Consider the following 110,827-nt stretch of genomic DNA (forward strand, 5'->3'; position numbering starts at 1 on the left):
GCGGCAACCGAATGACCGCCGTCAGCCCGCCTCCCGGCGTCTCCTCCAGGCTCAACTGCCCGCCCAGCCGCTGACAAGCTTCGCGGGCAATGGTCATCCCCAACCCGACTCCACCGGAATTGCGATTGCGCGAGCCTTCCAGCCTGAAGAACGGCTCGAACACCGCTTCACGCTTGTCGGCGCTGATGCCCGGCCCGTGGTCGATGACGCGGATGGTCACCTGGTCACGGGTGTCCTGGATGTCCACCAGGGTGGCGCCGCCGTAGCGCAGGGCGTTGTCCACCAGGTTGCTGATGCACGAGCGCAGGGCCATGGGCTGCACCTGCAGGGGCGCGCAGGTGCCCTTGGCCTGAATGTCGGCGCCATGGTCCTGGGCATTTTCCACCAGCGATTCCACCAGTGCCTGCAGGTCGTACCATTGCAAGGCTTCGCTGGTGCGCTGTTCGTGCAGGTAGGTGAGGGTGGCGTCGAGCATGCCGATCATGTCATCCAGATCCTGGCGCATCTGGCCTTGCAGCTTCTCGTTATCGATCTGCTCCAGGCGCAGCTTGAGTCGCGACAACGGTGTACGCAGGTCGTGGGACACGGCGCCGAGCATGCGTGCGCGCTGCTGCACCTGTTCGCGGATGCGCTCCTGCATGCGGTTGAAGGTATGCGCGACCTGGCGAGCTTCCAGCGGGCCGGTTTCCTCCAGGGGCGGGGCGTCCAGGTTTTCGCTGAGCCGCTCCGCCGCTTCACTGAAACGGCGAATAGGCCGCGACAACGCCTTGGCACCGAACCAGGCGGCCACTACCAGGGTAATCAGCTGGAACATCAGCGGTACCATGGGCCCGCCGAACAGCGGCGGCGGTGGCCGACGCTCTTCCTGGCGCAGTTTTTCCAGTTCAGCGCGCGCTTCGGGCGTGGGGTTTGGCTCCAGCTCGGCGCGGCGCTGGGCCAGCGCTTCGCGAAGCTCTTCGCGGTGAGGCGGCGGCGGGAAGCCGTACTGCTGGAACCACAGGAAAGCCAGCAGGTGGGCAAAGATGATGGCAATCAGCGATACACCGAACAGACGGGCGAACAGCGTATCAGGGCTGCGCATCAGCCAATGTCTCGGGCATCGAACAGGTAACCTTCACCGCGCACGGTCTTGATCAATTGCGGTGCCTTGGGGTCGTCGCCCAGCTTCTGGCGCAGGCGCGAGACCAGCAGGTCGATGCTGCGGTCGAAGGCTTCGATGGAGCGGCCGCGGGCGGCGTCCAGCAGTTGTTCACGGCTGAGCACGCGGCGCGGGCGTTCCAGGAATACCCACAACAGGCGGAATTCAGCATTGGACAGCGGCACCACCAGCCCATCGGAGGAGATCAGCTGGCGCAGCACGCTGTTCAGGCGCCAGTTGTCGAAGCGCACGTTGGCACGCTGCTCGGTGCGGTCGTCACGCACGCGGCGCAGGATAGTCTGGATACGGGCCACCAGTTCGCGCGGTTCGAACGGCTTGGCCATGTAGTCGTCAGCGCCCAGCTCCAGGCCGATGATGCGGTCGGTCGGCTCGCAGCGCGCGGTCAGCATCAGGATCGGAATGTCGGATTCAGCCCGCAACCAGCGGCACAGCGACAGGCCGTCTTCGCCGGGCAGCATCAGGTCCAGCACCACCACGTCGAAGTTTTCTTCCAGCAGCGCCTGGCGCATGCCTTCACCGTCGCTGACACCCAGGGCGAGAATGCCGAAGCGCGCCAGGTAGTCGATCAGCAGCTCGCGAATCGGTACGTCGTCATCCACGATCAGGGCACGGGTATTCCAGCGTTTGTCATCGTCGCCGACGAGGGTCTTGCTGGCATCGCTGAGGGGGAGCGGGGTGTTCTGCATGCTTGCGTTCATCTGCCTGGTATTGCTGCCAGCCACGGCGACGGGGCCGCGTCATTTACCCATAAGGTAAGCGTTCGCCCGGCGGGCTGGTAGTCATGTTCGGATTGGGAGCGGCGAACGAGGGTTACTCGCGGGCGTGTCGCTGGAATGTCGTCTATGTATCGGTCTCGATACAATTGGCTACATTTTCCCGATTTCGATCTGGAGACAGCTCTACATCGGCATTCTTTACGATTTCTTTATACCTGTATGCTGCTTTCAGTCTCGTTCCTTTACGCAGTGTTTTCCGACAATACCGACGAATGGCTGGCTTCCCCCCCCGTGGCTTTTCGGTTGACGCCGAACCCCGCAAGGGGCGCAGGGAAGCGGCCTTTTCGTGTATCGAACGAGGAGAAACGGCATGAACGTTCTGGACGGGGTGGCCTTGCTGCTGGCAGCAGGGCTGTTTGTGTATCTGACCCTGGCGCTGTTACGCGCCGATCGCAACTAGGAGCGGCCATGCACAGCTATGACTATGGGCTGCTGGTGGCGTTCCTGGCCCTGGTGCTGGTTCCGGCACCGTTCCTGGGGCGGTTCTATTACAAGGTGATGGAAGGCCAGCGCACGTGGCTGACGCCCATCCTCGGCCCGGTGGAGCGTGGCTGCTATCGCCTGGCGGGCGTCGATGCCAATGAAGAGCAGAGCTGGCAACGCTACACCCTGGCACTGCTGGCCTTCAACCTCGCCGGCTTCATCGTGCTGATGGCCGTGCTGTTGTTTCAGCAGTATCTGCCGGCCAACCCGCAACACCTGCCGGGCATGGAGTGGACCCTGGCGTTCAACACCGCGGTCAGCTTCGTCACCAACACCAACTGGCAGGCCTACAGCGGCGAAGCATCCCTGAGCTACTTCAGCCAGATGGTTGGCCTTACCGTGCAGAACTTCGTCAGCGCCGCCACCGGCATCGCCGTGCTGGTTGCGTTGTGCCGGGGTATCGGCCGGCGTTCGGCGAAGACCTTGGGCAACTTCTGGGCCGACATGACCCGCGCCACCCTCTATGGCCTGTTGCCGCTGTGCCTGGTGCTGGCCCTGGTACTGGTCTGGCAAGGCGTGCCGCAGACCTTCATGCATTACATGGATGCCGTCACTGTGCAGGGCGCCGACCAGGTTATTCCCCTGGGCCCGGCGGCGAGCCAGATTGCCATCAAGCAACTGGGCACCAACGGCGGTGGCTTCTTCGGCGTCAACTCGGCGCACCCGTTCGAAAACCCCACGGCCCTGAGCAACCTGCTGGAAGTGGTGTCGATCATCCTGATCCCGGTGGCGCTGGTGTTTACCTTCGGCCATTACGTGAAGGACATGCGCCAGAGCCGGGCAATCATCGCCTGCATGTTCGCCCTGTTTCTGATCGGTGGTGGGGTGGCGCTTTACGGCGAGTACCAGCCCAACCCGGCCCTGCAAGGCGCGCAGATTGAACAGACTGCACCCCAGGAAGGCAAGGAGGCACGTTTTGGCACCACGGCTTCGGTGCTGTGGGCCGTGACCACCACAGCCGCCTCCAACGGCTCGGTCAATGCCATGCACGACAGCCTCAACCCGCTGACCGGCATGGTCGCGCTGGTGAACATGATGGTCGGCGAGGTGATCTTCGGCGGCGTCGGCGCCGGGCTCTATGGGATGTTGCTGAACGTGCTGACGGCGGTGTTCCTGGCAGGGCTGATGATCGGCCGCACCCCGGAATACCTGGGCAAGAAAATCCAGGCCACCGAGGTCAAGCTGCTGGTCGTCACCCTGCTGGTCATGCCCATCGGCGTGCTGGTGCTGGGCGCCATCGCCGCCAGCCTGGCGGGGCCGGCATCGGCAGTCAGCAACCCGGGGCCCCACGGCTTCAGCCAGTTGCTGTACGCCTACACCTCGGCCAGTGCCAACAACGGCTCGGCGTTCGGCGGTTTCAGCGCCAACACCGCGTTCCACAACCTGATGCTGGGGCTGGGCATGCTGATCGGGCGCTTCGGCTACATCCTGCCAATCCTGGCCCTGGCCGGCAGCCTGGCACTGAAGAAGACCGCACCGCTGGGCGCGAACAGCTTTCCTACCCACGGGCCGCTGTTCGTCACCTTGTTGACCGTGACGATCTTGCTTGTAGGCGGGCTGACCTTCCTGCCGACCCTGGCCCTGGGGCCGATCGCCGAACACTTGAGCCTGGGTTTCTGAGGACATGACCATGAATATGCCGATCCCTGCTGTAAAACCGGCGGTCGCCAGCACCACGCAGAAAACCGCCTTCGCCGCCCTGTGGCGGCCGGCGCTGGTGCAGGCCTTCGTCAAGCTCGACCCGCGCCAGTTGCAGCGTGCGCCGGTGATGCTGGTGGTGGAACTGACCGCCATACTGACCACGGTGCTGTGTTTCCTGCCCGAGGCCGGCGTCGGCACGGGCGTGGCGGTGCAGATCGCCCTGTGGCTATGGTTTACCGTGCTGTTCGCCAACTTTGCCGAGGCCTTGGCCGAGGGGCGCGGCAAGGCCCGCGCCGACAGCCTCAAGGCGGGCAGCCAGGGCCTGAGCGCACGCCGCCGCGAGGCGGGTGGGCAGTTCCAGACCGTGCCCGCCGCCAGCCTGCGCAAGGGTGACGTGGTGCGCGTCGAGGCCGGGGAAATGATCCCCGGTGACGGCGAGGTCATCGAAGGCATCGCCGCCGTCAACGAAGCCGCCATTACCGGGGAGTCGGCTCCGGTGATCCGTGAGTCGGGCGGCGACCGCTCGGCCGTCACCGGCAATACCCGGCTGGTGTCGGATTGGTTGTTGGTAAAGATCACCGCCAACCCCGGTGAGTCGACCCTGGACCGCATGATCGCCTTGGTGGAGGGCGCCAAGCGCCAGAAAACCCCCAATGAAATCGCGTTGGACATCCTGCTGATCGGCCTGACCCTGATTTTCCTGCTGGTGGTGGTCACCCTGCAGCCGTTCGCCCACTTCGCCGGTGGCAGCCTGCCGCTGGTGTTCCTGGTGGCCTTGCTGGTGACGCTGATTCCCACCACCATCGGCGGCTTGCTCTCGGCGATTGGCATTGCCGGCATGGACCGACTGGTGCGCCTGAATGTGATCGCCAAGTCGGGCCGCGCGGTGGAGGCCGCCGGTGACGTGCACGTGTTGCTGCTGGACAAGACCGGTACCATCACCTTCGGCAACCGTCGTTGCACCGCCTTGTATGCCGCCCCGGGCGTGACCGCCAAGGAGCTGGCCGAAGGCGCGCTGCTGGCCTCGCTGGCCGACGACACTGCCGAAGGCAAGTCCATTGTCGAGTTCCTGCGCCAATTGCATAGCCTGGCGGAGCCTGCTGGCCACGAACTCACCGCGGTGCCTTTCAGTGCCGAGACGCGCCTGAGCGGCGTCGACCATGGCAAGCATGTGTACCGCAAGGGCGCGGTGGACTCGCTGCTGGCCTTCGTCGGCCTGCAGCGCCTGGAGATGCCCGCCGCATTGGCCCGTGAGGTGGACAAGATCGCCCAGAGCGGCGGCACACCGCTGCTGGTGTGCCGCGACAAACGCCTGCTGGGTGCCATTCACCTCAAGGACGTGGTCAAGCCCGGCATTCGCGAACGCTTCGCCGAACTGCGCAAGCTGGGGATCCGCACCGTGATGGTCACCGGCGACAACCCGCTGACCGCCGCCGCCATCGCCGCTGAAGCCGGGGTGGACGACGTGCTGGCCGAAGCCACGCCAGAGAAGAAGCTGGCGCGCATTCGCCAGGAGCAGGACGACGGCCGTCTGGTGGCCATGTGTGGCGACGGCGCCAACGACGCCCCGGCCCTGGCCCAGGCCGACGTGGGCATGGCCATGAACGACGGCACCCAGGCAGCGCGCGAAGCCGCCAACATGGTCGACCTGGACAGCGACCCCACCAAGCTGCTGGACGTGGTGCAGATCGGCAAGGAGCTGCTGGTGACCCGTGGCGCCCTGACCACCTTTTCCATCGCCAACGACGTGGCCAAGTATTTTGCCATCCTGCCCGCGCTGTTCGCCGCTATCTACCCGCAATTGGGTGTGCTCAACGTGATGCACCTGGCCAGTCCGCAGAGCGCGATTTTGTCGGCGATTGTTTTCAACGCGCTGATCATCGTCGTGCTGATCCCCCTGGCCCTGCGCGGCGTGCGGGTGCAGGCAGCCAGTGCCGCGCACCTGTTGCGCCGCAATCTGCTGATCTACGGGCTGGGCGGCATCGTGGTGCCCTTCGTGGGCATCAAGCTGATCGACCTGTTGCTCACCGCACTGCACCTGGTATGACCGCCTGGAGGAATGAATGATGTCGACTTACTTGCGTCCGGCCCTGAGCCTGGTTGTATTGATGACCCTGATTACCGGCGTCGCCTACCCGCTGGTGGTGACAAGCGTGGCCCAGGTGGCTTTCCCCGACCAGGCCAATGGCAGCCTGGTGCGTGACGAAAGTGGCAAGGTGCGCGGTTCCAGCCTGATCGCGCAGAATTTCACCGGCGAGCAATGGTTTCACCCACGGCCCTCGGCCGGGGACTTCGCCACCGTGTCCAGCAGCGCCAGCAACCTGGCGCCCAGCAACCCGGCCCTGGCCACCCGCATCAAGGACGATGCCGCCAAGCTCCAGGTGGCCGGCCAGGGGCCAGTGCCCATGGCCCTGCTGACCACGTCTGGCAGCGGCCTGGACCCCCACTTGCCGCCGGCCGCGGCCGACTACCAGGTGGCGCGCATTGCCCAGGCCCGGCAGTTGCCGGAGCCTGCGGTGCGGCAACTGGTGGCTGAGCACACCGAGCGCTCGCTGTTCGGCCCACCCGTGGTCAACGTGCTGGCTTTGAACCTGGCCCTGGATCGGCTACCTTCAGCGCAATGAGGGTAGGGTGCGTGCAATCCCTCCACACACTGATTTCTGCCTTGTCGAGTACCTGTGATGAGTGACGCTGTACGCGCCGACGCCCTGCTGGCCCAACTGCCCCGCAATGGCCGTGGCCGGCTCAAGGTGTTCCTGGGGGCCGCCCCCGGGGTGGGCAAGACGTATGCCATGCTCCAGGCCGCCCACGCCCAGGTTCGCCAGGGCGTGAAGGTGCTGGCGGGGGTGGTGGAAACCCACGGCCGCGCTGAAACCGAAGCGCTGCTGGGCGGCTTGCCACAGCAGCCTCTGGTGCGCTCGCGCTACCGTGGCGTGACCCTGGAAGAAATGGACCTGGACGGCCTGTTGCAGGCTGCCCCTCGCCTGGTGCTGGTGGACGAACTGGCCCACAGCAACGCCCCCGGCAGCCGCCACGCCAAGCGCTGGCAGGACATTCAGGAGCTGCTGGCGGCCAACATTGACGTGTACACCACGGTCAACGTTCAGCACCTTGAAAGCCTCAACGACCAGGTGCTGGACATTACCGGCGTGCAAGTGCGCGAAACCCTGCCCGACTGGGTGCTGCAGGAAGCCGATGAACTGGTGCTGATCGACCTGCCGCCGCGTGAATTGCTGGAGCGCTTGCGCGAAGGCAAGGTGTATGTGCCGGAGCAGGCCAGGGCCGCCATCGAGGCCTTCTTCACCCAGACCAACCTCACTGCGTTGCGCGAGTTGGCCATGCAGACGGCCGCCGCCCAGGTGGACGCCGACCTGGCCCAGGGCTACCGGCGCCTGGGCCAGGCTGCGCCAGCGCTACGCGGGCGTCTGCTGGTGGGTGTCGATGCCGATGCCCAGGCCGAACGCCTGGTGCGCCACGCCAGCCGCGTGGCCGAGCGCAGGCACTTGCCCTGGACCCTGGTGCATGTGGACACCGGCAAGGGGCGAGACGAAAGCGGCCGTCAACACTTGCAGAATGCCCAGTTGCTGGCCGAGCGCCTGGGCGGTGAAGTGGTGGTGCTGCGGGCCGCGGAAGTGGCCAAGACCCTGATCCAGCACGCCGCCGAGCGCCGCGCCAGCCTGGTGCTGGTGGGCCAGTCGCGGCCGTTGCTGCGCCGGCGCCTGTTCGGCGGGGGCCTGGGGCCGCGGTTGTTGCGTGATACCCATGGCCTGGAAATCAACGTGCTGGACCGTGACCAGGCGCGGCCATTACCGCGCACCCGCGGGGCCGGGGAGTGGGTGTGGTTCGACTACCTGCTGGCACTGTTCGCGACCATCGCCGCCAGTGGCCTGGCCTCGGCGGTGGCCAGCGTGCTGGCGTTGCCGAACATTTCCCTGGTGTTTCTCGCCGCGGTGCTGCTGGTGGCGGTGCGCAGCAGCCTGGGCCCGGCGCTGGTGTGCGCGGCACTGTCGTTCCTATCGTATGACTTTCTGTTCATCCCGCCGACGTTCTCCCTGACCATCTACCGCGAAGAAGACGTGCTGACCCTGCTGTTTTTCCTGCTGATGGCGGCACTGACCGGCAACCTGGCGGCCCGCCAGCGTCGACAGTTGCAGGCATTGCGGGACACCCAGGAAGAAACCGGTGAACTGCTCGACCTGTCGCGCAAGCTCACCGCCGCTACCGACCGCCAGGCCGTGCTCACTGCCGCCGCCCAGCACCTGCAGGGTTGGCGGGATTTGCAGGTGTGGGTGTTGGAGCGCGACGGCGACCATGGCTGGAAAGACCCTGGCGGCCATGCCGTGCCCCTTGCCGACACCGAGCGGGCCGCCGCCGATTGGGCCTGGCAGCACGACCAGCCGGCGGGCATGGGCACCGGCACATTGCCCGCCGGGCGCTGGTGGTGGCTGCCAGTGTCGGCGCAGGCGCGGCCGCTGGCCTTGCTGGGTGTGCGCGAGCGCGAGGGCCGGCCCTTGAGTGTGCAACGCCGGCGCCTGCTGGCGGCGCTCAGCCAGCCGCTGGCCCAGGCGCTGGCGCGGGCGCAATTGGCCCAGGACCTGGAAGCGGCGCGTTTGCATGGTGAGACCGAGCAATTGCGCAGTGCCTTGCTGGCCTCGGTGTCCCATGACCTGCGCACGCCCCTGACGGCCATGCGCGGCAGCATCGACAGCCTGCTGGCCCTGGGCGAAGCCATTCCCAGGGCCGACCGTGAGGAACTGCTGGAAGGCACCCGCGATGAAGCCGAGCGCCTGGACCGCTACATTCAGAACCTGCTGGACATGACCCGCCTGGGCCATGGCGCATTGAAGCTGGCCCGCGACTGGGTGGCCCCGGCGGATATCGTCGGCAGCGCCCTGAACCGCCTGCGCGCGGTGCTGGCACCGCTGGAAGTCGTGGTCGATGTGCCGGCTGCGTTGCCGTTGCTGTATGTGCACGCCGCGCTGATCGAGCAGGCGCTGATCAACGTGATGGAGAATGCCGCGCGCTTCTCGCCCGCCCATGGCCGCCTGCTGGTCAGTGCCGCGGTTCAGGCCGAAGAATTGTGCCTGGCGGTCAGTGATCAGGGCCCGGGCATTCCCGAAGCCGAGCGGGCGCAGATTTTCGACATGTTCTACACCGCCGCCCGTGGCGACCGCGGCGGCCAGGGCACGGGCCTGGGCCTGGCGATCTGCCAGGGCATGATCGGCGCCCACGGCGGGCGCATTCTGGTGGATGACGGAGTGGATGGCCAGGGAACCTGCATCACTCTATGCTTGCCGCTGCAGACGCAACCGGGCCTTGAAGGTGAAGCCTTGACATGAGTCAGACCGCAACGCTGCTGGTCATCGATGATGAGCCACAGATCCGCAAATTCCTGCGCATCAGCCTGGCCTCCCAGGGCTACCAGGTGCTGGAGGCCGGTACTGGCGCCGACGGCCTGAGCCAGGCCGCCCTCGGCCGCCCTGACCTTGTGGTGCTGGACCTGGGCCTGCCGGACATGGACGGCCAGCAGGTGCTGCGTGAATTGCGCGAATGGACCCAGGTGCCGGTGCTGGTGCTGTCGGTGCGCGCCAGCGAGGCGCAGAAAGTCGAGGCACTGGACAACGGCGCCAACGATTACGTGACCAAGCCGTTCGGCATCCAGGAGTTTCTGGCCCGGGTAAGGGCGCTGTTGCGCCAGGGCTCGACGGCCGATGCCCCGGCGGGGCCGCTCAGCATTGGCGGCTTGCTGATTGACCTGGGTTTGCGGCGGGTGACGCTCGACGCCGTGGAGGTGTCGTTGACCCGCAAGGAATACGCGGTCATCGCGCAACTGGCGCGCTACCCGGGGCGGGTGATCACCCAGCAGCAATTGCTCAAGGATATCTGGGGGCCGACCCACGTGGAGGATAGCCACTACCTGCGTATCGTGGTGGGGCATATTCGCCAGAAACTGGGCGACGACCCCACGGCGCCGCGCTACCTCATCACCGAGCCCGGCGTCGGCTATCGCCTGCAGGCCTTGTAGGACCGGCCTCGCCCGGTCCTGCAAAAAGCAATAGCCGCTACGTGGCGCCCAGGCGAATGCGCTTGCGCGCACTGCGCACCAGGCGCACCAGCAGCATGGCCGCCGCGCAGGTCAGGCCCACGATCAAGCCTTGCCACAACCCGCTCGGCCCCGCTGGCGCGCCCAGCCAGTCGGTCAGGCCCAACAGGTACCCCACCGGCAAGCCGATGCCCCAATAGGCGAACAGCGTCAGCAACATGGTCACCCGGGTGTCCTGGTAACCGCGCAGCGCACCCGCGGCCGTGACCTGGATGGCATCGGAAAACTGGAACAGCGCCGCGTACACAATCAGCATCGCGGCGATGTGCAGCACCGCCGGGTCAGCCGTGTAGATGCGCGCGATGTACTCGCGGCCCAGGAACATCAGGGTCGCCGAGAAACAGGCGTAGGCCAGTGCCGTGGCCATGCCGATGCCGGCGGCGAAGCGGGCTTCGCGCGGCAGGTCGCGGCCCAGCGCCTGGCCTACGCGGATGGTCACGGCCATGCCCAGGGAGAAGGGGATCATGAACACCATCGAACTGATGCTCAAGGCAATCTGGTGCCCGGCCACCACGGTGGACCCGAGGCTGCCGATCAGCAAGGCGATGACCGCGAAGATGCTCGACTCGGCGAACACCGCGATACCAATGGGCAAGCCTATGCCCAGCAACCGCTTGATCACGCCCCACTGCGGCCACTGGAATTGCCCGAACACCGCTGCGTCGCGGTAGGCCGGTGCCCAGCGCACCCAGGCGGCCATGCCCAGCAGCATCATCCACATCACGCTGGCGGTGGCCCAGCCACAGCCCACGCCGCCCATGGCCGGCACACCCAGGTGGCCGTAGATGAACACGTAGTTCAGCGGAATATTCAGCGCCAGGCCGCACAGGCCCAGGACCATGCTCGGCCGGGTGCGGCCCATGCCGTCGCTGCAGCAGCGCAGCACGTGGTACAGCGCCACCGAGGGCAGGCCGGTGCCGATCCCGTGCAGGTAGCCCATGCACGGGCCAATGAGGTCGGGGTCTACCTTCATCAGGTGCAGCACGGGTTCGGCATTGAACAGCAGCAGGCTGGCCCCAAGGCCCGCTGCCAGGGCCAGCCACAGGGCCTGGCGCACCAGCGGGCCGATCTCACCGGGGGTAGCGGCGCCGTGGCGCTGGGCTACCTTGGGGGTGGTGGCCAGCAGGATACCGGTCATCAGCAGAAATACCGGCACCCAGATGGAGTTGCCCAGGGCCACGGCGGCCAGGTCACGTGGGCCGACCCGCCCGGCCATGACCGCGTCGACGAAGCCCATGGCAGTGTGGGCCAGTTGCGCGATGATGATGGGGCCGGCCAGGGCCAGCAGGGTGCGCAACTCCAGGCGCACGCGGGCGGCGCGGGTCCGGGGGGCGGTGATGTCGGTTGCAGCTGCGGTCACGGGGTGTCGTCCACTGTAAGGCGCGGAAAACCGCCCATTCTACGCCCTGACACGCAAGTCAGGAAACACCTGCCACAGTCAAGGTGACGGCAAGCGCGGCGGCGCCTAAACTGCCGCCCATACTGGGGAGCTTGCCATGCTGATTGTCGCTGACGAAAACATTCCACTGCTTGAAGAATTCTTTGCCGGTTTTGGCGAAATACGCCGGGTGCACGGGCGCAGCGTTGACGCAGAGGCGGTCAAGGATGCCGACGTGCTGCTGGTGCGTTCGATCACCAAGGTCGACCGCGCCCTGCTGGCGGGCAGCAACGTGCGCTTTGTGGGCACGTGCACCATCGGCACCGACCACCTGGACCTGGACTACTTCGCCGAGGCCGGTATCCGCTGGTCCAGCGCGCCAGGGTGTAACGCCCGTGGTGTGGTGGACTACGTGCTCAGCGCCCTGGTCACCCTGGCCGAGCTGGAAGGCGTGAGCCTTGCCGAGCGCACTTATGGCGTGGTGGGCGCGGGGCAGGTGGGGTCGCGGCTGATCCGCGTGCTGCGTGAGCTGGGCTGGCAGGTGAAGGTGTGCGACCCGGTGCGTCAGGCGGCGGAGGGCGGGGATTACGTCACGCTGGACGAGATCATCGCGCACTGTGACGTGATCAGTTTGCACACGCCGCTGACCAGGGCGGGCGAGCATGCTACCTGGCACCTGCTGGATGAAGCGCGCCTGGCGCGGCTGCAGCCCGGTGCCTGGCTGATCAACGCGGCCCGCGGGCCGATCGTCGACAACCAGGCGCTGAAAAACCTGCTGATCGAGCGCGAGGACGTGCAAGCGGTGCTGGATGTGTGGGAACACGAACCCAGCGTCGACGGCGAGCTGGCCGACCTGTGCGTGCTGGCCACCCCGCATATCGCCGGTTACAGCCTGGATGGTCGCCAGCGGGGCACGGCGCAGATCTACCAGGCCTATTGTGCCTTTCGCGGCGAAGCCCCGGGCATCCAGTTGGCTGATCTGTTGCCACCACCCTGGCTGGCCGAAGTAGCCCTCAACGGGCTGGCTGAGCCGGACCTGGCCATGGCCATGCTGTGCCGGGCGGTGTATGACCCCCGTCGTGACGATGCCGACTTCCGTCGCAAGCTGACCGACAACGACGCGCAGCAGCGCAGCGCGTTCGATGCGCTGCGCAAAGGCTACCCGACCTCCCGACGGGAAATCGAAGGGTTGCGTGTGCGGCTGGACGGTTATTCGCCCGACCTGCGCAAGTGGGTGCAGGCACTGGGCTGCGAACTGGTGTAACCGACCGCGCCGCTGTAGCGGCGCGCGCAAGAAAAACCCGGCCGATGGGCCGGGTTCAGGGTGTTTCGCGGGGCGTCAGTCTTGTTTGGCAGGAGCAGGTTTGACCAGACGTTTTTCCAGTTTCTGACAGGCGTCCTGGATCATGTCTTCGGTGATAGGGATCTCGTGTCCCTTGGCATCGATAATGGAACCACCGACCGCCTGGTGCGGCTGGATCCGGTGTACTTCCACGGTTTCGTTACGGCTGCTGTGCAAGCCCATGGCCCGTCTCCTCATCAGGTTGTGTGCTCAGACTAGAGCCGCCAGATGACTGCGTCGTGACAATCCCTGTGCATCCCTGGCGACCCCTTCAGTCCACCAGAAAGCGCCGCGAATCACCACCCCGGCGTTAGATCAAAAGTGTCTAGCACAGGTACTGGCGGGCTCTATTGAGCTGACTGTGGCGGGGCAGTGGAGTTCCGCGGGCCTAAACCACCCGTCTGGGTGTACGCTGGGAGCGTCTTTGTCCGCCACGGCCTGCCCATGACCTCGATGCTCTCGTCCCGCCAACGGCGCGCCCTGCGCCTGACCCTGCATTTCCTGCGCCCGTACCGCTGGCGGGCGTTGGCCGCGCTGGTGGCGCTGGTGCTGACCGCCGGCATTACCTTGTCCATGGGCCAAGGCATTCGCCTGCTGGTGGATCAGGGTTTTCTCACTCAATCGCCGGCGCTGCTCAACCGTTCCATCGGCGTGTTTCTGTTGCTGGTGCTGGCGCTGGCGGTGGGTACGTTCACGCGGTTCTACCTGGTATCGTGGATCGGCGAGCGCTGCGTGGCGGACATCCGCCAGCAGGTGTTCGATCACCTGATCTACCTCCACCCCGGGTTCTACGAGCATAACCGCAGCTCCGAGATCCAGTCGCGGCTGACCGCCGACACCACCTTGCTGCAATCGGTCATCGGCTCGTCACTGTCGCTGTTTCTGCGCAACGCGCTGATGGTCATTGGCGGCATCGTGCTGTTGTTCATCACCAACCCAAAGCTCACCAGCATCGTGGTCATCGCCTTGCCGTTGGTGCTGGCGCCGATCCTGGTGTTCGGACGGCGCGTGCGCGGCCTGTCACGCCAGAGTCAGGACCGCATTGCCGATGTGGGCAGCTATGTGGCCGAAACCCTCAACCAGATCAAGACCGTGCAGGCCTACAACCACCAGGTTGAAGACCAGCGTCGCTTTGGTGTCACTGTTGAGCAAGCCTTCGAGACGGCGCGCAAGCGCATCGTGCAGCGGTCATGGCTGATCACGTTGGTGATCGTGCTGGTGCTGGGGGCGGTGGGGGTGATGCTCTGGGTGGGCGGCATGGACGTGATCGCCGGGCGAATCTCCGGGGGCGAGCTGGCGGCCTTCGTGTTCTACAGCCTGATCGTGGGCAGTGCCTTCGGTACCCTCAGTGAAGTGCTCGGCGAACTGCAGCGCGCCGCTGGCGCGGCAGAACGCATCGGCGAACTGTTGCAGGCCACCAGCGATATTCAGGCCCCGGTCAGCGGCCTGCAGGTACTGCCTGCGCGGGTCAGTGGCCGGTTGAAGCTGGAAGGGGTGCGGTTTGCTTACCCATCGAGACCTGAGCGGCCGGCCATTGATGGCCTGGACCTGGTGGTCGAAGCGGGGGAGACCTTGGCGTTGGTAGGCCCCTCAGGGGCGGGAAAATCGACGCTGTTCGACCTGCTGCTGCGTTTCTACGACCCGCAGCAGGGCTGCCTGCTGATCGACGGGGTGGACCTGCGCCAGGTTGACCCCGCCGACCTGCGCCGGCATTTCGCCCTGGTGTCGCAAACCCCGGCGCTGTTTTTCGGCACCGTGGAGGACAACCTGCGCTACGGCCAGGCCGCCGCCAGCTTCGAGCAGGTGCAGCAGGCCGCGCGGATCGCCCACGCCCATGATTTCATCGAACAGTTGCCCCAAGGCTATCAGACCCACCTGGGCGAGGCTGGCCTGGGACTTTCCGGCGGCCAGCGCCAACGCCTGGCCATTGCCCGGGCGCTGCTGGTGGACGCACCTATCCTGCTGCTGGACGAAGCCACCAGTGCCCTGGATGCCCAGAGTGAACATTTGATTCAGGAGGCCTTGCCGACCCTGATGCAGGGGCGGACCACCCTGGTGATCGCCCACCGCCTGGCGACGGTGCAGAACGCCGACCGCATCGCGGTGATGGAGCAGGGCAGGGTGGTGGCGGTGGGCACGCATCGGCAGTTGATCGCCAGCAATGCGCTCTATGCCCGGCTGGCGGCGTTGCAGTTCAACACCCAGCCAGCCTAGCCGCTGTGGGGACAGCGATCAGTCGACGACTCAGCGGTATTCGCACAGGTAGGCGGTTTCAACTTCCACTTTGAGCTGGAACTTGCTGTTGGCCGGTACGTTGAAGCGGGTGCCGCCTTCGAAGGTTTCCCACTCGGTGCTGTCGGGCAGGCGCACGACCAGCTTGCCGGTGACCACGTGCATGATTTCCCTTTGCGCGGTGCCGAATTCGTATTCGCCCGGGGCCATGACGCCGATGGTGGCTGGGCCTTCCTTCATTTCGAAGGCAATCGACTTGACGGTGCCGTCGAAGTATTCGTTGACTTTAAACATGGGGCTGATCCTCGGGATAGGGGCAAAAGGGCGGCCAGTATGCCGAAGCCGCACCGGCCGTGCACGCGCTTTTGACTGTCTAGTTCGGTAGCGTCAGGGGCAACAGCCGCGCCGTGTTGCGTGCATCTTCCAGGGCCCGATGCTGTTGGCCGTTGAAGGTCAGCCCGGCCAGTTGCAAGGCGCCATTGAGGCCCAGTGGGCGCTGCAACTTGCGCGCCTTGGCGAAGCGCTGCTTGAGGTTGGTGTGCGGCACCTCGGCCAGCAGGCTGTGCAATTGGTGTTGCTGCCAACTGAGCAGCAGTTGCTGACGGTCATAGTCGCCCCAGCTCACCCAGCCTTGCAAGCCTGGGCGATGATGGGCCAGCCAGCGCTCGAATTGCGGCCACACTTCGGTCAAGGACGCGGCAGCGTCGATGTTGGCCTGGGTGATGTGCGTCAGCTCGCGGCAGAACGGCGTGAGGTGAGGGCGCCGTTGCGGGCGCACGAAGCGCTGGAAATGATCCACCTCACGGCCCTCGCGGTTCACCAGGCTGGCGCCGATCTCGATGATTTCCATTTCCGCGACCGGCCAGCCTCCCTCATCCGTGGTGGCTTCCAGGTCGATCACCAGCCAATGCGGCATAACAGGCTCCGATGCGCTGCGCTCATTCAGACCTAGAGCGTAGCGAAGTGCAAAGAGTTCCGGTATCCCCCTTCGGTTCCTCACGGTAATATTTGCCCGAGCGCTTGCTCGGGCAAGCGCCAGCGCCTAGATTGCCCGGGCGAGCGGTACCAACGGGGGAGCAAACAGCGTGGATGATGACAAGGCCCGCGAGGTCATGGGGCAACTGATCGCCGAGGGGCATCTGATTGATCCGCACAGCCCGCGGGGTGCGCTGCTGCAGGCCGCTGCTCATCTGTTCCGGGCCAAGGGCTTCGAACGCACTACCGTGCGCGACCTGGCCAGTGCAGTGGGTATCCAGTCGGGTAGTATTTTCCACCATTTCAAGAGCAAGGATGAGATCCTGCGCTCGGTGATGGAGCAGACCCTGCGCTATAACGCGGCCCTGATGCGCGCCGAGCTGGCGGGCACCGATGGCGCACGGGAGCGTGTGCTGGCGCTGATCCGTTGCGAACTGCAGTCGATCATGGGCGGCACCGGTGAGGCCATGGCGGTGCTGGTGTATGAGTGGCGCTCGTTGTCCCCCGAAGGGCGGGCCCAGGTTCTGACCCTGCGCGATGACTACGAGCGGGTATGGCTGCACGTGCTGGGTGAGGCCCGGGATGCCGGCCTGATACAGGGGGATATAGCCATTATCCGTCGCCTGCTGACCGGCGCCCTGTCCTGGACCAGCACCTGGTTCAGCCCCCAGGGCGCCTTGAGCCTGGAGCAGTTGGCAGAGCAGGCGCTGCAGTTGCTGCTCAAGGCGCCTTGAAATGATGCGTACCGGTTGTCGAAAGGTTCGCAAACCCCTATTTTATGCGGATCCAATGATCCCTTGTTCGAGGTGCGAACCCGTGACTGCTACCCCTGTGCGCGTGGTCGCGCGGTTACTGACCTGGGCAGCCATTGGCTTGGCGGCGATGCCAGTTTGGGCGGCGCAAGAAGTGCGGGTGGGGGCGGCACACTTCCCGCCGTACACCGTCCGTCCCGAGACCGGTATCGACACCGGCCTGTTGCCGCAATTGGTCGAAGACCTCAACCAGATCCAGGCCCAATACCACTTCGTACTGGTGCCCACCTCCATTCCCCGCCGCTTCCGTGACTTTCAGGACGGGCGCATCGACCTGGCGATCTTCGAGAACCCCGAGTGGGGCTGGGGCAAGATCGAGCACACCAGCGTGGACATGGGCCTGGAGGATGCGGAAATCTTCGTCACCAAACGCGGCGAGCACCGCGACCAGACCTATTTCGCCGACCTGTCGGGCAAGAGCCTGGCCTTGTTCAGCGGTTACCATTATGCCTTCGCCGACTTCAACGCCGACCCCGAATACCTGAGCAAGCATTTCAATGCCACGCTGACCTACTCCCACGACAGCAACCTGATGATGGTGCTACGCGACCGTGCCGACATCGCTCTGGTCACGCGCTCCTATCTGTACGACTACCTCAAGCGCAACCCTGGGGTGGCCAAGGACCTGCTGATCTCCGATCGTATCGACCAGGTCTACCACCATTTCGCGTTGCTGCGGCCCAAGGCGCCCATCACCGGGGAGCAGTTCAGCCAGTTGCTGCAGACCCTGCGTGACAACGGCGAGATGCTGCAGGTGTTCGACCCTTACCGGATCGCCGTGCGGCCCCTGCCTGCGCAATCGGTCGTGGCCCACGCGGTGGATGCGACCCAGCCTTGACCTGTCAGTTCTGACAGGTTCGGCGGCGCCTTCGTTCGGTTAGCCTGTGGATGCCCGCCATATGGGCGGTCACTCAACCGGAACAGGTGGGAATATCTCATGGTCAAGACATCGCAGGCGCCCCACGAAGGGGTGTTCAGATTTTCAGTGCAGAATGAACAGTATCAGGCGGACCAAATCTACTTTGGTCAAGTTGGCGACCAGTGGGATTTAGCGGGTATAGCGGGGACAGGATCCCGGCTGCACGGGGTGTTCTTTACCTTTCCCGGGCCTGGAACCGGTACCTATCCTGTCGAAGAAATTTTAGTGCGGTTCGTTACGGGGGGACACCGTGTGCTCGCCGAGAAGGGTCAGTTCTCGGTGAGGTTGACGCCCGAGGGCGTGGGCTCCGGGACCTTTCATTTAACTGTTCCCAATCTCTCGGGGGAGGTTCAGGGCGACTTCAACCTGGGTGGCCCAGGTGTCACGGTGTTGCCATTCACGGAGGATGTTCGCCGGTTGTTCGAAGGTTGATGCGCTTGGGTTACCTAGCCCTTCAAGGAGCGATATTCCGAGCGAACACGTTCAACCCATCGGCAAGGCTCGCGGCCGAGAGTTCGCCCAGATGACTGCCCAGCAGATCCCCGTTGGCACTGTAGAACAGGGTAGTGGGCAAGGCGGCGGCGCCTAGCTGCCTGCCCCACTGGCTATTCGGGTCGTACAGCACCTGGGTGGAAGCCAACCCTGCCGTGGCGATGAAATTGCTGACTGTCTGCGGCAGCTCGCCCTGGTTCAGGAAGACGAAACGTATAGCCGGATGTTGCGCCTGGGCTTGCAGCAATACCGGAAGTTCACGCCGGCACGGTGGGCACCAGCTGGCCCAGAGGTTGACCACCAGCGGCCGTGGGTCGCCGCCTGGCAGCGTCACAGGCTGGCCCAGGGCATCGTGCAGCACCACGCTCGGCATCGGCTGCCCCTCCTGGTGCCTGTAGACGGCCCAACTGGCCAGCCCCCAACACAACAGGCCAGCCGCCATTGCCGCCGCCAGAGGGTGGCGCGACGGCGCATCGCGCCAGCCCCGCCAGGTGACGTACGCCACTGACGTCAGCAGCCCAGGGCCCAGCAGGAACCCTCCGTCGCGCAGGTCGATGACCTGCCAGGGCGTTGCCAGGTATTGGTGTGCGTAGCTGGCGACGAATGCCAGCCGCGCGCCGAGCAGGGCCACCAGGAAGCCGCGAAAGAGTGTGGCTTCAGGGCTGGGCACGCCCCGTCGCCGGGCCACCCACCCGCCGCTCGCCAGCGCAATGCCCAGTGCCGCCAGCACGATCAGGTGGTGGATGGCCAGGACGAAGGGCCCGAAACCGAAACTGAGCATGAATACTTCCTTGGGGGCGGGTGCGTCACTGTGGGTGCCGCAGGTTAACGGGCGATTAACCGCCAGGCCGGTGAACCCCTGCGCTAGCCGAGGATTCGCGGCATAATCGCTGGTTAATGCACCCCGTTGATACTGCCGTCTTTTATCCAAAGGTAACCGTATGCATGTGCTGCTCTGTGAGGACGACGACCTGATCGCCTGTGGCGTCGTGGCCGGCCTGCAGGCCCAGGGCCTGACCGTGGACCGCGTGGCCAGCGCCGGCGCCGCGCGGGCGCTGCTGCGGGCAGCACAGTTCGACGTGATGGTGCTGGACCTGGGCCTGCCTGACGAGGACGGGTTGCAGATGCTGCAGTCGTTGCGCCAGCAGGGTGAACTGTTGCCCGTGCTGGTGCTGACGGCCCGCGATACGGTGACTGACCGGGTGGCCGGCCTGGAGGCCGGGGCCGACGATTACCTGCTCAAGCCCTTCGACCTGCGCGAGTTGTCTGCCCGCCTTCATACCCTGTTGCGGCGCGTGGCGGGCCGTGCGGTGAACGCTATCGAGCATGGCCCGCTGCGTTACGACCCCAGCACCTGCCAGGCCTGGCTCAAGGGCGAGCCGGTGGATTTGTCGCGGCGTGAACAGGCGCTGCTTCAGGCCTTGCTGCATAGCCGCGGCCGTGTGCTGTCCGGCGAACAGCTCAAGGACAGCGTCTACGGCTTTTCCGATGAAGTGGAGAGCAATGCCCTGAACGTCCATATCCACCATCTGCGCCGCAAACTGGGCAATGACATCGTGGAGACGGTACGCGGGCTTGGTTACCGGCTGGGCAAGGCACAGCCATGAGCTTGCGCCTGCGCTTGAGCCTGATATTGGGCACGGCCTTCCTGGTGATCTGGGCACTGGCGGCGGCGTGGATGTTTCGCGACCTGCGCCAGCAGATGATGTTTTCCCTGGACCAGCGCCTGGTGGCCTCGGCGCGCATGGTGGCGGGGCTCGTGGACCAGTTGCCAGCGCTTAACGCCCTGGGCGAGGGCAGGCGGTTCAGTGCTGACCAGTTGAGCATCCCAGACGGCATGGCGTGCCAGGTCAGTTCCTTGCGGGGGGAGATCCTGGCCCGCAGCCACGGTGCTACCGATTCACTGGATGATCAAAGCACCGGTTTCCATGACCAGAACGTGGAAGGCGGCCGTTGGCGCAGCTTTACCTTGATGCACGGCGACGTGCGCATTACCACCGCCGACCGCCACGAGGAGCGCGAGGCGCTGAACGCTTCCATCCTGCTGGCGGCCTCGGTGCCCGTGCTGGTGGCTTTGCTGGGTACCCTGGGGGTGCTGTGGCTATGCGTGGGGGTGGGGCTGGCGCCGCTCAATCGTATCCGTGATGCCCTGATGCGGCGTGGCGCCGATGCGCTGGAGCCTTTGCAGGTGCAGGCATTGCCACGCGAATTGATGCCATTGCTCGACAGCCAGAACCAGTTGCTGGTGCGTATTGGCCAGACGCTGGAGCGCGAGCGGCGCCTGACCGGGGATGCGGCCCATGAGCTGCGCAGCCCGTTGACCGCCATCAAGACCCACCTGCAGGTAGCGCGCATGACCCAGGGCGGTGCCCGGGAAACTGCCCTGGAGCACGCTGAAGCGGGCGCCGACCGGCTGCACCGAACCCTTGAGCAGTTGTTGTTGCTGGCCCGGGTGGAGGGCAGTCTGTCGTTTGATGATGGCTGCGCCTGCACCGCCGGGCAGGTGGCCCGCCAGGCTGTGCAGGATGCCAGTGCCGGCGACCGCCATCGGATCACCCTTGAACTGCCGCAGGCCTTGGCCGAGGTGCGGTTGCAGATACCGTCGGCATTGGCGGTGGCGGCCGTGCGCAACCTGCTGGACAACGCTTTGCGCCATAGTCCTGCCGAGGCGCCGGTGGCCTTGAGCGTCAGGCAACAGGCAGGGCGGGTGCATTTCGAGGTGCGCGACCATGGCCCAGGCATCGCGGCGGCGGACTTGCCCAACCTGACCCAGCGCTTCTGGCGCAGCCCGCAGAGCGGCGGCTGCGGCCTGGGCCTGGCGATTGTCCAGGCGATTGTGCAGCGCTGTGGGTGCAGCCTGGCGTTCGACAGCCGTGCCGATGGCCTGCGGGTCAACCTGGGCATGCCGCTACATCCGTTGTAACGCTGTGCCGGTAGGCGCAAGGGGCCATGGGCGTTAGGGTTACCGCTTGCATTCGGACAGGAGAACGAGCATGGACCCGCTCATTGCCATCAAGCAGCCCGCCGCCGACGAGGCCGGTATTGTCAGCCGTATCCTGCAGCGCTCCATCCGGAGTGGCTGCGCGCTGGACCATCGCAACAACGCCTGTCTCGTCGAGGCCTGGACCCGCAACAAAGGCTGTGAGCAGGTCAGCCGCTGGCTGCAGGACGAAGCCCTGTGCCTGCGCCTGGCCTGGCTGGAAGGCAAGCCGGTAGGCGCGGCCATGGCGCTGGCCAGTGGCGAGGTGTGCCTGTGCTACGTGCAACCGGAAAGCTTTCGCCGCGGCGCCGGGCGCGCGCTCATGGTGGCGCTGGAAGCGTTCCTGCGCAACGCCGGGCGCAGCCATGCGATGCTGTACAGTACCCGCACCGCCGAGGGCTTTTATCAGTGCCTGGGGTACCGGCCCACCGGACGCCCCTTGAGCTTCACAGGCTTGCTGCTGACACCGATGAGCAAGGCCCTGGATAGCAACGATCACGCCCAGGAATAATCGGTAGGAGGCTCACGGACCAGTCCGATCATCGGTTAAATGCCCATGCTGCCTGGGCAGGCTTGATTTCACCACTCATCGGGCAGAAGATCGACCCAGACTGTCGAGGATGCCGCCAGACGTGTGGCGGAGAACGGGTCAAGGATGCCCTTGGCGCTGCGGCGCAGGTCACCGACCATGATCAACAAAGCGTTGCGAATTCTGATTGCCGATGAGCACCCTGGCCAATTGATGCATGTGGAACGCATGCTCAATCACATGGGGTATTACCGAATTGCCCCGGTGCATTCCTTCGAGGCGCTGTTGGCGCTGGTGCAGAGTGCCATCGAGCCCTTCGACCTGCTCATCGCCAACACCGACATGGCCGTGCGCGCTGGCGTCGACCTGCCGCGCTTGTGCAAGGGCAGCGCCCAGGTGCATCACGCCCTGCTGTACGAAAGCGAAAGCGTGACCGTGCCGCCGATTGCCCGCCAGCAGCGCGAGGCTGTCAACGTCTGCCTCACGCGTTTGCCCGACAGCGAAGCCCTCAAGACCCTGATGGATATCGTCGACTTCGAGCCTGTGCTGGTCGCGCCGCCCGTTTCGGTCGCCAACCAGCGCCGGCCGTCACGCAAGCGCCCCAATCTAAAAGAGCCTGCGCTGCTACGCCATTCCTGACCTGGCCGCCGCTACGGTGTGCGTGGGCTGCCCAGAATCATGCAGGTGGTACTGGCCGTCGCATACAGCCGGCCTTCGGCATCGTAGAGGCGACCTTCGGCCAGCGCCGTGGAGCGCCCCACGTGCACCGTCTTGCCTTCAGCCCGCACCGGCCCGGTGCTGGCACTCAATGCCCGCACATAGCTGATGCGCAAATCCAGGGTGGTATAGCCTTGCCCCTGTTGCAGCCGCGTGTGAATCGCACACCCCATGCAGGAGTCCAGCAGGGTCGCGGCATAGCCGCCGTGGACGCTACCCAGCGGGTTGTAATGGCGTTCATCGGGCGTGCCCTGGAAAATGAACAGTCCCGGCCCCCACTCGATCGGCACGAAATCCATCAAGGTGCCGATGGGCGGGGAGGGCAGTTCGCCGTTGCCGATACCCTCGAAGAACTGGCTGGGCGTCAACGCGCTGACCTGGGCGAAGGTGAGCGTGCCCGGGCCGGCAAGGCGCGCGCGCATGGCCCGTTCCTGCGCTTGCCATAACGCGATGAGTTCCTCTGGGGGCAGTGATTGCATGATGACGCTCCTGATGGGCCGTGTTACGCCTGATAATATTACGAGTGTAATATATATCAAGCCCGTCCATCGGTGTTGTTTGGGCCGCAGGCCCGGGTATTCGCGCCCGGTGGCCACCGGCATGGCTGGTCAGGCCGGCTCAGTTTGCTATCCTCTGCGCCTTTGGCAGGCGCCAGCATAGGCGCCGCCTGCCCATAGCGTGGATACCACATGACTGCCAAACCCACCCAAGGCCCGTTGCTGCTCTCCCGTGCCGACCACAAGACCCTGGGCCTGGCGGCCTTGGGCGGTGCCCTGGAAATCTACGATTTCATCATTTTCGTGTTTTTTGCCCTGACGCTCAGCCAACTGTTTTTTCCGCCCCAGATGCCGGAATGGCTACGGTTGCTGCAAAGCTTCGGCATCTTTGTCACCGGTTACCTGGCGCGGCCATTGGGTGGCATTCTCATGGCGCATTTCGCCGACCACCTGGGGCGCAAGAAGGTCTTCAGCTTGAGCATCCTGATGATGGCGCTGCCGTGCCTGCTGATCGGGGTGATGCCCACCTATGCCCATATCGGCTATGCCGCGCCGCTGATTCTGCTGGGCCTGCGTATCCTCCAGGGGGCTGCCGTGGGTGGCGAAGTGCCTAGCGCCTGGGTATTCGTGGCCGAGCATGCGCCATTGCATCGCCGTGGCTACGCGCTGGGCTTTCTGCAGGCCGGGCTGACCTTTGGCTACCTGATCGGTGCATTGACCGCCACGGCCCTGGCGCAACTGTTCACGCCCCAGGAAATTCTTGACTATGCCTGGCGCCTGCCGTTCCTGTTGGGCGGGGTATTCGGCATCATCGGGGTATGGCTGCGCCGCTGGTTGAGCGAGACACCGGTGTTCCTGGCGCTGCGCGAGCGGCGCGAGGGGGTGGTGGAACTGCCCCTCAAGGCAGTGCTGCGCGACTACCGCCGGGCGTTGCTGCCAGCGGTGACCCTGACGTGCGTGCTGACCTCGGCCGTAGTGGTACTGGTGGTCATCACCCCGACGGTAATGCAGCAACGCTTCGGCCTGAGTGCCGGGCACACCTTTGCCTTGAGTAGCCTGGGCATCGTGTTTCTCAACCTGGGCTGTGTGCTGGCCGGCTTGCTGGTCGACCGCATCGGTGCCTGGCGGGCGCTGATGGTCTACAGCCTGTTGATGCCGCTGGGCATTGGCGCGCTGTACGCCAACCTGGTGGGTGGCTGGGGTTTTCCTGGCCTTGGCTACGCCTTGGCCGGGTTGGCCTGCGGCGTGGTGGGCGTGGTTCCGTCAGTGATGGTTGGCCTGTTTCCGGCGCACATCCGGGTGTCGGGCATCTCCTTTACGTACAACATCGCCTATGCCCTGTGGGCCAGCGTCACGCCGCTGGCCCTGATCGCGGCAATGCCGTGGAGCCCGTGGGTGTGCGTGGGCTTCGCCGCGGTCATGGGCCTGGTGGGCATGGTGACCGCGCTGGTGTTTGCCGGGCGCGGGGTGTTGCAGGGGGAGGGGGCGCAAGCGTGCGGGTGAGCGTGGTCTCACCTCACTGAACCCGATTGTTTGCAACGATGCCGCGGCTACCCACCTTACGTATCAGTTAATCCCATTATATGGGATGTAAAATTATATATTGAGATATCAGCCTCGGTCGGTCTATAGTCCCCATCAGCTCCACGCCCTCACTCCAACAACAACTCAGGTGAAGCGATGCAGGCGCATTTGATCGCGCTCGACTGGGGAACCACTTCCCTTCGAGCCTACAAGCTTGGCCGCAGCGGTCAGGTACTGGACCAGCGAGCGCTGGCTTCGGGCATCATGCAACTCCCCACCACGCCACGCACAATCGCCGGCCAGTATTGCGACAACGGTTTCGAACTGGCCTTTGATGATGCCTGCGGTGACTGGCTGGCCGCCGAGCCGCACCTGCCGGTCATCGCCTGTGGCATGGTCGGCAGTGCCCAGGGCTGGCGTGAGGTGGCCTACTGCCCAACGCCGGCACGGGTAGCGGACCTGGGGGCCAGCCTGCAGACCGTCGAGACCCTGCGCGGCACCGTGCTGCATATCGTGCCCGGGGTGGTCCAGCATTCCCGTTTGCCCAACGTCATGCGTGGCGAGGAAACCCAGGTGCTGGGCCTGTTGTGCGACTTGCCGGCCGACACGCGCCAGGACAGCCTGCTGATCGGCCTGCCCGGCAGCCATAGCAAGTGGGTGAGCCTTGAAGAGGGCTGCATCCAGCAGTTCGACACCTTCATGACGGGGGAGGTGTACGCGGCCCTGTGTGCCCACACCATCCTCGGCCGCACGCAGCAACCCACCGGTAGCTTCGACGATGCCGCGTTCACCCGTGGTGTTCAGGTGGCGCTCTCGCCAGACGCCACCCTCGGCCTGCTATCGAACCTGTTCAGCGCCCGCACCCTGGGCCTGACCGGGCAACTGAGTGGTGCCGAGCAACCCGATTACCTGTCCGGCCTGATGATCGGCCACGAATTGCGGGCCTTGGCCCAGGCCTGCCGCGAGCGCCGCGGCGAGGCTGGGTTGCCCCAGGTAGTGCTGATTGGCAGCGTTGCGCTGTGCCAGCGTTACCAGATTGCCCTGCGCTTGTGCGGTTTTGCCCAGGTGGGCCTGGCCGAACAGGCTACCGAACGCGGTTTATGGAGCCTGGCCGTGGCGGCCGGGCTGCTCGCTCCCCTGCCAGAAGAGGTTTGACATGCTCAAGCAAGCGCTCGCCGCCAACGGCCTGATCGCCATCCTGCGCGGCCTTTGCCCCGAAGAGGCCCAGGCTATCGGCCAGGTGCTGTATGACGAAGGTTTTCGCGTGATCGAGGTACCGCTCAATTCCCCAAGCCCCTACGACAGCATTCGTATCCTGCGTGACAGCCTGCCCGCCGATTGCCTGATCGGCGCTGGCACCGTGCTCACCGCTGAACAGGTGCAACAGGTCAAGGCCGCGGGCGGCCAGGTCATCGTCATGCCCCACAGCGATGCCAAGGTATTGCGCGCGGCCAAGGTGGCCGGCCTGTACCTGTCGCCTGGCGTGGTCACCCCCACCGAGGCGTTTGCCGCGCTGGAGGAGGGCGCCGACGTGCTGAAGCTGTTCCCGGCCGAGATGCTCAACCCGGGTGTGGTCAAGGCGCTGCTGGCGGTATTGCCCAAGGGCACCGCGCTGGTACCGGTGGGCGGCATCAGCCCCGACAACATGGCGCCCTTCGTCAGCGCCGGGGTCAGCGGTTTCGGCCTGGGTTCAGGGCTGTTCAAGCCCGGCATGAGCGCCGACGACGTGGCCGCCCGGGCCAAGGCCTACGTGGCCGCCTGGAAAGCCCTGCACTGATCCGACTGAATACATCGACAAGAGAGACAAACGATGAAAATCACCCAACTGACCACCTATATCGTTCCGCCGCGCTGGTGCTTCCTGAAAGTCGAGACTGACGAAGGCGTGACCGGCTGGGGCGAACCCGTGGTCGAAGGCCGTGCCCACACCGTGGCCGCTGCCGTCGAGGAGTTGTCCGATTACCTGATCGGCAAAGACCCACGCAACATCGAGGACATCTGGACCGTGCTCTACCGTGGCGGTTTCTACCGCGGTGGCGCCGTGCACATGAGCGCCCTGGCCGGCATCGACCAGGCCCTGTGGGACATCAAGGGCAAGGCGCTGGGCGTATCGGTCAGCGACCTGCTGGGTGGCCAGGTGCGTGACCGTATCCGGGTTTATTCCTGGATAGGCGGCGACCGCCCGGCCGATACCGCGCGGGCAGCGAAAGAAGCGGTGGAGCGTGGCTTCACCGCGGTGAAAATGAACGGTACCGAAGAGCTGCAGTTCATCGACACGTTCGACAAGGTCAGCCTGTGCCTGGAAAACGTCGCTGCGGTGCGTGATGCGGTAGGCCCTAACGTCGGCATTGGCGTGGACTTTCATGGCCGGGTGCACAAGCCCATGGCCAAGGTGCTGATGAAGGAACTGGACCCCTTCAAGCTGATGTTCATCGAAGAGCCGGTGCTGAGCGAGAATTATGAAGCGCTCAAGGAACTGGCGCCCCTGACCAGCACCCCGATCGCCCTGGGTGAACGGCTGTTCTCACGGTGGGACTTCAAGCGCGTGCTCAGCGAGGGTTACGTGGACATCATCCAGCCGGATGCGTCCCATTCCGGTGGCATCACCGAAACCCGCAAGATCGCCAACATGGCCGAGGCCTATGACGTGGCCCTGGCCCTGCATTGCCCGCTGGGCCCGATCGCGCTGGCGGCCTGCCTGCAGCTGGACGCGGCCTGCTACAACGCCTTCATCCAGGAACAGAGCCTGGGTATTCACTACAACGAAAGCAACGACCTGCTGGACTACATCAAGCGGCCCGAGGTGTTCGACTACGACAACGGCTTCGTCAAGATCCCCAATGGCCCTGGCCTGGGCATCGAGATCAACGAGGAGTATGTCAAGGAGCGCGCGGCCGTCGGCCACCGCTGGCGCAACCCGGTGTGGCGCCACGCCGACGGCAGCTTCGCCGAGTGGTGATGCACCGTTGACCCAGTGTTCGCCGGCCCTTGTGGGACCGGGCGAAGCTGGGGAAAGAAGCGGCACGGTCCGTCGGTGAGACCGCGTCGCGGCATTCCCGAGCTTCGCCCGGTCCCACAAGGGTGCAGTGCTTCTGACAGTCCTCGCATAATTACAACAAGAGGCTCCCATGCACACCCAGACCCTGCACGCCCATGCGGCGCTGGCCACGCCCAGCCGCAAGCGTTTCTTCATCATGGTGCTGCTGTTCATCACCGTGGTTATCAACTACCTGGACCGCAGCAACCTGTCCATCGCCGCCCCCGCCCTGACCAGTGACCTGGGCATCGACCCTGTGCACGTTGGCCTGGTGTTTTCCGCTTTTGGCTGGACCTACGCGGCCATGCAGATCCCTGGCGGCTGGCTGGTGGACCGGGTGCCGCCCCGCATTCTCTACAGCGCCGCCCTGGCGTTGTGGTCCGTGGCCACGATCATGCTCGGCTTCGCCGGAAGCTTCGTTGCCTTGTTCGTGCTGCGCATGGCCGTCGGGGCCCTGGAGGCGCCGGCCTACCCGATCAACAGCCGTGTGGTGACCACCTGGTTTCCGGAGCGCGAACGCGCCACCGCCATTGGTTTCTATACCTCTGGCCAGTTCGTCGGCCTGGCGTTCCTGACCCCGGTGCTGGCCTGGCTGCAGCATGCCTTCGGCTGGCACATGGTGTTTGTCGCCACCGGGGTGCTGGGCGTTGCCTGGGCGCTGGTGTGGTATGCGGTGTATCGCGAACCGCGAGGCTTCAAGGGGGCGAACGCTGCCGAAATCGAGCTGATCACCGAAGGCGGCGGGCTGGTGGACATGCAGTCGGCCGCCAAGGCCGCCAAGCCGGGCTTCAGCTGGGCTGACCTGGGCATCGTGCTCAGCAAACGCAAGCTATGGGGCATTTACCTGGGCCAGTACTGCCTGAACTCGACCTTGTGGTTTTTCCTCACCTGGTTCCCCACCTACCTGGTGAAGTACCGGGGCATGGACTTCATCAAGTCCGGGCTGCTGGCGTCGCTGCCATTCCTGGCGGCCTTCGTGGGCGTGCTGTGCTCGGGCTTCTTTTCCGACTGGCTGATCCGCCGTGGCGCCAGCATCGGCCTGGCCCGCAAGCTGCCGATCATTGGTGGGCTGCTGATCAGCACTGCGATCATCGGTGCCAACTATGTGGACTCCACGGCACTGGTGATCGCCTGCCTGGCCGTGGCGTTTTTCGGCAATGGCCTGGCGTCGATCACCTGGTCGCTGGTCTCAACCCTGGCCCCGGCGCGTTTGCTGGGCCTGACCGGCGGCGTGTTCAACTTCATTGGCAACCTCTCGGCCATCACCACGCCCATCGCCATTGGCTTCCTGGCCACGGGTGACACCTTCGCGCCGGCCATTACGTACATCGCCGTGATGGCGCTGTTGGGTGCGCTGTCGTACATCGTGCTGGTCGGCAAGGTCGAACGCATCCAGCTGTGACTGGCACCCGCGCGGGCGGGCGCACATAATGCGCCTGCCCCGCACCCACAACAGGACCCTTCATGCAGGATGAACTGACCCCGCCGGCCAAGGACGCCGCGCCCGCCGGCACCCAGACCCTGATGCGCGGCCTTGCCGTGATCCAGGCCGTGGCCAGCGGCGCCCGTGACCTCAAGGCCATCGCCAGCCGTGTGGGCACTACCCGCAGCACCACCCACCGCCTGGCCAGTGCTCTGGTGGATGAACGCTATTTGCGCGTGTTGCCTCAGGTCGGCTACCTGCTGGGTCCCAAGCTGATCGAGCTGGGTTTCCAGGCGCGCGAGGAAGTGCCGCTGGTGATGCTGGCGGGCCCTTGGCTGGACGAGCTGTCGCGCCAGACCGGCGACACCATTCACCTGGCCATTCGCGACGGCGACGAAGTCCTGTACCTGCACAAGACCCCTGGCCGCAACGGCCCGGAAATGCGCTCGCGCGTCGGCCATCGCATGCCCTTGGCGCGCACCGGCATCGGCAAGGCGCTGTTGCTGGATGCTTCGCCGGCCGAATGGCACCACCTGTACCAGATCAGCCTGCCGGCCGCCGGCCACAACGCCTTGTGGCCCGATCACCCGGAGCAGACCTGGGAGCAGGTGCACGCGCGTATGCAAACCTACGTGAAAGGCGGCTACGCCTTCGACCTGGAAGACAACGAACCGTCGATCCGCTGTGTGGCGGCACCGATTCGCGATGCCAGCAAGCGGATCGTCGCGGCGATCAGCGTGGCCAGCACGGTGCCGTACATGTCGCTGGAGAAGATGGACGCGCTGGTGCCGGTGGTGCAGGAGGCGGCGGCTGGGATATCGGCAGAGGTGGGGGGGGGTGGTGAGGTGAGTCGCTACTCAGCGTAATTCGCTTTAAAAATAATTACATTGTGTGTATCGTGTGTATTGTGTGATGCGTGCGCTGTATCCTCTGGTCCGGGTTAAAGGGAACAAGGCATGGCGTATGCGCAGTCGCGAAATGATCAGATTGATCATGCAAGACGGTTGGTTCCTCGTGGCTGTCAATGGCAGTCATCACCAATACAAACACCCGCGTAAATCAGGAAGGGTGACTATCAAGCATCCGGATGGAGATCTGCCGAAAGGAACCATCAACAGCATCCTTAAGCAGGCGGGCTTGAAATGATCGGACTGGCCGTCATAAGCAGGTGGCAATGATGAAATTTGCGGTCGTTCTACATAAGGATGAAGACTCGGAATACGGCGTGATCGTCCCGGACGTTCCCGGGTGTTTCTCGGCGGGTACTACGGTCACCGAGGCACTTGAGAGTGTCGAACAGGCGCTGGCCTTTCACTTTGAGGGCCTGGTTGTGGACGGCGAGGTGCTGCCCAACCCCAAATGCATAGATGAGCATATGAATAATCCGGATTATGCGGGTGGGGTCTGGGCGGTGGTTGAAATCGATATCACGCCGTATTTTGGTAAGTCGGTGCGGTTTAACGCGACATTGCCAGAGCATCTGCTGGATCGCATCGATCAGACGGTCAGCCGCGACCGTCGTTATAAATCGCGTTCGGGGTTCCTGGCCGCGGCGGCATTGCGCGAGCTTTCTGCCTGAATTCAGACGCGGCGCTCGTCGGCATTGCGGCTACCGTTGCAAAGGCACGTCAAACAAGGCAGACGTGAAGCAGTCATCGCCAATGAACTTGTCGCACTCTGGTCTACGTCCATGGTGTAGCCCCGGCGCACGCCACGTTCCTTGAGCTTACGCAGGCGTTCGGCAACGCTGAGTGATGGCTGGCCGTTTCCTTCGCCGACATGCTGGCCGTCGTCAGTGCCCATGGCGGGCAGGGCGGTGGCCATTACCTGACGTGCCGCTGCGGGGATGCAGCAAGGGTGGGGCGTTCACCGTGCTCCCGCAAGCCAACGCGAATTGAGTCTGGATCACATTTCAGGGGATTCGGCCCACTCCCTCAGCGCTTGATTTACCCAATCCTGGGACAGTCGCTCCTGTTCCAGCCGGCCAATGCCCAGCAAGCCGTTGTGCAAGCTGTCGAACGTTTCGCGCTCGGCGGTGCTCAGGCCCGAGACAGGCATCTGCGCCGGGTTGGGTTCCGCGCAGCCACGCTCGCGATGACGAGCAAGCGTGGCGTTGTCCATTAATAGTGCATGGATGTGAGGTTGAAGGCGCCGCGCATCAGCCAGCAGCTTGAAGCCCCAGGTGTCCAGGTCGCCCCAATAGCCGATGCGTTTGCCCTCAAGCCAGGGCGCCCGAAGCCACCTGGTATTGGCGCCGCCGCCACATACGGCGATGGTGTCGGGGAGCTCAGGCAGTTCGTAGCCCGTTTGCAGGTTTTCCACGACAAGGATATTGCCGGCAGGCAGCGGGTATTCGAGCAACTGCTCCAAGGGCAATTTCAACAGGCCGAGCCCAGCCAGCCGGACCCGGGCCGTGGAGCAAAGGGGTTTCACGGTGAGCCAGTTCGAAGGTGTAGGTCGACATCCCAGCCATGCTTCCAGGCCGCCCTCTTCAGACACCTGCTGCCGATGGCGCTGGTCCAGCAAGGCAACGATCAACGCTTGATTGAGCTCCACGAACTTGGTGTCGACGCCCATCAGGGGGATGGCGCGCAGGTAACGCCCCTGACCAAGCCCACGCTGCAATTGTGGAATGACCGCTGCCAGCAACCGCGCATCTTCAACCGTTAGCCGTTCTAGTGCAGCCAGGTGCCTGAGCAGGGCAGGGTAAAGGCTTTCATCCAGCGCCAGCAGTGGTTCAAGGCGTGCTTCCCAGGCCTTGCTGCGGGCAATGGCATCATTGCCAAGCACCGTGATCAGCTGTTGCACTGTATGAATGCGAACCTCCACGGGGATATCACATTCACCCAGTTCCCGGAAGCTGCGGTTCACCCAGGTGACCAAGGCCGGCCAAGGCCAATTGCGCCACGCATTGAGGTAGGCATGAAATTGTTTGATGTCTGTCAGCGCGAGTGTGCCAGTAGGTGGGTTGAGGTTGTACACGATCGGAAACTTGCGCTTGCCTGCCAACCGCTCTCGCAGTCGGGCGGGATGCTGCCATTCCATCCTCGATAAATGCTGGATGACCTGCTCCGGCATCTTTCCCCAGGTAGTCATTCAGTCAACTCCGTTTCGATGCCAAGCGCAGCGGCGTCGGCTTGCGCCTTCGCCACCTGATGTTGGGCTTGTTGCTGGTCAATCTCTTCCCACGTCATCTCGCACAGTCGGCTTTCATGGTTGAGCGGATCGCGTTCAGCAATCAACAGCGAACGTGCCGATTCGCGAGCAAGGTTAAGGTTTTTATAGGGCGTGATCAGGTTGACGTGGATGCGCAGCTCCTTGAACACCTTCAACACTCTGCGGCTCACGGCCTCGGCCGTATTGGAAAAGGCCTCGTCGAGGAATACCGTGCAATAGATGGGCTGCTGGCAGCCGTCCGGCGTAAGGACGTAGGCCAGGCTAGCCGCCACGATAGTCCCAGCGAACGATTCCTTCTCGCCACCGGACTTGCCGCTGGACGAATCCAGAACATCGCGGATCGCCCCATTGGACTTGTCGATCTCTTCGGCAAAGAACGATAGTTGGTAGCGGGAGTCGAGCAACCGCAGGCTCTCCATGGTGCCCGACGTAGCGGGCTGGGTCGCTTTCTGCAACGTCACGATCAATTCTTGCAGTTGCCGGAAGCGGGTGTCGTGGTCATCACTGCCAGCGCGCGCCAGGACGCTGCTGAGTTGCTGATTGAATAACTTCACATGATCGAAAATTTCGCTTCTGCTGCCCAGGCGCAGGTGGCTGCCGTGCCTGAACTCGGTACGTTCGAGCACGTTATTGATCGTGTCGATCCGATCGCGAATATCTTCACGTTCAGCGTCGATTGCTTGTCGTATCTGCGCCAGCGACTGTGTGGCGTTGCGATTGAGGCGTTCCCGAAAGCGTTCGACCAGCTCGGGCAGGCCTTCGTTTTCGAGGTGGCTGAGGTACTCCAGGTACTCGCCCAGGCCTTCGGTACCGCTGACCCAGTCGTTGGAGATGAGTGGCCATTGGCTCTTGAAGGTGGCGACGATGCTGCTCGCTTCATTCGACGCGGTCAGTTCGCTGGCTGCGGTCTTTTCCTTGACCTTTTCGAGGGCAATGCGCTGCTCTCGCTCAAGGCGAGCGGCGTCATCCAGGGACGCCATCGGCAGCGAGCCGATGCGTTGGGTGAGGACGTCACGGACATCATCGGTGATACCCGCCTGGACGATACTCGACAGGTTCAGAAGTTGGCGTCCTGCGTCGCTGCACTGGCTCCTGAGGCCGCCTATTTCGTTGCCAGTCGACGTTTTCTCGGCGTGAAGGGCGTCTCGTTCGTCCTTCGACGCCTGCCACCGCGCCTTGGCTTGCCCGAGGTCGCTCTGCGGGTCCTCCAGTACTTGCAGGTCGGCGGCCAGCGTTTCCATGCGCTGCTGGATGGACCATACGTCAACGGAGGCCCATGGGGTGGCGGCGATCGTCTCCCAGCGGGCATTGGTTTCAGCCAAGGCATCCATGGCGGCACGTGCGCCGGCAACCTGTTGATTCAGCGTTCGCATTTGGGCCTGTAGTTCTGCTTCATCTGCTTCTAGTGCCTGCAGACGCGCGCGGTTGTTGAAGCCCAGACACCAATTCCGGGGATTGTCGATGGCCTGCTGGTCTTTCTTCTCGAACCTTCCCTTGTCCAGGTGGACCAGGCCCTGGATGGTCATGGAGAAAGGGGTGTCATCCAGCTGTTGCGTGCTATCCAGGCAGCGCAGGTCGAAGCGTGCCAGGTGGTGTTTCAGCCAGTCCCGATAGGGGTGGGCGCTCCATTCCAACTTGCGCAGGTAGCCATCGGGCTTGAACGGCGCGGCTGTCCCCGCCTGGCCCACCACCTGAACGCGGACATGCAGCCCGGTATGCCGGCTATTAAGCCAACGGGTCACGAGTCGAAAATGCTCGACGTCCACCAACAGGGTGGTGCGCAGGCCGCCCAGGGCCCGCTCGATGGCGCCGCGCCAGGGAGCGTGTTCCGCACGCACGTCCAGCAACTCGCCCACGAAGGGCAGGCGGGTGGCCTCCAACTGCAAGCTGCCGGCCAGTTCGTCGCGAAGCATCTGGTACACAGGGTCAATGTTGGAGTTGGGGCGTGCCTTGAGTTCGGCGATGTGTGTGGCAAGCGACCTGGCCTGTTCGCGCGCCGTCGCCACCTGGCCGGCCGCGTCTGCAAATGTATTTTGGCTCGCTTCGCGTTGCGCCGGGTAGTCGATGACGAAGGCTTGCGCCCTGGCCCGATGTTGTTGGAAGGCGTCTTCGCCCAAGGCATCAGCCTGACCCAGCGCGCGCAAGGTTTCCTGGTAATGAACGGCGTTGCGCTGGGTGTCCCCAAAGCGCTGTCGGGCTTGCTGCACGTCCCGCCTCAGCCCTTCAAGCCGCTCACCGCCTTGGGATTGGTAGGCGTGATAAAGGATCTCCACGCGCTCGTTGGCTTCCAGTAACCGGCTGTCCAGAGCGCCTTGATACGCGGTCAGCGGCGCCAGTTTAGCCTCCAGGTCAGCAAGGCGAATACTCCACAAACGATGACATTGCTCTGCGAAATAGATGGGCAGCGCCACCGACTCCCTGGTCAAGGCGATCAAGTGCAGCCTGGCCTCGACCAAGGCGTTGCTGATCTGCGGCAGGCGCGCGAGGGCATCGCGCTGCCTGCGGGCCTCGCTCAGTTCATGGTGGATGCCCACCAGGTCATCAAACTCCCGCACCGCCATGCTCGCATGCTCCCTGACACTGCTGGGCTCCAGTACCAGATCACGGATCAGCCCGGTCAGGTCATCAATTTTCTTTAGCCCCAGCGCCCGCGAAAGCAGGGCAGGGGCGTTGCGGTTTTCCATGCGCAGCAATCGTGTGAAGGCTTCTTGGTATTCGGTAAACGTCGCGAACCAATCAAGCCCTTGTGCCTCGCCCACATGTTGCTTGAGTGTCCGAACATCGCCCTCGCCAAATTGATGCAGTATTTCTTCGAGCGTGACATTACGCTTGCCGATGATGAACAGGCGTTTCAGGCTGTCCGCCGCGTTCGTCGCCTGGGTGGTCCAGAACAGCGTGGCCAAGACTATCTCGCAGCCGTCATCACCCTTGTAGCAAGCCCGCAGCGCACTTGCGGTTGCGCCTGGACGCTTGAGCAGCGAAGCGGTCTCGTTGCCGTCGTGCAGCTTGCCGTAGTTGCCGCGAATGTATGACATGAGCGTGCGGTCGGTGCGATCGCCCTGCGCGGCGGCGATATTGAATGAGGCTTTGCTGGGGGGCAGCAGCAAAGCCATCAGGCCGTCAATCAAAGTGGATTTCCCGGCACCGTTGTCTCCGGTGATCAAGGTCCCGTGAGCGTTGATCAGCGCGGTGTGCAACCCATGGAACGAGCCCCAGTTGTAGACCGATAGCTCAGCCAGGCGGATCTGTCCGGTTCCAAACAAATCACCGGGCTGCGCAGCTTCCTGCTCATTCATCGTTATTCTCCTTGGGAGGTGCTGCATCATCGGGACCCGTCAGGCGCTGGTATTCCGCCAGCAGACGGTCCAGGAAGTCGGCATTCACCACGTAGCGAATAACCGGTGTCACTTCGAATCGGTCGAGGTCACCGCGCACATTGCTGATCAGGCGTTTGTCGAGTAGAAATCTGGTCGCCCCACTCAACGTGCGGCGCTCGCCGCGCGTGCTTTGGGTCAAGGGTAGAAAGGGTGTCATCAAGGCCTCGATCTGCTCGGTGGCTATGATGATGCGTTGCTCGCCGGCGGTTTCACGCTCCTGGTAGTACTTGCGCAGCACTAGCAGCAGCAAGGTGTCGTATAGCGTCAGGGTTCGTTTGTTCACCATCGAATACTGCTCATCAGTGTCCGTGTCGTCGGTATCGTCGTCTTGCTGCAGGAGGATGGCGATGCCCGCCCGGCGATCCAGGATGAGGTGCAGGAACATGCTCGCCAGATGCCGGGTTATGGCAGGCTCATGCAGGCACAGTGCGTCAAAGGCCAGGCGTTTCTGGCTGGCCATGATCACACCCTGGCGCAACAGCAGAACCATGGCCCGGCGAGCATCCAATGGCATCTCGCCGTCGGCCGGGCTCTGTCCCTCCTGTGCGGGGGCGCTCTCGTCCTCCGCTTCCGGGGTTGTTCGATCCTCCACCACGGCGGGTCTGAAGCGGTCAAACAATGACGAGCCTTGCAGGGTTTTTTCTTGTTGGCTCATAAACCCAGGTCCTCCGGCTTGTCGGGAAAGTTGTCGGCAGCCATCAATAAGTAAGGCACTCGTACGTTGATCTGGTGGCCTGTCCGGTCCGTGACACCCACACTTTCGCAGGTATCAAGCTCCACGGCCTTGGTGGCCTTGGCGATTCGTACATAGGCAACCAATTCCTCCAGGCCGCTGGTAAGCGGGCGGTGCGCAGCCACCTGGGCGACCGACAGGGGGCCGTGCAAGGCAAGCAGGGTCCGTAGCGCCTCCGCCAGTTCCAGCACTTTCACGCTGTCGAGATGCTCAAGCATGCTCTGGCTTGCTGCGGTAGCGTTGGTGGTGGCGGCCACATTGCGGGTGTCCAAGCGCTCCTCCGGCAAGCGGAGGTGGAGGCTGGAGGGGGAGCGCACTTTGAAACTGCCGGTGGGAATATGGAGGGCGACAGGCTGGCGGAAATTGACGTCCAGTTCTTTGAGCCCCACCGCCAGCCGCTCAAGCTGGCGCAAAGTGCGTTCCACGGCGCGGCGCTCCTGCTGCGCGCCACTTTCAACGAAGGCCCGCAGGCTTTCCTCGGTTCGGCGGCGCACCAGAAATATCCGCTCGCTTTCCTTGCTCAGTTCCCGGACCAGATGGCCGAGGTAGCGGGCTTCGTCTCGGTCCAGGTGGTGAGCCGCGGGGCGCGCCAGAATCGAGCGGATCTGCTCGCGAAATTCGACGATACGATTCTGGTCGCACAACAGCCGATAGAAGCCATCGAACGCCCGTCCCGCATCTGTCTGCAACAGTTGATCTTCGTGCTTGAGCAATGCCTCCACAACTTCACCGCGGCCTGACTCAGATTCGATCATGCGCACGCGCAGGGTTTGGTCGAGTTGGCGGATCTCGTCCTCTAGGCGCCGGAAATCACCGGTCAGCACGGCGGCCAGATGGTACAGGCCACGAATACGCTCGCGTTGCTCCACGTCGTTGAGTTGCGTCAGCTCGCCCCGAAGCAGTTGTTCTATTTGAAGGTCCAGGTCGTGGCGGCGTGCTTCCAGCAGGGTGATGCGCTCTTTGGGGTCAGGGCTCAGCGCCGTGGCCAGGTCGCGCACGGCATCCTGCACGATACGCAAGTGCGATGCGGTGGCGCTGCTGTCGCGGTGTTCGAGACTTTGCGCGAAGCGCATGGCCAATTCGAAGGCGTCAGTGCGGGTCAGTTGATCATCGTGCTCGCGCAGCCATCCGGCATGAATCCAGTTGCGCAAATGTCCCCCGGCGTTGTCCTGCAGGCCATACAGCTCCTGCCACATGGGCAACTCTGTTTCCAGCGCCACCCGAGCCTTGCCGAACGGCACTTCCCTTTCTTCGTGGAACAGATCATTGATGAACGCTAGGACGATGGGCGCGTTGTCCGCATGCAGCAGTCGCCAAGCGGCGTGCTCGGAAAACAGTCGTCGATACCGGGCTTGCTGCTCGTGCACGGACATGGTCGTTCCCTATCGTGATTGTCGGGGCAAAAAGTGCGCCACAACCGTAACTATGGACCAGCCTTTGGGCTAACGATGTAGGAGAACGATTAAACGGTAGGGAGAAAATTCCGATAGGTGTAAAGCGGCGTCCCTCACGCCGCCTGGTGGAGCCGTTACGGGCGCTGAGCGATCATCAGGTTGAGGTTCTGCACCGCCGCCCCCGCCGCACCCTTGCCCAGGTTGTCGAACACCGCCGCCAGCAGCACCTGTTGCCCATGCTCGAACACCATCAGGCGCAGATCGTCGGTGTCGTTCATCACCTGCGGGTCCAGCAGCGTCAGCGCTTTGCTCTGCGCCATCGGCATCACCTGTACGTGACGCTGGCCGGCATAGTGGTCGGCCAGGCAGGCGTGCAGACGCTCGCCGCTCGCATCGCTGCCCAGCAGGTGCAGTTGCAACGGGATGGTCAGCACGATGCCTTGGCGGAAGGCGCCATAGGCGGGCACGAACAACGGGCGGTGGGCCAGCCCGCTGTGCTGGGCGATCTCCGGCACATGCTTGTGGGTCAGCCCCAGGCCGTAGACCTGAAACGCGGGCGCCTGCGCGGCGTTTTCGCCTTCGTACTGATCAACCCCGGCGCGGCCTTTGCCTGAATAGCCCGAGACTGCGTTGACGCTGACGGGATAGTCCGCTGGCACCAGCCCTGCCTGCAGCAACGGCCGCAGCAGGCCGATGGCGCCGGTAGGGTAGCAGCCGGGGTTGCTGACGCGCGTGGCCGTGGCAATGCGTTGAGCCTGTTGCGTATCCATTTCCGCGAAGCCGTAGGTCCAGTCCGCGTGAGTGCGGTGCGCCGAGCTGGCATCGATCACCCGTACATTCGGGTTGCGGATGCTGGCCACCGCTTCCCGCGCGGCGTCGTCAGGCAGGCACAGAATGGCGATGTCGCACGCATTGATCGCTTCGGCGCGGTGCTGCGGGTCCTTGCGGTAGCGCGGGTCCAGGCGCAGCAGTTGCAGGTCGGCGCGGTGCCGCAGGCGCTGGTGGATCTGCAGGCCGGTGGTGCCTTGGTCGCCGTCGATGAAAACCAGTGGAGTGCTCATGTGCAGGGGCTCGCGAAAGTGGATGCGGCTATCTTCACGGACGGCGTAGCATAGAGAAAGTTGAATTTGGCAAAGGCCTTGTTCAGTTTTTCTGAAGGTAGCCATACATGCGTGAAATCAGCCTGGACCGCCTGCGCACCCTGGTGGCCATCGCCGACCTGGGTTCGTTCGCCGAGGCCGCACGGGCGTTGAACCTGGCCCCGCCCACGGTGAGCCTGCACATTGCCGACCTGGAGGCCCGCGTGGGCGGTGTGTTGCTGTCCCGTGCCCGGGGCCGGATCACGCCCACAGCCATTGGTGAAACCCTGGTCGAGCGTGCGCGGCGCCTGCTGGTGGACGCCCAGCAAGCGCTCGATGACGTGCAGCGCCAGGTGCAAGGGCTGGCCGGGCGGGTGCGGGTGGGGGCATCGACAGGGGTCATCGCCCAGTTGTTGCCCCAGGCCCTGGAGCGGCTCGGCCAGCGGCACCCCGGCATCGATGTGCAGGTGGCCGTGCTGACCTCACAGGAAACGCTGCTGCAACTGGCGGCGGGTACGCTGGATATCGGCCTGATCGCGTTGCCTCAGTTGCCGGTCAAGGGGTTGGATATCCACCCCTGGCGCCGCGATCCGGTGATGGCCTTCCTGCCAGCGCGCTGGGAGCCACCGGCGGTAGTCACCCCGGCATGGCTGGCGGACCAGCCGCTGATCTTGAATGACAGCAGCACACGGCTGTCGCGCCTGACCGCCGAATGGTTCGCCAGTGACGGCCAGCAGCCGACGCCGCGTATTCAGCTCAACTACAACGATGCCATCAAGAGCCTGGTGGCGGCCGGCTACGGCGCGACGCTGCTACCCCACGAGGCGTCGACGCCGCTGCCGGATGCGCGCATCGGCATGCGCGCGCTTGAACCGCCGCTGTGGCGGCAGTTGGGTATCGTGCACAGGGCAGGGGACAGCGCACGGGCAACCGCTCATGTACTGGATGTGCTGTGGGAACAGGGGGTGGAGTAGGACGCGGGTTCAGGCGACCTTGGCGATGTTCTGCGCCACGCCACGCAAGTCGGTGACCGAAGCGGCCAGGCCGGTGATGTGGTTTTCCAGGAAGGCGATGTCGGCGGTGTTGTCCGAGTAGGTGGAGCGGCGCAGGAACAGGGCGTGGCCTTCCAGCATCCTCGACAAGGCTTCCAGATGAGCGGCGGTGTGTTCGAGGTCGTGTTGAATGGTGCCGAGGCGCTCGATGTGCATGGCGAAGGTTCCGCGAAACTGACGATGGAGAGTGAAAGGGCGTGGCGAACGGTGTTCACTGGCCTGATGCTTCTCTATCGGCACGATGGCCGAGTTCTCCAGTGTTTTCGGGTATCGGATGCCTTACAGCAGTGTCAGTGAGCTGATACCGATGATGGCTTTGAGCCAGATCTTGCGCGGGGTCGTGAGGTGCGTGGGAATGGCCAGGCGGCCACTCCCATTGTGGTGGCCTTTACATGTTCGGGTAAGTCGGCCCGCCCGAACCTTCCGGCGCCACCCAGGTGATGTTCTGCGAAGGGTCCTTGATGTCGCAGGTCTTGCAGTGCACGCAGTTCTGGGCGTTGATCTGGAAGCGCTTCTCGCCGTCCTCCTTGGTGATCACCTCATACACGCCCGCCGGGCAGTAGCGCTGCGCCGGTTCATCGTAGAGCGGCAGGTTGGTGCCGATCGGGATGCTCGGGTCAGTGAGCTTCAGGTGGCACGGCTGTTCTTCTTCATGGTTGGTGCTGGAAAGGAACACCGAGCTCAACTTGTCGAAGCTCAGCTTGCCGTCCGGCTTGGGGTAGTCGATCTTCGTCGAGTCCTTGGCCAGTTTCAGGCAGGCATAGTCCGGCTTGGTGTCGTGCAGGGTGAAGGGCAGCTTGCCGCCGAAGATGTTCTGGTCCAGCCAGTTGAAGCCGGCGCCCAGTATGGGGCCGAACTTGTGCATGGCCGGGCCGAAGTTGCGGCTGGCGAACAGCTCTTCATGCAGCCAGCTGGCCTTGAACGCGTCGACATAGCCAGTGACCAAGTCACCGCCCTGGGCGCCGGCGAACAGTTTGTCGGCCACCGCTTCGGCCGCCAGCATGCCGGACTTCATGGCGGTGTGGCTACCCTTGATCTTGGCCACGTTCATGGTGCCCAAGTCGCAACCGATCAGCGCACCACCGTTGAAGACCATTTTGGGCAGCGAATTGAGGCCGCCCTTGGCCAGGGCGCGGGCGCCGTAGCTGATGCGCTTGCCGCCTTCCAGATACTGCTTGAGCACCGGGTGATGTTTGAGGCGCTGGAATTCGTCGAACGGCGACAGATAGGTATTACTGTAGGACAGGTCGACAATCAGACCCACCACGACCTGGTTGTTTTCCAAGTGGTAGAGGAAAGAGCCCCCCGTGTTCTCGGTGCTCATGATGTCCAGCGGCCAGCCAGCGGTATGCACCACCAGGCCTGGCTTGTGCTTGGCCGGATCGATTTCCCAGATTTCCTTCAGGCCGATGCCGTAGTGCTGTACGTCGGCGTCGCTGTCCAGATTGAAGCGCTTGATCAATTGCTTGCCAATGTGCCCACGGCAGCCTTCGGCGAAAAGGGTGTATTTGGCACGCAGTTCCATGCCCGGAGTGTACATGCCGTCTTTAGGGTGGCCTTCACGGTCCACGCCCATGTCGCCGGTGACGATGCCGCGCACTGCGCCTTCTTCGTCGATCAACGCTTCCTGGGCCGCGAAGCCTGGGTAGATTTCCACCCCCAGGTTCTCGGCCTGCTGCGCCAGCCACCGGCACAGGTTGCCCAGCGAGATAATGTAGTTGCCCTCGTTGTGCATGGTCTTGGGCACGAACAGGTCAGGCACCTTGGTAGCGCTGTCGGCACTGCGCAGCACATAGATATCGTCGCCGGTGACCGGGGTGTTCAACGGTGCGCCGAGTTCCTTCCAGTCAGGGAACAATTCATTCAGCGCACGAGGTTCGAACACCGCGCCGGAGAGAATGTGGGCGCCCACTTCGGAGCCTTTTTCCACCACGCAGACGCTGATTTCCTGGCCGGCTTCAGCAGCTTTCTGCTTCAGGCGGCAGGCGGCGGACAGGCCAGCCGGGCCAGCGCCGACAATGACCACGTCGAATTCCATGTATTCGCGTTCCACAGGTTCTCTCCTACTCAAGGCTCACGGTTTCTTCTGATGGGGCGTTGCCCTTGTCGGCGTCCGGTGCGGTGTAGCGCGGTCACGGACGCACTACAGGGCAATCTCTTTGGCCGCGCATTATATCTACACCACCGGCCGGGTCCAATACAAACGTTTGTTTGAATTTGCCCCAGGCCAGTAAAATCGCTGGGGCGGCGGGTGCATGACCGACGAGTTCCGGTTGTTGACCGGTCAGGGCGTAGCGGTCAAGATACGGGCGGTTCCGCATGTGCCGCAGCGTGTGCGCGGCACCAAGAGCATCTCTGAAAGCCAGGCCAGAGCCCGTGCAGGCATGCCCAGGCCCCAGTTGCAGTGGAGTTTACACGTCGCCACCGCCGATGACTGCCCGGTTTTGCCGCAAGTCGTTGAAAAATGGGGTCAAAGCTAAATGCAGCCGGCTCGCCGTCGTTTTCAAAGGTGCCCTTGTGCCCACTGAGCATCGCCTGGCCCGCCCAGGCGACATTCTTTTCACCGGAGAGTAACGAGGAATCCATGAAGGTTCTTGTAGCTGTCAAACGAGTGGTCGACTATAACGTCAAGGTCCGTGTCAAAGCGGACAACTCCGGCGTCGATCTCGCCAACGTCAAGATGTCCATGAACCCTTTCTGCGAAATCGCCGTGGAAGAGGCTGTGCGTCTGAAGGAAAAGGGCGTTGCCACTGAAATCGTCGTGGTCACCATCGGTCCGAGCACTGCCCAGGAACAGCTGCGCACCGCGCTGGCACTGGGCGCCGACCGCGCCATCCTGGTGGAAGCCGCCGAAGAATTGAACTCCCTGGCCGTGGCCAAGTTGCTCAAGGCCGTTGTCGACAAGGAACAGCCACAGCTGGTGATCCTTGGCAAACAGGCCATCGACAGCGACAACAACCAGACCGGCCAGATGCTGGCCGCGCTGACCGGTTTCGGCCAGGGCACCTTCGCCTCCAAGGTTGAAGTGGCTGGCGACAAGGTCAATGTCACCCGTGAAATCGATGGCGGCCTGCAGACCGTTGCGCTGAACCTGCCTGCCATCGTCACCACCGACCTGCGTCTGAACGAGCCTCGCTACGCTTCGCTGCCCAACATCATGAAGGCCAAGAAGAAGCCGCTGGAAACCGTTACCCCGGACGCCCTGGGTGTTTCCGTTGCTTCCACCAACAAGACCATCAAGGTTGAAGCCCCGGCTGCACGCAGCGCTGGCATCAAGGTCAAGTCGGTCGCAGAACTGGTCGAGAAACTGAAAAACGAAGCGAAGGTAATCTGAATGACTATCCTGGTTATCGCTGAACACGAGAAGGGTGCTGTAGCCCCGGCTACCCTGAACACCGTCGCAGCTGCCGCGAAAATCGGTGGTGATGTGCATGTGCTGGTCGCTGGCCAAGGCGTGGGTGCCGTGGCTGACGCTGCCGCCAAGATCGCGGGCGTCGCCAAGGTGCTGGTCGCCGACAACGCTGCCTACGCGCACTTCCTGCCGGAAAACGTCGCGCCGCTGGTGGTCGAACTGGCCGCCAACTACAGCCACGTGCTGGCCCCGGCCACCTCCAACGGCAAGAACGTGCTGCCGCGCGTGGCTGCCCAACTGGACGTGGACCAGATCTCCGAGATCATCTCGGTGGAATCGGCTGACACCTTCAAGCGCCCGATCTACGCCGGTAACGCCATTGCTACCGTGCAATCGAGCGCTGCCATCAAGGTCATCACCGTGCGTGCCACCGGCTTCGACGCTGTGGCCGCCGAGGGTGGCTCGGCCGCTGTCGAAGCCGTGGGCGCTGCCCATGACGCAGGCAAATCGTCCTTCGTGGGTGAAGAGCTGGCCAAGTCCGACCGCCCTGAGCTGACCGCTGCCAAGATCGTCGTATCCGGCGGCCGCGGCATGCAGAACGGCGACAACTTCAAGCACCTGTACGCCCTGGCCGACAAGCTGGGCGCCGCCGTGGGTGCTTCGCGCGCCGCGGTCGATGCAGGCTTCGTGCCCAACGACATGCAGGTTGGCCAGACCGGCAAGATCGTCGCGCCACAGCTGTACATCGCCGTTGGTATCTCCGGCGCGATCCAGCACCTGGCCGGCATGAAAGACTCCAAGGTGATCGTCGCGATCAACAAGGACGAAGAAGCGCCGATCTTCCAGGTGGCTGACTACGGCCTGGTCGCTGACCTGTTCGAAGCCGTACCCGAGTTGGAAAAGCTGGTCTGATCCAGCGGCTTCACTTATAAAAGAGCCCGGTCCTGTGACCGGGTTTTTTTATGCGGTGGATAAGGAACAAGGCATGACGCGACCAGCAACAATGGGCGCCTGGATACTGGTGATAATGGCAGCGTTGCCGTCGCTGGCGACTGCGGCGGGCAAGTGCGAGCGCCTGGTGGCTACCGGCAGCCCGGACGCTCAACCCTTTTCCTGGCGTGATCCCGATGACCCCCAGCACCTGATCGGCGCCAATGTCGACCAGCTCAAGCGTATCGGCGACGAGCTGGGTATCAAGGTCGAAGTGCTGTACAGCGGCAAGCGTGCCCAGGCACTGGACGAAGTGCGTAGCGGCCGCATGGACCTGCTGGTGGATGCGCCCATGGCGTTCGACGAGCTGGAGACCCTGGATTACATCCATCCGCGCCTGGCACTCAATGACTACCTGGTGTGGACCCGTACGGGGTCCTCGATGGTGTACCACACCGTCGGCGACCTGCATGGCCATGCGGGGGCGGTGTCTGCCAGGGCGCGGCTGGGCGCTTCGTTCAAGCGTTTCGCTGACGAGAACCTCGGCCTGGTGCCGGCCGAGTCGCTGACGGCGGCGTTCCAGCAACTGATGCTGGGCAAGGTTGAATACGTGGTGGCCGGCCGCTACGCCGGTCAGGCGGTGTCACAGAGCCTGGGACTGGGCAACGACGTGGTGGCTCACGAGACCCCGCTCGACCGCCCGGGCCTGTACCTGGCCCTGTCGCACAACTCGGCCTGCAATGACCCGTGGCTGCGCGGACAACTGGCGAAAAAGATGACAGAATTGCCCGCGGCCGGCCAGCCCGAAGCGGTGTTGCAACGCAATGTCGAACGGTGGAAGGCGCGGCTGAAGCAACCGCTCAGTGCCCCAGAACAGTAGGGAACCCGTGTGAGAATTCAAGCTTTTATCGCCGTCGCGGCGCTGCTGGCCCTGGCGGGTTGCGCCAGCGACCCGGCGCCCAGCGAGCAACTGCGCCTGACTGAACAGGCAGTGGACCAGGCACGTGCCGTGGGTGCCACCGACGACGTGGCGGAAATGAAACTGGCCAGTGACAAGCTGGCCGCCGCGCTGGCGGCCAATGGCAGCCAGTCGTATCGCCAGGCTCGCCTGTTGGCCGAGCAGGCTGAACTCGACGCACGCTTGGCGGAAGCCAAGGTGCTGACCGAGAAGAGCCAGCAGCAACTGACCCAGGTCAACACCCGTATCGTGCGCTTGCACAAGCAGTTGGGAGAAGTGCAATGAGCCTGTCATCGCGCCTGGGCGGCGGCCTGGTTGCCCTGGGTTGTGTGGGCCTGTTCGGCTGCGCGGCCCACGAAAGCCCGCAGGTGACCGTGCAGCAGGCCAGTGCCAGCCTGCAGAAGGTCAAGGACGATGCCGATGTGCTGCGCAGCGCACCCCGTGACGTCATCCGCGCCAGCGAATCGCTGTCCCGCGCCGAGCGCCTGGCCAGCTACTGGGGCACGCGCGATGACGTGGCCCAGTATGCTTACCTCAGCCAGCGCTACAGTGAAATCGCCCGCGAGCATACGCAATTGGTGCTGAACAAGGAGAAGCTGGCCCGTCAGGACCTGGAACGCCAGCGCCTGCAGCTGGCCCTGCGCGAATCCAAGCTCAACAGCGTTCAGCAGCAAGGCAAGGCGTTGGAAGAGCAGTTCGTCAGCATGGCCACCACCGAGACTGACCGCGGCCTGGTACTGACCCTGGGCGATGTGCTGTTCGACAGCGGTGAGGCCGACCTTAAACCGTCGGCCAACCGCATGATTCTCAAGCTGGTGCAATTTCTGCAGTTGAACCCCAAGCGTGTGGTCCGCATCGAGGGCTATACCGATAACACCGGTGACAGCGAATTCAACCTGGAGCTGTCCAAGGACCGCGCTCAGACCGTCGCCGACACCCTGGTGGACCTGGGCATCGACGAGAAGCGCCTGCAGGTCCAGGGGTATGGCGACCAGTACCCGGTGGAAGCCAATGCCTCGGAGCGGGGCAGGGCGATGAACCGTCGGGTCGAAATCGTCTTTTCCGACGAAAAGGGCGTGCTCGGCGCTGCTCGCTGAATCACCACCGCAGGGCGGGTGACACCGTGCAGGGCCGGGCGAACCCCGGTCCTGCAAACGCTGCATGAAGTACGACACCTTCGCTCGCATTCCGGCAACTGTCCCCGTACACTTTTCAACTGTTCCGGTATTACCATTACAACACCGCCTGATCAGCCGAGAAGCCCGCCATGACCAGCCTTCTGCTCTACCAGCGCATCGCCCAGCAACTGGCCGAGGATATTCGCCGTGGCGTTTACCAGCCAGGGGAGCGAGTGCCGTCGGTGCGCAAGATGAGTTCGCAGCTCAACGTCAGTCATGCCACGGTGCTGCAGGCCTATGCCAACCTTGAAGACCAGGGGCTGATCCGCGCCCGGCCGCAGTCGGGCTACTATGTGCACCAGACGCCGGCGCTGACCGCGCCCACCCCGGATATTGCCCGTGTCGAGCGCCCCGGGCTGGTGACCCGCGCCAGCATCATCCAGCAGGTACTGGTGGAGTCGCGGCGCGAAGGCGTGTTTCCCCTGGGGGCGGCGGTGCCCCATGTTGATTACCTGCCGGTGCGGGCGCTGCACCAGCAGATCGCCAAGGTGACCCGCTTCCACAGCCCGCGGGCGTTCAGCTACATGTTCAGCCCAGGCTTCGAGCCCCTGCGCCGCCAGGTGGCGATTCGCATGCGCGATGCCGGCGTGGTCGTCGACCCCTCCGAGGTGGTCATCACCCACGGCTGCGTGGACGCCTTGCAGATGTCCCTGCGGGTACTGACCCGCCCCGGGGACCTGATCGCCGCGGAATCGCCTACCTATTACGGGCTGCTGCAACTGGCCGACCTGCTGGGCCTGAAGGTGATCGAGATCCCCAGTGACCCTTCCACGGGGATCAGCCTGGAGGCTTTGCAGCTGGCGGCCAACCAGTGGTCGATCAAGGCCCTGGTGCTGACCCCGCGCCTGAGCAACCCCCTGGGTGGCACCATGCCGGAAGAACGCATGAAGCAGTTGCTGCGCCTGGCGTCAGACTTCGATATCCAGATCGTCGAGGACGATATCTACGGCGAACTGATGTTCGACCAGGGCAAGACCAAGGCGCTCAAGGCCTACGACCGCCTGGGCCATGTGGTGTATTGCTCCAGTTTTTCCAAGACCCTGTCACCCGGCGTGCGCATCGGCTGGATGATTCCTGGCAAGTACCAGGCGGAAATTCAGCGCCTGCAGACTTTCAGTACCCATTCGGCCTGCAGCGTGACCCAGATGGGTATCGCCAGTTATCTGGAAAACGGTGGCTATGACCGGCATCTGCGCTACATTCGCCACGAATACCGCAAGAACCTCAGCGCCTATCAGCTGGCGGTGCAGCAGTTCTTTCCGGAGGGTACGCAGATTACCCGGCCGCTTGGCGGCTTCATTCTGTGGGTGAGCCTGCCTGGGAGGGTCAATACCCAGGCATTGCACGTGCGTGCGCTGGAGCAGGGCATCAGCATCGCCCCGGGGCTGATTTTCAGCAACACCGAGCAGTTCAACCATTGCATTCGCCTCAACTGCGGTATTCCCTGGAACAAAGAGGCGGAAAGGGCGCTGATGACCCTGGGCATGCTGGCAGGGCAGTTATGTCAGGAAGTGGCCAGCGGCCAGTTTTACTGACTCTTTACCTATTGCCCGTGGCGGGGGGCTTGCCAGCGAGGCCTCTAACGGGGAGCATAGAGGCTTGTACTGCCACTTCTGCCTGTGTCTATGAATGCGCTGCGTTGTATTGGACTGATCGTGCTGTGCCTGGGATCCGGCCTCGCCTGTGCTCAATCGATTCCCCCGGCCTTTACCCCGCTGCTGGTCGCGCAGGCGGACACCGCTGGCGCGCCTGTGAAAAAGCAGGTGAAACAGGTGGTGCCGGTAAAAAAACCGGCCGCCAAGGCCAAGCCTGTGAAAAAACCGGTGGCTGCCAAGAGCAAAAGCCGTAAGCGCGAAGACGCCATCGCCACTGACCTGCCCAAGGCGAAGCTCGATCTTTCCCTGCCCAAGACCATGGTCAATGAGCTGCAACCGGAGAAAAAAATCCAGGCGGCGGCGCCGGCTCGGGAAAAATCGCTGCTGCCTTCGTATTTCGACGAGAAGAAAAGCGAAGATTTTCAGCTCAATGGTCGTTTGTTGAGCAACGAGCTGCAATTGCAGCGCCGCGGCGATAATGCCCGTGATGTCGAAGGCGCGGCCCTGGATTTCGAGTTCAAGCAGTAATCTGACGAGCGGTTGGCAGGATCGCCCCGTCGAATTTCCGTGCTGGCCGATTTCAAACGTCTGTTTAAGCCGCTACTATCCCCGTTCATTCCATTCATTTGCCCGACGTGAGGTTGCTGTCGTCATGATGTGCCGTGAAGGCTGTGGCGCTTGCTGCATTGCCCCCTCCATTTCCTCGCCCATTCCCGGCATGCCTCAGGGCAAGCCGGCAGGGGAGCGCTGCGTGCAGCTTGACGCCGATAACCTCTGCCAGTTGTTTGGTCGGCCAGAGCGGCCTGCGGTGTGCGGTGGTTTTCAGGCCGATCCCGAGGTGTGCGGTGAAAGTGCCGAGCAAGCGATACAGTTGATCGGTTGGTGGGAAGAAATGACGTCTGTAGCCTGACCCCGCGAATGAATTCGATGTGCCTCTAGGACGATAAGGAAAATAAATATGGGTTCGCTGCATCGTTTGGCTGTTGTGGGTGGGTTGATGGCGTTGATTGCCACCGGGGCGCAAGCCGAAGACTGGCAGACTGCCAAGGATCAAGACGGTATCAAGGTATCGCTGGCTGCGATCCCAGGCTCCGATTACAAGGCCTACCGCGGTGTGACCACCATCAAGGCGCCGTTGGCCAAGGTCAAGGCACTGCAGGAAGACGCGGCCGGCGCCTGTGCCTGGATCCACGAGTGCAAGTTGCAGAAACTGCTGAAGACCGAGGGTGACAAGAGCTGGACCTACACTCAGTTCAATACGCCATGGCCAGTGACGCCGCGGGACTCCGTGATGGAAATCACCACCGTGCAGGGGGCTGATGGCAGCCTGACCCGCAACCTCAAGGAAGTACCCACTTATGTGCCTGAGGAGAAGGGCTTCGTGCGTGTCGCCCAGGTGGACGGTTTCTGGAAGCTGGTACCCAAGGGTGCCGATAGTACCGAAGTGACCTACCAGGTGCATACCGAGCCGGGCGGCAGCGTGCCATCGTTCGTGGCCAACAAATTCGTGGTGGATGCGCCGTTCAATACCCTCAAGGCCCTGCGCGAAAAAGCCGAGAAGTAATCCGGCCCCGCGGGAGCTGGTTGGCCAGCGAGCTTTCCAGGTCCCCCCCGGGGCGCAAAAAAAACCGCAGCCATTGGCTGCGGTTTTTTTGTCTGGCTGGAAAGCTTACTTGCGGTCTTCCAGTTTGTTCACGTCGCGCGAGTCGTAGCCGGTGTACAGCTGGCGCGGGCGGCCGATCTTGTACGGGCTGGAGAGCATTTCCTTCCAGTGCGAGATCCAGCCCACGGTACGAGCCAGGGCGAAGATCACGGTGAACATGCTGGTGGGAATGCCGATCGCTTTCAGGATGATGCCCGAGTAGAAGTCGACGTTCGGGTACAGCGAGCGCTCGATGAAGTAAGGATCGGTGAGCGCGATCTCTTCCAGGCGCATGGCCAGTTCCAGCTGCGGGTCGTTCTTGATGCCCAGTTCGTTCAGGACTTCATCGCAGGTCTGCTTCATCACGGTGGCGCGCGGGTCGCGGTTTTTATACACGCGGTGGCCGAAGCCCATCAGCTTGAACGGATCGTTCTTGTCCTTGGCCTTGGCGATGAAGGTGTCGATGTTGGACACATCGCCAATTTCGTCGAGCATGGTCAGCACGGCTTCGTTCGCACCGCCGTGGGCAGGGCCCCACAGCGCGGCGATGCCGGCGGCGATGCAGGCGAACGGGTTGGCACCCGAGGAGCCCGCCAGGCGCACGGTGGACGTCGAGGCATTCTGCTCGTGGTCGGCGTGCAGGATGAAGATGCGGTCCATGGCCTTGGCCAGGATTGGACTGATCGGTTTGATCTCGCACGGGGTGTTGAACATCATGTGCAGGAAGTTTTCCGCGTACGTCAGGTCGTTGCGCGGGTACATCATGGGCTGGCCCATGGAGTACTTGTACACCATCGCCGCCAGGGTCGGCATCTTGGCGACCAGGCGCACGGCGGAAATCTCGCGGTGCTGCGGGTTGTTGATGTCCAGCGAGTCATGGTAGAACGCCGACAGGGCGCCGACCACGCCGCACATCACGGCCATGGGGTGGGCGTCGCGGCGAAAGCCGTTGAAGAAAGTCTTCAACTGCTCGTGCACCATGGTGTGGTTCTTCACGGTGCTGACGAACTGGGCCTTCTGCTCGGCGGTCGGCAGTTCGCCGTTGAGCAGCAGGTAGCAGGTTTCCAGGTAGTCGGATTTCTCGGCCAGCTGTTCGATCGGATAGCCGCGGTGCAGCAGGATGCCGTTGTCACCGTCGATATAGGTGATCTTCGACTCGCACGAGGCGGTCGACATGAAGCCGGGGTCAAAGGTGAAGCGGCCCGTGGAAGTCAGGCTCCTGACATCGATAACATCGGGACCAACGGTGCCGGTTAAAATGGGCAGCTCGACGGGGGCTGCGCCCTCGATGATCAACTGCGCTTTTTTGTCAGCCATGTGGCCTCCTATTAATGCTTGAAATCATCAGACAGACCCCCCACGCAGGGCCCGCACCACTATAGTGTGATAAATCCGAATGTCAATTTGCTTAAAGTCAGGCTGTACAAGGCTTTTAGCCCGGTTTTTCATCGCTGTTCCCTGCCATTTACGCCTTTTTTCCCCATAGCGCAATCAGCTCTTCGGGGTAGGCCGGCGCGTTGTCATTAGTATCCTAACTGTCTATACTCGGCAGCCGACCGTCAGGGGCTTTTCAGCCCGTTTCCGCTGGCGTCGTCACTCCCTGGGTGGTGGGTACCTGACCAGTACACTTCCCGACAACTTGCCCTGCTTGCTAGGGGCTCTTCAGTGTGAAAAAAAGCCGTGAATAGCCAACGACCTGTAAACCTAGACCTAAGGACCATCAAACTCCCCATAACCGGCGTAACGTCGTTCCTTCATCGCGTATCGGGCATCATCCTGTTCCTGGGTATCGGCTTCCTGCTTTATGCATTGGGCAAATCCCTGGGTTCGGAAGAAGGTTTTGCCGACGTGAAGGACACCTTGACCAGTCCACTGGCCAAATTCGTTGCGTGGGGTCTTTTGTCCTCCCTGCTGTATCACTTGGTGGCCGGTGTGCGCCATCTGATCATGGATGCGGGTGTCGGTGAGACGCTGGAAGGCGGTCGCCGAGGCTCCAAAATCATCATCGGCGTTTCCGTGGTGCTGATTGTTCTGGCAGGAGTTTGGATATGGTAACCAGCGTTACGAATCTTTCGCGTTCGGGCCTCTACGACTGGATGGCACAGCGTGTGTCGGCGGTTGTTCTCGCGGCTTATTTCATTTTCCTGATCGGATACCTCGTTGCGCATCCTGGCATTGGCTATGACCAATGGCATGCGCTGTTCGCCCACAACGCCATGCGCATTTTCAGCTTGCTGGCGCTGGTCGCCCTCAGTGCTCACGCCTGGGTCGGCATGTGGACGATCGCGACCGACTACCTGACGCCGATGGCGCTGGGCAAGTCCGCGACAGCAGTGCGTTTCCTGTTCCAGGCAGTATGCGGCGTAGCAATGTTCGCTTACTTCGTCTGGGGTGTGCAGATTCTTTGGGGTATCTGATTCATGGCTAGCATCAATTCAATGTCTTTCGACGCCATCATCATCGGTGGCGGCGGCGCCGGCATGCGTGCCGCGCTGCAACTGGCCCAGGGCGGTCACAAGACTGCCGTGGTCACCAAGGTGTTCCCGACGCGTTCGCACACCGTTTCCGCCCAGGGCGGCATCACCTGCGCCATCGCTTCGGCCGACCCGAACGATGACTGGCGCTGGCACATGTACGATACCGTCAAGGGTTCCGACTACATCGGCGACCAGGACGCTATCGAATACATGTGCTCCGTAGGCCCGGAAGCGGTCTTCGAGCTGGAACACATGGGCCTGCCGTTCTCCCGTACCGAGCAGGGCCGCATCTACCAGCGTCCGTTCGGTGGCCAGTCCAAGGACTTCGGCAAAGGTGGCCAGGCTGCCCGTACCTGCGCCGCGGCCGACCGTACCGGTCACGCGCTGCTGCACACCCTGTACCAGGCCAACCTGAAGGCCGGTACCGTGTTCCTGAACGAATACTATGCCGTTGACCTGGTGAAGAACGCCGACGGCCAGTTCGTCGGCGTGATCGCCATCTGCATCGAAACCGGTGAAACCTCGTACATCCGCGCCGACGCGACCGTACTGGCTACCGGTGGTGCCGGCCGTATCTACTCCTCCACCACCAACGCCCTGATCAACACCGGCGACGGCGTGGGCATGGCCCTGCGTGCCGGCGTGCCGGTGCAGGACATCGAGATGTGGCAGTTCCACCCCACCGGCATCGCCGGCGCCGGTGTACTGGTGACCGAAGGTTGCCGTGGTGAAGGTGGTTACCTCATCAACAAGCACGGCGAGCGTTTCATGGAGCGTTATGCTCCGAACGCGAAAGACCTGGCAGGTCGTGACGTGGTTGCCCGTTCGATGGTGAAGGAAATCATCGCGGGCAACGGTTGCGGCCCTGACGGCGACCACGTGATGCTCAAGCTCGACCACCTGGGCGAGGAAGTGCTGCACAGCCGCCTGCCTGGTATCTGCGAGCTGTCCAAGACCTTCGCCCACGTCGACCCGGTGGTCGCGCCGGTGCCGGTCGTTCCAACCTGCCACTACATGATGGGCGGCATCGCCACCAACATCCATGGCCAGGCCATCACCCAGGACGCCGACGGCAACGACACCATCATCCCTGGCCTGTTCGCGGTTGGTGAAGTGGCGTGCGTATCGGTTCACGGTGCCAACCGCCTGGGCGGCAACTCGCTGCTCGACCTGGTGGTATTCGGTCGCGCCGCAGGTCTGCACCTGGAGCAGGCCCTGAGCGAAGGCGTCGAATACAGCCGCGCCAGCGACACCGACATCGAGGTCGCCCTGGCTCGCCTGAATGGCCTGAACACCCGTACTACCGGCGAAGACGTCGCTACCCTGCGCAAAGAGCTGCAGCAGTGCATGCAGAACTACTTCGGCGTGTTCCGTACCGGTGAATACATGCAGAAGGGCATCGCCCAGCTGGCGACCCTGCGCGAGCGTATCGCCAACGTCAAGATCAACGACAAGAGCCAGGGTTTCAACACGGCTCGCATCGAAGCGCTTGAGCTGCAGAACCTGCTGGAAGTGGCCGAGGCCACGGCGATCGCCGCCGAGCATCGCAAAGAGTCCCGCGGTGCCCACGCCCGTGAAGACTACGAAGACCGCGACGACGAAAACTGGCTGTGCCACACCCTGTACTTCCCGGGTGAGAAACGCGTCGCCAAGCGCGCTGTGAACTTCGCGCCGAAAACCGTTCCCATGTTCGAACCGAAAGTCCGGACTTACTAAGGGTGGCCGCCATGTTGCAAGTCAGTGTTTATCGCTACAACCCGGACGTTGACACCGCACCGTCCATGCAGACCTTTCAGGTCGATACCGGCGGCAAGGACCTGATGGTCCTGGACGTCCTGGCGCTGATCAAGGAGCAGGACGAGGGTTTCTCGTACCGTCGCTCCTGCCGTGAGGGCGTTTGCGGCTCCGACGGCATGAACATCAACGGCAAGAACGGCCTGGCGTGCATCACGCCGCTGTCTTCTGTTGTAAAAGGTAACAAGTTGGTGGTGCGTCCGCTGCCAGGTTTGCCGGTTATCCGTGACCTGGTCGTCGACATGAGCATCTTCTACAAGCAGTACGAGAAGGTGAAGCCTTTCCTGCAGAACGACACGCCGGCTCCGGCCATCGAGCGTCTGCAGTCGCCGGAAGAGCGCGAGAAGCTGGACGGTCTGTACGAGTGCATCCTGTGCGCTTGCTGCTCGACTTCCTGCCCGTCCTTCTGGTGGAACCCGGACAAGTTCCTGGGCCCTGCTGCACTGCTGCAAGCCTACCGTTTCCTGGCTGACAGCCGTGACACCAAGACCAACGAGCGTCTGGCGTCCCTGGATGACCCGTTCAGCGTGTTCCGTTGCCGGGGCATCATGAACTGCGTGAACGTTTGCCCCAAGGGTCTGAACCCGACCAAGGCAATCGGCCATGTACGTAACATGCTGCTGCAAAGCGGCGTCTGATTGACCGCAACACCGTAAACCCCTGGGGCACAGGTCTTCTTCAACCTGTGCCTCAGGTGACAACCCGAGCGTGGCCCACAAGGCTGTCGCTTTTACTTTGAAGCAATGAGACCAGCAGGGGCATCCGGGCTGGTACCCGGACTACTTGCGTGATACTCGGTGGCTTGTTGTAGTCGCTGCATTCGGACTTATCCAAGCTTGCTGTGGCGTCAACGCCGGTGGAGTCCCCAAACGAGGGTGACCAAGCATGCAAGAAAGCGTGATGCAGCGCATGTGGAGCAGTGCCTACCTTTCCGGTGGTAACGCTGCCTATGTGGAAGAGCTCTACGAACTCTACCTGCACGACCCTAACGCTGTGCCAGAAGAGTGGCGCACCTACTTCCAGAAGCTGCCTGCCGATGGCGGCGCAGCGACCGACGTTTCGCACTCCACCATTCGCGATCATTTCGTGCTGCTGGCCAAAAACCAGCGTCGCGCCCAACCGGTTTCCGCCGGAAGCGTGAGCAGCGAGCACGAGAAGAAGCAAGTTGAAGTGCTGCGACTGATCCAGGCCTACCGCATGCGCGGCCATCAGGCGGCCCAGCTGGACCCGCTGGGGCTGTGGCAGCGACCTGCACCGGCAGACCTGTCAATCAATCATTACGGCATGACCAATGCCGATCTCGATACAACCTTCCGTGCCGGCGACCTGTATATCGGCAAGGAGGAAGCGAGCCTACGCGAAATTCTCGAAGCGCTGCAGCAGACATATTGTCGCACCATCGGCGCCGAGTTCACCCACATCGTCGATTCCGAGCAGCGCCAGTGGTTCCAGCAGCGGCTGGAAAGCGTACGTGGCCGTCCGGTGTACTCCGCTGACGTCAAGGGCCATGTGCTGGAGCGTGTGACCGCGGCAGAGGGCCTGGAAAAATACCTGGGCACCAAATACCCGGGCACCAAGCGTTTCGGCCTGGAAGGCGGCGAGAGCCTGATCCCGATGCTGGACGAGATGATCCAGCGTTCCGGCTCCTACGGCACCAAGGAAGTCGTCATCGGCATGGCCCACCGTGGCCGCCTGAACGTACTGGTGAACACCTTCGGCAAGAACCCGCGCGAGCTGTTCGACGAGTTCGAAGGCAAGAAGAAGGTCGAACTGGGCTCCGGTGACGTGAAATACCACCAGGGCTTCTCGTCCAACGTGATGACCACAGGTGGCGAAGTGCACCTGGCCATGGCGTTCAACCCGTCCCACCTGGAAATCGTTTCCCCGGTGGTCGAGGGTTCCGTGCGCGCCCGTCAGGACCGCCGCAACGACGCGGTCGGCGACAAGGTACTGCCGATTTCCATCCACGGTGACGCGGCATTCGCCGGTCAGGGCGTGGTCATGGAAACCTTCCAGATGTCCCAGACCCGCGGTTTCAAGACCGGCGGCACGGTACACATCGTCATCAACAACCAGGTCGGCTTCACCATCAGCAACCCGCTGGACTCGCGTTCCACCGAGTACGCCACCGACGTTGCCAAGATGATCCAGGCGCCGATCCTGCACGTGAACGGCGATGACCCGGAAGCAGTGCTGTTCATCACCCAGCTGGCCGTCGACTACCGCATGCAGTTCAAGCGTGACATCGTCATCGACCTGGTCTGCTACCGCCGCCGCGGCCACAACGAGGCGGACGAGCCGAGTGGCACCCAGCCGCTGATGTACCAGCAGATCACCAAGCAGCGTACCACCCGCGAGCTGTACGCCGAGCGCCTGATCCAGGCCGGCAGCCTGAACGCCGATGCCGTCCAGGCCCAGGTCGACGAGTACCGCAACGCGCTGGACAACGGCCTGCACGTGGTGAAAAGCCTGGTCAAGGAGCCGAACAAGGAATTGTTCGTGGACTGGCGTCCCTACCTGGGCCACGCCTGGACCGCGCGCCACGATACGCGGTTCGACCTCAAGACCCTGCAGGAACTGTCCGCCAAGCTGCTGGAAATTCCGGAAGGCTTCGTGGTTCAGCGTCAGGTCGCCAAGATCTACGAAGACCGTCAGAAGATGCAAGCCGGCGGCCTGCCGATCAACTGGGGTTACGCTGAAACCATGGCGTACGCGACCCTGGCGTTCGAAGGTCACCCTGTGCGCATGACCGGCCAGGACATCGGCCGCGGTACGTTCTCGCACCGTCATGCCGTGCTGCACAACCAGAAAGACGCCTCGACCTACGTGCCGCTGCAGAACCTGTACGCCGGCCAGCCACGTTTCGACCTGTACGATTCGTTCCTGTCGGAAGAAGCGGTGCTGGCGTTCGAATACGGCTATTCCACCACCATGCCGAATGCGCTGGTGATCTGGGAGGCCCAGTTCGGCGACTTCGCCAACGGCGCCCAAGTGGTGATCGACCAGTTCATCACCAGCGGCGAGCACAAGTGGGGCCGCCTGTGCGGTCTGACCATGCTGCTGCCGCACGGTTATGAAGGGCAGGGGCCTGAGCACTCCTCGGCACGTCTGGAGCGTTACCTGCAGCTGTGCGCCGAGCACAACATCCAGGTCTGCGTACCGACCACGCCGGCACAGATCTACCATCTGCTGCGTCGCCAGGTCATCCGTCCGCTGCGCAAGCCGCTGATCGTGCTGACACCCAAGTCGCTGTTGCGTCACAAGCTGGCGGTCTCGACCCTGGAAGATCTGGCCGAAGGCTCGTTCCAGACCGTGATCCCGGAAATCGACGTGCTGGAACCGGCCAAGGTCAAGCGGCTGGTGCTGTGCAGCGGCAAGGTCTACTACGACCTGCTGGAGAAACGCCGTGCCGAAGGCCGTGATGACATCGCGATCGTGCGTCTGGAGCAACTGTACCCGTTCCCTGAAGACGACCTGATGGAAACGCTCGCCCCCTACACCAACCTCGAGAACGTGGTGTGGTGCCAGGAAGAGCCGATGAACCAGGGCGCCTGGTACAGCAGCCAGCACCACATGCGTCGCAGCTTCAACAACCACAAGAAGGGCCTGGTCCTGGAGTACGCCGGTCGCGATGCTTCGGCCGCGCCAGCCTGTGGTTACGCTTCGATGCACGCCGAGCAGCAGGAAAAACTGCTGAAAGACGCATTTACCGTTTGATGCCATCGCGCACAAGAAACCGAATTTAAGGAACCACTGATAATGGCTATCGAGATCAAAGCCCCTACTTTCCCGGAATCGGTTGCCGATGGCACCGTTGCCACCTGGCACAAGCAACCGGGCGAAGCGGTCAAGCGCGACGAACTGATCGTCGACATCGAAACCGACAAAGTAGTGCTGGAAGTACTGGCCACCGCTGATGGCGTCCTGGGCGACATCGTCAAGGGCGAAGGCGAAACCGTGCTGTCCGACGAAGTCCTGGGCTCCATCGTTGAAGGCGGCGCTGCCGCCGCTGCTCCGGCTGCCGCACCGGCCGCTGGCGCCGCAGCCCCTGCCGCAGCCCCGGCTGCCGCCGACGAGGACGCCATCGGCGCCCCGGCCGCGCGCAAGCTGGCTGAAGAAAACGGCATTGCCCTGGGCAGCATCAAGGGCACCGGCAAGGACGGCCGTGTCACCAAGGAAGACGTGGTTGCCGCCATCGAAGCGAAGAAATCCGCCCCGGCTGCCGCGCCTGCCGCCAAGCCTGCTGCGCCTGCCGCTGCCGCCCCGGTGCTGGCTGCCGGTGACCGCGTCGAGAAGCGCGTGCCGATGACCCGTCTGCGTGCCAAGGTCGCCGAGCGTCTGGTCGAAGCCCAGTCGAACATGGCCATGCTGACGACCTTCAACGAAGTGGACATGACCGAAGTCATGGCCTTGCGTTCGAAGTACAAGGACCTCTTCGAGAAGACCCACAACGGCGTGCGCCTGGGCTTCATGTCGTTCTTCGTCAAGGCTGCCACCGAAGCGCTGAAACGCTTCCCGGCCGTCAACGCCTCGATCGACGGTGCCGACATCGTCTACCACGGCTACGCTGACGTCGGCGTGGCCGTGTCCAGCGACCGTGGCCTGGTGGTACCGGTACTGCGCAACGCCGAGCTGATGAGCCTGGCCGAGATCGAGAACGGCATCGCCACCTTCGGCAAGAAAGCCCGCGACGGCAAGCTGTCGATGGAAGAAATGACCGGTGGCACCTTCACCATCACCAACGGTGGTACCTTCGGTTCGATGATGTCGACCCCGATCGTCAACCCGCCACAGGCCGCTATCCTGGGCATGCACAACATCATCCAGCGCCCGATGGCCGTCAATGGCCAGGTGGTGATTCGTCCGATGATGTACCTGGCACTGTCCTATGACCACCGCCTGATCGACGGTAAAGAAGCCGTGACCTTCCTGGTGACCATCAAGAACCTGCTCGAAGATCCAGCTCGTCTGCTGCTGGACATCTGACAAAGCAGCCGAAAGCTGTAAGCTACCAGCCTCAAGCCGTCCGCGGTGGGGCTCTGGCCTGCAGCTTGCGGCTTGAAGCTTGAAGCTAATAGGAACCTATTTATGACTCAGAAATTCGACGTGGTAGTGATCGGCGCGGGCCCTGGCGGCTACGTAGCGGCCATCAAGGCAGCACAGCTCGGTCTTTCGACTGCCTGCATCGAGAAGTACACCGACAAGGAAGGCAAACTGGCCCTGGGCGGTACCTGCCTGAACGTCGGCTGCATTCCGTCCAAGGCGCTGCTGGACAGTTCCTGGAAGTTCCACGAAGCCCAGGACGGCTTCGCCATCCACGGCATCAGCCACAGCGGCGTGTCCATGGACGTGCCGGCGATGGTCGGCCGCAAGGCCAACATCGTCAAAGGCCTGACCTCCGGCGTCGCCACCCTGTTCAAGGCCAATGGCGTCACGTCGATCCAGGGCCACGGCAAGCTGCTGGCAGGCAAGAAAGTCGAAGTCACCAAGCCTGACGGTACCACCGAAGTCATCGAAGCCGAGAACGTCATCCTGGCCTCTGGCTCGCGTCCTATCGACATTCCGCCAGCCCCGGTCGACAACAAGGTCATCGTCGATTCCACCGGCGCCCTGGAATTCCAGGCCGTGCCAAAACGCCTGGGCGTGATCGGCGCTGGCGTCATCGGCCTGGAACTGGGTTCGGTATGGTCGCGCCTGGGTGCCCAGGTGACTGTCCTGGAAGCCCTGGACACCTTCCTGATGGCTGCTGACGCCGCCGTCTCCAAGGAAGCCTACAAGACGCTGACCAAGCAGGGTCTGGACATCAAGCTGGGCGCGCGCGTCACCGGTTCCAAGGTCAACGGCGAAGAAGTCGAAGTCACCTACACCGACGCCAACGGCGAACAGAAGATCACCTTCGACAAGCTGATCGTGGCCGTGGGCCGTCGCCCGGTGACCACCGACCTGCTGGCCGCCGATAGCGGTGTCAACATCGACGAGCGCGGCTTCGTCTTCGTTGACGACTACTGCGCCACCAGCGTGCCAGGCGTCTACGCCATCGGCGACGTGGTACGTGGCATGATGCTGGCCCACAAGGCTTCGGAAGAGGGCATCATGGTCGTCGAGCGCATCAAGGGTCACAAGACCCAGATGAACTACGACCTGATCCCGTCGGTCATCTACACCCACCCGGAAATCGCGTGGGTAGGCAAGACCGAACAGGCCTTGAAGGCTGAAGGCGTTGACGTTAACGTGGGCACCTTCCCGTTCGCCGCCAGTGGCCGTGCCATGGCAGCCAACGATACCGGCGGTTTTGTAAAAGTTATCGCTGACGCCAAGACTGACCGCGTACTGGGTGTGCATGTAATCGGCCCTAGCGCAGCAGAACTGGTTCAGCAGGGCGCGATCGGCATGGAATTCGGCACCAGTGCCGAAGACCTGGGAATGATGGTCTTCTCCCACCCGACGCTGTCCGAAGCACTGCATGAAGCAGCGCTGGCCGTGAATGGCGGTGCCATCCACGTTGCCAACCGTAAGAAGCGTTAAGTTACACAATAAGAAACCACGACGGGCCGCCCGTCGTGAGTCTTGCGTGCACGACTCACCGCGGAAAGTTCGTCGGACTCACCTCTCGGGGCTTCAAGGGACCACGCATCCTCTGAAGCTCCACGAGCAGCAGTCACAGGTGGCGCGGCACTCCACAGAGAGCGCAGCGCCGAAGCGCAGTACCTAACGAAGACGGTAATAAGCATGAATCTTCACGAGTATCAGGGTAAGCAGCTGTTCGCTGAATACGGCCTGCCAGTATCCAAGGGTTACGCAGTCGACACCCCGGAAGCAGCAGCAGAAGCTTGCGAAAAAATCGGCGGGTCCGAATGGGTCGTCAAGGCTCAGGTCCACGCCGGTGGTCGCGGTAAAGCGGGCGGCGTCAAGCTGGTTCGCAGCAAGGAAGACGCCAAGGCCTTCGCACAGCAGTGGCTGGGCAAGCGCCTGGTGACCTACCAGACTGACGCCAACGGTCAGCCTGTTACCAAGATCCTGGTCGAATCCTGCACCGATATCGCCAAAGAGCTGTACCTGGGCGCAGTCGTGGACCGCTCCAGCCGTCGCATCGTGTTCATGGCCTCCACCGAAGGTGGCGTGGACATCGAGAAGATCGCTCACGACACTCCTGAAAAGATTCTGAAAGCTACCATCGACCCACTGGTCGGCGCACAGCCGTTCCAGGGTCGCGACCTGGCGTTCCAGCTGGGTCTGGAAGGCAAGCAGGTTGCCCAGTTCGCCAAGATCTTCGTTGGCCTGGCCAAGCTGTTCCAGGACCACGACCTGGCCCTGCTGGAAGTCAACCCGCTGGTGATCAAGGCCGACGGCGATCTGCATTGCCTCGATGCCAAGATCAACATCGACGCCAACGCCATGTACCGTCAGCCCAAGCTGAAGACGTTCCATGACCCGTCGCAAGACGACGCCCGTGAAGCCCATGCCGCCAAGTTCGAACTGAACTACGTGGCCCTGGAAGGCAACATCGGCTGCATGGTCAACGGTGCCGGCCTGGCCATGGGTACCATGGACATCGTCAACCTGCACGGCGGCAAGCCTGCCAACTTCCTCGACGTAGGTGGTGGTGCAACCAAGGAACGCGTGACTGAAGCGTTCAAGATCATCCTGTCCGACTCCAACGTCGCCGCAGTACTGGTCAACATCTTCGGCGGCATCGTTCGCTGCGACATGATTGCCGAAGGCATCATCGGCGCCGTGAAAGAAGTCGGCGTGAAAATCCCGGTTGTTGTTCGCCTTGAAGGCAACAACGCTGACCTGGGCGCCAAAGTACTGGCAGAAAGCGGTCTGAACATCATCGCGGCCACCAGCCTGACCGACGCTGCTCAACAAGTCGTTAAAGCTGCGGAGGGCAAGTAATGAGCGTCCTGATCAATAAAGATACCAAAGTCATCTGCCAGGGCTTCACCGGCTCGCAGGGTACTTTCCACTCCGAACAAGCCATCGCCTACGGCACCAAGATGGTTGGCGGCGTGACCCCAGGCAAGGGTGGCACCACCCACCTGAACCTGCCAGTGTTCAACACTGTCGCCGAGGCTGTGAAAGCTACCGGCGCCACCGCCAGCGTGATCTACGTTCCGGCCCCGTTCTGCAAGGACTCCATCCTTGAAGCGGCGTTCGGCGGCATCAAGCTGATCATCTGCATCACCGAAGGCATTCCTACCCTGGACATGCTGGATGCCAAGGTCAAGTGCGACGAGCTGGGTGTCACCCTGATCGGCCCGAACTGCCCAGGCGTCATCACCCCGGGCGAGTGCAAGATCGGCATCATGCCAGGCCACATCCACTTGCCAGGCAAGGTAGGCATCGTGTCGCGTTCCGGCACCCTGACCTACGAAGCCGTGAAGCAGACCACCGACGCCGGCTTCGGCCAGTCGACCTGCGTCGGCATCGGTGGTGACCCGATCCCAGGCTCCAACTTCATCGACATCCTGAAGCTGTTCCAGGAAGACCCGAAGACCGAGGCGATCGTGATGATCGGCGAGATCGGCGGTTCGGCTGAAGAAGAAGCAGCGGCCTACATCAAGGCCAACGTGACCAAGCCGGTTGTTTCCTACATTGCTGGTGTGACTGCCCCTCCAGGCAAGCGCATGGGCCATGCTGGCGCAATCATCTCCGGCGGCAAGGGCACTGCGGACGAGAAGTTCGCTGCCCTGCAGGACGCTGGCGTGAAAACCGTGCGTTCGCTGGCCGACATCGGCAAGGCCCTGGCCGAGCTGACCGGTTGGGAAATCAAGAAGGCCTGAGCCTTTCCTGATTAGCTGAACCCCACAAAGGCCACCTTCGGGTGGCCTTTGTCGTTTCTGCTCATGGGAATGGCTGGCCTGGAGATGAAGCGTTTCACCTGACGAAACAGGCAGAAAATGTCTTTTCTGCGACATTACCGCGCGTTCATCGGACGGTACGTGCAATAACAGTGCGTTTATCGCCCGAATCCGATACGCTACCCGCCATCTCTGCGATTTGCCCTCAAAAGGGGTAGCCGCACGCTGCAAGGGCCCGGCTTTATCCCGCCTGGCCGCATTTCCCTGACCCATGGGGAGATCCCTCTCTAAATTCCGATTCAGTAGTGTGGATTCCTTAATGAAAGTGTTGAAAGGCCAGGACATCCTGGCACTTGGTTTCATGACGTTCGCGTTGTTCGTAGGTGCTGGCAACATCATCTTCCCACCCATCGTCGGTTTGCAGGCCGGCCCCCACGCGTGGATGGCTGCCTTTGGCTTCCTGATCACCGCGGTGGGCCTGCCCGTGGTCACCGTGGTTGCCCTGGCGAAGGTCGGTGGCGGCATGGACGCGCTCAGCAGCCCCATCGGCAAGGTCGCCGGCGGCTTGCTGGCGGCGGTCAGCTACCTGGCCGTGGGCCCGCTGTTCGCCACGCCGCGTACGGCCACCGTGTCGTTCGAGGTGGGCCTGGCGCCGCTGACCGGTGACAGCCCTACCGCACTGTTCTGCTACAGCCTGGTGTACTTCATCGTCGTGCTGGCGGTGTCGATGTACCCGGGCAAACTGCTGGACACCGTGGGCCGCTTCCTGGCGCCGCTGAAGATCATCGCCCTGGCAGCGTTGGGTATCGCCGCGTTCGCGCTGCCTGCCGGCCCGGTGGGTGATGCACAGCCGGTGTACCAGGCAGCGCCGTTCTCCCAAGGCTTCATCAATGGTTACCTGACCATGGATACCCTGGGCGCGCTGGTATTCGGTATCGTCATCGTCAACGCCATTCGCTCGCGTGGCGTGGAGTCGCCGAAGCTGATCACCCGGTACGCCATCATCGCCGGCCTGATCGCCGGTGTGGGCCTGGCCCTGGTGTACGTCAGCCTGTTCCGCCTGGGCGAGGGCAGCCATGTCATCGCCGCCGACGCCACCAACGGCGCCATGGTGCTGCACGCCTACGTGCAACACACCTTTGGCTCCCTGGGCAGCGGTTTCCTGGCCGTGCTGATTTCCCTGGCCTGCCTGGTCACCGCCGTGGGCCTGACCTGCGCGTGTGCCGAGTACTTCAGCCGCTGCCTGCCGCTGTCGTACAAGACCCTGGTCGTATTGCTGGCCGGCTTCTCGCTGCTGGTGTCGAACCTGGGCCTGACCAAGCTGATCGCCTTCTCGATTCCGGTGCTGACGGCCATTTACCCGCCGTGCATCGCGCTGGTAGCCCTGAGCTTCTGCAAGGAGTTCTTCCGCTCGCCGGCCCGCGTGTTTGCCCCGGTGATGGCTGTTTCCCTGGCCTTCGGCCTGGTAGACGCCCTGAAAGGCGCGGGGTTCGGTGACTGGTTGCCAGCTTCCCTGGCCCACCTGCCGCTGAGCGACCAGGGCCTGGCCTGGCTGGTGCCGTCGGTCGTTGCCCTGGCGGCCGCCGTGGTCGTGGATCGCATGATCGGCAAGCCTGCCGAAGCGGTCGCCTGATTCAACGCTGAACCGGTGCGGCCAGGCCAAAAGCCAGGCCACACACCCAATGCCCTGCATCGACGGATGCAGGGCATTTTTCATGGGCGCCTTGCGGCCTGGTGCTGGCTTGCCAGCGAGCTGCTCGATCCCCCAGGCTCGCTGGCATGCCAGTTCCCGCAAGGAGTGCTATACCCCTCCTGATCGTTCGCGCCGCGAACCCCTGCAGGAATCCCTCCATGAGTATCCCATTCTGGTGCGTGTTCATCGCCGCCATCCTGATCTACGTCGCCCGCGTTCCTGTTTCCAAAGCCATGAAAGAGCAGGGCGGCTATGACAACCACAACCCCCGTGCCCAGCAGGCGCGCCTCACCGGGTTGGGCGCCAGGGCCGTGGCGGCCCATCAGAACAGCTTCGAGGCGTTCATCCTGTTTGCCGTGGGTGTATTGATGGCCCATACCACCCAGACCCAGGGTTGGTTCGTCGACCTGTTGGCGATTGTGTTCATCATTGCGCGCATTGTTTATCTGTACTTGTACCTGAATGACAAGGCGTCGACGCGTTCGCTGGTGTGGACGGTGGGGCTGGTGTGTTCATTGTTGTTGATGTTGACGCCGGTGTATCGGTATTGGGTATTGTCGACGCTTCAATAAGCAACCAGCGCCCATGAAAAAGCCCGGCAATTGGCCGGGCTTTGTTTGACGCCAGAGGCAACTCAGTTCTTGGCAGGCTCGCTAGGCGTGGTGGCCTGTGGCGCCGGCTGTTGCACGTTGGAAGCACCGTCGGAGTTCTCCTTGGCGCGTGCCTGGTTGGCTTCGTCGTTGGATTTGGCGGCTTCGGCGTTTTCTTTAGCGGCGTCGTTCATTTTATCCTGAGCGTCGTCCATCTTCTGTTGTGCTTGCTCGGCATGTTGCTGCGCATCCTGGGCTTTATCTTCGGATTTCTTGTCGCAAGCGGCCAGGCCGAGGGAGGCAGCCAGCATCAGGGCATAAGCTAAAGTTTTACGCATGGGGTGTTTCTCCTTATTGAAGATATCTACTCCCCCTTCGAGCGTTGCCGTTCAATTTAAGTTCCATCGCTCAGCACGATATATAAGTGATGGATCCATATAGACTTTTCGTACGCGGTATGCTGTTTCGAAAAATAATAACCAAGGCCTGACACATGACTGAAACACCGTTGTTACAGCAGGCTCGACGGTTTCTCGGTGCCTTGCCCCACTGTCAGGCCATCGGCCTGAGTGTCATGGCTATTGATGCCCAGGGCGTGACGCTGATGCTGCCTTATTCTTCAGCTATTGTCGGCAACCCTTTTACGGGCGTGATTCACGGCGGGGCGGTGACCACGCTGATGGACACCACGTGCGGTATCGCCACGCTATGTGTGCTGCCCACGTTCGAAGTGTGCCCCACGCTGGACCTGCGCATCGACTACATTCACCCTGCCGAGGCGCACAAGGCCATTCATGGCCATGCCCAGTGCTACCGGGTGACCCGCGATGTCATCTTTACCCGAGGCTTCGCTTACCAGGACGACCCCGAACAACCCATCGCCCAGGTCATGGGCACGTTCATGCGCCTGGGCGCCGGGATCAAGGGTGGTGCCGCATTCGCCGGGGTCTTGGGCCGAGGAGGGCAGCCATGATCGACCCGGCACTGCGCGAACAGCTGCGCGTGGCCCACGCGCAGAACGATTACGCGGCGCTGCTGGCGCTGATCCCCTACGCGACATTGATCGGCATTCAATGCCGTCGCGAGGAGGAGGGCGTGCTCTATTGCCTGCCGGCCAAGCGCGGCAACATCGGCAACCCCTTGTTGCCGGCCATTCATGGTGGGGTGATCGCCGGGTTCATGGAGTTGGCTGCCGCCTTGCAACTGATGCTGTTCACCGACACCGGGCAGGTGCCCAAAATCATCGACTTCTCCATCGATTATCTGCGCGCCGGGCTCTACCGCGACACCTATGCGCGCTGTCAGCTGTGGCGCCAGGGCCGACGGGTGACCAACGTGGCCATCACGGCCTGGCAGGTCAGTGCCGATGAGCCGATCGCCACCGCGCGGGCGCATTTCAAAATTGATGAACGTACTGCCCCTTGAAATCACTTCCCGTGCCCCCATCTCGTTGTCATCCCGCCGCAAATGCGCTTGAGCCCGCGGCCTGTGCCATCTGATTGGAGTTTGATGACCATGAGTGTGGAAACTCAAAAAGAAACCCTGGGCTTCCAGACCGAGGTGAAGCAACTGCTGCACCTCATGATCCATTCGCTGTATTCCAACAAGGAAATCTTCCTTCGCGAATTGATCTCCAACGCATCCGACGCTGTCGACAAGCTGCGCTTCGAAGCCCTGGCCAAGCCAGAGCTGCTGGAAGGCGGCGCAGAACTGAAAATCCGTGTGAGCTTCGACAAGGCGGCCAACACCGTCACCCTCGAAGACAACGGCATCGGCATGAACCGTGACGACGTGATCACCCACCTGGGTACCATCGCCAAGTCCGGCACCGCCGACTTCATGAAGAACCTGACCGGTGACCAGAAGAAAGACTCGCACCTGATCGGCCAGTTCGGCGTGGGCTTCTACTCCGCGTTCATCGTCGCCGACCAGGTCGACGTGTACAGCCGTCGTGCCGGCACCGCCGCCAGCGAAGGCGTTCACTGGTCCTCCAAGGGCGAGGGTGACTTCGAAGTCGCGACCCTCGACAAGGCCGACCGTGGCACCCGCATTGTCCTGCACCTGAAGGCCGCTGAAAGCGAGTTCGCTGATGGCTGGCGCCTGCGCAACATCATCAAGAAGTACTCCGACCACATCGCCCTGCCGATCGAGCTGCCCAAAGAACAGGAAGCCGCCGAAGGCGAGGAGACGCCAGCCGTCGAGTGGGAAACCGTCAACCGTGCCAGCGCCCTGTGGACCCGTCCGCGTACCGAGGTCAAGGACGAGGAATACCAGGAGTTCTACAAGCACATCGCTCACGATTACGAGAACCCGCTGACCTGGAGCCACAACAAGGTCGAAGGCAAGCTCGAATACAACTCGCTGCTGTACGTGCCGGCCCGCGCGCCGTTCGACCTGTACCAGCGCGAAGCGCCACGCGGCTTGAAGCTGTACGTGCAGCGCGTGTTCGTCATGGACCAGGCCGAGTCGTTCCTGCCCCTGTACCTGCGCTTCATCAAGGGTGTGGTCGATTCCAACGACCTGTCCCTTAACGTGTCGCGCGAGATCCTGCAGAAAGACCCGATCATCGACTCGATGAAGACCGCCCTGACCAAGCGCGTGCTGGACATGCTGGAGAAGCTGGCCAAGAACGAACCTGAGCAGTACAAGGGCTTCTGGAAAAACTTCGGCCAGGTGCTGAAGGAAGGCCCGGCCGAAGATTTCGCCAACAAGGAAAAAATCGCCGGCCTGCTGCGCTTTGCTTCCACCCACGACGACAGTGGCGAGCAGACGGTATCGCTGGCCGACTACCTGGGCCGCGCGAAAGAAGGTCAGGACAAGATCTACTTCCTCACCGGCGAGTCGTATGCGCAGGTCAAGAACAGCCCGCACCTGGAGGTCTTCCGCAAGAAAGGCATCGAAGTGCTGCTGCTGACCGACCGCATCGACGAGTGGCTGATGAGCTACCTGACCGACTTCGATGGCAAGGGTTTTGTCGACGTCGCCCGTGGCGACCTGGACCTGGGCAAACTGGATTCGGAAGAAGACAAGAAAGCCCAGGAAGAAATCGCCAAGGATAAAGAAGGCCTGATCGAGCGCCTGAAAGCCGCCCTGGGGGATAGCGTCAGCGAAGTCCGGGTCTCGCACCGACTGACCGATTCGCCAGCGATCCTGGCCATCGGAGAGCAGGACCTGGGCCTGCAGATGCGCCAGATCCTGGAGGCCAGCGGCCAGAAAGTACCGGACTCCAAGCCCATCTTCGAATTCAACCCAAGCCACCCGCTGATCGAGAAGCTGGACCACGAGCAGAGCGAAGACCGTTTCGCCGACTTCTCGCACATCCTCTTCGACCAGGCGGCACTGGCCGCTGGCGACAGCCTCAAGGACCCGGCCGCCTACGTGCGCCGCCTGAACAAGCTGTTGGTTGAGTTGTCCGTTTAATCTGTTGCAGCAAAAGCCCGCTTCGGCGGGTTTTTGCGTTTAAGTCCTATCTCTTTGTATTGGGGAAATCACATGACTGTTACCGTTCAATCCGTGGTCTATCAGATCGATGGCAAGCCGTATGAAAGCCGTCTGGTGTATGACGATGCGGTGGTATCCCCGCGTCCTGGCCTGCTGATGGCACCCAACTGGGTGGGCGTCAGCGAGGGCGCCGAGCGTATCGCCCAGTCGGTGGCGGCCCAGGGTTATGTGGTGCTGCTGGCCGACCTGTATGGCCAGGCCGTGCGCCCGAAAGGCAACGAGGAATGCCTGGCGGCGATGTTGCCGCTCAAGAACGACCGCGCCGAGCTGCGCAAGCGCATGCAGGTGGCGTTCGAGCAGTTGCAGGCGCAGACCACTGCGTCGGTGGACAAGGACCAACTGGCTACCTTCGGTTTCTGCTTCGGTGGTTGCTGCTCCCTGGAGCTGGCCCGCACGGGGGCGCCGCTGAAAGCTGCCGTGTCGTTCCACGGTACTCTGGACACCCCGAACCCGGCTGATGGCAAGAACATCAAGGGCAAGGTGCTGGTGCTGCATGGCGCCAGCGACCCACTGGTCCCGAAAGAGCAGCTGCCGGCGTTCGAAGAAGAAATGAATGCCGCCGGCGTGGATTGGCAGTTGACCAGCTACGGGGGTGCCTACCACTCGTTCACCGACGTGGAAGCCAACAACCCGGGCGTGCAGATGTACAACAAGACTGTGGCCGACCGCGCGTTCAAGGCCATGCAGAACCTGCTGGAAGAAGTGTTCAAGCCAGCCGTCTGATCGGTGCGCCACGCTTCGCTGTAGCGGACCTGGGCGCGTCGCCGGTGCATGGGGTTTTCCTGATGCTGCGCGGCGTTCGTGACGCGGCCAGGTCCGCTGCGGGTGGCAGCGGTCGCTAGCCGCGTCATCCGGGCAATTCGATGCGCTCGGTTTCGCCGGGGACCGTGGGCCAGTCCCGTGCCGCCCACCGGCTACGCGCCTGCTCGATCAGCTTTACGTCGCTGGCCACGAAATTCCAGTTCATCCGCCGTGGCCCGTCCAGTGGCGCACCGCCAAGCAGCACCAGGTGGCAATCGGTCTGTGCCAGCAGCGTGGGTGTTTCGCCCGCGTTCAGTACCAGCAGCGTCAGCGGCTGCACCGCTTCGTCCTCCAGTTCACCCTCGCCCTCCAGTACATACAGCGCCCGTTCCTGATGTTCGTCCGGAATCGATAGCGTGCTGCCTGCCGCCATGTGCACCTCGGCATACAGGGTGGGGGAGAGCACCGGCACCGGTGACGCCAGGCAAAAGCCCGCTCCTGCAATCAAGCGAATCCGAACCCCCAGGGCTTCGCTGACGGGCAATCGGTCCTCTGGGTGGTAGCTGTAGTGGCTCTCGCCCTGTTCGTGGCGCTGGGGCGATGCCAGCCACACTTGCAGGCCGTGCAGGCGCGAGCCGCTGGCGCGCAGGTCGTCCGGTGTGCGTTCCACATGGGCAATGGCCTTGCCGGCGGTCATCCAGCTCACGTCGCCCGGCCCCACGCGCTGGTCCGAACCCAGGCTGTCCTTGTGCAGCAGCGCGCCTTCGAACAGGTAGGTCAGGGTCGACAGGCCGATATGCGGGTGCTGGCGGATGTTCACGCCGTCACCGGGTGCGTAGGAGGTGGCCAGCATGTGGTCGAAAAACACGAAGGGCCCCACCGCACGGCATTGGCGTGACGGCAGCGGGCGCAGGATCGGCTGGCCTTCGACGTGTTCGGCGGGTGGCTTGATCACCAGGTGCGGCATGGCGAGGCTCCTGTCACTGGCTGAACGCGCCTTCGGCCAGGGTGGTGGTGATGGTGACTTCGGTGGTGGTCATCAGTTTGTGCACGGGGCAGCGATCGGCCACGCGGTGCAGTTCGGCGCGCTGTTCGGCGGTGAGCACGCCCTTGAGGGTCAGGGTCACGTTGATGGCGTATTTGCCTTTCTGCTCCTGGCTGTCATCACGCTGTATGTCGACCGAGACGCCTGTCAGGGGAATGCCTTTCTTCCGGGCGTAGTACTTGAGCGTCAGGGCCTTGCAGGCGCCCAGGGCTGCGTCGAAGTAGTCGTGGGGGGAGGGTGCGGAGTCGTCGCCGCCCAAGGCCTGGGGCAGGTCGGTGAACAGCTGATGGTCGTCGATTTGCAGGCTATGGCGGTAGCTGTCGGCGGATTCGGTGTTGAGGGTGATGGTCATCGGGCTGTCCTTGGGCGTGATGGGAACAGGCAGCATAACCTTTTCGGGAGTTGTGTCGCCTGCTTCCCGGGCTTGCCCGGGAAGCAGGCGCCGCAAAACCAAAAAAAACGGCACCCGAAGGTGCCGTTCCTTGCAGCAAGGGCGTGAGCCCTTACTTGCCCTGCCAGCGCTTGAGTACCAGCGTGGCGTTGGTGCCGCCGAAACCGAAGCTGTTGCTCATCACGGTGTCGATCTTGGCGTTTTCCTGGGTCTGGCGCAGGATCGGCATGTCGGCAACGGCTGGGTCCAGCTCGTCGATGTTGGCGGAACCGGCAATGAAGTTGCCTTCCATCATCAGCATGCAGTAGATCGCTTCGTGAACGCCAGCGGCGCCCAGGGAGTGACCCGACAGGCTCTTGGTGGAGCTGATGGCCGGGGCCTTGTCACCGAACACTTCGCGAACACCTTTCATTTCCGCGACGTCGCCGACCGGGGTCGAGGTGCCGTGGGTGTTCAGGTAATCGATAGGTGTGTCGACGGTGGACAGCGCCTGCTGCATGCAGCGGATGGCGCCTTCGCCGCTCGGGGCAACCATGTCGTAACCGTCGGAAGTGGCGCCGTAACCGACGATTTCCGCGTAGATCTTGGCGCCACGGGCCAGGGCGTGTTCCAGCTCCTCGACCACCACCATGCCGCCACCGCCGGCGATGACGAAGCCATCACGGTCGTTGTCGTAGGCGCGGGAAGCTTTTTCCGGGCTGTCGTTGCGCTTGCTGGACAGTGCGCCCATGGCGTCGAACAGGAACGACTGGCTCCAGTGCTCTTCTTCACCGCCGCCGGCGAAGACGATGTCCTGCTTGCCCATCTGGATCTGTTCCATGGCGGTACCGATGCAGTGAGCACTGGTGGCGCAGGCGGAAGCGATGGAGTAGTTCAGGCCCTTGATCTTGAAGGGGGTGGCCAGGCACGCCGACACGGTGCTGCTCATGGTGCGGGTGACGCGGTAGGGGCCGACGCGCTTGACGCCTTTCTCGCGCAGGATGTCCAGCGCTTCCATCTGGTTCAGGGTCGACGCACCGCCGGAGCCGGCGATCAGGCCGGTACGCGGGTTCGAGACCTGCTCTTCGGTCAGGCCCGAGTCCTTGATGGCATCAGCCATGGCCAGGTAGGCGTAGGCGGCGGCGTGGCCGACGAAGCGGTACACCTTGCGGTCGATCAGTTCTTCGAGGTTGAGGTCGATGGAGCCGGAAACCTGGCTGCGCAGACCCATTTCGGCATATTCCGGGTTGAAGCGGATGCCAGGGCGGTTTGCACGCAGGTTTGCGGAGACGGTGTCTTTGTCATTGCCCAAGCAGGAAACAATGCCCAGACCAGTGATAACGACGCGGCGCATGCGGATAACCCTTAGAAATTTTCGGTGGATGTGAACACGCCGACCCGGAGGCCTTCGGCGGTGTAGATCTCTTTGCCGTCAACGCTGACGGAACCGTCGGCGATGGCCAGGTTCAGCTTGCCCTTGAGGACGCGCTTGATCTGAATGTTGTACGTGACTTTCTTGGCGGTTGGCAGCACCTGGCCGAAGAACTTCACTTCGCCCGAACCCAGTGCCCGGCCACGGCCCGGCAGGCCTTGCCAGCCCAGGAAGAAACCGACCAGCTGCCACATGGCGTCGAGGCCCAGGCAACCTGGCATCACCGGATCACCTTCGAAGTGGCAGGCGAAGAACCACAGGTCCGGGTTGATATCCAGCTCGGCGACCAATTCACCTTTGCCGTACTTGCCGCCTTCGTTGCTGATGTGGACGATGCGATCGACCATCAGCATGTTACCGGCGGGCAATTGCGCGTTACCGGGGCCGAACATTTCGCCGCGGCTGCAGCTCAGTAGTTCATCCCGAGTAAAGGCGTGTTGTTTGGTCATGCGAGCTCCTCAATAGTCCCGTGTGGCAGTGGGGCAAATTCTCCCGGCCGTGCCAAAGCGATTGCGCCTTTGGCAAGGCAGCCTACACATAGACTATTGCGTTGTAGTGAAAGTCACAGCGCCAGGGACAAAGAAGTACACCTGTGCACTGAAATTTTTTATCCAGGCTGTTCATTTTGCCTGACATAACGTCTAAGACTGCCGCACTTTAACATTTATCGCCAGCCCCGGCTGCCTCTGGGGCGCATTTAGGCAGCCAGCCAGCGCTGCAGGATCTGCTTGAGATCAGTGCGCTTGAACGGTTTGGCCAGGTAATCGTTCATGCCGGCGTGCAGGCAGGCCTCGCGGTCACCCAGCAAGGCGTTGGCGGTCAGGGCGATGATGGGCAGGCGCGCATGTTCAGGCAACTGGCGAATGCGCCGAGTGGCTTCGTAACCGTCGACGATCGGCAGGCGGCAGTCCATCAGAACAGCGTCGAATGGCTGCTGGCCGACCTCATGGATGGCCTGGGCGCCGTCGCCCACCACGCACACCACGCAACCCAGGCTGCGCAGCATGGCTTCGATCACCGTCTGGTTGACCGGGTTGTCTTCCACCAGCAGCACCCGTTTGCCCACCCCCTGGGCATCGTCACCCAGGCGTGGCTCACGCAGCGGCGTGGCACTGCGCTGGCTCAGCGCCAGGGGGATTTGCAAGGTGAAGAGTGAGCCGTTGCCTTCGTGGCTTTCGGCCTGCAACGTGCCGCCCATGCGTTCGGCCAGGGTACGGGCGATGGGCAGCCCCAGGCCGGTGCCGCCATATCGGCGGCTGATGCTGCTATCAGCCTGCTGGAACGCCACGAACATGTTTTCCAGGCGCTCGGCGCTGATGCCGATGCCGGTATCGCGCACGGTGCAGGTCAACCAGATCAACTGGTGGTCCAGTACCTGCCAGTGGGCGTCGATCTGCACGCTACCCACTTCGGTGAACTTGATGGCATTGCCGATCAGGTTCACCAGGATCTGGCGAATGCGCGTGGGGTCGCCCTCGACCAGCAGTTGATCGATGCCGTGGGGCAGGTTCAGGTTCAGGCTGAGGTTGCGCGTGCTGGCGTTATGCTGAAAGGCCTGGGCACAGCTGGCCACCAGTTCGCCGAGGTTGAACGGGATGTGCTCCAGTTCCAGCGCCGCGCGCTCGATGCGCGAAAAGTCGAGAATGTCGTTGATGACCTTGAGCAAATGCTCGGTGGACTGGGTGGCCAGGGCCGCGTACTCGTGCTGCTCCTCGGTCATGGTCGTGGTTTCGAGCAATTGCAGCATGCCCAGCACGCCGTTCATGGGCGTGCGCAGTTCGTGGCTCATCATCGCCAGGAAGTCCGACTTGGCACTGTTGGCGCGCTCGGCCTGCTCGCGGGTGCTGACCAGTTGCTCGATGGTCTGGCGCTGTTCGCGGCCGGCCGCTTCCAGGCCCTTGGCCAGATTGTTGATATGCTGGGCCAGGCTGCCCAGCTCGGCGTCATCGACGACGGGCAGCGGCGCCTTGAAATCACCTTCCTGAATAGCCTTCACCGCCAGCCCCATCTGGCTGATGGGGCGCGCCAGGCTCAGTGCCAGGCGGCGTGCCAGCAGAAAACTGAACAGTAGGGCAAACAGGGCCAGCACCGCAGCCTTGAGCAGGATTTCCTGCTGGCGCTGATTGAACGCGTCGTTGGACATGCCGACGATGACCCGCCCCACGCAGTCGGGCTGGCCCACGCGCAGGTAGTTGTCATGGCCCTGGTCGGCACGCTGCAGGCGAATGCTGGCCTGGAACACCTGGACCTTGGCCCCGTGGTCCTGGTTGGCGTCCGGCTGTTCCACGTACAGCACCACCCGGTCGTTGCTGTCCTGAACTTCCAGGAAGCGCACGTGGGGAATTTCCAGGGTGGCGCGCAGCAGGCTGTCGAGCACGGTGGTGTTGTTGCTGATGACGCCGAATTCGGCCGCCGGCGCCAGTTGGTTGGCGATCAACTGGCCAGTGCGGGTCATTTCCTCATGCAGGTCATGAAGGCGCACGAAGGTGAAAAAACCAGTCAGCAGCAGCGTCAACAGCAAGGCGGGGCCCAGGCAGATCACTTGGGTGCGGCTATGGATATCCCAGCCGGGACGCCATTTCATTGGGGGCTATCTCGCACGGTGCGGCCTTGGTGGGTAAGCAAAAGCCGGACATTTTAACCGCATGTGTCAACATTTCCAGTGATGTCTACACACGCGGCTACGCTTTGCCTGCACGGGTTCGCCCGTGGGACTGGCCGCGGCGGCCATGCTCCGTATAATGCAGGCGTCGCCCACTTTTTTGGTTTTGATGGATTGGATATGACTGAACAGCAGCCTGTCGCAGTGCTGGGGGGCGGGAGTTTCGGCACCGCCGTGGCGAACTTGCTGGCCGAGAATGGCCATGCCGTGCGCCAATGGATGCGCGACCCGCAGCAGGCCGAGGCCATCCGCACCCAGCGCGAGAATCCGCGCTACCTCAAGGGCATCAGGATCCACCCCAATGTCGAGCCGGTCACCGACCTGCTGGCCACCCTGCAAGGCAGCCAGCTGATCTTCGTGGCCCTGCCTTCCAGCGCCTTGCGCAGTGTGCTGGCGCCCCACGCGCAGTTGCTGGCCGGGCGCATGCTGGTCAGCCTGACCAAGGGCATCGAAGCCCAGACGTTCAAGCTGATGAGCGAGATCCTCACCGATATCGCCCCCGCTGCGCGCATCGGCGTGCTGTCGGGGCCGAACCTGGCCCGCGAAGTGGCCGAGCATGCGCTGACCGCCACGGTGGTGGCCAGCGAGGACGAGGCGCTGTGCGCCGAGGTGCAGGCCGCGCTGCACGGGCCTACGTTTCGCGTGTACGCCAGCAGTGACCGCTTCGGCGTCGAGCTGGGCGGGGCGCTGAAGAACGTCTACGCCATCATCGCCGGCATGGCGGTGGCACTGGGCATGGGCGAGAACACCAAGAGCATGCTGATCACCCGGGCACTGGCCGAAATGACCCGCTTCGCCGTGAGCCAGGGCGCCAACCCCATGACCTTCCTGGGCCTGGCCGGGGTGGGCGACCTGATCGTCACCTGCTCCTCGCCCAAGAGCCGCAACTACCAGGTTGGCCATGCGCTGGGGCAGGGGTTGAGCCTGGAAGAAGCGGTGACGCGCCTGGGCGAAGTCGCCGAGGGCGTCAATACCCTCAAGGTGCTCAAGGCCAAGGCCCAGGAACTGAATGTGTACATGCCGCTGGTAGCCGGGTTGCACGCGATCCTGTTCGAAGGGCGTACCCTGGCCCAGGTGATCGAGCTGCTGATGCGCGCCGAACCCAAGACCGACGTCGATTTCATTTCCATCAGTGGTTTCAACTGATACGCAGGAGCAACGGACATGAGTGATTCGCCTCTCAAACCCAGCCAGGAATCGATCCTGCTGCGGGTGCTGTGGATGGTGCTGTATGTACTGGTGTGGCAAGTGGCGCAATTGCTGCTGGGCGCCGTGGTGCTGATCCAGTTGATCTACCGCCTGGTCTATGGCGCGCCGAACCTGAGCCTGATGAACTTCGGCGATAGCCTGAGCCAGTTCATGGCCCAGATCGGTCGTTTCGGCAGCTTTCATACCGAGCAGAAACCCTGGCCCTTCGCCGATTGGCCCGTTGCCCGCGCCCCGGAAGGCGAGGCGCCGCACAGCGTGCCACCGGCACCTCACCCGGCGCGCGACGAGGAGCCCAAACTGTGAAGCTATGGATCCTGCGCCATGGCGAGGCACAGGGCCATGCGGCCAGTGACAGCCTGCGCGAACTGACCGACCATGGCCGTGAACAGGTGTTGCGCAGCGCCGCGCACCTGCTGGGTGAACCGGTCACCGCCCTCTACGCCAGCCCGTATGTACGCGCCCAGCAGACCGCGGGTATCGTTCATGAAGCCCTGGCCCTGGAGCAGCCCATCGTCACCGTGCCGTGGTTGACGCCCGAGACCGACCCTGCCGAGGTGATCAGCCGGTTGGATGCGCTGGCCCAGGACAACGTACTGCTGGTCAGCCATCAGCCGTTGGTAGGTGCCCTGGTGGGCTTGCTGGAGAATGGCCACCTGAAAACCCCACGAGGTATGGACACCGCCAGCCTGGCGGTCCTGGAAGGGGAGTGGCCGCTGGCCGGCCTGCTCAGCGTCAAGGCCGTGCATCACGCCTGAGACTGATGGCGGAACGGCCAAATGCCCGCCTGGAACCGCCCCGTCGCTTGCCACCCCCGTGGGCGGCAAAGATAGTGGGGCGGTTGATTGCGGCAGCCCAGACCCCGGCATCGCCGGGCGCCAGGGCCGCCATGAATATTCCGGTACAAGGACACTTCCATGACCCTATGGCGCACCGAACCCAACCTCGCGCAGTTCAACGAGGCGCAGAAAAACACCATCGGCGAAGTACTCGACATTCGCTTCGAAGCCGTCGACGCCGAGTCGCTCACCGCCAGCATGGCCGTCGACCATCGCACTCATCAGCCCTACGGCCTGCTGCATGGCGGTGCCTCGGTGGTGCTGGCCGAAACCCTGGGCTCCATGGCCAGCTACCTGTGCATCGACCCCAGCACCCATTACTGCGTGGGGCTGGAGGTGAACGCCAACCATGTACGCGGTGTGCGCAGTGGCCGGGTCACCGGCGTGGCGCGGGCGGTTCACATCGGCCGTACCACCCACGTGTGGGACATTCGCCTGAGCGACGAGCGTGGCAAGCTCAACTGCATCTCGCGGCTGACCGTGGCCGTGGTGCCGCTGGGCGAGAACCCGCCAGGGCGGTAAGGGCCATTTCGCCGGGTCGCCTCAACGCCACCCCGCCGGGGCTCATGCATTCATGGCACGGACAACGCTGGCATGAATGCAGTTGGCGACGATACGGCTGCGCAGGCTCCAGTCGGTATTGATGATGTAGAACTTCTGGATATAGCTGTTCTCGTCCTCGGAGTGGAACCACTGGTCGATCTTGTCGCTGAAGTCGTCTGGCACGAACAGCGGCAGCGCGTACTTGGCACACTGAATGGCACGCAGCTGGCCGCCGGGCTTGTACTCTTCGGCGACGTCGTCCATGAAGGTCTTGAGGGTGGCGGCGGTGTTGGTGTTGCTGCCGCTCCAGCACTGCTTCACGCGTTCGCAGAACGGCGGGTGCCAGGCGGGGCCGTCATAGGCCAGCACCAGGTTCTTGCCTGGGTGGTTCAACCACAGGTGGACGAGGTTTTTGCCCAGTACATCGGCTGGCAGGCAGCGGTGCCCCAGGCGGTCCATGAGCATGGCCTGGAACTCCTGGTGTATGGCGGGTGTGAAGCCGTGCAGCTCGTGGAAATCGAGGACGATGATTTCCTTTTGGGTATCGGCGGCGCTGTAGAAGTCCAGCAACGGCCCGAGGAGGTCGGCTTCCAGGCTCACGCCGGTGGTGGTGAAATGCGTCAGTTGGAAGCGCCTGGGGTCGCCGACCCGGAACTGTTCACAGCACTGCACGCGCAGGTCCAGTACCCGGATGCCCCCGCGAATCTGCTTGATCAGCGACACGTCCTGAGTAACCTCGTGGGGCAGTTGCATCTGGACGTAGTGTTCTTTGTTGCTGCCCGAATCATGGCTGCCGGGCAACACCAGGTTGTCGATGGACAGGTTGCCGATGATGGCGTTGTTGCCCATCCAGGCGTGCAGACGGTCTTGATTGTTGACTCTCATGATGACCCTTCCTTGGCAATGCTCGTGAGTGGCGTATCGATGCGCGATACCCGACCATGCTAAGGCTGGGGTGGTTGCGGGCCGAGCCGGAAAGCTTGCCCCCCGGGCCGTGATGGCAATTTTGCCTTGGTGTGATTGACACAAATGCCATCGCTTCACTAGGATGGCATTCAAGCGCCGATTTAAGACAGCTACTTGCGGGGCGCAGGTGTTTCCCAGGGAAACGCCGAAATACCGCTAAAACGCTGGTTCGGTGTTGCCTCCCACCGCAGCCCAGCGGGACTTGCGAGGCTTGGAAAAACACCACCATGAGTTGCCCCCGTCCTATCGTGTGCCTGGCGCCGCTTCCGGCAAACGGTGCAGCGCGTACCCCACGCATTCTGCTGGTTGGCCAGCACCAACCCACGTTGCTGCGTTACCTCGATGGCTGGCCGCGGCGTGCAGGCAAGGCCTGTGCATCACTGATCCAGTTTGTCTCGCCCGGCGAGTCGCTGGCGCATCTGGCAAACGATCGGTTCGACCTGGCCGTGGTGCATTCGCCGCGCCCCGATCAGGCGGCCCACGTCATTGGCCACCTGACCCGGGTAGCACGTCAGGGGTTGGTGACCTTGCGTCAGGCTCGCTGATCGCGCCCAGGTTTGATAATGTGCTAGCACACTGGCGCGGGTCGCTGTCTACCCCGTGTACAGGCTGCCCAGCGCACATGCGCGGCCCTGCACCCCCGGACCTCTGCGGGGCTGCATCCAAGGACAGGGGTCCGGCGTTTGCCCTGAAGATGCAGGGCGGGTGGGCAGTGCGGCCTAAATGGAAGATCGGATAAGTGAGCGCTTAATGTCCTTGGCGAGAGAAAAGCTGTTGACCACGGCCTTGGAGCTTTTTCTGTATGAAGGTTTCCAATCCGTCGGCGTAGATCGTGTCATCAAGTGTTCCGGCATCAGTAAAATGACGCTGTACAAGTATTTCTCTTCGAAGGACGACCTGATCGAAGAGTGCCTCAAGCGTTATCACGCCGAGATCATCGCGGAGATCCAGCAGCGGGTTGCTCAGTCGCCGTTAGTCATGGAACCACAGATAGCAGGGCTGCTGGCGTGGTACCGGGCCAAATTCATCGACACCTCTGTGCGCGGCTGCCTTTTCGTCAGTGCCGCCAACCTGTACAGCGAGCCCGAGCACCCTATTCATCAGGTGTGCCAACTGCACAAGCAGACCTTGATCGAGCTCTTCTCCCGGTTACTGCAGATGTTCGGCTATGCCAACCCTCAGGCGCTGGCGCTGCAGTGCCTGATTCTGTTCGAAGGCGCGCGCAATCTCTCCGCGATCGGCATCACCGGCGACTCCCTGGATGCCGCCACCCAGGTACTGACCGTGCTATTGCAGCATCACCGCGTGGCGGTGGCGGCGTCGGCTTGAGCGTCCAAGGACCGCGGCCCACGCCAGCACCAGCGCGCAGCCACTGCCCAGGGGCCAGAGGCGCCACCTGAGGTAAGGGGGCGAGCCTGTCATGGGCACGACATCGCCACGCAGTACACCGCTCTGGAATGACGCGAGGCGGGCCTGTACATGCCCCAATGGGTCGACCAGCACGGTGATGCCGCTGTTGGTGGCCCTGACCATCCACCGCCCGCTTTCCAGCGCGCGCATTCTGGCTATCTGCAGGTGCTGGGCCGGCCCGATCGAGCGGCCGAACCAGGTATCGTTGCTGACCGTGACGATGAGTTGGCCATGGCTGGCCTGCTCGGCCGACAATTGCGGGAACACCCCTTCATAACAGATCAGCGGAGCGACGGTGATGCCTTTGGCCAGCAGCGGCGGTTGCCGGGGCGGCCCTGGGCTGAAGTTCGACATGGGCAGGTCGAACAACCCCATTACTGCCCTCAGGTATTGCTGCAGCGGCACATATTCACCAAAGGGCACCAGCTTTTGCTTGAAGTAGGTGCCGGTGCCGGCGCCGATCACCATCAGGCTGTTATAGAAACGCTGGCCCCCGTGGCCATCGGCTTGGCTCACCGGAATGCCGGTGATCAACGCCTGATGGCGGCCCTTGAACGCTTCATCCATCGCACGCAACGGTGGCCCCACGTCCTCGCGCAGCAGTGCGATGGCGTTTTCCGGCCACACCACCAAGTCGGCGTCGCCATGGGGCGCCGTCAATTGGCGATAATGGTCAAGCGTCGAACGTGCATAGGCCGGGTCCCGTTTGAGTTGCTGCGCCACATTGCCTTGCACTGCCGCTATTTTCAGTGCCGGGCCTGCCGGTCGGGTCCAGGCGTAGCCGTTGGCCAGCAAGCCCGTGGCCCAGGGTGCGACCAGCAAGGCCACCGCCGCCAGCGCTTGACGAGGGCGGCGGTGCCAGGCGCGGGCGCTGGCGAGCAGGGCGGCCGTCAGCGCCAGCGCGGTCGAAATCAGCCACACCCCGCCCAGCGGAGCCAGCGCGGCGAGGGGGCCGTCCAGCTGTGAATAGCCCAGCAGCAGCCAGGGGAAACCGCCCAGCAGCACACTGCGCAGCACTTCCATGGCCAGCCATAGCGCCGCGAAGGCCAGGGCATCAGCCACAGGGGCCTGGTCGCGCCTGAAGTAGCGCGTCCACAGATAAGCGTGCACGGCAAAAAGCAACGCTAGCCCCGCGCAAAACCCAACGGTCAGCGCGAGGGCCAGCGGCAGGGGCGCATCACCGAAATCGCGGATGCTGACGTAGACCCAACTGGTGCCTGCCCCGAAGCTGCCGAACCCATAGCACCAGCCCTGCCGGAAGGCCAGCCGGGCAGGCAGGGTTTTCAAGCCATGGTAGAACAGCGCGGTGGACAGCAGCGCCAGGGGCCAGAGATTGAAGGGCGCCAGGGCCAGCGGCATCAGTGCGCCTGCTGCCAGCGCCAGGAGATAACCGTTGCAGGGACGGCAAGTGATCGGAAACATCGAAACTCCTTGATCCAGTCGGACACCGGTAGCGGCGGCGATAGCGGCCCGATGCCAGTTCTGTTTTCAGCTAGGCTGAGGGTCTACAGGACGTTTGCAGGGTCATGATGAAAATCCACCAGATCAGAAATGCCACCCTCGTGTGTGAGCTGGCCGGTCATCGAATCCTCGTCGACCCCATGCTGGGGCAGCGGTTCGCGCACCCCCCCTTGCGGCTCTTCAGCCACTGCAGCCGAAACCCCGTGGTCGACTTGCCCAGTGAGGCCGCGGCGTTGCTGGACACGGTGACGCACTGCTTGATCACCCACTGCCAGCGAGGCCACTTCGACCATCTGGACCGGCCGGGTGCCAAATGGCTGCGTGAGCGCGGCATCCCGGTGATATGCACCCCACACGATGCACGCTACCTGGCACGCCAGGGTCTGAACGTCGAGCCATTGGCCGCCGTGCCTGGTGAGCCCGAAGGGTGGTTGGGCGGTACGGTCACCACGGTGCGCTGTACCCATGGCGTGGGCCTGATCGGCGGGTTCATGGAACACGGTGTCGGCTATTTCCTGCAGATGCCGGGCGAACCCAGCCTGTACCTGGCAGGCGATACCGTGTTGACCGACACGGTGCGAGATTTCGTCCTCCAGCACCAACCGCAGGTCTCGGTGATCCCGGCCGGCGGTGCACAGTTGGACATCGGCAGCGAAATCATCATGGGCATCGACGAAGCGCTGCAGTTCGCTCAGCTGGCTACCGGCCAGGTGGTAGCCAACCACCTGGAGGCCCTCAATCATTGCCCGGTCACCCGACGCGAACTGGCTGCCCGGGCCGAACAGGTCGGCCTGGGCGAGCGCTTGCATATTCCGGCCGATGGTCAGGCACTGGCATTCAATTATCCAATTTCCCGGCAGGTACCGCCTGTGTGGCAGGCGTCGGCTGCGGCGCCCCCTGCGCCTTGCCGCACGCGTGGGTCCGTGGCGCCGTAGATGTCCATGATGGTCACCCCCAGCTTGCCGAAAAGCTCGATGATGGCCGGGTCCAGCTTCAGCGACGACGACGGTGGTGGGCATTGGCAACCCCCTTGCTGACCAGCTCGATGATCGGCGTGTCGCTGCCCGCCTGGGCGAGGTGGACCTTGCCCCAGGGGTCGATCTGCTGAAAGCGGGTATTGATCGTGTCCATTACGGTTCTCGCACAGTGCAGCTTCCAGCGGCTTCAGGAAGCTGCGGAAAGTGTTGTTTTTAGTGTGTAAGGCGCCAGTACAGCGTTTGCCAGGCCACGGGGCTGGCGGGCCAAGGCCCGCCTACCCGTGCGGCGGCTAGATGGCAGGGCCTGGGGCAAGGCGGCCAAGCGTGTACAAGTGATGGTCCAGCATCGCGCCACGATCGCCGGTGCGCAGCCAGCGGCGTTCACCATCACGCAGGGTGGCCTGGAAGTTTTCCCAGGTCGCCTCGGGATTTTTCCAGTACCCATCCGCCACGGTGGGACCCGCCACCCAGATTTCGCCCACCTGGCCTTCGCGCAGCGGCTCGCGCGTGTGCGGGTCGACAATGCACAGCGTTGCCTGCGCCGCTGGCATGCCGCTGCTGAGCAATACAATGCCCTGGCCTGAGGCAGCGGGTTGCAAGCGGCCTGCATCGAGTTGGTCGCGGTCGACCACCAGGCGATGGGGTGGCCGGTGCGGCGTGCTGGCGGTGACGGCGCCGCTGCTTTCGCCTGGCTCGTAGGCGGTGAAGAAGACCTTGCCCGGCCACCCCATGGGGGTGAAGCATGCGTCGAACGCGGCCATGGCGGCGGGGGGAAGCAGTTCGTCGCCGGTCGCGGCCAGGCGCCAGCAGGACAGGTCCAGTGGTGCGGACCGTTCAGAATGCTCGGTGCTGCACCGGGCGTAGAGCCAGGCGGGTGCGCTGGCCAGGGTTGCCCGCCGTGCGCAGATCGTCTCCAGCCAGCGCCATGGGCGTTGCGCCACGGCACCTGCGCAGAGCAGGTGGGCGGGATAGCCACTGTACAAAGGCTGCAACAATTCCCGCGTCAGGTGCATCGGGTGGTCAGCGGGCAGGCAGGCGACGGCGATGTCTTCAGGCGTGACGGCCATGGCCTGATGGCGCGTCTGCAAGCCTGCCATGAGGTTGCCGTGCTGAATACGCACGCCACGGGTGGCGTCAGCGGCCGTGGGGGCGAATTGCAGCAGGGCCAGTGTATGGGGCTGAACATCGGGTGCCAGCCACGCGTCGGCATCCGTCAGGGGCAGGCGGTCAATGTTCACGATCATCGCGGCGGTGCGGCTGACGGCACGCCAGGCGGCCTGGCGCATCTGCTTGCGGGCAGCATGGGCGCAGATGAGGATCCGGGGGCCCACCGTGTCGATCAGGCGCAGTGTGCCGGCTGGGCACAGGTCGCCGCTGGGCTGGCTGATGGGTACCGCGGTGACGCGGGCGTACCAGCACCCCAGCAACGCCACCAGATAGTCAGGGCCTGGGGGGAGCATGATCACCGCCCGGGTGCCCACGCACCGCTGTTGTTGCAAGCGCTGGGCCAGTGCTCGCGCATGCCGGTCCAGTTGGCCATAGGTAAAGGTCACCACCGCCCCCCTGTCGGTAGTCAGGCTCATGGCCAACCGATCCGGTGTTTGCACGGCGCGCCAGCGCAGTACATCGACGAGGGTCTGGCCGGCGTGCGCGGGTACCTGCGGGCGCAACTCGGGCAAGAGGGAGCCGGTGTATGTCACGTCCATGTGGAGCATCTCGGAAGATAAAGTGCCGCGATTGTACAGACCGTTCTGTATATGTAAAGATGATCTGGATTCAGATGTCATCATCTTTGGCGCTCCCGTCACGCTACCGGCATCGGCTTCCATGAGGTAGGCGGCGAGAGTGAAGTCTGCGCGCAGGCAGGGGGGCCTAAGCCCTCCACCCACCGTTTTTCAGGGAATGAACAATGCAAATGGAATGTTTCGTCACCGGCGGCAGCGGTTTCATCGGCCAGCACTTGCTGGCGCACCTCACGGCCCGGGGGCACCGCTGCCAGGTGCTGATGCGCTCGGCCCAGGCCCAGGGGCGGTTAGCCGAGCAGGTGGGTTTGCTGGGCGGGGAGGCTTCGCGGTTGGTGTTTGTGCGGGGTGACATCAGCCAACCGGGGTTGGGCCTAAGTACCGCCGACCAGCAAGGCATGGCCAGCGTGCGGCTGGTGTTTCACCTGGCGGTGCAGTTTGCCTGGGGGCTGACCCTGGATCAGGCGCGGGCGGTGAATGTTCAGGGCCCGTTGAACGTTGCCCGCTGGGCAGCCGAACGAGGGTGCCGATTGCTCATGGTGGGGGGCTACATGCTGGAAAACCATGAGCACATGAATGCATTGGGTATCGACCTCGAGTCGGTTGACGCTACGGATTGGCCTCGTGTGTATCGGCGAGCCGGTGGTTACGAAGGCAGCAAGATGGAAGCCCATTTCGCTGTGCTTCAGTACCTGCGGCAGGTGGGCGGCCACTACACCATTGTGCACCCTGCCACGGTCTGCGGTCACAGCCGCACGGGGCACATCCTGGCCGGGCAGCCGCTGGTCGCGCTGATGCGCAACCTGGCCGGTGGCCGGCTCAAGGCCATCCCGGGTTCCCCTGACCATTGGTTGCCGCTGGTCAGTGTCGATTACCTGGTGGCCTTGATGGGCGCCGTGGCCATCGACCCCGACATGGTCAACCAGCAGGTGCTGGCACTGGATGCCGATACCCCCGCCCTGGGCGGTTTGCTGGAGCGCGTCGCGCCGACCCTGGGGGTGCGGGCGCCGCATCGGTACGTCGCGTTGGGGGTGCTCAGGGGGTTGTTGAGGGTGCCGGGTGTGTCAGCTTTGCTCAAGACCAGCCCCGAATCGCTGGACTTCATTCAGACCACGCGTTTCGACATGAGCAACACGCGGCGATTGGACCGCCGCTACGCGCTGCGCCACCCGGACATCGGCCTGGCCCTGGACAATACCGCCCGCTTTGTCCGGCATTCATTGCTGGCTTGAAGCAAAGCGCCAGGAGTGCCGCTTGCACGTTCTGGTGGGAGCGTAGCTTGCTAGCGAAAAAGGCAGCGCGGTGTACCTGATGGACCGCGTTGCACCCTTCGCCAGCAAGCTTTGCTCCTACAGGTTGCGTCACCTGGCGCTCCTTGGTGTCCTGGTGGGAGCGTAGCTTGCTAGCGAAAACGGCAGCGCGGTGTACCTGATGGGCCGTGTTGTGTCCTTCGCCAGCAAGCTGTGCTCCCACAGGCTGCATCAGCCTGGCGGTCCTTGGTGTCCTGGTGGGAGCGTAGCTTGCTAGCGAAAAAGGCAGCGCGGTGTACCTGATGGACCGCGTTGCACCCTTCGCCAGCAAGCTGTGCTCCCATAGGCCCGCGTCAGCCTGGCGGTCCTTGGTGTCCTGGTGGGAGCGTAGCTTGCTAGCGAAAAAGGCAGCGCGGTGTACCTGATGGGCCGTGTTGTGCCCTTCGCCAGCAAGCTGTGCTCCTACAGGTTGCGTCAGCCTGGCGGTCCTTGGTGTCCTGGTGGGAGCGTAGCTTGCTAGCGAAAAAGGCAGCGCGGTGTACCTGATGGGCCGTGTTGTTCCCTTCGCCAGCAAGCTGTGCTCCTACAGGTTGCGGCACCTGGCGCTCCTTGGTGTCCTGGTGGGAGCGTAGCTTGCTAGCGAAAAAGGCAGCGCGGTGTACCTGATGGGCCGTGTTGTGCCCTTCGCCAGCAAGCTGTGCTCCCATAGGCCCGCGTCAGCCTGGCGGTCCTTGGTGTCCTGGTGGGAGCGTAGCTTGCTAGCGAAAAAGGCAGCGCGGTGTACCTGATGGGCCGTGTTGTTCCCTTCGCCAGCAAGCTGTGCTCCTACAGGTTGCGGCACCTGGCGCTCCTTGGTGTCCTGGTGGGAGCGTAGCTTGCTAGCGAAAAAGGCAGCGCGGTGTACCTGATGGGCCGTGTTGTGCCCTTCGCCAGCAAGCTGTGCTCCTACAGGTTGCGTCAGCCTGGCGGTCCTTGGTGTCCTGGTGGGAGCGTAGCTTGCTAGCGAAAAAGGCAGCGCGGTGTACCTGATGGGCCGTGTTGTTCCCTTCGCCAGCAAGCTGTGGTCCTACAGGTTGCGGCACCTGGCGCTCCTTGGTGTCCTGGTGGGAGCGTAGCTTGCTAGCGAAAAAGGCAGCGCGGTGTACCTGATGGGCCGTGTTGTGCCCTTCGCCAGCAAGCTGTGCTCCCATAGGCCCGCGTCAGCCTGGCGGTCCTTGGTGTCCTGGTGGGAGCGTAGCTTGCTAGCGAAAAAGGCAGCGCGGTGTACCTGATGGGCCGTGTTGTTCCCTTCGCCAGCAAGCTGTGCTCCTACAGGTTGCGGCACCTGGCGCTCCTTGGTGTCCTGGTGGGAGCGTAGCTTGCTAGCGAAAAAGGCAGCGCGGTGTACCTGATGGGCCGTGTTATGCCCTTCGCCAGCAAGCTGTGCTCCTACAGGTTGCGTCACCTGGCGCTCCTTGGTGTCCTGGTAAGAGCGTAGCTTGCTAGCGAAAAAGGCAGCGCGGTGTACCTGATGGGCCGTGTTGTGCCCTTCGCCAGCGAGCTGTGCTCCTACAGGTTGCGTCAGCCTGGCGGTCCTTGGTGTCCTGGTGGGAGCGTAGCTTGCTAGCGAAAAAGGCAGCGCGGTGTACCTGATGGACCGTGTTGTGCCCTTCGCCAGCAAGCTGTGCTCCCACAGGCTGCATCAGCCTCAATCCGATGGGTGGCGCTTCCTCGAAGGGTGCCCGGACTGCCGACGCGGCCTGCAGAGTCACCCTTCGTAAGTGATGCTGTTCACGTACCAGGTGGCTTCACCCGAGGGGGTCTGGACGCGTACTTCATCATCCTGCTCTTTCTTCAGAAGGGCGCGCGCCATGGGCGAGTCGATGGAAATGTAGTCGTTGCGGCCGTAGATCTCGTCGTAGCCCACGATGCGGAATTTTTTCGTTTCCCCTTCCTCGTTTTCAATCTCGACCCACGCGCCAAAGAACACCTTGCCCTCTTGCTCGGGGGCGTAGTCGACCACCTTGACGTCCTCCAGGCGCTTGCGCAGGTAACGCACCCGGCGGTCGATCTCGCGCAGCAGTTTTTTGTTGTACTGGTAATCGGCGTTCTCGCTACGGTCACCCAGCGACGCTGCCCACGCCACCTTCTGGGTAATTTCCGGACGGTACACGCGCCACAGGTGGTCAAGTTCGCTCTTGAGCGCCTCATGGCCTTTGCGGGTGATGATGTTGGTGGCCAACGCTTTCTCCTGACTGTGATAAATACCGGCTGGCCCAGCACGGGCGCTGGCTCAACTGTCGCGCAACACGGCCAGCGGGCTGGCGTTCAAGGCACGGCGGGTCCCAAATACCCCCGCACCACCAATCAGCAGCGCCCCCACCAGCGGTAGCAGCAGCAACCAGGGGTGCGGGTGCCACTGCAGATTGAAGGCATAGCGGTACAGCACCAGGCTGATCAGTTCGGTGCCTACCGCCGCCAGCAAGCCGCTGGCCGCCCCCAGCAGCCCGAATTCGATGCGCCGCGCCTTGACCAGCAGCCGGCGCTCGGCGCCCAGGGCGCGCAGCAGGGCGCCTTGACGGATGCGTTCGTCCAGCGTGGCCTGCAGGCCGGAGAACAGCACGGCCATGCCCGCGGCCAGCACGAACAGCAGCACATACTCCACCGCCAGGGTGACCTGGGCGAGAATGCTACGCAGTTGCTCCAGCAACGCCTCGACCTGCAGCAAGGTCACGGCGGGGAAGGCTCGGGCCAGTTCCACTACCTGCTGGTCGTGCCCTGGGGCCAGGTAGAAGCTGGTCAGGTAGGTGGTGGGCAGGTCGGTAAGGGTGCCAGGCTGGAAAATCATGTAGAAGTTGGGCTGAAAGCTGTCCCAATGCACGTCCCGCAGGCTGGTGACTTTGGCCTGGCGCTCGCTGCCGCCGATGTTGAAGGTCAGGGTGTCGCCCAGTTTGAGTTTCAGGCTGTCGGCCAGCTTGGCCTCCACTGATACGCCCGGCAGGCCGGCTTCCGGGCTGGCGCCCCACCATTGGCCCAGGCTGAGGCTGTTGCCCGGCGGCACGTCGGCCGACCAGGTCAGGCTCAGGTCGCGTTCCGTGGCCTGCTCGCCGCGTGAGTCCCTGGTCACCAGTTGACGCACCGCTTCGCCGTTGACGGCGGTCAGGCGCCCTGGGATCACCGGGTAAAGGGGCGCCGAGCGGGCGGAGTAGCTACTCAGGCGCTGGGCGAAACTGTCCTTTTCGGCTGGCAGGATATTGAGCGCGAAATAGTTCGGGGCGTCCTTGGGCAATTGGTTCTGCCAGGTGTCCAGCAGTTCGCCGCGCAGCAGGGCGATCAGGGCCATGGACAGTAGAATCAGGCCGAACGCCAGGGACTGACCCGCCGCCGCCAGGGGGTGACGCAACAGCTGCCCCAGGCCCAGGCGCCAGGGCAGGGTGGCGCCCGCCAGCAACCGCCGCAGGCTTTGCAGTCCCAGCAGCAACACGCCGCCCAGCAGTACCGCCGCCACCAGGCCGCCGGCCAGCAGCGCGAAGGTCAGCAGCAGGTCCAGGCTCAAGCGCCACATGATCAGGCCCAGGGCCAGTACCGCCAAGCCGTACACCAACCAGGTGCTTGGGGGAACGGGCAGCAGGTCGCGGCGCAGTACCCGCAGCGGCGGCACCCGGCCCAGGGCGGCCAGCGGCGGCAAGGCGAAGCCGGCCAGGGCCACCAGCCCGGTACCGATACCGGCCAGTGCCGGCAGCACGCCGCCGCCTGGCACCAGGCTGGGCAGCAGGCCCTGGAGCAGTTTGAACAGCCCCAGCTGCGCCAGCCAGCCCAGTACTGCGCCACTGACGCAGGCCAGCACGCCAAGCACGGTCAGTTGAATGCAGAACGACAGCAGCACTTCCCCACGCGACAGGCCCAGGCAGCGCAGCAACGCGCTGGCATCGAAGCGCCGGCTGGCAAAGCGGCTGGCCGACAGGGCCACTGCCACGCCGGACAACAGCACCGCCACCAGGCTGGCCATGTTCAGGTAGCGCTCAGCCTTGCTCAGGGCGCCGCCGATCTGCTGGTTGCCGTCCCGCGCATCCTGCAGCCGCTGGTTGGGTGCCAGGCCCGCGTGCACGGTCTGGGCGTAGGCGGCCAGGGCCGTGGGCTTGCCGCTCCACAGTTCACGGAAGGTGACGCGGCTGCCGGGCTGGATCACGCCGGTGGCCGCCAGGTCAGCCTCGTTGATCATGACCCGAGGGGTCAGGCTGTAGAAGTTGCCGGCGCGGTCAGGCTCATAGGTCAGCACCCGCGCCAGGCGCAGGGTCTTGTTGCCTACATCGATGCTGTCACCGATCTTCAGGTTCAGTGCCGCCAGCAACCGCGACTCCACCCAGGCCTGCCCGGGCTCGGGGCGCCCACCGGCGGCTTCTTCGCCATAGGGCTGGGCAGCGCTCTTGAGCTGGCCGCGCAGGGGGTAATTGTCATCCACCGCCTTGATGCTCGACAGCTGGATACCGTTGTCGGTGGCCACCACGCTGGCGAACTCCACGACCCGCGCATGGTTCAGGGCTTGCTCGCGGCCCAGGCGTATTTGCTCCGGGCGCGCAGGCGTCGTGCCTTGCAGCACCAGGTCGGCACCGAGAAACTCGGTGGCGCGCAGCAGCATCGCGGCGTTCAGGCGAGCACCGAAATAGCCGATGGCAGTGCTGGCGGCCACGGCCACCAGCAGGGCGAAAAACAGCACGCGCAATTCACCGGCGCGGGCATCGCGCAGCAACTGGCGCACCGACAGCGCCATCAGGCGCGGGAGTGGCAAACCAGCCATCATGGCTCCAGGGGGCCGACCAGGCGGCCGGCATCGAGGCGGATCAGGCGCCGACAGCGGTGTGCCAGGCGTTCATCGTGGGTCACCAGCACCAGGGTGGTACCGCGTTCCTTGTTCAGTTCGAACAGCAGGTCGCTGATGCGCTCCCCGGTGTGGCTGTCGAGGTTGCCGGTAGGCTCATCGGCGAACAGCACGTCAGGTTCGGCCGCGAAGGCACGGGCAATGGCTACCCGTTGCTGCTCACCGCCGGACAGTTGGCGGGGGGCGTGGCTCAGGCGCTGGCCCAGGCCCACTCGCTCCAGCAAGCCGCGGGCAATGTCGCGAGCGTCGGCACGGCCGTCGAGCTCCAGCGGCAGCATGACGTTTTCCAGTGCGTTGAGGCTGTCCAGCAACTGGAAGGACTGGAACACGAAGCCCACGTGCTCGGCCCGCACCCGGGCGCGCTGGTCTTCATCCAGTTGGCTGAGGTCGCGCCCGGCCAGGGTCACGTTGCCGCCGCTGGGCAGGTCCAAGCCGGCCAGCAAGCCCAGCAAGGTGGATTTGCCAGAGCCCGAAGCGCCGACGATGGCCAGGCTGTCGCCCTTGTTCAGGTCCAGTGACAATTCATGAAGGATGGTGAGTTCACCTTCCGCGCTGGGAACCACTTTGCTAAGGTTCTGAGCTTTGAGGATGCTTGGGCCCATGGAGAATCCGATGCGAGTGTGGTGGTTGAGTGCTGGTCTGGCGCTGATGCTGATGGCGCAAAACGCAGCGGCGGGTACCGTGCTGGTCGTGGGCGATAGTATCAGCGCCGGTTTGGGCCTGGATACCAGCAAGGGGTGGGTGTCGTTACTGCGACAACGGCTTGAGCACGAGGGTTTCAAGGATTCGGTGGTCAATGCCTCGATCTCCGGCGACACCACCGCGAACGGCCAGGCGCGGCTGCCGGCGCTGCTTGCAGCCAACAAGCCAAGCGTGGTGATCGTGGAGCTGGGCGGCAATGACGGCTTGCAGGGGCACCCTCCGGCGCAAATGCAACAAAATCTTGCGGCGATGATCGACGCGTCCCGCGCAGCCGGTGCCAAGGTACTGTTGCTGGGGATGAAGCTGCCCCCCAACTACGGTGCGCGCTACACCAATGCCTTTGCCCAGGTCTATAGCCAGTTGGGCGAGCAGAAACAGGTGCCGCTGGTGCCGTTTTTCCTCGAAGGGGTAGGGGGTGTGCCGTCGCTGATGCAGGCTGATGGCATTCACCCGGCGGTGAATGCCCAGGGCAAGTTGCTGGAAAATGTCTGGCCGCAGCTCAAACCGCTGCTTTGACGCTTTTCTAGTGACCGCCTTTCGGCTAATGTGGCGCCCCCCGATCTGGAGCCCCCAATGCCGCGTCCTGCCTGGTCCCTGTTTGCCTACCAACTTATCGAGCCCGATGAGCAGCTCGATCTGTTCGCGTGCCAGGAAATTCGTGTGCACCTGATCGCACGCCAACTGGAACTCGGTGGCTCCGCCGACCGTACCCTGTGCGGCACCCTGTTGCCCGCGCAACCGCGCTGGTCCGGGGTGGCGCCCTCGATCTTTCGCGACAAGCGCCTGTGCCCCCTGTGCAAGGCCATCCTTCATGCGCAAAAACAGGGCACCCGGCCAGTGTGGCCCCAGCTCTAGGCATTCCTGAACAACTGCTCATCCATCAACCGCCGGGATGCCTCCCGGTCGGCGGAACGCCAGTGTACAATCGGCCGATTATCCCTCCCGTTTTGCAAAGGATCCTCGGATGTTGCCGCGCTTTTCCGTCGTCACCCGTTGCCTGGCCCTGACTGCCGCGATCGCTGCCGGCTCGGCTGGCGCCACCGAATACCCGCTGCCGCCGCCAGGCGAAGACATCGTCGGCCAGGTCCAGGTGATCAAGGCCAAGTACGAAGACACCTTTGCCGACCTGGGCGAGGCCAACGACCTGGGCTACCTGGAAATGATCGCCGCCAACCCTGGCGTCGATGCCTGGTTGCCGGGCGCCGGCACCGAGATCGTGTTGCCCACGCGTTTCATTCTGCCCCCGGGCCCGCGCGAAGGCATCGTGATCAACCTGCCCGAGTACCGCATGTACTACTTCCCCAAGGGCCAGAACGTGGTGTACACCTACCCCATCGGCATTGGCCGTGAGGGCTGGGGGTCGCCCATTTCCCAGACCAAGGTCACCGGCAAGATCCCCAACCCCACCTGGACTCCGCCGGCTTCGATCAAGGCCGAGCACGCCGCCGACGGCGACCCGTTGCCCAACGTGGTACCGGCCGGCCCGGACAACCCCCTGGGGCCGTTCAAGTTCACCCTTGGCCTGCCGGGTTACCTGATTCACGGTTCCAACAAGAAGTTCGGCATTGGCATGCGCACCAGCCACGGTTGCTTCCGCATGTACAACTTCAACGTGCTGGAACTTTCCAAAATGGTGCCGGTGGGCACGCCAGTGCGCATCATCAACGAGCCCTACAAGTTCGGCGTGAGCGGCGGCAAGGTCTACATCGAGGCGCATACCCCGCTGGATGCCAAGGGCGACCCGTCGGCCGTGGACAAGCACACCTCGGTGATCAACGCCATGCTCAACCGCCCGGACCTCAACGGCAACATGCAGATGAACTGGGACACCGTGCGTGACGTGGTGGCCGCCGAAGACGGTATGCCCGTTGAAATCGCCGCGCCTGGCGTCGCGGGTTCTTCCAGCGATGCCATCATCTCCACCGCGCCGGTGAAGACGACACCGCAGGTGCCGGTACAGCCGATGGATTGATCGGCAGCCGATCAAAAAGGGAAGCTTCGGCTTCCCTTTTTTGCACCTGGGCTTTTTTCAGGCCCGGTGTTTCCTGCGGGCATAAAAAAGCCAGCCCACCTGAGGTGGGCTGGCCTGGCAACAATCCCGAGGGGATTATTACTTGCGGCTTGCCTTGTCCAGCATGCGCAGAGCGCGCTCGTTGGCTTCGTCAGCAGTCTGTTGAGCTTTCTGGGCAGCAGCCAGAGCTTCGTCAGCCTTGCGATAAGCTTCATCAGCACGAGCTTGAGCGCGGGCCGAAGCGTCTTCGGTAGCGGTCAGGCGAGCGTCGGTTTCTTTGGAGGCGCTGCTGCAACCTGTGGCCAGAACTGCGGCCAGGGCCAGAGCAGAGAATTTCAGAACGTTGTTCATCGTGATCCCCTTGAAGGACTTTCTATTTAAAGCCATCTCTCGTGAGTGAGAAAATAGCCGGCATACATAGTACCCATTACTTGTAGTAAGTAAAATGACCTAACGCAAGAACCAAAAAAAAATCTTGGCGCCCATTCGAAGCGCTGTGCCCTTGGGGGCGGGCGGCTTCGCCACTGCTGTGCAAGTTCGCCGAAAGGCGTATGGCCACTACCCGTTGCGGGTGATCCGCGTCACTGTTCAATGTCGCGGTAATGAAACAACATGGCTTTGCCATACCCGTTTCACAAAGCCTGCTAAAGTGTTTTTACTGAACTAATAGTGACTAAAAGTGTCGGCAGTCGTCTCAAGCTTTAACATTCGGCAATGTTCAGTCGTGGCTGCCTTCAGATGTTCGGTCGCGCTATTTCAGTGCGCAACCGGGCAGGTGTCTTGAGTGTCGGTGGCAACGGCGCCTACTATTGAGTACGTGCTCATTTGAAAAGAGAACGACACGGCTCGTCTCGGTGTCGAAACAGGCACGGGGTGGCGTAGAGGTTCCTTCGCCGGAAAAACATCGGTAAGGTAAGGGTCAAATTCCAAGACCCGCGAGGAGTTGTGATGAGCGAGGCGTTGTCCATCCACCATGACCAGGCCGGTCATCAGTTCGAGACCAATGTGGACGGTCATCGTGCTTACCTGACCTACATGGACCTGGGTAAGCAGACACTGGATATCTACCGTACCTTCGTGCCCAACGCGCTACGCGGGCGCGGCATCGCCGCGGCCCTTACCGAACAGGCGCTGGCGTACGCCGAGCGCATGGGCTACACCGTGATCCCGTCGTGCTCCTATGTGGAGCGCTACATGGAACGGCACCAGCGGCGCGCAGCCAAGATCTGACCACACATGAACAGAAACGCCGGGGCATGCCCCGGCGTTTCTGTTTCTGCGGGCAGCCTTAGCCGCGGGCGCGCTTGGGCAGCACGTCCTTGAGCTTGGCGTGCATGTTGCGCAGGGTGGTTTCGGTGCTGGTCCAGTCGATGCACGCATCGGTGATCGACACACCGTACTGCAGGTCGGCCAGGTCCTTGGGAATGGCTTGGCAGCCCCAGTTCAGATGGCTCTCTACCATCAGGCCGATGATCGAGTTGTTGCCTTCCACGATCTGGTTGGCCACGTTGTCCATCACCAGGGGCTGCAGGGCCGGGTCCTTGTTGGAGTTGGCGTGGCTGCAGTCGACCATGATGTTGGCGCGGATGTTGGCCTTGGCCAGGGCTTGCTCGCACAGGGCGACGCTGACCGAGTCATAGTTGGGCTTGCCGTTGCCGCCACGCAATACCACGTGCCCGTAGGCATTGCCCTTGGTGGTGACGATGGACACGCCACCTTCCTGGTTGATGCCCAGAAAGCGGTGGGGGCTGGACACCGACTGCAGGGCGTTGATGGCCACGGTCAGGCCGCCGTCGGTGCCGTTCTTGAAGCCGACCGCCGAGGACAGGCCGGAGGCCATTTCCCGGTGGGTCTGGGATTCGGTGGTGCGCGCGCCGATGGCCGACCAGCTGATCAGGTCCTGCAGGTACTGCGGCGAGATCGGGTCCAGGGCCTCGGTGGCGGTGGGCAGGCCCATTTCCGCCAGGTCCAGCAGCAACTGGCGGCCGATGTGCAGGCCATCCTGGATCTTGAAGGAGTCGTCCAGGTACGGGTCGTTGATCAGGCCCTTCCAGCCCACGGTGGTGCGTGGCTTCTCGAAATACACGCGCATCACCAGGTACAGGGTGTCGCTGACTTCCGCAGCCAGGGCCTTCAGGCGCTCGGCGTACTCGTGGGCAGCCTTGATGTCATGGATCGAGCACGGGCCTATCACCACGAACAGGCGGTGGTCCTTGCCGTCGAGAATGTCGCGTACCACCTGGCGGCCTGCAGAGATGGTCTTCAGGGCGCTGGCGCTCAGGGGGATCTCCCGCTTGAGCTGGTCAGGGGTGATCAGGGTGTCGTTGGAGGCGACATTGAGGTCGTCGATCGGTAAATCAGCCATCGTGTTACTCGTCAGGTCACGGGTGCCGGCCGCCAGCGATCCCCGCGCGGCGGAGCACAGCTTGTTTTAGGCGCAGCGGGGAGCCGAACCTTAGCGCGATACCGGTGGCGCGACAATGGGCCGCTGTGTAAATGACGGGGATCAACCCATGACCGCAGGTTACAGGTGCGCGGTTGCGGCGGACACCGCCTCGCCCAGGCTGGCACGGGAAAACTCGGCCGCGTGCTGCTCTACCCATTGACGCGCCAGGGCGTCGATACTTTCCACATTGTCGGAAAACGGCGAATGGGTTTCACAGTATCGCTGAATCTGGCACACCTGTTCACCCATCCGCGCGCCGAACAGTGTCTGTTCATCGGTAAAGGCCACGCCAATCAGGTAGCCTTGGGCCTCTTTGCGACACCAGGCCACATAGCCAGGGTACTGGGTGCCATTGCCCAGCGTGGGCATGTTCAGCTCGATGGCGGTGCCCACCGGGTAGCGCCGATGATGCCGGCACGCGACGCCGCCCAGGCTGACGCGGTGCAGGCGGCGGGCAGACAGATACGGGCGATGGCACAGGCGCAACTCCACGGGAACATCGACAGGATGAGGCAGGAAACGACCCATGAACACAGGCTCCGAGTGCCGGTTGGTTGACGATATTTCCCGCGATGCCCTGCAGGAACTGGAACTGACTGATTTGACTATAGATCACGTGCTGCTCGACGCGCCGGGCACTTCCTTGCTGGTGTTCACCAGCGTGGGCTGCGCCAGTTGCCGGGTGGCCCGTCGCGAGCTGCCCGCCATGCCCCTGGCGGTGGACCGGCTGTGCTGGGTGGACGCCGGTGACAATGGCGGGGCGGTGCAAAGGTACGAGGTCTTTCACTTGCCCGCAATCTTTGTGGTGCGCGATGGCGAATTTCACGGCCCCTTGCAGGCGCGGCTGCTGGCGGGGGAAATCAATCATCGGCTGGTGGAGGCGTTGCGCCGGGAACCTGACGAATTGCCCTGAAAAGCTAGCAATCACAGGGGCTGTCGACCATCGCTCAGGTTATGAGCGGGGCCCCGGACTGTGAGCGGCGCTGCTAAGCTTGGGCAAGCTCTGCCGTTTTGGCAGTCGAGGAGATCATATGATCCGTTCGATGCTGTATGCCACTGATCTGGGCCTGTATGCCCCTTACGTCATGCAACACGCCCTGGCCCTGGCGCGCACGTTCAAGGCCGACCTGTATGTCATCCATGCCGTGGAGCCGATGGGGCTGTTCGCCGAGTCGGTGCTGCAGAGCTACCTGGATGAGCCCACCCTCAATGAACTGCACACCGAAGGCCTGAGTACCATGATGGCTGGCATCGAGCACAAGGTGCTCGACGGCTTTCGCGAGGAATTGGGCGAGGGCCAGCAGGACCTGGCGTTGATCACCGCCGTGCGGGTCCGCCAGGGCGATCCCGCCCAGGTCATCCTGGACCAGGCCCAGCGCCTGGCGGTAGACCTGCTGATCGTGGGCAGCCATAGCCAGGGCGCCGGTACGGACATACCCCTGGGCCGCACCGCAGCCAGGGTGTTGCAGCTCTCGCCAGTGCCCGTCTACATGGTGCCCCTTTCCCAGCAGTTGGGGCGGCGCAAGGCCTGACTGCACGACAAAGGTGCGCTCACGTACAAAATTTGATAAAAAGTTCTAGATTTCTCCCCTAGACCATTAATATAGTTATAAATCGTCGCTGTTGGCGTCTACTTGCTTTGAGGGATACATATGAAGCTTCAACAACTGCGCTACATCTGGGAAGTAGCGCACCACGACCTCAACGTCTCCGCGACAGCACAAAGCCTCTACACCTCCCAGCCTGGCATCAGCAAGCAGATCCGCCTGCTGGAAGACGAGCTGGGCGTCGAAGTCTTTGCCCGTAGCGGCAAGCACCTGACCCGCGTCACGCCGGCAGGGGAGCGCATCATCACCACCGCCGGGGAAATCCTGCGCAAGGTGGAAAGCATCAAGCAGATCGCCCAGGAGTTCTCCAACGAGAAGAAGGGTACCCTGTCGATCGCCACCACCCACACTCAGGCGCGCTACGCCCTGCCGCCGGTGATCAGCAACTTCATCAAGCAATACCCTGACGTGGCCCTGCACATGCACCAGGGCTCGCCCATGCAGATCGCCGAGATGGCTGCCGACGGCACCGTCGACTTCGCCATCGCCACCGAGGCCCTGGAGCTGTTCGGTGACCTGATCATGATGCCGTGCTACCGCTGGAACCGTTGCGTGGTCGTGCCCCAGGGCCACCCGCTGACCAAGCTGCCCAAGCTCACCCTGGAAGTGCTGGCCGAATACCCCATCGTCACCTACGTGTTCGGTTTTACCGGCCGTTCCAAGCTGGACGAGGCTTTCAGCCACCGCGGCCTGACCCCCAAGGTGGTCTTCACCGCGGCCGACGCCGACGTGATCAAGACCTATGTGCGCCTGGGCCTGGGCGTTGGCATCGTTGCCAAGATGGCGGTGGACACCAAGCTGGACAACGACCTCGTTGTGCTGGACGCCGACCATCTGTTCGAGTCGAGCATCACCAAGATCGGCTTCCGCCGTGGCACGTTCCTGCGTGGCTTCATGTGCGACTTCATCGAGAAGTTCGCCCCGCACCTGACGCGTGATGTCATGGCCAAGGCTATCCAGTGCCACAACAAGCAAGAACTGGAAGAATTGTTCGACGGCGTGGAGCTGCCCATTCACTAAACGGTCGGGGCCCTGCACCTGCTGGGTTCAGGCGCAACGCATGACGGTTGACGTTGCCTTGCAGCCACGGTTATACGTGCGGGAACTCACAAAAAAACCGGCCAATCTGGCCGGTTTTTCTGTTCAGGCTTTCTGGATCAGGTTGCCGGCATGCAGCCCGCATTCCTTCTGGGTGGCTTCCTCCCACCACCAGCGGCCTTCGCGCTCGTGCTGGTTCGGCAGCACGGGGCGGGTGCAGGGCTCGCAGCCGATGCTGATGAAACCGCGCTCGTGCAAGCTGTTGTAAGGCAGTTCGAGCATGCGGATATAGCCCCAGATTTCCTCGCTGCTCATCTGTGCCAAGGGGTTGAACTTGTACAACGTGCGCTCCGGGGTGGAGAACGCGCCGTCGACTTCCATCACCGACACCTGGCTGCGGGTCCCTGGGCTCTGGTCGCGGCGCTGGCCGGTGGCCCAGGCGCTGACGGTAGAGAGTTTGCGACGCAGGGGTTCGATCTTGCGGATGCCGCAACATTCGCCATGACCGTCCTTGTAGAAACTGAACAGGCCCTTTTCCTTGACGAACGGCTCCAGCCTGGTGTGGTCGGGCGACACCAGTTCGATGGCGATCTTGTAGTGGTCGCGCACCTGGTCGATGAACCGGTAGGTTTCCGGGTGCAGGCGGCCGGTGTCGAGGCTGAACACCTTGACGTTCTTGTTCAGCTTCCAGGCCATGTCCACCAGCACCACGTCTTCGGCACCGCTGAAGGAGATCCACAGGTCGTCACCGAAGTGCTCGAAGGCAAGCTTCAGGATGTCCTGGGCGGACTTGTTGGCATAAGTCGCGGCGAGTTCGGCGACGTCGAGGTTCAGGCTCATCAGGCGGCTTCCTAGTTCATTCGGCGCTTGGGCGCTCATTTGTGGCCGATGGTAACAAAATGGGCAGCGGCAAGCTTCAAGCTTTGAGCTGCCGGAAGACTGCCTCCGCGTTTCAGCTTGCCGCTTTCGGCTTACAGCGTCTTCAGGGTATCCATCAACACCTGAACCTTGAACACCGATTCGGCATATTCATCTTCCCAGCGCGAATCGGCGACGATCGCGCCGCCACCCCAGCAACTCACTTGTCCATCCTTGACCAGCAGGCTGCGGATGGCGATGGAGCTGTCCATGTGCCCGCGCACGTCCAGGTACAGCAGCGAACCGCAATACAAGGCGCGGCGGGTCGGCTCCAGTTCGTCGATGATCTGCATCGAGCGGATCTTCGGTGCGCCGGTGATGGAGCCGCCGGGGAAGCTGCCGGCAATCAGGTCCAGGCAGTCCTTGCCCTCGGCCAGTTCGCCGACCACGGCGCTGACCATATGGTGGACGTTGGGGTAGCTTTCCAGAGCGAACAGCTCGGGCACGCGCACCGAGCCGATGCGGCAGGTGCGTCCCAGGTCGTTGCGCAGCAGGTCGACGATCATCAGGTTTTCAGCGCGGTCCTTGAGGCTGGCCAACAGTTCGCGGCCGTTGGCGGCATCACGTTCGGGGTCGCTGTCGCGCAGGCGGGTGCCCTTGATGGGGCGGGTTTCCACGTGCCCGTCATGCACCTGAATGAAGCGTTCCGGCGACAGGCTGAGAATGGCGCTGCCGTCTTCCAGCGTCAGGTAGCCGGAGAACGGCGTCGGGCAGGCCAGGCGCAAGGCCTGGTAGGCGGCCCAGGGGTCGCCGTGGCAAGGTGCGCGGAAACGCTGGGTCTGGTTGACCTGGTAGCAGTCGCCCGCGCTGATGTAGGCCTGGATGCGTTCGAACGCCTGGCGGTATTGCTCGGGGGTCAGGTCCGGGGCCATGGGGGCGTCGAGTCTGAATGCGCCGGGGGTGTCAGTGCCCGGTTGGCTGAACCGGTCGATCAGGCGTTGCTGTTCGTCGGCTGTCACGCTGGGGTGCAGGACCAACTGACTGGTCTTGCACTGGTGGTCGCTGATCAGCGCCCAGGCATACAGGCCCAGGTGCGCGTCGGGCAGATGCAGGTCGTCCGTGGCAGTACTGGGCAAGTGCTCCAGGCGGCGGCCGAAGTCGTAGCTCAGGTAGCCGAGCAGGCCGCCGGCGAAGGGCAGTTCCAGGCCGTCGGGCAGCTGCGCTTCGCCCAGGGTAGCCAGGGCGGCGCGCAAGCGTTGCAGGAAGGCTTCGCCGGTCTCTTCGGGTTCGGCGCGCAACACCGCCTGGGGCCAGGCGCTGAGAATATCGAAACGCCCGCGCTCGGCGGCAGGTTTGGCGCTGTCGAGCAGAATCGCCCCCGGGGCGTGGCGAAGGGTGGCGAACCAGGCGGCGGGGTCGGGGTGGTAGGGCAGGGGGTGTACAAAACAGATGGACATGTGGCTGATACGACACCAAGCAGGCGAGGGGGGCGATTGTAGTCCTGTCGTCACAAACTGGGTAGCGGCGGCTACCTGTGGGACCGCGCTTCGCCCGGTCTCACAGAGGGCCAGACAGTTTTATGCCGTGGGCACATGCCCGAACAATCCTTGGGTAAAGCGCACCCGCTCTTCGGGGGTTTCCACCCGACCTTCGCGGGCCAGTTCCGCCAGCCGTGCTTCCACGGCCTGGGTACGGTGGGTCAGGCCGCAGTCGTTGGCGATCTGGATGTTCAGCCCCGGGCGGGCGTTGAGTTCCAGGATCAGTGGGCCCTTTTCCTGGTCCAGCACCATGTCCACCCCGATGTAGCCCAGGCCGCACAGTTCGAAGCAACCGGCGGCCAGCTTCATGAAGCCGTCCCAGTTGGGCAGTTGTACGCCGTCCACCGCGTTGGTGGTGTCGGGGTGCTTGCTGATGATGGTGTTCAGCCAGGTGCCGCGCAGGGTCACACCGGTGGCCAGGTCCACGCCCACGCCAATGGCCCCCTGGTGCAGGTTGGCCTTGCCGTTGGACTGGCGAGTGGGCAGGCGCAGCATGGCCATCACCGGGTAGCCCATCAATACGATGATGCGGATATCCGGCACGCCTTCATAGCTGATGCTGCGAAAGATCTGGTCCGGGGTGACGCGGTACTCGATCAGGGCGCGGTCACGGTGGCCACCCAGGGAATACAGGCCGGTGAGGATGCTGGAAATCTGATGCTCGATCTCGTCGTGGCTGATCAGGCGCCCCGACACCGTGCGGTAGCGGTCCTCGAAACGGTCGGCCACCACCAGGATGCCGTCACCGCCTGCGCCCTGGGCCGGCTTGATGACGAAGTCGCTGCGCCCGCCGATGATGCCTTTGAGCCCGGCGATTTCTTTCTCGGTGGAAATCACCCCGTACATTTCCGGCACATGGATGCCCGCGGCGATGGCCCGCTCCTTGGTGATGATCTTGTCATCGACGATGGGGTACAGGCTGCGCTTGTTGTACTTGAGCACATAGTCGGCGTTGCGCCGGTTGATGCCCATGATGCCCCGCGCCTGCAGGGCCTTCCAGGTCTTGATCAGGCCGAACATTCAGCTGTCCGCCTTGAGGAATGCACGAAAGCGCAGCAATTCGGTCAGGCGGTAGCCACGGTAGCGCCCCATGGCCAGCATGAAACCGACCATGATCAGCAGGATGGCCGGGAAGGTGAACACGAAGTACACCAGGTCCGGCACGGTCATCAGCAGGTGCGCCAGGGACGCGGCGAACAGGGTGCCGATGGCGACCTTCATGGCATGGCTGGCGCCGCGCTCTTCCCAGGTGATGGACAGGCGCTCGATGGTCATGGTCAGGATCACCATGGGGAACAGCGCCACCGACAGGCCGCGTTCAAGCCCCAGTTTGTGGCTGAACAGGCTGATGGCGGCGATCAGCACCACCACGAACGTCAGTACCACCGACAGGCGGGGCAGCATCTGCAGTTTCAGGTGCTCTAGGTAGGAGCGCAGGGTCAGGCCCAGCGCCGTGATCACCGTGAACAGGGCGATGCCAAAGCCCAGCTGGGTTTCGCGGAAGGCCAGGGCGATCAGTACCGGGGTAAAGGTGCCCAGGGTCTGCAGGCCGATCAGGTTGCGCAGGATCAGGATGACCAGCACGCCGATGGGGATCATCACCATGATCATGAAGGTCTGCTGGGTCTGCAGCGGCAGGCTGTACAGCGAATATTCGAGGAAGTCGGCGTCGGTGTTCTCGTCCGTCAGCTTGGCCAGGCGAATGGCGTTCATCTCGCTGTTGTTCAGGGTGAACGTCACCAGGGCCTTTTTGCCACCCTCCACGCTGATCAGGTTTTCATCGCCGGTCCACCATAGCAGGCGGTCGCTGGGCAGCCCCTGCTCGCCCGTGTCGGGGTTGAAGTACAGCCACTGGCTGCCGTTGAAGCTGCGCAGCCACAGCTCCGGCGCCTGGGGCTGGTCCGCCACCAGGCGAATGGTGTGCACCTTTTCCAGGGGCACATGGGCGATAGACAGCAGCAGGTCGACGATGGCAGCCTTGTGCGGTGTGGAAGGGTCACCGGCCAGCAGCAGCTTGACGTTGTCGTCGCTGAGGTTGTTGACCCGCTTGATGGTTTCGCTGACGAAGGTCTCGACGTCGGCCGAATGCTGGCGAATGGGTGCCAGCAGCGCCTCGGCGGCAATCTTTTCCGGGCCTTCGATGGCCATGCTGTCACGGAAGGTCGGCCCCTTGACCTTGGGTTTTTCGCTGCTGTAGCGCTTGGTCAGCACCAGGCGGTAGTACAGGGTCTGGTTGCCGCTGGCCCGGCGCGCCGACCAGGTGACCTTGCGGTTGCCGTCCACGCGGTTGACGTTCACCCCGTAGTTGTTGGAAATGAAGCTTTCGTTGAGGCTGACGAAGTCGCGGGTCAGCGGCGGCACGAACATCTGGATCTTGACCGGGTCCTTGGTGCTGGCGACGAACTCGACCTTGGCGTCGATGTTCCACAGGTCGTCGGTCTCGTCTTCGGTCATGGGAATGCCGAGCACGAAAATCTGATAGGCCGTGATCGCCAGGCCCAGGGTGACCAGGACGGCGATGAGGACTTTCAGGTGGAGGGTAAGCGAGCGCATTCGGGTTACTCTGCGGTATGAGCGTCGTTGCTGCAGGCAGGCTTGCCGGCTGCGTATTTTAGACTGGGGTCGACCAGGGCGTTGAAATGCCGGAGCGCATCGCTGCCGATCAGCAGCGGGTACTGAAAGGCGCTGCGGTCGGTAAGGTTGACTTCGATGGCGCGCAGCTCGGTGCCCATGCACACGTCCAGGTTGATCACCGGGCGAGCGGTGTAATGCTCGCCCTGCTCGGGGTCATAGTCGCCGGCCCGGCGCTTGATGTGGCTGACGCGGGCCAGCGGGCGTTCGATGGGGTGGCTGTGGGCCGAATCGATGGCCAGGTAGAAGCGCACCCAGTGCTCGCCATTGCGCTTGAAGCGCTTGATGTCGCGGGCGCTGAGTGAAGCGGTCTTGGCGCCGGTGTCGAGCTTGGCCGCCACTTGCAGGTCGATGTCGTCAAGACGGGCGTATTCGTTGAGGCCGTAGGTGGTCTTTTCCGCGGCCGTGGCCAGGCCCGGCACGAAAAACAGGCAGAAAAGGCTATGCAGTGGCTTGATGGTCATGGTTCCCGGTGGTTGGCCCCACATGGCGGGCCGCGCATTCTAGCATGATGGTTTTATGACGCCACCGCAGGGGGGCGGGGCGCAATGTTGACCGGTGCCAAGGCGGAAGGTTGCGTGGGGTGGGGTTTTTACTAGGCTGTGGTGAGCCGCCGACGCGTTTTCGTGGCAGCTCAACCTGTAGCCGCGGCTGTGAGGCCACGTCCCAGGCACTGCGCGCGCTCAGGAAAGCGCAGGCCCCGATACGATCAGGTTGATCGCCCAGGAGTACACCCATGAGTCTCAACGCCGACAGCAACAATCGCCCCGATTACGAGCCTTTGTTGCAGGACATTGCCGACTACGTGCTGGGGTATGCCGTCGACTCTGCCGAAGCCCTGGTCACGGCCCGCTACTGCCTGATGGACACCCTGGGCTGCGGCCTGCTGGCCCTGCGGTTTCCCGAATGCACCAAGCACCTGGGGCCGCTGGTGGAGGGCACGGTGGTGCCAAACGGCGCGCGGGTGCCGGGCACGGCCTGGCGCCTGGACCCGGCCAAGGCGGCCTGGGACATCGGCTGCATCGTGCGTTGGCTGGATTACAACGACACCTGGCTGGCGGCGGAGTGGGGCCACCCTTCGGACAACCTGGGGGCCATCCTGGCGGTGGCCGACCACCTGTCACAGCGCCGGGTGGCCGAAGGCGAGCCCCCGCTGCCCATGCGCCGGGTGCTGGAAGCCATGATCATGGCGCACGAGATCCAGGGTGTGCTGGCGCTGGAGAATGCCTTCAACCGCGTGGGCCTCGATCATGTGCTGCTGGTCAAGGTCGCCAGCACCGCGGTCAGCGCCTGGCTGATGGGGGCCAGCCGCGACCAGTTGCTATCGGCCCTGTCCCACGCCTTCGTGGATGGCCAGGCCCTGCGCACTTACCGCCACGCGCCCAATGCCGGCTCGCGCAAGTCCTGGGCGGCAGGCGATGCCAGCAGCCGTGGGGTGCGCCTGGCAGACATCGCCCTGCGCGGTGAAATGGGCATCCCCGGGGTGCTGGGAGCGCCGCAGTGGGGCTTCAACGACGTACTGTTCAGCCACACCAACAAGGACTTGGCGCTCAAGCCCGAAGGCGACCGGCACCTGCGCCTGGCGCGGCCCCTGGGCAGCTACGTGATGGAAAACGTGCTGTTCAAGATCAGTTTTCCTGCCGAGTTCCATGCGCAGACCGCGTGCGAGGCCGCGGTGGCCCTGCACCCGCAGGTGCGAGGCCGGCTGAGCGAGATCGACCGCATTGTCATTACCACCCATGAATCGGCGATCCGCATCATTTCCAAGGTCGGGCCGCTGGCCAACGCGGCCGACCGCGACCATTGCCTGCAATACATGGTCGCCGTGCCCCTGGCGTTCGGTACCTTGGTGGCCGAGCAGTACGAAGACGCCTTTCATGCCGCCCACCCGATCATCGACCAGTTGCGCGACAAGATGCAGATCGTCGAAAACCCGGTGTACAGCCGTGAATACCTGGAGCCGGACAAGCGGTCGATCGCCAATGCCGTGCAGGTGTTCTACCGCGATGGCAGCAGTACCGAGAAGGTCGAGGTGCATTTCCCCATCGGCCATCGGCGTCGGCGGGCGGAGGGCATGCCGCTGTTGCTGGACAAGTTCCGCACCCACCTGGCGACCCGTTTCGTGGGGCAGCGCTGCCTGAAGATTCTAGAAGCGTGCCGGGACCAGGACAAACTGGAGGAAATGGCGGTGCAGCGGTTTATCGACCTGTTTGTGCCTTAGCCCGCGTGGGGCTGGGTTGCGCTATTTGAAGCGGCGCTCGACGCCTTTTTCAACCAGGATCTTGGCCGATATTTCTTCCACGGAAAAGTGCGTGGAATTGATGTTGGGGATGTTTTCGCGGCGGAACAGGTTCTCCACTTCGCGCACCTCGAATTCGCACTGGGCGAAGCTGGAATAGCGGCTGTTGGGTTTGCGCTCATGGCGGATGGCGGTCAGCCGGTCGGGGTCGATGGTCAGGCCGAACAGTTTTTGCCGGTGGGCCTTGAGGGCCGCGGGCAGCTCCAGGCGCTCCATGTCGTCCTCGGTCAGCGGGTAATTGGCCGCGCGGATGCCGAACTGCATGGCCATGTACAGGCAGGTGGGCGTCTTGCCGCAACGGGAAACACCGACCAGAATCAGATCGGCCTTGTCGTAATAGTGGGTACGGGCGCCGTCATCATTGTCCAGGGCGAAATTCACCGCCTCGATACGCTCCATGTAGTTGGAGTTGTGCCCGATGGAGTGGGACTTGCCCACCGAATACGACGAGTGGGCACTCAGTTCCTGCTCAAGCGGAGCCAGGAAGGTGGAAAAGATATCGATCATGAAACCATTGGAAGTGGCCAGGATTTCACGAATGTCCTGGTTCACAATAGTGTCGAAAATGATCGGACGTACGCCATCTCGCTCGGCTGAATCGTTTATTTGCCGAACCATGTTGCGCGCTTTGTCTACGCTGTCGATGTAGGGGCGCGTGAACTTGTTGAACGTAATGTTTTCAAATTGTGCCAGGAGGCTCTGGCCCAGTGTCTCGGCGGTGATACCGGTGCCGTCGGAAATAAAGAAAGCAGATCGTTTCATTTGCGCCCTGGGCCTTAAGCTGGTGACGATTCTTGGATATGATAGGCCCGATTTGCCGGCCCTGAGTGTCTGGCATTCTCACTTATTTTCCAGGTCCAGGCCATGGTCGCTCACGCGCCTTCAAAGGCAGCCGCAGCACCCTGAGCTATTCCAACAACGTCAGTGGAGAGATCACCTTGGTAGAGTACGTAGTTTCCCTCGATAAGCTCGGCAAACACGATGTTGAGCATGTAGGGGGCAAGAACGCATCCCTTGGCGAGATGATCAGCAACCTTGCCGGTGCCGGTGTATCGGTACCCGGTGGCTTCGCCACTACGGCTCAGGCTTACCGCGATTTTCTCGAGCAAAGTGGTCTTAACGACCAGATCCACAAGGCGCTCGACGCCCTGGACGTGGATGACGTCAATGCCCTGGCCAGGACCGGCGCGCAGATCCGCCAATGGATCATGGACGCCGAGTTTCCCGAGCAACTGAACGCCGAAATCCGCACCCACTTCGCCGAACTGTCCAAGGGCAACCCGGACATCGCCGTGGCCGTGCGTTCCTCGGCTACCGCCGAAGACCTGCCGGACGCCTCGTTCGCCGGCCAGCAGGAAACCTTCCTGAACATTCGCGGCGTGGATAACGTCATCCGTGCGGCCAAGGAAGTGTTCGCCTCGCTGTTCAACGACCGCGCCATTTCCTACCGCGTGCACCAGGGCTTCGACCACAAGCTGGTGGCCCTGTCGGCTGGTGTGCAGCGCATGGTGCGTTCGGAAACCGGTACGGCTGGCGTGATGTTCACCCTGGACACCGAGTCGGGCTTCCGTGACGTGGTGTTCATCACCGGCGCCTATGGCCTGGGTGAAACCGTGGTACAGGGCGCCGTCAACCCCGACGAGTTCTACGTGCACAAGCACACCCTGGAGTCCGGTCGCCCGGCCATCCTGCGCCGCAACCTGGGCAGCAAGGCCATCAAGATGATCTACGGCGCCGAGGCCAAGGCCGGCAAGTCGGTGCAGACCGTCGATGTGGACAAGGCCGACCGCGCGCGCTTCTGCCTCACCGACGCCGAAGTCAGTGAACTGGCCAAGCAGGCGATGATCATCGAGAAGCACTACCAGTGCCCGATGGACATCGAATGGGCCAAGGACGGCGATGACGGCAAGCTGTACATCGTGCAGGCCCGCCCGGAAACCGTGAAAAGCCGTTCCCAGGCCAACGTCATGGAGCGCTACCTGCTCAAGGAGAAGGGCACCGTACTGGTTGAAGGCCGCGCTATCGGCCAGCGCATCGGCGCCGGCAAGGTCCGCATCATCAAGGACGTGTCCGAGATGGACAAGGTGCAGCCTGGCGACGTGCTGGTCTCCGACATGACCGACCCGGACTGGGAGCCGGTGATGAAGCGCGCCAGCGCCATCGTCACCAACCGCGGCGGGCGTACCTGCCACGCGGCCATCATTGCGCGCGAGCTGGGCATCCCGGCCGTGGTCGGTTGTGGCAACGCCACCCAACTGCTGGTCGATGGCCAGGGCGTGACCGTTTCATGCGCCGAAGGGGACACCGGGTACATCTTCGAGGGCGAACTGGGCTTCGACATCAAGAAGAACTCGGTGGACGCCATGCCCGACCTGCCGTTCAAGATCATGATGAACGTTGGCAACCCGGACCGTGCCTTTGACTTCGCTCAGTTGCCCAACGCCGGTGTCGGCCTGGCGCGCCTGGAGTTCATCATCAACCGCATGATCGGCGTGCACCCCAAGGCACTGCTGAACTACGACGGCCTGCCCGCCGACATCAAGGACAGCGTCGACAAGCGCATCGCGGGCTACAGCGCGCCGGTGGACTTCTACGTCGACAAGCTGGTGGAAGGCATCAGTACCCTGGCCGCGGCGTTCTGGCCGAAAAAGGTCATCGTGCGCCTGTCGGACTTCAAGTCCAACGAGTACGCCAACCTGATCGGTGGCAAGCTCTACGAGCCGGAAGAAGAGAACCCGATGCTGGGCTTCCGCGGTGCCTCGCGCTACATCAGCGAGTCGTTTCGCGAGTGCTTCGAGCTTGAATGCCGTGCGCTCAAGCGCGTGCGCAACGAGATGGGCCTGACCAACGTCGAGATCATGGTGCCGTTCGTGCGCACCCTGGGCGAGGCGAGCCAAGTGGTTGACCTGCTGGCCGAGAACGGCCTGGGCCGTGGCGTCAACGGCCTGCGTGTGATCATGATGTGCGAGCTGCCGTCCAACGCGCTGATGGCCGATGAATTCCTGGAATTCTTCGATGGCTTCTCCATCGGTTCCAACGACATGACCCAGCTGACCCTGGGCCTGGACCGCGACTCGGGCATCATCGCGCACCTGTTCGATGAGCGTAACCCGGCGGTCAAGAAGCTGTTGGCCAGTGCCATCGCCGCGTGCAACAAGGCCGGCAAGTACATCGGCATCTGTGGCCAGGGCCCTTCCGACCACCCTGACCTGGCCAAATGGCTGATGGAGCAGGGCATCGAAAGCGTGTCGCTGAACCCGGACTCGGTCCTGGAGACGTGGTTCTTCCTGGCCGAAGGCCAAGGCGCCGCGTAAGCTTCCAGCCCCTGCCTGGCAGGGGCTGTTTTTCTGTGGGAGCTGGCTTGCCAGCGAGCTTTTTACTGAACGAAAGCTCGCTGGCAAGCCAGCTCCCACGGCATTTCTGTATCCTGCACCCCGATGTGTTTCTGTTAACCCTTTCTGTAAAAGCACCCTATGCAAAGCAGCAGCAATCTCTTCCCGGTCGCCTTGCTCAGCGCCGAGCGGCGTGGTGACCTGAGCGAAGACGTTTACCGCATCAAGGCCGCCAACAGCCCTGATGCCAGCGTGGAACTGGCAGTGACCCGCCTGGGCATGGCCGATCAGGCACAGCCCGGTGGCGTGCCGGTCATCCTGCTCCATGGCAGTTTTTCCAACCGCAGGTTCTGGGTCTCGCCCCGGGGCATCGGCCTGGGCGCCTGGCTGGCGCGGGCCGGGTTCGATGTGTGGATCCCGGAAATGCGCGGCCACGGCCTGTCGCCGCGCAACCTGGCTTACCGCAAGAACCGTGTCGCTGACTATGCACGCTTCGACCTGCCGGCCATCGGTGCCTTCGTTCAGGAACAGAGTGGCCAGGCGCCCCATTGGGTTGGCCATTCCCTGGGTGGCATCAGCCTGGCGGCTGGCCTGGGTGGTGGTTACCTGGCCCAGGACAACGTGGCTTCGGCCGCGCTGTTCGGCTGCCAGGTCAGCCGCACCTACTGGCCGCTGAAAATGCCGCCAGTGGAGTGGAGCGCGCGGTTGTTGCTCAAGCGCTTCGCGCATATTTCCGGTTCGCGGCTCAAGCGCGGCCCCGAGGACGAGCCGATCGGCCTTGCCCTGGAGGCCATGCGCTGGCATGGCCTGTTCGGCCGCTTCGGCGAGGGCAAGCAGGACTGGTGGGCGGGGCTGGCCGAGGTGCAGGTACCCCTGCTGGCCGTGGCGGCCAGCGGTGACCACCAGGACCCGCCATGGGCCTGCCGCAAGCTGTTCGACGCCTTTGGCGGCGAGCACCGTCAATTCGTGCAGTTGGGGCGCGACCACGGCTTCGCCGACAACTTCGGCCATGTCGAGATGCTGGTCAGCAAGCCGGCCCAGGCCGAGGTCTGGCCGTTGGTGGGGCGTTGGTTGAACGACCCGTTGGCACCGCTGCTGCCACAGGCATCGGCGCTCCCCCTGGGCGCGTGACTTCACGGTCAGCGGTGGGAAGGCTAAGCTGTGACGATTGCGCCGGCCGCTGCTGGTCGGCGCAGGGTAAATGCGCGGCGTATCGGCTCGTCAATCAATGACCGGTCGCCACTTCGATCGTCGTTGTCCTCAGCTGACAGGAGTTACCCCATGCATTACCTCACCCCCGATTTGTGCGACGCCTACCCCGAGCTGGTCAAGGTGCTGGAGCCCATGTTCAGCAACTTCGGTGGCCGCGATTCCTTCGGTGGCCAGATCGTCACCATCAAATGCTTCGAAGACAATTCGCTGGTCAAGGAGCAGGTCGACAAGGACGGCAAGGGCAAGGTGCTGGTGGTCGATGGTGGTGGCTCGCTGCGCTGCGCGCTGCTGGGTGACATGCTGGCCGAAAAGGCCGCCAAAAGCGGCTGGGAAGGCATTGTCATCTATGGCTGCATTCGCGACGTGGACGTCATCGCCCAGGTTGACCTGGGGGTGCAGGCGCTGGCCAGCCACCCGCTGCGCACCGAGAAGCACGGGATCGGTGACCTGAACGTGCCGGTGACCTTCGCCGGTGTCACGTTCAAGCCGGGAGAATTCATTTACGCCGACAACAATGGGGTTATCGTGTCGCCCAGCGCATTGAAGATGCCAGAGTGATTCTTTTTGCAATTGGTTGATGGGGTTTGGATGTACGAGGAAGAAAACGCGCAGCGGGGGCTGGTACATGCCCTGGTGCTGGATGGTAAAGGTGGCGCGCGTTTGCTTGCCCGTGACGAGATCGACGACCTGGTGCTGGAGCCACAGCAGAGCCTGTGGCTGCACTGGGATCGCGGCCACCCGCTGACACAGGCCTGGTTGCGCGAAGACAGCGGCCTGAACGAGTTCAGTTGCGACCTGTTGCTGGAGGAGAATACCCGCCCGCGCCTGTTGCCGCTGCCCGATGACCAATTGCTGCTGTTCCTGCGTGGCGTCAACCTCAACCCCGGCGCCGAGCCCGAAGACATGGTCTCGGTGCGCATCTTCGCCGAAGCCCAGCGGGTCATTTCCCTGCGCCTGCGCCCGTTGCGCGCCACCGACGAGTTGATGGTGCTGCTGCAGCAGGGCAGGGGGCCGCGCACCGCGTCGGAACTGATCCTCTACCTGGCCCAGTACCTTACCGAAAAGGTCCAGACGCTGGTCAGCGACCTGGGCGAAATCATCGACAACGAAGAAGACAAGATCGATGCCGACGAACGGTATGCGCCCGAACACGGCAGCATTCTGCAGATTCGCCGTCGAGCCGCTGGCCTGCGCCGTTTCCTGGCGCCGCAGCGGGAGATATTCGCGCAGCTGTCGCGCAACAAGTTGCCCTGGTTCGTGGACGACGATGCCGACTACTGGAACGAACTCAACAACAGCCTGACCCGTT

General features: G+C 63.2%; 107 protein-coding genes and 1 pseudogene (1 of these 108 cut by a window edge). 69 read left to right on the plus strand and 39 right to left on the minus strand.

Translation table 11 applies throughout. From position 1 onward, the window contains the following. Together QBK88_RS03385 and QBK88_RS03390 are read right to left on the minus strand one after the other, a co-directional pair. On the minus strand, positions 1-1,081 hold a 1,081-nt coding region (locus tag QBK88_RS03385), incomplete at its 3' end, for an ATP-binding protein (protein WP_277960917.1). After that, entirely contained in the window at positions 1,081-1,845 is a 765-nt protein-coding gene (locus tag QBK88_RS03390) for a response regulator (RefSeq protein ID WP_027978584.1), read from the minus strand. The genes QBK88_RS03390 and QBK88_RS03385, both read right to left, overlap by 1 nt. Positions 1,846-2,245: 400 nt before the next feature. Here QBK88_RS03390 and kdpF point away from each other — a divergent pair, with 400 nt between their 5' ends. From kdpF to QBK88_RS03420, 6 genes are read left to right on the plus strand one after another with little or no spacing between them, the layout of a single operon-like run. Continuing rightward, positions 2,246-2,335, plus strand: coding sequence for a K(+)-transporting ATPase subunit F (gene kdpF / locus QBK88_RS03395; RefSeq protein ID WP_158153717.1), 90 nt, complete (start codon positions 2,246-2,248; stop codon positions 2,333-2,335). Positions 2,336-2,343: 8 nt separating this feature from the next. Beyond that, positions 2,344-4,038: a potassium-transporting ATPase subunit KdpA gene (kdpA, locus tag QBK88_RS03400; RefSeq protein WP_277960918.1), complete on the plus strand. Its 1,695-nt coding sequence runs from the start codon at positions 2,344-2,346 to the stop codon at positions 4,036-4,038. A 10-nt stretch (positions 4,039-4,048) separates the two neighbouring features. Continuing rightward, entirely contained in the window at positions 4,049-6,106 is a 2,058-nt protein-coding gene (gene kdpB / locus QBK88_RS03405) for a potassium-transporting ATPase subunit KdpB (protein WP_277960919.1), read from the plus strand. Positions 6,107-6,125: 19 nt separating this feature from the next. Beyond that, positions 6,126-6,683, plus strand: a complete 558-nt coding sequence (gene kdpC / locus QBK88_RS03410) for a potassium-transporting ATPase subunit KdpC (protein ID WP_277961128.1) — start codon at positions 6,126-6,128, stop codon at positions 6,681-6,683. A 57-nt stretch (positions 6,684-6,740) separates the two neighbouring features. Then, positions 6,741-9,398: a sensor histidine kinase gene (locus QBK88_RS03415; RefSeq protein ID WP_277960920.1), complete on the plus strand. Its 2,658-nt coding sequence runs from the start codon at positions 6,741-6,743 to the stop codon at positions 9,396-9,398. Beyond that, on the plus strand, positions 9,395-10,084 hold the full coding sequence (locus QBK88_RS03420; protein ID WP_277960921.1) for a response regulator: 690 nt from the start codon (positions 9,395-9,397) through the stop codon (positions 10,082-10,084). The genes QBK88_RS03415 and QBK88_RS03420 overlap by 4 nt, the downstream gene beginning before the upstream one ends. Before the next feature lie 37 nt (positions 10,085-10,121). Here QBK88_RS03420 and QBK88_RS03425 read toward each other — a convergent pair whose 3' ends face one another. Next, the gene (locus tag QBK88_RS03425; protein WP_277960922.1) at positions 10,122-11,522 is read right to left on the minus strand and encodes an MATE family efflux transporter; all 1,401 of its coding nucleotides are present in this window, start codon (positions 11,520-11,522) and stop codon (positions 10,122-10,124) included. 136 nt (positions 11,523-11,658) lie between these two features. Between QBK88_RS03425 and pdxB the strand changes: the two genes are divergently transcribed. Continuing rightward, positions 11,659-12,804 (plus strand): 4-phosphoerythronate dehydrogenase PdxB, encoded by a 1,146-nt coding sequence (pdxB, locus tag QBK88_RS03430; RefSeq protein WP_277960923.1) that lies wholly within the window; start codon positions 11,659-11,661, stop codon positions 12,802-12,804. A gap of 75 nt (positions 12,805-12,879) precedes the next feature. Here the strand turns inward: pdxB and QBK88_RS03435 are convergent, their stop codons facing one another. After that, positions 12,880-13,065: a PA1571 family protein gene (locus tag QBK88_RS03435; RefSeq protein ID WP_277960924.1), complete on the minus strand. Its 186-nt coding sequence runs from the start codon at positions 13,063-13,065 to the stop codon at positions 12,880-12,882. 261 nt (positions 13,066-13,326) lie between these two features. Between QBK88_RS03435 and QBK88_RS03440 the strand changes: the two genes are divergently transcribed. Next, positions 13,327-15,096 (plus strand): ABC transporter transmembrane domain-containing protein, encoded by a 1,770-nt coding sequence (locus QBK88_RS03440; RefSeq protein ID WP_277960925.1) that lies wholly within the window; start codon positions 13,327-13,329, stop codon positions 15,094-15,096. A gap of 30 nt (positions 15,097-15,126) precedes the next feature. On the opposite strand, the gene ppnP is transcribed toward QBK88_RS03440, so the two are convergent. Continuing rightward, on the minus strand, positions 15,127-15,408 hold the full coding sequence (gene ppnP / locus QBK88_RS03445; protein ID WP_158158510.1) for a pyrimidine/purine nucleoside phosphorylase: 282 nt from the start codon (positions 15,406-15,408) through the stop codon (positions 15,127-15,129). A 79-nt stretch (positions 15,409-15,487) separates the two neighbouring features. Then, positions 15,488-16,030, minus strand: a complete 543-nt coding sequence (locus QBK88_RS03450) for an exonuclease domain-containing protein (RefSeq protein ID WP_277960926.1) — start codon at positions 16,028-16,030, stop codon at positions 15,488-15,490. Between the two features lie 169 nt (positions 16,031-16,199). On the opposite strand from QBK88_RS03450, the gene QBK88_RS03455 reads away from it, so the two are divergent. The 3 genes from QBK88_RS03455 (at position 16,200) to QBK88_RS03465 (ending at position 18,252) form a co-directional block, all read left to right on the plus strand. Further along, positions 16,200-16,823 carry a TetR/AcrR family transcriptional regulator gene (locus QBK88_RS03455; RefSeq protein WP_277960927.1) on the plus strand — a complete coding sequence of 208 codons (624 nt, stop codon included), beginning with the start codon at positions 16,200-16,202 and terminating at the stop codon, positions 16,821-16,823. 148 nt (positions 16,824-16,971) lie between these two features. Further along, the gene (locus QBK88_RS03460; protein WP_277961129.1) at positions 16,972-17,739 is read left to right on the plus strand and encodes a transporter substrate-binding domain-containing protein; all 768 of its coding nucleotides are present in this window, start codon (positions 16,972-16,974) and stop codon (positions 17,737-17,739) included. Positions 17,740-17,838: 99 nt separating this feature from the next. Beyond that, on the plus strand, positions 17,839-18,252 hold the full coding sequence (locus QBK88_RS03465) for a hypothetical protein (protein WP_277960928.1): 414 nt from the start codon (positions 17,839-17,841) through the stop codon (positions 18,250-18,252). A gap of 22 nt (positions 18,253-18,274) precedes the next feature. Here QBK88_RS03465 and QBK88_RS03470 read toward each other — a convergent pair whose 3' ends face one another. Then, positions 18,275-19,093 carry a TlpA disulfide reductase family protein gene (locus tag QBK88_RS03470; protein WP_277960929.1) on the minus strand — a complete coding sequence of 273 codons (819 nt, stop codon included), beginning with the start codon at positions 19,091-19,093 and terminating at the stop codon, positions 18,275-18,277. 160 nt (positions 19,094-19,253) lie between these two features. Here QBK88_RS03470 and QBK88_RS03475 point away from each other — a divergent pair, with 160 nt between their 5' ends. From QBK88_RS03475 to QBK88_RS03490, 4 genes are all read left to right on the plus strand, one after another. Beyond that, a complete protein-coding gene (locus tag QBK88_RS03475; protein WP_277960930.1) occupies positions 19,254-19,919 on the plus strand; it encodes a response regulator transcription factor in 666 nt (221 codons plus the stop codon). Next, positions 19,916-21,235: an ATP-binding protein gene (locus tag QBK88_RS03480; RefSeq protein WP_277960931.1), complete on the plus strand. Its 1,320-nt coding sequence runs from the start codon at positions 19,916-19,918 to the stop codon at positions 21,233-21,235. The genes QBK88_RS03475 and QBK88_RS03480 overlap by 4 nt, the downstream gene beginning before the upstream one ends. 70 nt (positions 21,236-21,305) lie before the next feature. Further along, positions 21,306-21,803: a GNAT family N-acetyltransferase gene (locus QBK88_RS03485; RefSeq protein ID WP_277960932.1), complete on the plus strand. Its 498-nt coding sequence runs from the start codon at positions 21,306-21,308 to the stop codon at positions 21,801-21,803. A gap of 177 nt (positions 21,804-21,980) precedes the next feature. Further along, the gene (locus tag QBK88_RS03490; RefSeq protein ID WP_277960933.1) at positions 21,981-22,460 is read left to right on the plus strand and encodes a histidine kinase; all 480 of its coding nucleotides are present in this window, start codon (positions 21,981-21,983) and stop codon (positions 22,458-22,460) included. Positions 22,461-22,471: 11 nt separating this feature from the next. Here the strand turns inward: QBK88_RS03490 and QBK88_RS03495 are convergent, their stop codons facing one another. Further along, complete coding sequence (locus QBK88_RS03495) at positions 22,472-23,017, minus strand: PaaI family thioesterase (protein ID WP_277960934.1); 546 nt, start codon at positions 23,015-23,017, stop codon at positions 22,472-22,474. A gap of 210 nt (positions 23,018-23,227) precedes the next feature. On the opposite strand from QBK88_RS03495, the gene QBK88_RS03500 reads away from it, so the two are divergent. The 8 genes from QBK88_RS03500 to QBK88_RS03535 all read left to right on the plus strand — a co-directional run bounded on the left by QBK88_RS03500 (position 23,228) and on the right by QBK88_RS03535 (position 30,598). Continuing rightward, complete coding sequence (locus tag QBK88_RS03500) at positions 23,228-24,538, plus strand: MFS transporter (RefSeq protein WP_277960935.1); 1,311 nt, start codon at positions 23,228-23,230, stop codon at positions 24,536-24,538. Positions 24,539-24,715: 177 nt separating this feature from the next. Beyond that, entirely contained in the window at positions 24,716-25,714 is a 999-nt protein-coding gene (locus QBK88_RS03505; protein WP_277960936.1) for a 2-dehydro-3-deoxygalactonokinase, read from the plus strand. A gap of 1 nt (position 25,715) precedes the next feature. Then, on the plus strand, positions 25,716-26,336 hold the full coding sequence (locus QBK88_RS03510) for a 2-dehydro-3-deoxy-6-phosphogalactonate aldolase (protein ID WP_277960937.1): 621 nt from the start codon (positions 25,716-25,718) through the stop codon (positions 26,334-26,336). Between the two features lie 33 nt (positions 26,337-26,369). Further along, a complete protein-coding gene (gene dgoD, locus QBK88_RS03515; protein ID WP_277960938.1) occupies positions 26,370-27,518 on the plus strand; it encodes a galactonate dehydratase in 1,149 nt (382 codons plus the stop codon). Positions 27,519-27,687: 169 nt separating this feature from the next. Then, on the plus strand, positions 27,688-28,998 hold the full coding sequence (locus QBK88_RS03520; RefSeq protein WP_277960939.1) for an MFS transporter: 1,311 nt from the start codon (positions 27,688-27,690) through the stop codon (positions 28,996-28,998). 62 nt (positions 28,999-29,060) lie between these two features. Then, positions 29,061-29,885, plus strand: a complete 825-nt coding sequence (locus QBK88_RS03525) for an IclR family transcriptional regulator (protein ID WP_277960940.1) — start codon at positions 29,061-29,063, stop codon at positions 29,883-29,885. Positions 29,886-29,982: 97 nt separating this feature from the next. After that, the gene (locus QBK88_RS03530; protein ID WP_268144255.1) at positions 29,983-30,165 is read left to right on the plus strand and encodes a type II toxin-antitoxin system HicA family toxin; all 183 of its coding nucleotides are present in this window, start codon (positions 29,983-29,985) and stop codon (positions 30,163-30,165) included. Between the two features lie 31 nt (positions 30,166-30,196). Continuing rightward, entirely contained in the window at positions 30,197-30,598 is a 402-nt protein-coding gene (locus tag QBK88_RS03535) for a type II toxin-antitoxin system HicB family antitoxin (RefSeq protein WP_176572362.1), read from the plus strand. Between the two features lie 101 nt (positions 30,599-30,699). Here QBK88_RS03535 and QBK88_RS30785 read toward each other — a convergent pair. The 6 genes and pseudogenes from QBK88_RS30785 to argC all read right to left on the minus strand — a co-directional run. Then, positions 30,700-30,774: pseudogene (locus QBK88_RS30785) on the minus strand (Lrp/AsnC family transcriptional regulator); the annotation flags it as partial. A 150-nt stretch (positions 30,775-30,924) separates the two neighbouring features. Beyond that, positions 30,925-32,097: a DUF3322 domain-containing protein gene (locus QBK88_RS03545; RefSeq protein ID WP_277960942.1), complete on the minus strand. Its 1,173-nt coding sequence runs from the start codon at positions 32,095-32,097 to the stop codon at positions 30,925-30,927. A gap of 14 nt (positions 32,098-32,111) precedes the next feature. Next, positions 32,112-35,492 (minus strand): ATP-binding protein, encoded by a 3,381-nt coding sequence (locus QBK88_RS03550; RefSeq protein ID WP_277960943.1) that lies wholly within the window; start codon positions 35,490-35,492, stop codon positions 32,112-32,114. Further along, positions 35,485-36,228 (minus strand): DUF4194 domain-containing protein, encoded by a 744-nt coding sequence (locus QBK88_RS03555; RefSeq protein ID WP_277960944.1) that lies wholly within the window; start codon positions 36,226-36,228, stop codon positions 35,485-35,487. The genes QBK88_RS03550 and QBK88_RS03555 overlap by 8 nt, the downstream gene beginning before the upstream one ends. After that, complete coding sequence (locus QBK88_RS03560) at positions 36,225-37,679, minus strand: DUF3375 domain-containing protein (protein WP_277960945.1); 1,455 nt, start codon at positions 37,677-37,679, stop codon at positions 36,225-36,227. Before QBK88_RS03560 ends, QBK88_RS03555 begins: the two co-directional genes overlap by 4 nt. Before the next feature lie 155 nt (positions 37,680-37,834). After that, the gene (argC, locus tag QBK88_RS03565; protein ID WP_277960946.1) at positions 37,835-38,761 is read right to left on the minus strand and encodes an N-acetyl-gamma-glutamyl-phosphate reductase; all 927 of its coding nucleotides are present in this window, start codon (positions 38,759-38,761) and stop codon (positions 37,835-37,837) included. A gap of 107 nt (positions 38,762-38,868) precedes the next feature. On the opposite strand from argC, the gene QBK88_RS03570 reads away from it, so the two are divergent. Next, on the plus strand, positions 38,869-39,753 hold the full coding sequence (locus QBK88_RS03570; RefSeq protein WP_277960947.1) for a LysR family transcriptional regulator: 885 nt from the start codon (positions 38,869-38,871) through the stop codon (positions 39,751-39,753). Between the two features lie 9 nt (positions 39,754-39,762). On the opposite strand, the gene QBK88_RS03575 is transcribed toward QBK88_RS03570, so the two are convergent. Both QBK88_RS03575 and QBK88_RS03580 read right to left on the minus strand, forming a co-directional pair. Further along, the gene (locus tag QBK88_RS03575; protein WP_268144243.1) at positions 39,763-39,987 is read right to left on the minus strand and encodes a hypothetical protein; all 225 of its coding nucleotides are present in this window, start codon (positions 39,985-39,987) and stop codon (positions 39,763-39,765) included. Positions 39,988-40,219: 232 nt separating this feature from the next. Continuing rightward, a complete protein-coding gene (locus QBK88_RS03580) occupies positions 40,220-41,884 on the minus strand; it encodes an electron transfer flavoprotein-ubiquinone oxidoreductase (RefSeq protein WP_277960948.1) in 1,665 nt (554 codons plus the stop codon). A 202-nt stretch (positions 41,885-42,086) separates the two neighbouring features. On the opposite strand from QBK88_RS03580, the gene QBK88_RS03585 reads away from it, so the two are divergent. From QBK88_RS03585 to QBK88_RS03630, 10 genes are all read left to right on the plus strand, one after another. Beyond that, entirely contained in the window at positions 42,087-42,311 is a 225-nt protein-coding gene (locus QBK88_RS03585) for a hypothetical protein (protein ID WP_277960949.1), read from the plus strand. Positions 42,312-42,415: 104 nt separating this feature from the next. Next, positions 42,416-43,165 carry an electron transfer flavoprotein subunit beta/FixA family protein gene (locus QBK88_RS03590; RefSeq protein WP_158155910.1) on the plus strand — a complete coding sequence of 250 codons (750 nt, stop codon included), beginning with the start codon at positions 42,416-42,418 and terminating at the stop codon, positions 43,163-43,165. After that, the gene (locus QBK88_RS03595; protein WP_277960950.1) at positions 43,166-44,095 is read left to right on the plus strand and encodes an FAD-binding protein; all 930 of its coding nucleotides are present in this window, start codon (positions 43,166-43,168) and stop codon (positions 44,093-44,095) included. 73 nt (positions 44,096-44,168) lie between these two features. Beyond that, positions 44,169-44,993 carry a substrate-binding periplasmic protein gene (locus QBK88_RS03600; RefSeq protein WP_445764887.1) on the plus strand — a complete coding sequence of 275 codons (825 nt, stop codon included), beginning with the start codon at positions 44,169-44,171 and terminating at the stop codon, positions 44,991-44,993. Positions 44,994-45,002: 9 nt separating this feature from the next. Continuing rightward, positions 45,003-45,356, plus strand: coding sequence for a DUF4398 domain-containing protein (locus QBK88_RS03605; RefSeq protein WP_268144234.1), 354 nt, complete (start codon positions 45,003-45,005; stop codon positions 45,354-45,356). Continuing rightward, complete coding sequence (locus tag QBK88_RS03610; protein ID WP_277960951.1) at positions 45,353-46,168, plus strand: OmpA family protein; 816 nt, start codon at positions 45,353-45,355, stop codon at positions 46,166-46,168. The genes QBK88_RS03605 and QBK88_RS03610 overlap by 4 nt, the downstream gene beginning before the upstream one ends. 170 nt (positions 46,169-46,338) lie before the next feature. Further along, positions 46,339-47,784 carry an aminotransferase-like domain-containing protein gene (locus tag QBK88_RS03615; protein WP_277960952.1) on the plus strand — a complete coding sequence of 482 codons (1,446 nt, stop codon included), beginning with the start codon at positions 46,339-46,341 and terminating at the stop codon, positions 47,782-47,784. A gap of 90 nt (positions 47,785-47,874) precedes the next feature. After that, positions 47,875-48,372: a translation initiation factor 2 gene (locus QBK88_RS03620; protein WP_445764888.1), complete on the plus strand. Its 498-nt coding sequence runs from the start codon at positions 47,875-47,877 to the stop codon at positions 48,370-48,372. Between the two features lie 124 nt (positions 48,373-48,496). Beyond that, entirely contained in the window at positions 48,497-48,754 is a 258-nt protein-coding gene (locus QBK88_RS03625; RefSeq protein ID WP_268144229.1) for a YkgJ family cysteine cluster protein, read from the plus strand. Between the two features lie 48 nt (positions 48,755-48,802). Beyond that, positions 48,803-49,408: an START domain-containing protein gene (locus QBK88_RS03630; protein WP_277960954.1), complete on the plus strand. Its 606-nt coding sequence runs from the start codon at positions 48,803-48,805 to the stop codon at positions 49,406-49,408. Positions 49,409-49,513: 105 nt separating this feature from the next. Here the strand turns inward: QBK88_RS03630 and gltA are convergent, their stop codons facing one another. Then, positions 49,514-50,803, minus strand: a complete 1,290-nt coding sequence (gene gltA / locus QBK88_RS03635; RefSeq protein ID WP_268144225.1) for a citrate synthase — start codon at positions 50,801-50,803, stop codon at positions 49,514-49,516. A gap of 363 nt (positions 50,804-51,166) precedes the next feature. Here gltA and sdhC point away from each other — a divergent pair, with 363 nt between their 5' ends. The 11 genes from sdhC to QBK88_RS03690 all read left to right on the plus strand — a co-directional run bounded on the left by sdhC (position 51,167) and on the right by QBK88_RS03690 (position 64,823). Continuing rightward, positions 51,167-51,541: a succinate dehydrogenase, cytochrome b556 subunit gene (gene sdhC, locus QBK88_RS03640; RefSeq protein WP_158155893.1), complete on the plus strand. Its 375-nt coding sequence runs from the start codon at positions 51,167-51,169 to the stop codon at positions 51,539-51,541. After that, positions 51,535-51,903, plus strand: a complete 369-nt coding sequence (sdhD, locus tag QBK88_RS03645; RefSeq protein ID WP_158155891.1) for a succinate dehydrogenase, hydrophobic membrane anchor protein — start codon at positions 51,535-51,537, stop codon at positions 51,901-51,903. Before sdhC ends, sdhD begins: the two co-directional genes overlap by 7 nt. 3 nt (positions 51,904-51,906) lie before the next feature. Beyond that, positions 51,907-53,679: a succinate dehydrogenase flavoprotein subunit gene (gene sdhA, locus QBK88_RS03650; RefSeq protein WP_277960955.1), complete on the plus strand. Its 1,773-nt coding sequence runs from the start codon at positions 51,907-51,909 to the stop codon at positions 53,677-53,679. Positions 53,680-53,690: 11 nt separating this feature from the next. Further along, positions 53,691-54,395 carry a succinate dehydrogenase iron-sulfur subunit gene (locus QBK88_RS03655; protein WP_268144222.1) on the plus strand — a complete coding sequence of 235 codons (705 nt, stop codon included), beginning with the start codon at positions 53,691-53,693 and terminating at the stop codon, positions 54,393-54,395. 247 nt (positions 54,396-54,642) lie between these two features. Next, the gene (locus tag QBK88_RS03660) at positions 54,643-57,474 is read left to right on the plus strand and encodes a 2-oxoglutarate dehydrogenase E1 component (protein ID WP_277960956.1); all 2,832 of its coding nucleotides are present in this window, start codon (positions 54,643-54,645) and stop codon (positions 57,472-57,474) included. Positions 57,475-57,516: 42 nt separating this feature from the next. Continuing rightward, on the plus strand, positions 57,517-58,743 hold the full coding sequence (odhB, locus tag QBK88_RS03665; protein WP_277960957.1) for a 2-oxoglutarate dehydrogenase complex dihydrolipoyllysine-residue succinyltransferase: 1,227 nt from the start codon (positions 57,517-57,519) through the stop codon (positions 58,741-58,743). A 102-nt stretch (positions 58,744-58,845) separates the two neighbouring features. Then, positions 58,846-60,282 carry a dihydrolipoyl dehydrogenase gene (gene lpdA / locus QBK88_RS03670; RefSeq protein ID WP_158155882.1) on the plus strand — a complete coding sequence of 479 codons (1,437 nt, stop codon included), beginning with the start codon at positions 58,846-58,848 and terminating at the stop codon, positions 60,280-60,282. Positions 60,283-60,486: 204 nt separating this feature from the next. Next, complete coding sequence (gene sucC, locus QBK88_RS03675) at positions 60,487-61,653, plus strand: ADP-forming succinate--CoA ligase subunit beta (RefSeq protein ID WP_277960958.1); 1,167 nt, start codon at positions 60,487-60,489, stop codon at positions 61,651-61,653. Beyond that, complete coding sequence (gene sucD, locus QBK88_RS03680; protein ID WP_158155878.1) at positions 61,653-62,540, plus strand: succinate--CoA ligase subunit alpha; 888 nt, start codon at positions 61,653-61,655, stop codon at positions 62,538-62,540. Before sucC ends, sucD begins: the two co-directional genes overlap by 1 nt. 337 nt (positions 62,541-62,877) lie before the next feature. Beyond that, positions 62,878-64,191: a branched-chain amino acid transport system II carrier protein gene (gene brnQ, locus QBK88_RS03685; RefSeq protein ID WP_268144216.1), complete on the plus strand. Its 1,314-nt coding sequence runs from the start codon at positions 62,878-62,880 to the stop codon at positions 64,189-64,191. A 218-nt stretch (positions 64,192-64,409) separates the two neighbouring features. Continuing rightward, the gene (locus tag QBK88_RS03690) at positions 64,410-64,823 is read left to right on the plus strand and encodes an MAPEG family protein (RefSeq protein ID WP_277960959.1); all 414 of its coding nucleotides are present in this window, start codon (positions 64,410-64,412) and stop codon (positions 64,821-64,823) included. Between the two features lie 62 nt (positions 64,824-64,885). Here the strand turns inward: QBK88_RS03690 and QBK88_RS03695 are convergent, their stop codons facing one another. Then, positions 64,886-65,179 carry a hypothetical protein gene (locus QBK88_RS03695; RefSeq protein WP_158155872.1) on the minus strand — a complete coding sequence of 98 codons (294 nt, stop codon included), beginning with the start codon at positions 65,177-65,179 and terminating at the stop codon, positions 64,886-64,888. 155 nt (positions 65,180-65,334) lie between these two features. Here QBK88_RS03695 and QBK88_RS03700 point away from each other — a divergent pair, with 155 nt between their 5' ends. The 4 genes from QBK88_RS03700 (at position 65,335) to QBK88_RS03715 (ending at position 69,065) form a co-directional block, all read left to right on the plus strand. After that, entirely contained in the window at positions 65,335-65,814 is a 480-nt protein-coding gene (locus QBK88_RS03700) for a PaaI family thioesterase (RefSeq protein ID WP_277960960.1), read from the plus strand. Further along, complete coding sequence (locus QBK88_RS03705) at positions 65,811-66,266, plus strand: PaaI family thioesterase (protein WP_268144210.1); 456 nt, start codon at positions 65,811-65,813, stop codon at positions 66,264-66,266. The genes QBK88_RS03700 and QBK88_RS03705 overlap by 4 nt, the downstream gene beginning before the upstream one ends. 90 nt (positions 66,267-66,356) lie before the next feature. Continuing rightward, complete coding sequence (gene htpG / locus QBK88_RS03710) at positions 66,357-68,261, plus strand: molecular chaperone HtpG (protein WP_277960961.1); 1,905 nt, start codon at positions 66,357-66,359, stop codon at positions 68,259-68,261. 72 nt (positions 68,262-68,333) lie between these two features. Next, a complete protein-coding gene (locus QBK88_RS03715; RefSeq protein ID WP_277960962.1) occupies positions 68,334-69,065 on the plus strand; it encodes a dienelactone hydrolase family protein in 732 nt (243 codons plus the stop codon). A gap of 124 nt (positions 69,066-69,189) precedes the next feature. On the opposite strand, the gene QBK88_RS03720 is transcribed toward QBK88_RS03715, so the two are convergent. The 5 genes from QBK88_RS03720 to QBK88_RS03740 all read right to left on the minus strand — a co-directional run bounded on the left by QBK88_RS03720 (position 69,190) and on the right by QBK88_RS03740 (position 74,514). After that, complete coding sequence (locus tag QBK88_RS03720; protein WP_277960963.1) at positions 69,190-70,050, minus strand: pirin family protein; 861 nt, start codon at positions 70,048-70,050, stop codon at positions 69,190-69,192. A gap of 13 nt (positions 70,051-70,063) precedes the next feature. Further along, positions 70,064-70,480 carry an OsmC family protein gene (locus QBK88_RS03725; protein ID WP_268144204.1) on the minus strand — a complete coding sequence of 139 codons (417 nt, stop codon included), beginning with the start codon at positions 70,478-70,480 and terminating at the stop codon, positions 70,064-70,066. Between the two features lie 151 nt (positions 70,481-70,631). Then, on the minus strand, positions 70,632-71,852 hold the full coding sequence (fabB, locus tag QBK88_RS03730; RefSeq protein ID WP_158154791.1) for a beta-ketoacyl-ACP synthase I: 1,221 nt from the start codon (positions 71,850-71,852) through the stop codon (positions 70,632-70,634). A gap of 11 nt (positions 71,853-71,863) precedes the next feature. Beyond that, a complete protein-coding gene (gene fabA / locus QBK88_RS03735; protein ID WP_268144202.1) occupies positions 71,864-72,379 on the minus strand; it encodes a 3-hydroxyacyl-[acyl-carrier-protein] dehydratase FabA in 516 nt (171 codons plus the stop codon). Between the two features lie 248 nt (positions 72,380-72,627). After that, a complete protein-coding gene (locus QBK88_RS03740; RefSeq protein WP_277960964.1) occupies positions 72,628-74,514 on the minus strand; it encodes a response regulator in 1,887 nt (628 codons plus the stop codon). A gap of 198 nt (positions 74,515-74,712) precedes the next feature. On the opposite strand from QBK88_RS03740, the gene QBK88_RS03745 reads away from it, so the two are divergent. The 4 genes from QBK88_RS03745 to QBK88_RS03760 all read left to right on the plus strand — a co-directional run bounded on the left by QBK88_RS03745 (position 74,713) and on the right by QBK88_RS03760 (position 77,159). Continuing rightward, complete coding sequence (locus tag QBK88_RS03745; RefSeq protein WP_277960965.1) at positions 74,713-75,738, plus strand: NAD(P)H-dependent glycerol-3-phosphate dehydrogenase; 1,026 nt, start codon at positions 74,713-74,715, stop codon at positions 75,736-75,738. Positions 75,739-75,756: 18 nt separating this feature from the next. Continuing rightward, positions 75,757-76,104: a DUF4389 domain-containing protein gene (locus tag QBK88_RS03750; RefSeq protein WP_277960966.1), complete on the plus strand. Its 348-nt coding sequence runs from the start codon at positions 75,757-75,759 to the stop codon at positions 76,102-76,104. Further along, positions 76,101-76,556, plus strand: coding sequence for a phosphohistidine phosphatase SixA (sixA, locus tag QBK88_RS03755; RefSeq protein ID WP_268144194.1), 456 nt, complete (start codon positions 76,101-76,103; stop codon positions 76,554-76,556). The genes QBK88_RS03750 and sixA overlap by 4 nt, the downstream gene beginning before the upstream one ends. Before the next feature lie 159 nt (positions 76,557-76,715). Further along, positions 76,716-77,159: a hotdog fold thioesterase gene (locus tag QBK88_RS03760; RefSeq protein WP_268144193.1), complete on the plus strand. Its 444-nt coding sequence runs from the start codon at positions 76,716-76,718 to the stop codon at positions 77,157-77,159. 42 nt (positions 77,160-77,201) lie between these two features. On the opposite strand, the gene QBK88_RS03765 is transcribed toward QBK88_RS03760, so the two are convergent. Next, the gene (locus tag QBK88_RS03765; protein WP_277960967.1) at positions 77,202-78,065 is read right to left on the minus strand and encodes a hypothetical protein; all 864 of its coding nucleotides are present in this window, start codon (positions 78,063-78,065) and stop codon (positions 77,202-77,204) included. A 308-nt stretch (positions 78,066-78,373) separates the two neighbouring features. On the opposite strand from QBK88_RS03765, the gene QBK88_RS03770 reads away from it, so the two are divergent. Next, positions 78,374-78,691, plus strand: a complete 318-nt coding sequence (locus tag QBK88_RS03770; protein WP_277960968.1) for a hypothetical protein — start codon at positions 78,374-78,376, stop codon at positions 78,689-78,691. A 229-nt stretch (positions 78,692-78,920) separates the two neighbouring features. Further along, positions 78,921-79,475, plus strand: coding sequence for a TetR/AcrR family transcriptional regulator (locus QBK88_RS03775; protein WP_277960969.1), 555 nt, complete (start codon positions 78,921-78,923; stop codon positions 79,473-79,475). On the opposite strand, the gene lnt is transcribed toward QBK88_RS03775, so the two are convergent. Further along, the gene (gene lnt / locus QBK88_RS03780; RefSeq protein ID WP_277960970.1) at positions 79,434-80,978 is read right to left on the minus strand and encodes an apolipoprotein N-acyltransferase; all 1,545 of its coding nucleotides are present in this window, start codon (positions 80,976-80,978) and stop codon (positions 79,434-79,436) included. The two genes, QBK88_RS03775 and lnt, sit on opposite strands and share 42 nt — an antisense overlap. Positions 80,979-81,082: 104 nt before the next feature. On the opposite strand from lnt, the gene QBK88_RS03785 reads away from it, so the two are divergent. Further along, on the plus strand, positions 81,083-81,952 hold the full coding sequence (locus QBK88_RS03785) for an MBL fold metallo-hydrolase (RefSeq protein WP_277960971.1): 870 nt from the start codon (positions 81,083-81,085) through the stop codon (positions 81,950-81,952). A 58-nt stretch (positions 81,953-82,010) separates the two neighbouring features. On the opposite strand, the gene QBK88_RS03790 is transcribed toward QBK88_RS03785, so the two are convergent. Further along, positions 82,011-82,148 carry a hypothetical protein gene (locus QBK88_RS03790; RefSeq protein WP_277960972.1) on the minus strand — a complete coding sequence of 46 codons (138 nt, stop codon included), beginning with the start codon at positions 82,146-82,148 and terminating at the stop codon, positions 82,011-82,013. Positions 82,149-82,284: 136 nt separating this feature from the next. Then, a complete protein-coding gene (locus QBK88_RS03795) occupies positions 82,285-83,700 on the minus strand; it encodes an AMP-binding protein (protein WP_277960973.1) in 1,416 nt (471 codons plus the stop codon). A gap of 203 nt (positions 83,701-83,903) precedes the next feature. Here QBK88_RS03795 and QBK88_RS03800 point away from each other — a divergent pair, with 203 nt between their 5' ends. Then, positions 83,904-84,968 (plus strand): SDR family oxidoreductase, encoded by a 1,065-nt coding sequence (locus tag QBK88_RS03800; RefSeq protein WP_277960974.1) that lies wholly within the window; start codon positions 83,904-83,906, stop codon positions 84,966-84,968. Positions 84,969-86,733: 1,765 nt separating this feature from the next. Here the strand turns inward: QBK88_RS03800 and greB are convergent. The 3 genes from greB to QBK88_RS03815 are packed head-to-tail and all read right to left on the minus strand — an operon-like array spanning position 86,734 to position 90,446. Then, positions 86,734-87,207, minus strand: coding sequence for a transcription elongation factor GreB (greB, locus tag QBK88_RS03805; protein WP_268144167.1), 474 nt, complete (start codon positions 87,205-87,207; stop codon positions 86,734-86,736). 51 nt (positions 87,208-87,258) lie between these two features. Next, on the minus strand, positions 87,259-89,763 hold the full coding sequence (locus tag QBK88_RS03810) for an ABC transporter permease (protein ID WP_277960975.1): 2,505 nt from the start codon (positions 89,761-89,763) through the stop codon (positions 87,259-87,261). Next, complete coding sequence (locus QBK88_RS03815) at positions 89,763-90,446, minus strand: ABC transporter ATP-binding protein (protein WP_268144165.1); 684 nt, start codon at positions 90,444-90,446, stop codon at positions 89,763-89,765. Before QBK88_RS03815 ends, QBK88_RS03810 begins: the two co-directional genes overlap by 1 nt. A gap of 10 nt (positions 90,447-90,456) precedes the next feature. On the opposite strand from QBK88_RS03815, the gene QBK88_RS03820 reads away from it, so the two are divergent. From QBK88_RS03820 to QBK88_RS03830, 3 genes are all read left to right on the plus strand, one after another. Continuing rightward, positions 90,457-91,062, plus strand: coding sequence for an arylesterase (locus QBK88_RS03820; protein WP_277960976.1), 606 nt, complete (start codon positions 90,457-90,459; stop codon positions 91,060-91,062). 57 nt (positions 91,063-91,119) lie between these two features. After that, entirely contained in the window at positions 91,120-91,401 is a 282-nt protein-coding gene (locus tag QBK88_RS03825; protein WP_158154779.1) for a hypothetical protein, read from the plus strand. Positions 91,402-91,510: 109 nt separating this feature from the next. Then, on the plus strand, positions 91,511-92,518 hold the full coding sequence (locus QBK88_RS03830; protein WP_268144164.1) for a L,D-transpeptidase family protein: 1,008 nt from the start codon (positions 91,511-91,513) through the stop codon (positions 92,516-92,518). A 138-nt stretch (positions 92,519-92,656) separates the two neighbouring features. On the opposite strand, the gene QBK88_RS03835 is transcribed toward QBK88_RS03830, so the two are convergent. After that, positions 92,657-92,908 (minus strand): Lpp/OprI family alanine-zipper lipoprotein, encoded by a 252-nt coding sequence (locus QBK88_RS03835; protein WP_277960977.1) that lies wholly within the window; start codon positions 92,906-92,908, stop codon positions 92,657-92,659. Between the two features lie 597 nt (positions 92,909-93,505). Between QBK88_RS03835 and QBK88_RS03840 the strand changes: the two genes are divergently transcribed. Continuing rightward, a complete protein-coding gene (locus QBK88_RS03840) occupies positions 93,506-93,787 on the plus strand; it encodes a GNAT family N-acetyltransferase (RefSeq protein ID WP_158154776.1) in 282 nt (93 codons plus the stop codon). A 58-nt stretch (positions 93,788-93,845) separates the two neighbouring features. On the opposite strand, the gene QBK88_RS03845 is transcribed toward QBK88_RS03840, so the two are convergent. Together QBK88_RS03845 and QBK88_RS03850 are read right to left on the minus strand one after the other, a co-directional pair. Then, positions 93,846-94,922, minus strand: a complete 1,077-nt coding sequence (locus QBK88_RS03845) for a 3-deoxy-7-phosphoheptulonate synthase (RefSeq protein ID WP_268144163.1) — start codon at positions 94,920-94,922, stop codon at positions 93,846-93,848. A gap of 159 nt (positions 94,923-95,081) precedes the next feature. Continuing rightward, on the minus strand, positions 95,082-95,531 hold the full coding sequence (locus QBK88_RS03850; RefSeq protein ID WP_277960978.1) for a PilZ domain-containing protein: 450 nt from the start codon (positions 95,529-95,531) through the stop codon (positions 95,082-95,084). Here QBK88_RS03850 and QBK88_RS03855 point away from each other — a divergent pair. From QBK88_RS03855 to cysB, 3 genes are all read left to right on the plus strand, one after another. Next, positions 95,530-95,916 carry a thioredoxin gene (locus QBK88_RS03855; protein ID WP_268144160.1) on the plus strand — a complete coding sequence of 129 codons (387 nt, stop codon included), beginning with the start codon at positions 95,530-95,532 and terminating at the stop codon, positions 95,914-95,916. The genes QBK88_RS03850 and QBK88_RS03855 overlap by 2 nt on opposite strands. Positions 95,917-96,034: 118 nt before the next feature. Beyond that, complete coding sequence (locus QBK88_RS03860; protein WP_268144159.1) at positions 96,035-96,535, plus strand: universal stress protein; 501 nt, start codon at positions 96,035-96,037, stop codon at positions 96,533-96,535. 120 nt (positions 96,536-96,655) lie between these two features. Continuing rightward, positions 96,656-97,630 carry an HTH-type transcriptional regulator CysB gene (gene cysB, locus QBK88_RS03865; protein ID WP_268144158.1) on the plus strand — a complete coding sequence of 325 codons (975 nt, stop codon included), beginning with the start codon at positions 96,656-96,658 and terminating at the stop codon, positions 97,628-97,630. Between the two features lie 123 nt (positions 97,631-97,753). Here the strand turns inward: cysB and QBK88_RS03870 are convergent, their stop codons facing one another. The 5 genes from QBK88_RS03870 to rloA form a co-directional block, all read right to left on the minus strand. Then, complete coding sequence (locus QBK88_RS03870; protein ID WP_268144156.1) at positions 97,754-98,488, minus strand: phosphoadenylyl-sulfate reductase; 735 nt, start codon at positions 98,486-98,488, stop codon at positions 97,754-97,756. Between the two features lie 131 nt (positions 98,489-98,619). Then, on the minus strand, positions 98,620-99,963 hold the full coding sequence (gene pabB / locus QBK88_RS03875) for an aminodeoxychorismate synthase component I (RefSeq protein WP_277960979.1): 1,344 nt from the start codon (positions 99,961-99,963) through the stop codon (positions 98,620-98,622). Between the two features lie 120 nt (positions 99,964-100,083). Further along, on the minus strand, positions 100,084-101,064 hold the full coding sequence (locus QBK88_RS03880) for an alpha-L-glutamate ligase-like protein (protein WP_277960980.1): 981 nt from the start codon (positions 101,062-101,064) through the stop codon (positions 100,084-100,086). After that, positions 101,065-102,597: an osmotic stress tolerance membrane protein RloB gene (gene rloB, locus QBK88_RS03885; RefSeq protein WP_277960981.1), complete on the minus strand. Its 1,533-nt coding sequence runs from the start codon at positions 102,595-102,597 to the stop codon at positions 101,065-101,067. Between the two features lie 5 nt (positions 102,598-102,602). After that, positions 102,603-103,139, minus strand: coding sequence for a retropepsin-like aspartic peptidase RloA (rloA, locus tag QBK88_RS03890; RefSeq protein WP_268144151.1), 537 nt, complete (start codon positions 103,137-103,139; stop codon positions 102,603-102,605). Between the two features lie 272 nt (positions 103,140-103,411). Here rloA and prpD point away from each other — a divergent pair, with 272 nt between their 5' ends. Further along, a complete protein-coding gene (prpD, locus tag QBK88_RS03895; RefSeq protein WP_277960982.1) occupies positions 103,412-104,896 on the plus strand; it encodes a 2-methylcitrate dehydratase in 1,485 nt (494 codons plus the stop codon). A 21-nt stretch (positions 104,897-104,917) separates the two neighbouring features. Here the strand turns inward: prpD and ppsR are convergent, their stop codons facing one another. Continuing rightward, positions 104,918-105,736 (minus strand): posphoenolpyruvate synthetase regulatory kinase/phosphorylase PpsR, encoded by an 819-nt coding sequence (ppsR, locus tag QBK88_RS03900; protein WP_268144147.1) that lies wholly within the window; start codon positions 105,734-105,736, stop codon positions 104,918-104,920. A 176-nt stretch (positions 105,737-105,912) separates the two neighbouring features. Here ppsR and ppsA point away from each other — a divergent pair, with 176 nt between their 5' ends. The 4 genes from ppsA to QBK88_RS03920 all read left to right on the plus strand — a co-directional run. Then, the gene (gene ppsA, locus QBK88_RS03905; protein ID WP_277960983.1) at positions 105,913-108,288 is read left to right on the plus strand and encodes a phosphoenolpyruvate synthase; all 2,376 of its coding nucleotides are present in this window, start codon (positions 105,913-105,915) and stop codon (positions 108,286-108,288) included. A gap of 159 nt (positions 108,289-108,447) precedes the next feature. Further along, positions 108,448-109,437: an alpha/beta fold hydrolase gene (locus tag QBK88_RS03910; protein ID WP_277960984.1), complete on the plus strand. Its 990-nt coding sequence runs from the start codon at positions 108,448-108,450 to the stop codon at positions 109,435-109,437. Between the two features lie 150 nt (positions 109,438-109,587). Beyond that, positions 109,588-110,076: a ribonuclease E activity regulator RraA gene (gene rraA, locus QBK88_RS03915; protein WP_277960985.1), complete on the plus strand. Its 489-nt coding sequence runs from the start codon at positions 109,588-109,590 to the stop codon at positions 110,074-110,076. Positions 110,077-110,106: 30 nt separating this feature from the next. Continuing rightward, positions 110,107-110,827, plus strand: partial view of a zinc transporter ZntB gene (locus QBK88_RS03920; RefSeq protein WP_277960986.1) — the 5' portion only. It continues 275 nt past the right edge of the window; only the first 721 of its 996 coding nucleotides appear in the window; its start codon is at positions 110,107-110,109; its stop codon lies beyond the right edge, outside the window.

Origin of the sequence: Pseudomonas sp. RIT-To-2 (assembly GCF_029623465.1) — a bacterium.
Taxonomy (GTDB): Bacteria; Pseudomonadota; Gammaproteobacteria; order Pseudomonadales; family Pseudomonadaceae; genus Aquipseudomonas; species Aquipseudomonas silvicola.

Excerpts from the sequence above, each read along its gene's own strand:
- QBK88_RS03555 (WP_277960944.1), bottom strand. The coding sequence starts at position 36,228 with ATGAGCCAACAAGAAAAAACCCTGCAAGGCTCGTCATTGTTTGACCGC.
- QBK88_RS03490 (WP_277960933.1), top strand. The coding sequence starts at position 21,981 with ATGATCAACAAAGCGTTGCGAATTCTGATTGCCGATGAGCACCCTGGC.
- kdpB (WP_277960919.1), top strand. The coding sequence starts at position 4,049 with ATGAATATGCCGATCCCTGCTGTAAAACCGGCGGTCGCCAGCACCACG.
- QBK88_RS03610 (WP_277960951.1), top strand. The coding sequence starts at position 45,353 with ATGAGCCTGTCATCGCGCCTGGGCGGCGGCCTGGTTGCCCTGGGTTGT.
- QBK88_RS03550 (WP_277960943.1), bottom strand. The coding sequence starts at position 35,492 with ATGAATGAGCAGGAAGCTGCGCAGCCCGGTGATTTGTTTGGAACCGGA.
- kdpC (WP_277961128.1), top strand. The coding sequence starts at position 6,126 with ATGTCGACTTACTTGCGTCCGGCCCTGAGCCTGGTTGTATTGATGACC.
- QBK88_RS03440 (WP_277960925.1), top strand. The coding sequence starts at position 13,327 with ATGACCTCGATGCTCTCGTCCCGCCAACGGCGCGCCCTGCGCCTGACC.
- QBK88_RS03545 (WP_277960942.1), bottom strand. The coding sequence starts at position 32,097 with ATGCCGGAGCAGGTCATCCAGCATTTATCGAGGATGGAATGGCAGCAT.
- QBK88_RS03570 (WP_277960947.1), top strand. The coding sequence starts at position 38,869 with ATGCGTGAAATCAGCCTGGACCGCCTGCGCACCCTGGTGGCCATCGCC.
- QBK88_RS03420 (WP_277960921.1), top strand. The coding sequence starts at position 9,395 with ATGAGTCAGACCGCAACGCTGCTGGTCATCGATGATGAGCCACAGATC.
- QBK88_RS03835 (WP_277960977.1), bottom strand. The coding sequence starts at position 92,908 with ATGAACAACGTTCTGAAATTCTCTGCTCTGGCCCTGGCCGCAGTTCTG.
- dgoD (WP_277960938.1), top strand. The coding sequence starts at position 26,370 with ATGAAAATCACCCAACTGACCACCTATATCGTTCCGCCGCGCTGGTGC.
- QBK88_RS03715 (WP_277960962.1), top strand. The coding sequence starts at position 68,334 with ATGACTGTTACCGTTCAATCCGTGGTCTATCAGATCGATGGCAAGCCG.
- QBK88_RS03850 (WP_277960978.1), bottom strand. The coding sequence starts at position 95,531 with ATGGGTCGTTTCCTGCCTCATCCTGTCGATGTTCCCGTGGAGTTGCGC.
- QBK88_RS03760 (WP_268144193.1), top strand. The coding sequence starts at position 76,716 with ATGACCCTATGGCGCACCGAACCCAACCTCGCGCAGTTCAACGAGGCG.
- QBK88_RS03870 (WP_268144156.1), bottom strand. The coding sequence starts at position 98,488 with ATGAGCCTGAACCTCGACGTCGCCGAACTCGCCGCGACTTATGCCAAC.
- pdxB (WP_277960923.1), top strand. The coding sequence starts at position 11,659 with ATGCTGATTGTCGCTGACGAAAACATTCCACTGCTTGAAGAATTCTTT.
- QBK88_RS03700 (WP_277960960.1), top strand. The coding sequence starts at position 65,335 with ATGACTGAAACACCGTTGTTACAGCAGGCTCGACGGTTTCTCGGTGCC.
- QBK88_RS03750 (WP_277960966.1), top strand. The coding sequence starts at position 75,757 with ATGAGTGATTCGCCTCTCAAACCCAGCCAGGAATCGATCCTGCTGCGG.
- QBK88_RS03705 (WP_268144210.1), top strand. The coding sequence starts at position 65,811 with ATGATCGACCCGGCACTGCGCGAACAGCTGCGCGTGGCCCACGCGCAG.
- QBK88_RS03745 (WP_277960965.1), top strand. The coding sequence starts at position 74,713 with ATGACTGAACAGCAGCCTGTCGCAGTGCTGGGGGGCGGGAGTTTCGGC.
- QBK88_RS03820 (WP_277960976.1), top strand. The coding sequence starts at position 90,457 with ATGCGAGTGTGGTGGTTGAGTGCTGGTCTGGCGCTGATGCTGATGGCG.
- QBK88_RS03470 (WP_277960929.1), bottom strand. The coding sequence starts at position 19,093 with ATGCTCAGTTTCGGTTTCGGGCCCTTCGTCCTGGCCATCCACCACCTG.
- sucC (WP_277960958.1), top strand. The coding sequence starts at position 60,487 with ATGAATCTTCACGAGTATCAGGGTAAGCAGCTGTTCGCTGAATACGGC.
- QBK88_RS03465 (WP_277960928.1), top strand. The coding sequence starts at position 17,839 with ATGGTCAAGACATCGCAGGCGCCCCACGAAGGGGTGTTCAGATTTTCA.
- QBK88_RS03480 (WP_277960931.1), top strand. The coding sequence starts at position 19,916 with ATGAGCTTGCGCCTGCGCTTGAGCCTGATATTGGGCACGGCCTTCCTG.
- QBK88_RS03740 (WP_277960964.1), bottom strand. The coding sequence starts at position 74,514 with ATGAAATGGCGTCCCGGCTGGGATATCCATAGCCGCACCCAAGTGATC.
- rloB (WP_277960981.1), bottom strand. The coding sequence starts at position 102,597 with ATGCGCTCGCTTACCCTCCACCTGAAAGTCCTCATCGCCGTCCTGGTC.
- QBK88_RS03655 (WP_268144222.1), top strand. The coding sequence starts at position 53,691 with ATGTTGCAAGTCAGTGTTTATCGCTACAACCCGGACGTTGACACCGCA.
- QBK88_RS03415 (WP_277960920.1), top strand. The coding sequence starts at position 6,741 with ATGAGTGACGCTGTACGCGCCGACGCCCTGCTGGCCCAACTGCCCCGC.
- QBK88_RS03390 (WP_027978584.1), bottom strand. The coding sequence starts at position 1,845 with ATGCAGAACACCCCGCTCCCCCTCAGCGATGCCAGCAAGACCCTCGTC.
- QBK88_RS03720 (WP_277960963.1), bottom strand. The coding sequence starts at position 70,050 with ATGCCGCACCTGGTGATCAAGCCACCCGCCGAACACGTCGAAGGCCAG.
- QBK88_RS03535 (WP_176572362.1), top strand. The coding sequence starts at position 30,197 with ATGAAATTTGCGGTCGTTCTACATAAGGATGAAGACTCGGAATACGGC.
- lnt (WP_277960970.1), bottom strand. The coding sequence starts at position 80,978 with ATGTTTCCGATCACTTGCCGTCCCTGCAACGGTTATCTCCTGGCGCTG.
- QBK88_RS03880 (WP_277960980.1), bottom strand. The coding sequence starts at position 101,064 with ATGTTCGGCCTGATCAAGACCTGGAAGGCCCTGCAGGCGCGGGGCATC.
- QBK88_RS03765 (WP_277960967.1), bottom strand. The coding sequence starts at position 78,065 with ATGAGAGTCAACAATCAAGACCGTCTGCACGCCTGGATGGGCAACAAC.
- QBK88_RS03450 (WP_277960926.1), bottom strand. The coding sequence starts at position 16,030 with ATGCCGCATTGGCTGGTGATCGACCTGGAAGCCACCACGGATGAGGGA.
- QBK88_RS03435 (WP_277960924.1), bottom strand. The coding sequence starts at position 13,065 with ATGGGCTTGCACAGCAGCCGTAACGAAACCGTGGAAGTACACCGGATC.
- QBK88_RS03855 (WP_268144160.1), top strand. The coding sequence starts at position 95,530 with ATGAACACAGGCTCCGAGTGCCGGTTGGTTGACGATATTTCCCGCGAT.
- QBK88_RS03825 (WP_158154779.1), top strand. The coding sequence starts at position 91,120 with ATGCCGCGTCCTGCCTGGTCCCTGTTTGCCTACCAACTTATCGAGCCC.
- ppsR (WP_268144147.1), bottom strand. The coding sequence starts at position 105,736 with ATGAAACGATCTGCTTTCTTTATTTCCGACGGCACCGGTATCACCGCC.
- QBK88_RS03615 (WP_277960952.1), top strand. The coding sequence starts at position 46,339 with ATGACCAGCCTTCTGCTCTACCAGCGCATCGCCCAGCAACTGGCCGAG.
- QBK88_RS03505 (WP_277960936.1), top strand. The coding sequence starts at position 24,716 with ATGCAGGCGCATTTGATCGCGCTCGACTGGGGAACCACTTCCCTTCGA.
- prpD (WP_277960982.1), top strand. The coding sequence starts at position 103,412 with ATGAGTCTCAACGCCGACAGCAACAATCGCCCCGATTACGAGCCTTTG.
- QBK88_RS03725 (WP_268144204.1), bottom strand. The coding sequence starts at position 70,480 with ATGACCATCACCCTCAACACCGAATCCGCCGACAGCTACCGCCATAGC.
- QBK88_RS03590 (WP_158155910.1), top strand. The coding sequence starts at position 42,416 with ATGAAGGTTCTTGTAGCTGTCAAACGAGTGGTCGACTATAACGTCAAG.
- QBK88_RS03860 (WP_268144159.1), top strand. The coding sequence starts at position 96,035 with ATGATCCGTTCGATGCTGTATGCCACTGATCTGGGCCTGTATGCCCCT.
- QBK88_RS03815 (WP_268144165.1), bottom strand. The coding sequence starts at position 90,446 with ATGGGCCCAAGCATCCTCAAAGCTCAGAACCTTAGCAAAGTGGTTCCC.
- QBK88_RS03910 (WP_277960984.1), top strand. The coding sequence starts at position 108,448 with ATGCAAAGCAGCAGCAATCTCTTCCCGGTCGCCTTGCTCAGCGCCGAG.
- brnQ (WP_268144216.1), top strand. The coding sequence starts at position 62,878 with ATGAAAGTGTTGAAAGGCCAGGACATCCTGGCACTTGGTTTCATGACG.
- QBK88_RS03520 (WP_277960939.1), top strand. The coding sequence starts at position 27,688 with ATGCACACCCAGACCCTGCACGCCCATGCGGCGCTGGCCACGCCCAGC.
- QBK88_RS03840 (WP_158154776.1), top strand. The coding sequence starts at position 93,506 with ATGAGCGAGGCGTTGTCCATCCACCATGACCAGGCCGGTCATCAGTTC.
- QBK88_RS03790 (WP_277960972.1), bottom strand. The coding sequence starts at position 82,148 with ATGGACACGATCAATACCCGCTTTCAGCAGATCGACCCCTGGGGCAAG.
- QBK88_RS03495 (WP_277960934.1), bottom strand. The coding sequence starts at position 23,017 with ATGCAATCACTGCCCCCAGAGGAACTCATCGCGTTATGGCAAGCGCAG.
- pabB (WP_277960979.1), bottom strand. The coding sequence starts at position 99,963 with ATGTCCATCTGTTTTGTACACCCCCTGCCCTACCACCCCGACCCCGCC.
- QBK88_RS03800 (WP_277960974.1), top strand. The coding sequence starts at position 83,904 with ATGCAAATGGAATGTTTCGTCACCGGCGGCAGCGGTTTCATCGGCCAG.
- fabB (WP_158154791.1), bottom strand. The coding sequence starts at position 71,852 with ATGCGCCGCGTCGTTATCACTGGTCTGGGCATTGTTTCCTGCTTGGGC.
- QBK88_RS03600 (WP_445764887.1), top strand. The coding sequence starts at position 44,169 with ATGACGCGACCAGCAACAATGGGCGCCTGGATACTGGTGATAATGGCA.
- QBK88_RS03530 (WP_268144255.1), top strand. The coding sequence starts at position 29,983 with ATGCGCAGTCGCGAAATGATCAGATTGATCATGCAAGACGGTTGGTTC.
- fabA (WP_268144202.1), bottom strand. The coding sequence starts at position 72,379 with ATGACCAAACAACACGCCTTTACTCGGGATGAACTACTGAGCTGCAGC.
- QBK88_RS03475 (WP_277960930.1), top strand. The coding sequence starts at position 19,254 with ATGCATGTGCTGCTCTGTGAGGACGACGACCTGATCGCCTGTGGCGTC.
- QBK88_RS03510 (WP_277960937.1), top strand. The coding sequence starts at position 25,716 with ATGCTCAAGCAAGCGCTCGCCGCCAACGGCCTGATCGCCATCCTGCGC.
- QBK88_RS03460 (WP_277961129.1), top strand. The coding sequence starts at position 16,972 with ATGCCAGTTTGGGCGGCGCAAGAAGTGCGGGTGGGGGCGGCACACTTC.
- QBK88_RS03660 (WP_277960956.1), top strand. The coding sequence starts at position 54,643 with ATGCAAGAAAGCGTGATGCAGCGCATGTGGAGCAGTGCCTACCTTTCC.
- rloA (WP_268144151.1), bottom strand. The coding sequence starts at position 103,139 with ATGACCATCAAGCCACTGCATAGCCTTTTCTGCCTGTTTTTCGTGCCG.
- QBK88_RS03690 (WP_277960959.1), top strand. The coding sequence starts at position 64,410 with ATGAGTATCCCATTCTGGTGCGTGTTCATCGCCGCCATCCTGATCTAC.
- QBK88_RS03810 (WP_277960975.1), bottom strand. The coding sequence starts at position 89,763 with ATGGCTGGTTTGCCACTCCCGCGCCTGATGGCGCTGTCGGTGCGCCAG.
- QBK88_RS03585 (WP_277960949.1), top strand. The coding sequence starts at position 42,087 with ATGACCGACGAGTTCCGGTTGTTGACCGGTCAGGGCGTAGCGGTCAAG.
- sdhA (WP_277960955.1), top strand. The coding sequence starts at position 51,907 with ATGGCTAGCATCAATTCAATGTCTTTCGACGCCATCATCATCGGTGGC.
- QBK88_RS03575 (WP_268144243.1), bottom strand. The coding sequence starts at position 39,987 with ATGCACATCGAGCGCCTCGGCACCATTCAACACGACCTCGAACACACC.
- cysB (WP_268144158.1), top strand. The coding sequence starts at position 96,656 with ATGAAGCTTCAACAACTGCGCTACATCTGGGAAGTAGCGCACCACGAC.
- kdpF (WP_158153717.1), top strand. The coding sequence starts at position 2,246 with ATGAACGTTCTGGACGGGGTGGCCTTGCTGCTGGCAGCAGGGCTGTTT.
- QBK88_RS03785 (WP_277960971.1), top strand. The coding sequence starts at position 81,083 with ATGATGAAAATCCACCAGATCAGAAATGCCACCCTCGTGTGTGAGCTG.
- kdpA (WP_277960918.1), top strand. The coding sequence starts at position 2,344 with ATGCACAGCTATGACTATGGGCTGCTGGTGGCGTTCCTGGCCCTGGTG.
- QBK88_RS03525 (WP_277960940.1), top strand. The coding sequence starts at position 29,061 with ATGCAGGATGAACTGACCCCGCCGGCCAAGGACGCCGCGCCCGCCGGC.
- QBK88_RS03500 (WP_277960935.1), top strand. The coding sequence starts at position 23,228 with ATGACTGCCAAACCCACCCAAGGCCCGTTGCTGCTCTCCCGTGCCGAC.
- QBK88_RS03695 (WP_158155872.1), bottom strand. The coding sequence starts at position 65,179 with ATGCGTAAAACTTTAGCTTATGCCCTGATGCTGGCTGCCTCCCTCGGC.
- QBK88_RS03830 (WP_268144164.1), top strand. The coding sequence starts at position 91,511 with ATGTTGCCGCGCTTTTCCGTCGTCACCCGTTGCCTGGCCCTGACTGCC.
- QBK88_RS03795 (WP_277960973.1), bottom strand. The coding sequence starts at position 83,700 with ATGGACGTGACATACACCGGCTCCCTCTTGCCCGAGTTGCGCCCGCAG.
- QBK88_RS03845 (WP_268144163.1), bottom strand. The coding sequence starts at position 94,922 with ATGGCTGATTTACCGATCGACGACCTCAATGTCGCCTCCAACGACACC.
- sucD (WP_158155878.1), top strand. The coding sequence starts at position 61,653 with ATGAGCGTCCTGATCAATAAAGATACCAAAGTCATCTGCCAGGGCTTC.
- QBK88_RS03560 (WP_277960945.1), bottom strand. The coding sequence starts at position 37,679 with ATGTCCGTGCACGAGCAGCAAGCCCGGTATCGACGACTGTTTTCCGAG.
- gltA (WP_268144225.1), bottom strand. The coding sequence starts at position 50,803 with ATGGCTGACAAAAAAGCGCAGTTGATCATCGAGGGCGCAGCCCCCGTC.
- QBK88_RS03595 (WP_277960950.1), top strand. The coding sequence starts at position 43,166 with ATGACTATCCTGGTTATCGCTGAACACGAGAAGGGTGCTGTAGCCCCG.
- QBK88_RS03770 (WP_277960968.1), top strand. The coding sequence starts at position 78,374 with ATGAGTTGCCCCCGTCCTATCGTGTGCCTGGCGCCGCTTCCGGCAAAC.
- htpG (WP_277960961.1), top strand. The coding sequence starts at position 66,357 with ATGAGTGTGGAAACTCAAAAAGAAACCCTGGGCTTCCAGACCGAGGTG.
- QBK88_RS03485 (WP_277960932.1), top strand. The coding sequence starts at position 21,306 with ATGGACCCGCTCATTGCCATCAAGCAGCCCGCCGCCGACGAGGCCGGT.
- rraA (WP_277960985.1), top strand. The coding sequence starts at position 109,588 with ATGCATTACCTCACCCCCGATTTGTGCGACGCCTACCCCGAGCTGGTC.
- QBK88_RS03620 (WP_445764888.1), top strand. The coding sequence starts at position 47,875 with ATGAATGCGCTGCGTTGTATTGGACTGATCGTGCTGTGCCTGGGATCC.
- QBK88_RS03625 (WP_268144229.1), top strand. The coding sequence starts at position 48,497 with ATGATGTGCCGTGAAGGCTGTGGCGCTTGCTGCATTGCCCCCTCCATT.
- sdhD (WP_158155891.1), top strand. The coding sequence starts at position 51,535 with ATGGTAACCAGCGTTACGAATCTTTCGCGTTCGGGCCTCTACGACTGG.
- lpdA (WP_158155882.1), top strand. The coding sequence starts at position 58,846 with ATGACTCAGAAATTCGACGTGGTAGTGATCGGCGCGGGCCCTGGCGGC.
- QBK88_RS03630 (WP_277960954.1), top strand. The coding sequence starts at position 48,803 with ATGGGTTCGCTGCATCGTTTGGCTGTTGTGGGTGGGTTGATGGCGTTG.
- ppnP (WP_158158510.1), bottom strand. The coding sequence starts at position 15,408 with ATGTTTAAAGTCAACGAATACTTCGACGGCACCGTCAAGTCGATTGCC.
- argC (WP_277960946.1), bottom strand. The coding sequence starts at position 38,761 with ATGAGCACTCCACTGGTTTTCATCGACGGCGACCAAGGCACCACCGGC.
- odhB (WP_277960957.1), top strand. The coding sequence starts at position 57,517 with ATGGCTATCGAGATCAAAGCCCCTACTTTCCCGGAATCGGTTGCCGAT.